We start from the raw sequence: 99519 nt of genomic DNA on the forward strand, positions 1-99519 counted from the left end.
TATCTATTGCATTAATCAATAATCCTGTTGATGTCCTTGCTGCCGCAGATAAAGAAAAAAATGTATCATTAGCTGATATCTGTACAATCCCACCAGAACTTGGAACCAGAAAAAATAAAATAGAGTTTGTCGATAAAGTCAGAAAAAGCCTGAAATCCATTACAGATTATGAAATTAAAGGAAGAGCGGAAGAGTGTTTCTGGGAATTAGATAAAGCCTACAATTTAGAATTTTAAATCAATGGGCCTGGTATCGATCCACTTTAGTCAGTCCCTGTTTACTGACTGGAAAATTGAATACAAGATTTCCATCGGTATTCTAACCGTTCTTGATAATTACCACATATGCCAACATGAATGACTTCGTGTCAATGTTTCATGCAGTGACAAATTCACTCGAATGGAGCTAAATATTCTCAATGAAATCTAATACCTGGGGTAATTATTTGACAGGTAACTTTGAGAAAACAAACAGATAAATTGTCTATCTCTACCGACTTTTATTTAATCATGGAAAGTGACATCACTGTCTGCTATTCCCCTATAAATCTCTTTTAATTACTCAATTAAGAAACCAGAAACAATACTAAATCACATACAATTCAACCTGAAGAGCCATATATAGCGCCAAACTTAAGAAGATAATTCCGACCGTAATATTAAAACAACACTATGTTTTTAAGTAACCAACTGAAATATCTCATAAAAAAGCACAAACAATATGTACAAAAAAGGTACATCCCAACCACAGAGTTAAAAGAAACACCATTTGCGGTAGCGCAGAACGAGATATGTCGAGAAAAACAGGAAAAATAGCAGTAAAAAATAATAGTGTCTGTGGCTGATTTTCACTAAGAGAAATGTTCTCAGCTCCTTGTACAAATACTGTCATATTAGGACAAATACTATCCAGAACAGGTTTCAAATATTCCTCTGAAGGATCAGTAACAAACAAATGACCTCTGTCACTCAGAGCATCAGCGATAGGAAAATTAAAAAAACCAGAACATTAACCAATTTCAAGAACAACATCACCCTATTGTGGATTTAAATATTAAAACATCACCTGAAGATCTTGTTGCCAAATATTCCCAATATCACTCACAACCTGCGGTAATTCAATGAACGAATATTTGAAAATTCACTTTCATCTGTTTCGATATACATCCCACACACCCCAATAGCAAAATTCACCAAGAAAACAATAGCTAAAAATAGATGACATTTAGGCATCCATCTTCAATTTACAAACAGCACAAACACCATCTTAATATATATTCTGTTATATCAAAAAATTATTTACTTATTCGTAAATCACCTCTGATTTAATTATCTCATTTAATTCAATAACAACCACATTTCTTACATTTACTATCTAAGAAACCATATCATCATACCCTTCATCACTATAATTCTAATAGTATCGATATTATTTTCGAGAAATATATCCACGTACTAATAACACAAAATAGAATATACAATAAAAAAATTTACATAATATATTCTCCCTATAAACACAAAGAAAAGCTATAATCTGGAAGCATAGTCCATGAAAACAATCATGGCATTAATTTTTTATTAAATTAATAGATTATTATTTTTTAGTAAAAAATCACAATGAAATCAATGCCAAAAATTAACAATAACAACCAAATACTTTAACACAATCATATTATTAAATACCAAAACCCTTTAAGAATTGAATAAAGTATTTTTCCAAGATATTAGAAAATAGAGTTGAACAAAACAGCTCGTAATCTTTAAATATCCATTTTTTTATAATTTTATATTAAACATCAATATTGTGCGTCTTATAGATACCTTCTACTCTATTTAGGTTATTCAGAAGCAAAGTAAACTGATCATTAAACGACTGAATTACAACCGTCCGATAATATATAAGAAAAAATATCAGCAAGTTGCACATAAAAAATCCGATGATCGGCAATCATCGGATTTTAACCTTTTTCATGGAGACAACCATGGCTAATCGCTATTAAGCGATCCCATCCCCTGTTAATTTATTATTTAACTACCCGCAAAGCAGGACGCCCTCTTGCCGGTTTTGGTGGCTCATCATCAGGTGAAGTTCCACTGTCATCTTGAGCATCACCAGGGATATTAGTAACCAGTACCAAACTATCTGTTACTGATGTAGAAGTGCCCATCTCACCTTTATTTGAAGCAGACTCAAAAAGATATTCATCATTATAAGCTGTTTCAGGCTCAAACATCATTCCCGCCCCATTTTCACGGCTACAAATAGCAATAACCGCCGCCATTGGTACATATACCTGACGGGGAACACCGCCAAAACGGGCATTAAAGCGCACTTCTTCATTAGCTAATTCAAGATTACCAACAGCTCTCGGTGCTATATTCAGCACAATTTGCCCATCACGAGCATATTCCATTGGCACATTAACTCCACGTAAAGTCACATCTACAACCAGATATGGAGTCATATTATTATCTAGTAGCCACTCGTAATGAGCGCGTAACAAATAAGGGCGACGGGGAGACATTTGAGACAGCTCCATAAATCAGTTCCTGCTGGATTGCAGACGCATTTCGCGTTCAGCTTCTGTTAATGAAGCTAAGAATGCGTCACGTTCAAAAACACGCTGCATGTAAATTTGCAAATCTTTGGTACCCGAACCAGGCAAATCTATCCCCAGTACAGGTAAACGCCATAATAAAGGAGCAAGATAACAGTCAACCAAACTGAATTCTTCGCTCATAAAGAACGGCATTTCTTTAAATATTGGTGCGACTGCCAGCAGTTCTTCTGCTAATCGTTTACGAGCAATATTGGCTTCCTGAGAATTACCTTTTTCAATAGTGTGCATCAGGGAATACCAATCCTTTTCAATGCGGTGCATCATCAAACGACTGGAGCCGCGGGCAACAGGATACACTGGCATCAATGGTGGATGAGGAAAACGCTCATCCAAATATTCCATAATAATGCGGGAATCATACAACGTCAGCTCACGATCAACTAAAGTCGGAACTGTCTGATAAGGATTCAAATCAATAAGGTCCTGTGGCAGATTACCTGCTTCAACCTGCTCAACCTCAACACTGACACCTTTTTCCGCCAGTACAATTCGCACTTGATGGCTAAAAATGTCGGCCGGGCCTGAAAACAGAGTCATTACCGAACGTTTGTTGGCAGCGACAGCCATGAAAACCTCCAAGTTTATCTAAAAAAAGAACGAATAGTCCTACGCTATAAATGAAAGACTATTCCTGCTCATTCATTCTCACCCCTTATGTTTCTGCGCCGCAACTGTAGATACGCAATGCACTACTCAATACAATTATCATCGTTCAGGATAGTAGGCAGATAAATGGATGAGGCAAAAATTGGCACTAGTCTACCAGATTTTGTACATTTTGGGGGAAGTGTATGGATAATTAAGTAAAAAAACCCGTCAAAAAGACGGGTTTGAACATTAACTAATTTGCCGTAAGGCCAAAAATTAACGTTTAGAGAACTGTGGACGGCGACGAGCTTTACGCAGACCAACTTTCTTACGTTCAACTTCACGGGCATCGCGGGTAACGAAGCCAGCTTTACGAAGATCAGAACGTAGAGTTTCGTCGTATGCCATCAGTGCACGGGTGATACCGTGACGGATTGCGCCCGCCTGACCAGAAATACCACCACCTTTAACAGTGATGTACAGATCCAGTTTGTTCAACATATCAACCAGCTCTAGTGGCTGACGAACAACCATGCGCGCTGTCTCGCGACCGAAGTAAACTTCGAGGCTGCGTTTGTTGATTACGATGTTACCGCTACCTGGCTTAATAAAGACACGTGCGGAAGAGCTTTTGCGGCGACCAGTGCCGTAGTATTGATTTTCAGCCATTGCCTATGATCCCGATTAAATGTCCAGAACTTGCGGTTGCTGTGCCGCATGGTTGTGCTCGCTACCTGCGTAAACTTTCAGTTTACGGTACATTGCACGACCCAGTGGCCCTTTTGGCAGCATGCCTTTAACCGCGATTTCAATTACACGCTCAGGACGGCGGGCAATCATCTCTTCAAAGGTCGCTTGCTTGATACCACCGATGTGACCAGTGTGGTGATAGTAGATTTTATCAGAACGCTTGTTGCCAGTTACAGCAACTTTTTCTGCATTAACGATGATGATGTAATCACCTGTATCAACGTGCGGAGTGTATTCCGCTTTATGCTTGCCGCGTAGACGACGAGCCACTTCAGTTGCAAGACGGCCTAAGGTTTTGCCATCTGCGTCAACAACATACCAGTCGCGTTTTACGGTTTCTGGTTTAGCTGTAAAAGTTTTCATTAAAGCTTACCCAATAATAAGTTACACGTTGGTGAACACTCAAGGTTCAAAAACTGCCGAGGTTCACACGACTCTTGTCCAGCAAACCTACCCCTTCGAATAGCCTATGCCGGCACTATGCAAGTTTTTGGGAAAAAAACATTGCTGTAACGTGGGGTCGCAAGATTATAGAGAAGTCATAAATAAAAATCGACCCCAATTTAAATATTTAAAATCAGCTTTAATTCCCACAAACAAGGTAAGCATAGAATTAAGGCAAATGAGGTAATTTCAGATATTCTTCACTTTGCATTTCCTGCAAACGGGACAAGCAGCGCTGGTATTCGAAAGTCAGCAAAACACCTTGATAAATCTGCTCCATCGGCACTTGAGCATTGATAATAAGTTTCACTCGGCGTTCATAAAATTCATCAACAAGAGCAAGAAAACGACGAGCGGCGTTTTCATTACCGGGCATGATTACTGGAACCTGATATAACAGAACGGTGTGATAAAGTTTTGATAAAACAATATAATCCACCTGGCTGCGTGCATCTTCACACAACACTTTAAATCCAATTGCCAATACACCATCCGCGCTACGAATTGTCGGCATCTGCCGGTGGTTAATTTCCAGCACGGGCGCTTGCTCACTGTTTTTACCCGCCAAACGGGTAAACATTTGATCCATAGCACGCTCGTTATCTTCATTTAATGGCGTAAAATAGAGATGAGCCTGCGTTAAAGTACGCAGTCGATAATCAATACCTGCATCCACATTCATGACATCACAATGTTTTTTAATCTGTTCAATAGCCGGTAAAAAACGTGCCCGCTGTAAGCCATTACGATAAAGTCCATCAGGATGAATATTGGATGTTGCAACCAACGTTATCCCTCTTACAAAAAGCGCCTCCAATAATGTTCCAAGAATCATGGCGTCAGTAATATCAGAAACAAAAAATTCATCAAAACAGAGCACATCTGTTTCTGCTTTAAAACCATCAGCTACAACATCCAGGGGATTTTCATGTCCCTGTAACTCTTTTAGTTCTTCATGCACTCGCAGCATAAAACGATGAAAATGTAACCGCAGTTTTCTCTTATCAGGCAAACTCTGGTAAAACATATCCATTAACCAGGTTTTTCCCCTGCCAACGCCCCCCCACATATAAAGACCTTGAACAGGAGTACAAGTTATTGGAACTTGTTTCCCTAATAACTTACTCAGACGCCCTTTTAGACTTTGTCTCTTCGTTGGATTACCGGAAAAAGCATTAACCAAGGCATAGTGAATAACATCCAATTGAGCAACAGCCAGACGCTGGACATCATCTGGTTGGTATTCACCCTCAGCAAGGGCTTTTTGATAGAATGATGAAGGGATAATCGATGATGGCATGACAATAACAATCCTTAAAAAAATAATCGCCCGTTTTTTGTCGTTTTTATGATTCAGATTGACCTTATTACCGGATCAATTGTCTACAATAAGGTTCAGAATAAGGTCTACAAACAATATGTAAATCATGATCAATATTCCACTCTGACTAGATTAACGGTTATAGTGACGATAATTAAGTGAAACATTCTGCTGAACACGATGTTGATGAAGGAGTAGCTATGACTTGGGAGTATGCACTGATTGGATTGATAGTTGGTTTTGTTATCGGAGCGCTAGTCATGCGCTTTGGTAACACTAAGCTACGCCAGCAGGAAGCCTTACAAACTGAATTGGAGAATAGTAAATCAGAACTGGAAGAGTACCGTAAAGAATTAGTCGGTCATTTTGCCCACAGTGCAGAACTACTCGACAATATGGCTCGCGATTATCGTCAGTTGTATCAACATATGGTTAAAAGTTCTCATGAACTGATGCCTAATATGCCAGTACAAGAAAACCCATTTAATTATCGACTGACCGAATCAGAAGCGGATAACGATCAGGCTCCGGTTAAAATGCCACCAAGAGATTACTCTGATAGTGCTTCCGGTTTGTTCCGTCCTGTTAACGAAAAAAACCAGTAACCACATCAGCTGTGGCATGTTTTATGCCACAGCAAAAAATCCAAACGCAAAATCGATCACCCATTTGCAAGAAATTTTGTTTTTTTATTCCTCAATTCATGTAAATCCCTGTAAAAAAATGTACTAGCGCTATTTGCCAGATGAACTTTACTTAATAATTGAGGGTCATAGAGTAATCATGGCAACTTGCTCAAATTAACTTATTTAGAGCTTGTCCCAATAGACATCATTGTTACAGGCCGTTTTTGTGAATGAACAGTGAACACGGACAGCATGAAAAAACGGAACATACACGTAGTACATCATTTAAAGATGGGCAAAAATAGCCCTATTGGGATAGGCAATCAGCCTTCTGGCTCAGGCATACAAGAGAACTAAATTAGATGAAAAGAAAAAACTTATTCCTTAGTGCGTTAGCAATCAGTATCGGGTTGTCTATCATTTCTGTTCCGGCTGTTAGTAACGCCGCATTACCTGCCGCTATCGCTGGTCAGGAGTTGCCAAGCCTCGCACCGATGCTTGAGAAAGTACTGCCTGCCGTTGTCAGTGTGCATGTTTCCGGTACGCAGGTACAGCAAGAACCTAATATACCTGAGGAGTTCCGATTCTTCTTTGGTCCAAATTTACCCATGGGCCGTGAAAGTACCCGCCCATTTCAAGGGCTTGGCTCAGGTGTCATTATTGACGCCGCTAAAGGTTACATATTAACCAATAATCATGTTATTGATAACGCAGATAAAATCCGTGTTCAATTAAATGATGGGCGCGAATATGAAGCCAGATTGTTAGGCCGCGATCCTCAGACTGATATTGCCTTGCTGCAACTGAAAGGTGCTAAAAATTTAACTGCAATTACGATGGCCGATTCTGATAAGTTGCGAGTGGGTGATTTTGCTGTTGCCGTCGGTAATCCATTCGGCCTTGGTCAAACTGCGACTTCAGGAATTATCTCTGCGTTAGGACGTAGCGGCCTGAACCTGGAAGGATTAGAGAATTTTATCCAAACTGATGCATCAATTAACCGCGGTAATTCTGGTGGCGCACTGGTTAATTTGAATGGTGAGTTGATTGGTATCAACACCGCAATTCTGGCACCGGGCGGGGGTAACATTGGTATCGGCTTTGCTATTCCAAGTAATATGGCAAAAACCCTAAGTGAGCAGCTTATCGCTCATGGTGAAGTCAAACGCGGTATTCTTGGTATTAAAGGTACCGAAATGAATTCCGATATCGCCAAGGCATTCAATATTGATGCTCAACGTGGCGCATTTGTCAGTGAAGTATTGCCAAAATCCTCAGCTGCGAAAGCAGGTATTAAATCCGGCGATATTCTGGTTTCTGTTGATGGTAAGAAGATCAATAGCTTTGCTGAGCTGAAGGCAAAAATTGGCACAACTATACCAGGTAAAGAAATTAAAATTGGCCTATTACGTAAAGGCAAACCGATGGAAGTTTCTGTGATCCTGGAAAGCAATGAAGGTCAAACAACCAAAGCAGGAAACCTGACTCTTGCTCTGCAAGGTGCAACGCTGAGTAATGGTGAAGTAAAAGGTACTTACGGTGTGAAAATCGATAGTGTCATGCAAAATTCACCCGCAGCAATGTCTGGTTTACAGAAAAATGACCTGATTGTTGGGATGAATAATGAACGTGTACAGAATATTAACGAACTAAGCAAAGTCATTGATGCCAAACCGCCGGTAATAGCGTTGAACATTCTTCGCGGTGAGGAAAGTATTTATCTGTTACTGAGAAATTAATAAAAAAATTCCATCTAGTTCCCGTTAAGACACAACGTAATGTTGTGTCTTATACCGCTAGAAAACCATTTAAAGGAATAAGAGGTATTTTCGCATTATCGAAAATTCAGAATAGCATGTTATCGGTTGATTAACTTTCTTTAATACTTAATAATTCCTTATTTCATCAACAATGAGGAAACATTCTGACAGATTATAAATCAAAAAAGTTATAACAGTTGAATAGGTATTTAAATATTGACAGAAAGCAAGAATAGCCTGAAAAAATAATGACATGTATTGATTTCATCACGAGTTCACATTAAAAAGATAAAAATAGGAATGTTTTAAACCACACTGGAAGACTATAAGCGGCTGTTTTATCACATTCAGATAAGACACCAGAATGAGTGAAGATTTCTATAATCCTTTATTTTCAGATGGTATGAAAAATGATCCCTCACATGATTTAAACTGAAAAGATCGAGATCAGCGGAATAAACAAAAAACGCTAAACATCAAGGCTAAAGGCAGTAAAAACAGCGTTAAAACCCATCTGATTATAAAAGAAGTATTTAATGCCCATAAAAACTGTCAGTATAGACTTTCTCGTTTTATCGTTAATCAAAACTCAACAATGATAATCGAAACACCAAACAATCTGAGATGCAGCATAATGCTGTGTCTGTTAATTTCTATGTTATCCTGCAATGACTCATTAACTCACACTGAATAATACTCATGATAGCCAAATTGCTACGTTCTGCTTTTTTAGGATTTTTTGTAGCTGTAATTTTGCTGATTACCGTTCCATCACTGCGCCCTACCGAGCTGATATCCGCAATCACCAGCAACAGTAATGACAAAGCTCCATTCAGTTTTAATAAAGGTGTCCGCAGAGCGGCGCCCGCTGTGGTTAACGTCTACAGCAGTAACATGGGGAGTTTTTCTCATCAAGGCCGGGAAAACCACACCCTTGGTTCTGGTGTTATCATGAGCGATAGAGGGTACATTCTCACCAATAAACACGTTATCAATAACGCGGGGCAAATTATTATTGCACTGCAAGACGGCCATTTTTATGAAGCTCTGGTCGTAGGTTCTGACAGTCTAACAGATCTTGCAGTCTTGAAAATTGATGCTGAAAACTTGCCTGTCATTCCCATTAATCCAAATAGGGTAGCGCATGTAGGAGATGTCGTTCTGGCCATCGGTAACCCTTATAATCTGGGACAAACTATTACTCAGGGAATTATTAGCGCCACTGGCCGCGTTGGATTAAGTCCCACTCGCCGCCAAAACTTTCTCCAAACCGATGCTTCTATTAATCAAGGTAACTCTGGAGGTGCATTGATCAATACCCTTGGAGAACTGGTGGGAATCAATACATTATCATTCGATAAAAGTGAAAATGGCGAAACCCCAGAAGGGTTGGGTTTTGCTATTCCTACCGAACTCGCCACAAAGATTATGCAGAAACTTATCCGCGACGGGCGGGTTATCCGAGGTTTTATTGGCATCGTGTCACAAGAGCTTCCACATATTCACTCTTATAACGGCAATATTAATCAAATTCAGGGACTTCGGGTATTTCAAGTTACCCCCAATGGGCCAGCACAGAAAGCCGGTATCAAAGTAGGTGATATTATTACCAGTGTAAATAAAAAACCGGCTATTTCAGCGGTTGAAACAATGGATCAAGTAGCTGAAATACGCCCCGGCGGTGTTGTTCCTGTAACGCTATTGCGCAATGGGAAATTGTTATCACTACAAGTAACCATTGAAGAATATGGTGAGTATTAGTTATCCCAGCAAAAACGCTTTGTAGGACTTCAGGGTGGGGAATCCTGGATACGCAACACACTGCCGTGCAGCGTCCTGGAGAGTTATTTTGCCATTAATCAGCTGATATGCCCGATACGAGTGATCCCTAGTGAAGGTCATTCCCTGCATTTTTATGGCTTCGGTCATTTTGATGCTATTTCCACGTAAGCCTGGTATACCCGTTACGACCGTGCACCTCTGCATGTCACACCACTCCGAGCTGGCCACCCAGCACTAGTCAGTGGATTCTGGAAGACAGACAGCATAACAGAGAAGCAGTATTTCTTTGCTCAGGGCATTATTGCTTTTGATATTAAAAGAGCAAAATCAGGTACAACGATATGGCATCTGATACAAGAGGCAACAAGCATAGCAGAATAACATACCTTTTCACCGCCTTATAATAAGCGCACCTGATACTAGCGGGCTTATCACTCTTACTGAACCACTACAACTGCTGTCAGAATATTCAGCAAAGGAACTGACCCAGTTAGATACAAATGTGTTGGGTCAGCTCGCGATATGTAAGTACCTATCCCTTAGGGGAAAAGAGCCGTCAATTAAACTGCAATATCGTCTGTTTCCAAATAAGACAACAAAATTACTTTTCCGCTTATTTCACTCGTTGAATATCCGCACCAAGTCCACGCAGTTTATCTTCAATATGCTCATAACCACGATCAATATGATAGATACGGTCAACGATAGTCACACCTTCAGCAATACAACCAGCCAGAACCAAACTCGCAGATGCGCGTAAATCAGTCGCCATTACTTGAGCACCAGAAAGCTTTTTAACACCATGGCAAAGCACCGTATTGCTTTCAATTTCAGCATGAGCTCCCATACGGATTAATTCGGGAATATGCATGAAACGGTTTTCGAAAATAGTTTCGGTGATCATACCAGCACCTTCAGCCACCAAATTCAGCAAACTAAACTGTGCCTGCATATCGGTCGGAAAGCCTGGATGCGGCGCAGTACGCAATGTCACTGCTTTCGGTCGGTTACCGTGCATATCAAGACTTATCCAATCCTTACCAATTTCAATATCAGCGCCAGCTTCACGCAATTTTGCCAATACAGCATCTAACGTATCAGGCTTAGCATGACGACAAACGACCTTACCTCCAGATATCGCAGCCGCAATCAAGAATGTACCGGTCTCAATACGGTCTGGTAATACACGATATACACCACCACCAAGACGTTCTACACCTTCAATGATGATATGGTCAGTACCCGCGCCAGTGATCTTCGCACCCAATGTATTGAGAAAATTAGCTGTATCCTCAATTTCAGGTTCGCGGGCTGCATTCTCAATAACGGTTGTCCCTTCCGCTAACGTTGCCGCAGTCATAATAGTAACTGTCGCCCCAACGCTGACTTTATCCATCACAATGCAGGCACCTTTCAAGCGCCCATTAACGGAAGCCTTGACATAACCCTCTTCCAAAACGATTTCAGCACCTAACTGTTCCAGGCCACTGATATGTAAATCGACCGGGCGTGCGCCAATAGCACATCCCCCCGGCAAAGAAACTTGCCCTTGACCAAAACGCGCTACCAATGGACCTAATGCCCAAATAGATGCACGCATCGTTTTTACCAAATCGTAAGGCGCACAATATTGATTCACATCACGGGCGTCCACAAATACGGAACCATTACGTTCAACCTTGGTTCCAAGGCGATTTAACAATTTGATAGTGGTGTCAATATCTTTCAGTTCTGGAACATTTTGCAACTCAACAGGCTCTTCAGCCAACAACGCGGCGAACAAGATTGGCAGTGCAGCATTTTTTGCCCCGGAAATAGAAACCTCACCCGACAGGCGAGTTGGTCCTTTTACACGAAATTTATCCATCTGTGACTACTCTCTTTATATAATTTTGCTGTTCGCGGCGAGGCAAACAGCATTAAAAACCGTTGAGCTTACGATCTCTTTTCCAATCATCCGGTGTATAAGCTTTGATTGACAGGGCATGAATACGATTATCAGCAATGTATTCCATCAAAGGCGCATAAACGGCTTGCTGCTGTTTTACTCGACTCATACCAGCAAACATTTCACCAACCACAATAACCTGGAAATGGCTCCCATCTCCGTTAACAATGACTTCATCTAGTGCTAATTTATCCATCAGCACTTGCTTAATCTCGTTAGTATCCATAATTGCTCAATTCTGTAGTTAGAAGTATAGATAGACAGTCATCTATCCTAATAGAATCCGACTTACTCTTAAACTATGAAAACGCCCTTGTAAAATTTCTGCTTACAAGGGCGCTTATTATACAGATAATTGTCGATAATAGCGGCTAGCTATCAATGATAATTTCTTGCAGATCGTAAAGCATAATCAGGGTACTGAGCCGTTCACTAATACCGGACAAAAGTAACTCAACCCCTTCCTTCTGCATATGGTGTTTAAAACGGACTAAAAGAGCTAACCCGGTAGAATCCACATGTTCAAGCTGTGACACATTGATATCGTTGATATTGGCCAGTAACTTTTCCTTGTGCAGCCAGAGAGGAAGCAAGCTGTCACGATTCAAAATACCTTTTAGAATCAATGTCTGTCCTGCTTTTTCCCAGCTCAAACTCTCATTCATCTCACTTTTTCTCTTCCAGAGTGATTGGCTGACGAGCACTGATTTCAAGCTGCTTAGTTAAGCCATCTATACCTTGTTGACGCAAGATAGAAGCCCATTCACTCTGCTTGGTTGTAATCATACTGACACCCTCTGCAATCATGTCATATGCCTGCCAATAGCCAGTTTTACTATTTTTACGCCACTGGAAATCAAGGCGGACAGGAGGGCGGCCATTCGGATCAAGGATAGTGACACGAATAGCAATAATATTGTTATCTCCCAATGGCTTCTCGGGATCAACTTGATAAGTCTGACCATGATACATTGCCAAAGCCTGCCCATAAACCTGCGCTAAATAGGATGTAAACGCAGCAAAATAAGCGTCTCGTTGTGCCGGAGTTGCATCTTTATAGTAGCTTCCCAGAACCAACGCTCCAGCATATTTGATATGCACATAAGGTAGTAGTTCTTCTTTCACTACTTGGCGTAAATAATCTGGATTCTGACGAATTTTTGATTGACTATTTTTCAATCGAGTGAAAGTCTTCTCTGCCGCATCCTGCATCAACTTATAAGGATTGGTCTGATCAACTGCACTAGCTAATGGCGCAACCACCAGCAACGCCACCATTAATAATCTCTTCAACATAATTGGTTCCTTTTAACGATATTTCAGTTACTGGCTGTGGGCGCTGAAGTATGCTCAGCCCCACCTTGAGAATTATCTCCGCTTTTATACAGGAACTGACCGATCATATCCTCAAGTACCATTGCTGATTTGGTATCCTGCACACGGTCACCATCTTTCAGAATATTGGTTCCCATATCGGGATCTTCAAACCCCATATTTAGGGCAATATATTGTTCACCCAACAAACCCGAAGTCCGAATGGAAAGAGAGCTGGTATCAGGGATTCGGTTATATTGCTTCATGATATCTAGTGCCACCTGTGGCGTATAAGTTTTCTCATCAAGAGAGATATTTACGACACGGCCAATCACTACACCACCAATTTTTACCGGTGAACGTTCTTTCAGACCCCCAATATTGTCAAAAGTTGCGTACAAGCGGTAAGTCGGTTGACTACCTACTGATTTAATATCTGCCACTTTAAGACACAAAAAGACGATTGCAGCCAGTGCAATCAAGATAAAAAACCCAACCCAAATTTCATTTTTCTTGCTTTGCATTGACTTAGTTCCCAAACATGAGTGCTGTCAGCACAAAATCCAAACCTAAAACGGCTAATGACGCATGAACCACCGTTCTAGTCGTTGCCTGGCTGATCCCTTCTGAGGTAGGTATCGCATCATAACCATTGAATAAAGCAATCCAGGTTACAGTAATAGCGAAAACAACACTTTTAATAAAACAGTTGAGTAAATCTTTTTGCCACTCTATAGCAGACTGCATGGAAGCCCAGAAGAAACCACTGTCAATCCCTTTCCAATCAACACCAACCATTGCACCTCCACAAATACCTACAGCCACAAAAATCAAGGACAACAACGGCATACTGATAAATCCAGCCCAGAAACGTGGGGCTATCACACGCCGTAATGGATCTATAGCCATCATCTCTAAACTGGAAATTTGTTCCGTAGCTTTCATCAAACCTATCTCTGCGGTCAAAGCTGACCCTGCACGACCAGCAAACAACAGGGCTGTCACAACCGGCCCCAATTCACGCAACAGAGATACCGCCACCATCATGCCAAGACTGGCTTCTGCGCTGTATGTTGTCAGTACCAGATATCCCTGTAAACCAAGCACCATGCCAATAAACAATCCTGAAACCACGATAATCAACAATGACTGAACACCCACACTAAAAAGTTGCTGTCGCAGTAATGACCATTGTCTGGCAGGTTCTGGTCTGCCAATTATCGCACCAAAAAGCATAAAACCAGCACGACCAAAAGAGGCAAATACCTCCATAGCCCGTCTGCCAAGTGCCGCTAGCACCTGTGTTAACATTAACATCCCATTATCCTAATAACTCAGTTTTATAATCCCCAGCCGGGAAACGGAAAGGTACCGGCCCATCAGCAATACCATCAAGAAATTGCCGCACCCGCTGATCAGAATTAGATTGCAACTGTTGCGCAGTACCCTCAGCAATAATCTGTTGTCCAGCAATAATATAAGCATAATCTGCAATGCTTAGAACTTCCGGTACATCGTGGGAAACAACCACACAGGTCACGCCAAGCGCTTTATTCAGTTCATCAATCAGTTTCACCAAAACCCCCATAGTAATCGGATCTTGGCCGACAAAAGGCTCATCAAACATAATCAAATCAGGATCAAGAGCAATAGCACGAGCCAAAGCAGCACGTCTTGCCATACCACCGGACAGTTCAGAAGGCATCAGATTCGCAGCGCCTCGTAACCCAACGGCTTCCAATTTCATCATTACTGTAGTGTGGATAATTTCTTCAGGCAGCGCCGTATGTTCACGCAGAGGAAAAGCAACGTTATCAAAGACATTTAAATCAGTGAATAATGCCCCTGACTGAAACAACATACTCATTTTCTTACGAGCTGAATACAAACGGGGACGAGATAGAACCGGAATATTATCTCCATCAAACCAGATTTCTCCTCGATCAGGACGCAACTGACCACCAATCAACCGCAATAGTGTTGTTTTCCCTATTCCAGACGGCCCCATAATTGCAGTAATTTTTCCTCTGGGTACAGTCAGATTGATATCAGCAAAAATCGAGCGGCTCCCACGGGTAAAATACATCCCTCGGATCTCGATGAGATTTGCTGTTTGTTGACTCATTATTGATAGCCCTTAACGGTTAATAAACTGGCTTATATTTGGTTTACATATTAATCACATATACTACAAAAAAACTGGAGAATTTTCGCCACTAAAGTTGTAACAAATTTTACTTTTCTACCCGCCGCCGTCAGAATATCCCCTATCTAGCTAAACAAACAATTTTTGTTTAAGAAATCAACCAACGTTAACATTAAATCCGGAATATACCTTACAAGGGCTGCTGCATGTTTCTAACCTTTTTACTCTTAATTACTGGGTTGATTTTACTGGTATATGGTTCCGATAGATTAGTATATGGTGCTGCAATTTTTGCCCGTACACTGGGGCTGCCCCCATTCATTATTGGTATGACGATAGTTGGCATTGGCACTTCTCTGCCAGAATTAATGGTTTCAGTTACTGCCATGTTGGATGGTCAACCTGATATGGCGATTGGTAATGTTATTGGTTCCAATATTACCAATCTGTTACTGATAACTGGTGGTGCCGCTCTGATTCGTCCAATGGAAGTCAAATCAGATATTCTGCGGAAAGAGCTGCCTCTGATGCTACTGATTACCGCTTTCTGTGGCTATTTGATAAGTGATAACTACCTTAGTCGGATGGATGGATTGGTATTACTGATTTCTGCTATAGCGTGTATTTTACTGATGATAAAAATGGCCACACTGCCGAACCGCGCTGAAACTGATATTTATACTCAAGAACAGGCCTCCGAATTACCAATCGAGGGCAATAAACGTATTGCCTTGCTTTGGATACTATTAGGACTCATTATTTTACCTATGGCAACTCGAATGGTGATTGACAATGCAACGGTTATTGCTCGTATTTATGGCATTAGTGAATTAATTATCGGGCTTACGGTACTTGCCGTTGGTACCAGCTTACCAGAATTAGCTACCTCCATTGCAGCGGCATTTAAAGGGGAAGATGATATTGCATTCGGGAATATTATAAGCTCGAATATATTCAATATATCAATTGTTCTGGGACTTCCCGCATTACTCTCACCATCGGCCATTTCACCTGAAGCTTTTCATCGTGATTTTTGGGTAATGATGATAACCAGCATAATATTTGCTGTATTTTGTCTGGGTCGTAAACAACGGTTAAACCGAGTGAAAGGTGTCCTGTTATTAAGCTGCTTTATTGCTTATTTTATCGTACTGTTTATTTCCAATTACAGCATTGAATAAACAAGAATTAGTAGGAAAAAGAAATGCCTAAAATTGATTTTCAGCAAGTGGGTAAGAAAGTATTACACATAGAGCGTGATGGGTTAGCAGAACTTGAGCAATACATAAATGAAGATTTTACCCGTACCTGTGAGCTGATGTTCAACTGCGAAGGTAAAGTTATTGTCATGGGGATGGGGAAATCCGGTCATATCGGATGTAAAATCGCCGCAACTTTTGCCAGTACTGGCACACCTTCCTTTTTTGTTCATCCAGGAGAAGCCAGCCACGGTGATCTTGGTATGATTACCCCAAAAGATATTGTTCTGGCAATTTCGAATTCTGGTGAATCCAATGAAATTCTGTCACTTATCCCAGCGTTAAAACGCCAAAAAATTCCACTCATCTGCATGACAAACAATCACAACAGCAGCATGGGAAAAGCCTCAGACATCCATTTGTGCATCAAAGTCCCACAGGAAGCCTGTCCGTTAGGTTTAGCTCCAACAACGAGCACCACGGCAACATTGGTGATGGGAGACGCTTTAGCTGTCGCACTACTTCAGGCACGTGGCTTTACCGCTGAAGATTTCGCGCTATCACATCCAGGCGGCGCACTTGGGCGCAAACTTCTTCTGCTGGTCAGTGATTTAATGAATACCGGTGATGATATCCCAAAAATTAACCGCAACTCATCCTTACGTGAAGCACTGGTTGAAATTACCCGCAAAAAACTGGGTATGACAGTCATTTGCGATGAAAATATGCATATTGATGGCATTTTTACCGATGGTGACTTACGCCGCGTTTTTGATATGGGGATTGATTTGTACAACGTCAAAATTTCAGATGTTATGACTGCGGGTGGTATCCGTATAAAACCTAATGCCCTTGCAGTTGATGCATTAAACTTAATGCAATCACGCCATATCACTTCCTTACTGGTTACAGAGGGAAATAAATTGCTTGGTGTATTACATATGCATGACCTTTTACAAGCCGGCGTGGTTTAACCTGTGAGAATGCTTTAATGAGCCAATTAGTTTATCTGGACACCTGTTATGGTCCGGTGAATAAAGACATTATCGAAAAAGCCGGTAAAATCCGCTTACTGATTTGTGACGTTGACGGTGTTATGTCAGACGGTCTGGTATATATGGGAAATAATGGTGAAGAACTAAAAGCGTTTAATGTTCGTGATGGTTACGGGATTCGCTGCTTAATTACTTCGGGAATTGAAGTCGCTATTATTACCGGTCGTAAGGCAAAACTGCTGGAAGATCGCGCAAACACACTCGGCATTACACATCTTTACCAGGGACAGAGTGATAAGGCTTTGGCGTACAGAGAACTGTTAGATAAACTGGGATTAAAACCAGAACAGGTTGCTTATATCGGTGATGATCTGATTGACTGGCCGGTCATGGAACAAGTGGGGTTATCTGTCGCAGTGGCAGATGCACATCCATTACTCTTACAAAAAGCGCATTATGTCACCCAAATTGCAGGCGGGCGCGGTGCAGTAAGAGAACTTTGTGATTTGGTGCTTTTCGCTCAGAATAAGCTGGAAGATGCCAAAGGATTATCAATATAGGTTAAAACGAAACGAGAATGGATAAAATCAAATCCTGGCCAGCTATAATACTGACATTAATCACCTTAGCTCTAATTGGCTGGAACTTATCTGATTCAGACGAGAATCAATTGTCTTCTGCCCCAGATAACAACCAGCCTACATATCAAAGTCAGGAAACCATAACTTTTGTTTATGATCCGACTGGTAAGCTGACGTATAAACTGGTCTCTGATGATGTTCAGAATTATGCCGAGTCAAAAATCACCTGGTTTACCAAACCAGTATTAATTACATATGATTCAAACGCCATTGCTACATGGACAGTACGCTCTAACAAAGCCAAATTGACTAATGACAAAATGCTCTATCTTTACGGAGACGTACAGGTTGACAGCCTGACTGATACGTCACAATTACAACGTATTACCACAGAGAATGCTGTCGTCAACCTGGTAACCCAAGATGTCTCATCCGATGATAAGGTCACACTAATCGGTGTAGGATTGAAATCCGTTGGGATGAAAATGCGTGGCAATCTGCGGAACAAAACCGCTGAACTGATTGAAAAGGTTAACACCTACTATGAAATTCAACATGAACAACAGAATCCGTAATGCTTTTATTGCCAGTGCTATTTTGGCGATCAGCCTTCCCGTACTAGCACTGAAAGATGATACCCAGAAGCCAATTTATATTGATTCTGACAAGCAAGCTCTTGACATGACAGGAAACACTGCCACATTTACAGAAAATGTGATCGTCAAACAAGGCTCTATTGATATTCACGCCGATAAAGTCATTGTGACCCGGCCGAATGGTGATTCTAAGAAAATGATTGTTGAGGCATTTGGTAATCCGGTAACGTTCTATCAGTTACAGGACAATGGCAAACCAATCAAAGGCCGTGGTGCCAAAATGCGCTACGAAATGGATAAAGAGCTGGTTACACTGACTGGCAATGCCTATCTGGAACAGTTGGACAGCAATATCAAAGGCGACCGAATCACCTATTTGGTACCAACCCAGCAAATGGAAGCATTCAGTGACAAAGGTAAACGCGTGACAACCGTCCTGTTACCTTCTCAGTTACAGGAAGAAGGCCCTGGGGCTAACAACAAGAGTAAATAGCGATATATATGGCAATACTAAATGCAGAAAACCTGGCAAAAGCTTACAAGGGCCGCAGGGTCGTTGAAAACGTCAGCTTGAACGTAAACTCCGGCGAAATTGTTGGCCTGCTTGGCCCCAATGGCGCGGGAAAAACCACGACTTTCTATATGGTCGTGGGTATTGTTTCACGGGATACCGGAACAATTACCATTGATGATGAAGATATCAGCCTACTGCCACTTCACGAACGTGCGCGCCGTGGTATTGGTTATTTGCCTCAAGAAGCATCTATTTTCCGCCGTCTGAGCGTCTTCGACAACCTGATGGCCGTATTGGAAATCCGCAAGGATCTGACTCAGCAACAACGGAAAGAACGGGCTGAAGAGCTAATGGAAGAGTTCCATATCAGCCATCTGCGTGACAACCTTGGTCAATCACTATCCGGCGGTGAACGTCGCCGTGTAGAAATTGCTCGCGCACTAGCAGCCAACCCTAAATTTATCTTACTAGATGAGCCCTTTGCTGGCGTCGATCCCATCTCAGTCATCGACATCAAAAAGATCATTCAACATTTAAGAGATTATGGACTAGGTGTTCTTATCACAGACCATAACGTCCGTGAAACACTGGATGTATGCGAGCGTGCTTATATTGTTAGCCAGGGACATCTGATTGCTCATGGCACACCTAATGATATCCTTAATAATGAACAGGTGAAGCGCGTTTACTTAGGCGAAGGTTTCCGGCTCTAATTCAGCCAAGAGAATTGATTTAACGCTATGAAGCAAAGTTTGCAGCTCAAGCTTAGTCAGCAACTGACTATGACACCACAACTTCAACAAGCCATTCGTTTGTTGCAACTTTCTACGCTTGAACTTCAACAGGAAATACAACAAGCGTTAGAAATAAACCCTTTGCTTGAACAGGACGAAGAACACAGGGAAATCGACAGTCAGGAATCTCCTGACAACGAAACCGAAGTTATGGATTCGCTTGATGCCCTACAACAAAAGGATCTTCCAGACGAGCTACCGCTAGATACAAGCTGGGATGAGATTTACACTGCTGGAACGCCTTCTGGTACACGTAATGACTATAGTGATGATGAATTGCCACTTTACCAGGGCGAGACAACTCAAACCCTGCAAGACTATTTGATGTGGCAAGCAGGGCTAACCCCTTTCACGGAAACAGATGCCGCCATTGCCACATCAATTATTGACTCCATAGATGATACAGGTTATCTCACTGTGCCATTGGAAGATATCCTTGCCAGTATTGGTGACGATCAGCTCACTCTTGCAGAGATAGAGGCTGTACTAAAACGGGTACAGCATTTTGATCCTATCGGTGTCGCGGCCCGTGATCTAAAAGATTGTCTTCTGATCCAGCTCTCAATGTTTCCACCAGAAACACCTTATCTGGAAGAAGCCAAATTGATCGTCTGCGAACATCTGGAGTTACTGGGTCATCGGGATTTCCGTAATTTAATCCGCCTCAGTCGCCTAAAAGAAGATACACTGAAAGAAGTGATAAATTTGATTCAATCACTTGAACCAAGACCCGGTCTGGCGGTGAATACGGGTGAATCGGAGTATGTGATCCCTGATGTATTGGTTCGAAAAGAGAGTGGACACTGGCAAGTAGAACTGAATGCAGATAGCATTCCTCGTTTACGCATCAATCAGCATTATGCGGAACTCGGGCAACATGCACGCCATGAAAGCGACTGCCAGTTTATTCGCAATAACTTACAGGAAGCAAAATGGCTTATCAAAAGTCTGGAAAGCCGAAATGATACTTTGCTGAAAGTTACACATTGCATTGTAGAGCAGCAGCAGGAATTTTTTGAACATGGTGAAGAACATATGAAACCCATGGTTCTGGCAGACATTGCCTTCCAGGTTGATATGCATGAATCTACCATCTCCAGGGTAACTACCCAGAAATTCCTGCATAGCCCGCGTGGTATTTTTGAATTGAAGTATTTTTTCTCCAGCCATGTCAATACAGAAAGTGGAGGCGAAGCCTCTTCAACTGCAATACGGGCTTTGGTGAAAAAACTGGTAGCAGCGGAGAACCCCGCTAAACCATTAAGTGACAGCAAACTGACGAGCATGCTGACTGATCAAGGTATCGTCGTTGCCCGACGGACTGTCGCAAAATATCGAGAGTCGTTATCCATTCCGCCATCAAACCAACGTAAGCGTTTGGTTTGAAATGAACAGAGAAGGAAGACAATATGCAACTCAAAATAACTGGCCACAATATTGAAATTACTGATGCATTACGCGACGTTATCACTGCAAAATGCAGCAAACTGGATCAATATTTCGACAGGATCAACCTGACTCAGGTAATCCTCCGGGTGGAAAAAGTGCAACAAATCGCTGAGGCCACTGTACATATTAACGGAGGTGAGTTGCACGCATCCTCAGAACATGAAGATATGTATGCAGCAATTGATGGGCTGGTCGATAAACTAGCTCGTCAACTAACCAAACATAAAGACAAACTCAGACAACATTAATAATCCTTTTTAACGAAGGCTATAGTTTTTAACAAAGGCTATAGTAACAACAGCGGAGTTTTGCTGTAAAACAGTGCACAAATACCGGATGCCACAGATAACCTATGGCATCCGGTATCAATAGGCACCTAAGCGAAAATAGAAAAATGAATAACCAAGCAGATTTACTATTAAGCTCAGTTCTTTCCCTCGAATGCACGCGCAATAACATACATTGTTCGAGCAAAAAACGAGCTTTAGAGATTATCAGTGAGCTGGCATCTAAGCAGCTCAAATTACCAGAAAATATCGTATTCGAAGCAATATTGACTCGCGAAAAAGTAGGCACTACTGGAATTGGTAGTGGTATTGCTATCCCTCACGGTAAGCTGGAGGAAAATAGCTCAGATAAAGCTGTTGGAGTTTTCCTGAATCTGGAACAACCTATTGCTTTTGATGCTATTGATAATCAACCCGTTGATTTGCTGTTTGCTTTACTGGTTCCAAACGATCAATGCCAGACACACTTACATACATTGTCATTGATTGCCAAACGTCTTGCAGATAAAAATTTCTGCCGCCGTTTAAGATCGGCACAAAGTGATGAAGAACTTTACGCAATTATCACTGAATAGCTGTTGCAATGAATGGAAAGCAACAGATAGCAGTGGCTCATAACAACCACTGAGAAATTTAAGGGGAGTCGCCTCATGGTGCTGATGATAGTCAGTGGCCGTTCCGGTTCGGGTAAATCCGTCGCCTTGCGCGCGCTGGAAGATATGGGTTTTTATTGTGTAGATAACTTACCGGTAGTTTTACTGCCGGAATTAGCAAATACGCTGGCTGATCGCGATATTTCTGCCGCTGTCAGTATTGACGTCAGAAACATGCCAGAGTCACCAGAAATTTTTGAAGAAGCTCTGACCAAACTACCAACCAGCTTCTCACCACAATTATTGTTTCTTGACGCTGACCGTAATACATTAATCCGCCGTTACAGCGATACTCGCCGTCTGCATCCGTTATCAAGCAAAAATCTTTCTCTGGAAAGTGCGATTGATCAGGAAAGTGATCTACTGGAACCACTCCGTTCAAGAGCCGATCTCATTATCGATACTTCAGAAATGTCAGTCCATGAACTGGCTGAGATGTTAAGGACTCGCCTGCTAGGTAAACGAGAACGCGAGTTAACAATGGTTTTTGAATCTTTCGGTTTTAAACATGGTATCCCAATTGATGCCGATTATGTTTTTGATGTACGTTTCCTGCCAAATCCACACTGGGATCCAAAACTACGACCAATGACAGGTCTTGATCGTCCCGTGGCTGCTTTCCTTGACCGTCATACGGAAGTGCACAATTTCATCTATCAAACCCGCAGCTATCTTGAACTATGGCTCCCCATGCTTGAAACGAATAACCGCAGCTATCTAACTGTCGCTATTGGTTGTACTGGTGGTAAACATCGTTCCGTTTATGTAGCAGAACAGTTGGCTGATTATTTCCGTTCGCGTGGCAAAAACGTACAGTCGCGCCACCGTACTCTTGAAAAGCGAAAATAATGACTGTCAAGCAGAAGCTTGAAATCAAAAATCGGCTGGGCATGCACGCCCGACCTGCAATGAAGCTGTACGACCTGGTACAGCTTTTTGAATCTCACGTTATCTTACGCAATGATAGCCATGTTGAAGCTGAAGCCAGCAGTGTAATTGCCATGCTGATGCTGGATTCAGAAAAAGGTAGTTATATTGAAGTTGAAGCCAGCGGTCCAGATGAAGAACAGGCTCTTGCAGCTATCATTGATCTATTCGATTCGGGATTTGACGAAGAATAACGCCACTGATTCACTGCCCGCTTATCACGCTTTTCACTGTTTTTCATTAGCAACACAAAACAGTTCGTGATCATGATCTCTTTCTTTTCGAGTAAGAACAGCCTACTATCAGGTTAATTATTTTAAATAACACCCCCCTCCTTACGGTGCGGGGTGTTATTTTGTGTTGGAATCAATTTGGAGTGTGGTATGACTAAACCAGCAATTATTATCAACGAATTAGACGCAGAACGTTTAGACTCCCTGTTGGAACAACCGGCGTTTGCAGATACTAGTATCGCTGACGCTTTGAATGAGGAGCTGGATCGTGCAGAGATTGTACCGCCAGCAGAAATTCCATCAGACGTCGTGACTATGAACAGCCGGGTTCGTTTCCTTGATCTAACAAGCAGCGAAGAACGGGTAAGAACTTTGGTTTATCCAGCGTCACTGCAAGACAGTTCTGACCAGCTTTCTGTCATGGCTCCTCTGGGTGCTGCATTATTGGGGCTTCGTATTGGCGATGAAATCAGTTGGAAATTGCCAAATGGCGAAGAAACTCGAGTCAAAGTATTAGAATTACTTTACCAACCAGAAGCTGCCGGTGAGCTACACCGTTAATTCAGTCTGCCCATTTAAATCATGGCTGATCACAATGATTGAATCTGAGTATCTCTTATTAACCAGCGATACTCATTTCTGGCAGCAGAGCAGAATTCTGCTTTGTATAAAAATCAATCGCTACACAGATATTGATAATTTCGCATATCCAATATAATTTTATTGATAGGTTTTGATATCTTTTTTGTATTTTTATTGAGCACATAAAGAGTTATTTTCACCCAAAATAACCATATTAAAAGTATGAGATCTGGCCCTATTGTGGAGATAGAGTGCAAAAGAAGGTATAATAATGCACACTTTATTTTTCATAAAACGAAATAACATGAAATTAATTGATCGTAGATATTATAAATATATTTTAGCTATAGTTATTGGATTAGGTTTAACTTATCTATTGAACCCTTTCATCTTTCAAAAAGATTCCAGCATACCTCACTTATCAACTTTTTCACTGTTATTATCGATTTTCCTTTTAATTAAGGAGAAAAACAAGATCCTAAACAGTATTGGAGGTATACTCCTTTTCTTTCTTCTCATCCAAATAAATTATTCTCTTGTTTTTGGCGAAAGAATATCAGTATCAGTTCTTGATTCATTTGTTGAGACGAATAAAAAAGAATCATTATCTATGGTCAGTCATTTATTTCTCATAATGTTATTGCCAGCAATAATGGTAACAATAGCTTTATTTTACTTAATAACTAAAAAGACAAGAAACATTCATTATCACGTATCATTTAAAGCATTACCTGTATTTATTTTTTCTACTACATTTTTCCTTAGTGCTTCTGCTATAGATAAGCAATTATTATCAGACATTAGAGAGGATGATAAAACAGTTGGGCGATTTATAAGAGACAGATATCCTGCTGTAATTGGAGACTTTGCTTATTTGTATATTTCCAGCAATTCAAATGATAAGTATGCAGATATAAGTGAAATAAATAAATTCAACGATTCAATAATAGGCAAGAAAAATAATGATATTGACACTATTATTTTTATAATTGGTGAATCATCATTATCAACTCATTATAGTGCATATGGATATAAGTTAAATACGACACCAAACATGAATAATATATTTTCTTCTAGCGGAGGATGTATAATTAATAACGCACATTCTAGCGCACCAATAACAAGAAACTCAATCTCTATGTCTCTTGCATTTCATACACCCGAAAGCGAAGAAAACTTATTTAAAAACAAATCAATAATAGAAATGGCTAAATCAAACGGCTATAAGACTTATTGGTTGGGTTCGCAAGAGCTGGATGGGCTTCACTCATCCAAATACGGATTTATCGCAAAAAAATCCGATATAATAAAATTAACAAACTATAAAGATGACAACCTAAGCGCTCTATTACATAACGTTCTTTCAGATAAAGAAGAAAAAAGATTCATCGTAATTCATTTACATGGTAGCCATATGCCTTATAAGAATTACGATAACGATGATAAGTTAGCACTACCTAATGCTGATAAGTATGACTTAACTATCCACTACACAGATAGAGTCATCAAGAATATATATGATGTCATTAACAAAAAAAACATCAATTATTCACTGATATATACTTCCGATCATGGGGAAATAATTAATAAAGGACATGGTTATCAAAAAGGTAGAGAGCAATATCTCGTGCCTTTCATGTACAAATCAAATAATCACCAATATAACTGTCAATTTATAGAGTCATTCAGAAATAAAGATGGCTATTTAAGTGGGTTAATGAATAAATATATATTATCAGAACTCACAGGATACAATATTGAACCATCAATCCTTAACAAGGAAAAAAACAATGACAGGGTGTTAACAGCAGATGAATCTATTTTACCGTTTTCACAGATAGAATGAGATAAGATTACGACCACTTATTTAGTGTGGTCGTAAACTATATTTTTACCCTGTAAATAATTCTGTGTATTTGCCTTTCATTAAATGTGGCCGTCCAGGCGGTCACCGAACTCAATAATAAAACGACTCATCGCTTGTTTCCAGTTTTGGAGCGGCATGTGGATATTTGTCATCCCCCGCACTCAGATTGACATCCCCACTCAACACCTTACCATTCACTTTCCGACTATTCGGCACTGCACTCTATCGCCAGATTCACCGTTTCCACTAAACCGAGGTTTTTCACAAACGCATTTTTATCTGGGATGTCGATGCCATTTTGGCTTTTGGCGAGTTTACTGTTTGCGTTGTCATTCACCCCAGAAACAAGCTTCTAAGTTGCAGCAAGTGTATTACTATTACCAGCCACTTCTGTAAGCTGAACAACACCTTTTTGTGTTAATGAAATAGAAGTGGCCTGCGAAAAAGGAGTAAAAGGAGAAACCTATTATGATTCACGCGGGTATGTGAGTTCATTACCGTTGGATGCTAAAGCGGCGGCAAAAACAATTAGGTGGAACTAAGGGATCGAATACCTGTTTAGGTATAAGACAATCCCTGCCAGATATATTCTGACCCGCTCAATACTCCAGAATAAATCAACCAGAAGCCTACGGATAAAAGACTTGGGCATCATGCCATCAGCAGATTATGGAATTAAATATTAAACAATAACGTTGATATAAATATACATATAACATATGCTTCATATATGGACTATATTTATAGGTATTGTGAAGATCTCTGATGAACTACACGAAGAAATCAGAAAAGCGAGTAGTGTGATGTTTCGTTCAATCAACTCCCAAGCTGAGTTCTGGATAAAAATGGGAATGCTTACAGAATTAAATCCTAATTTGATGTTCAGTGAAATAATTCAACAACAATTCAAAAAAGAAAATACATTATTATCAGGAGTATATAGTGAATAATATTTATATAAAAACCCCCGCCGAAATAGAGTTAATGAAACAATCAGGCAAATTACTTGCACAAGTTTTCGGAATGCTTGATCAATTTATTAAACCTGGGATTACCACGATGGATATTAACGATAAAGCAGAGAACTTTATCGTTAATATTTTATGTGCTCGTCCTGCAAGCAAAGGTCAATATGGCTATCAATATGTATTAAACACTTCAATAAATGAAGTCGTTTGTCATGGAATTCCGAATAGAAATTATAAAATTAAAAATAGCGATATTATTAACGTAGACATCACATTGGAAAAAAACGGTTTTATTGCCGACTCAAGTAAAATGTATCTGTTCTCCGCAACGCCATTGTCAGCCAAAAATTTAGTAAAAACAACTTATGCCGCTATGTGGGAAGGTATCAAAGTAGTGAGACCAGGCGTACATTTAGGTGATGTAGGCTATGCGATTCAGAATCACGCTGAACGGGCAGGTTATAGTGTTGTACGCGAATATTGTGGTCACGGCATTGGACGAGAAATGCATGAAAGCCCACAAATTTTACATTATGGCCACTGTGATACCGGTTTAATGCTAAAAGAAGGTATGACTTTTACTATTGAGCCTATGATTAACCAAGGTTCCGCAAAAATTAAAACGAAAAAAGATGGCTGGACAGTCGTGACTCGAGACAAAAAACTATCTGCTCAATGGGAACATACCATTTTGGTTACAAACGACGGATATGAAGTGCTCACGATTAGAGATGAAGAGTTAGTCGTTTAACACGACTAACTACATTCAGCTCGTAATTTAACTTGTGGGTGAGCCTTTATTGGCCAGCGATACTCATTTCCGGCAGTAACACTGAACCACACTGGATATTACTACGGGTTTCAATATCATCTCCAATAGTGACCATATTAGCCCACATATCTTTCAAATTACCGGCAATAGTAATCTCACTGACAGGATACTGAATCTCACCATTTTCTACCCAAAAACCAGCGGCCCCACGGGAATAATCGCCGGTTACTGCACTGACGCCCTGCCCCATCAATTCAGTGACCACTAATCCTGTTCCCATCTGACGCAGCAAACCTGCAAAATCCTGACCTTGCCCTGCAATGCACCAGTTATGAATTCCACCTGCATGACCGGTACTTGCCATTCCTAGCTTGCGAGCAGAATAACTTGTCAGAAGCCAAGTTTGTAATACTCCATCCTTGATAATATCTCGATTACTGGTAGAAACACCTTCACTATCAAATGGAGAAGATGCTAAACCTGCCAGTAAATGTGGCCGCTCTTCAATTGTCAGCCATGATGGCAGAATTTGTTTGCCCAGATGATCAAGCAAGAAAGAGGATTTCCGGTAAATACTGCTACCACTGATAGCGCCAACCAGATGACCGAAAAGGCCCGTTGCAACCTCCGCAGCAAATAACACAGGCGCTTTCATGGTCGGTAATTTACGTGGCGACAAACGAGATAACACACGACGCGCGCACTCCTGTCCAACCCATTCTGGCGATTTTAAATCCTCAAAACGACGGCTGATGGTATATGCGTAATCCCGTTCCATATCACCATTAACTTCAGCAACCACACAACTCGACATCGAATGACGGCTGGAGCAATAACTTTGCAGCATACCGTGGCTATTGCCAAACACCCGAATGCCATAATGGCTGTTAAAACTTCCCCCTTCAGTATTAGTAATACGCTTATCTGCCTGTAATGCAATTTGTTCTGCACAAGCAGCCAGTTCAATCGCTTTATCTGCATCCAATTCTGTTGGGTGGAGTAAATCAAGATCTGGCGCATCAAACGCCAGGAGCGCTTTATCTGCCGGACCAGCACATGGGTCTTGAGAAGTATAACGTGCAATATCAATCGCAGCCTGAACAGTACGGGCAATGGCATCTGGGCTTAAATCTGTTGACGATGCACTACCTTTACGTTGCTGATGATATACGGTGATCCCTAATGCCCCATCACTGTTGAATTCTACATTTTCTATTTCACCAAAGCGGGTACTAACACCAATACCCGTTGTTTTATTAACAGCCACTTCCGCAGCATCACAACCCGCTTTTGCCAGCTCTAATGCTTGTGAAACTGCACTTTCCAGTTGTTTGCGTTGTTCTGCAATTTGATCAATGATTTTCATTAATTACCCGTAATTTGATGAATAAAGGGAAAATCTGTCGAGAAAACAGAACCATTTTATCCACAAGATAATGCCGAGTGGTAATCAGGGGTTTTTCCCAGTTACAATACCCAATATTAGGATGTTAACACCCACCGGGCTACAGGTCATTCTCCAAAATCAACCTGCCTGATCCGGCCTTTTTAAAAGGAAAACCACCATGGCAAAGCAGCCTGAAGATTGGCTCAATGATTATCCTGCTGAAGAGGAAGAAGAAGAGATAATTTGGGTCAGTAAAAGCGAAATTAAACGTGATGCAGAAGCATTAAAAAAGCTGGGAGCAGAATTAGTTGATCTCAGCAAAAACGCTCTTGAACGTATCCCGTTAGATGAGGATCTGCTGGCGGCCATTGAACTTGCACAGAAGATAAAAAGAGAGGGGCGCCGTCGCCAGTTACAGTTAATCGGTAAAATGCTACGTGCCCGAGATGTCGAGCCAATTACCACTGCTCTTGATAAACTGAAAAATCGCCACAATCAGCATACCGCTCTGTTCCATAAATTAGAAGAGCTGCGGGATAAACTGGTTAATGGCAATGATGAAGTTATTGATGAGGTTGTGGAACTCTTTCCACAAACTGATCGCCAACAGATGCGTACACTGATCCGAAATGCCAGGAAAGAAAAGGTGGCTAATAAGCCACCTAAATCTTATCGTCAGATTTTCCAGTATCTTAAAGATATGGCCGAATCGACCTAACGATCATTCTGTGAGGGGACAATATTAAAACTAAGTTCCCCTTCCAGCTCTTCCTCCGCTTCTTCAAACAAGAGTACTAATGAGTCAAAATGGCGTCTTTTCTGCTGCGTAAAATGGATGAAATTGACCTCCACAGGTAAACCAATTCCTCCTGTCACAACATCCCACAGAGCATCCAGATTGTTACCAAACTCGTCTCCTAACTCAAATTGCTCAGAAAACTGCTGATAGAACACATTCAGATCAGGGATACGGTCAAAATCAAATTCCACTTTATGCATAGCATTACTCCACCAGGGTAAAACTTTTATAATGATCTAACGTCAGATAAATCAGACCGTCAGATGAATAAAGCAGTCTGTCACTCCCTCTGTGCCCACAACGATAGTTAACATCTGCCTCAAACCACTGACGTTTCGGTTTCATTGGTAACTTTTTCTCACGATTAGCAAATTTATCACCACCAATTGCCCTACCCGGCAAAACCTGACATAAATTTCCCTGTTTTGCATTCCAGCCAAGGTCGCGGGCCTGTCTTTTGGTAATATATAGATCAGGCAGTTTATTATTCTGCCGTAAGTAAGCCACCACTTCATTTTGTTCAGTAAGCCTATCAATCCGTTGTATTGCCGAAGTACTGTTATCTGTTTCCGTAGTCTGTGCCAGTGTTGTCTCAACACCTTGCTTGCCGGCACCTTTAGCAAAAGCGCCACAAGCCACAACCAGAACAGTCAGTGACACGCCTGCTAACCAAGTCTTCTTCATGACTATCCTTACAATGATCTATGTCGGATAAACAGCAAAAATCAGGCTGTTCCTCCAACGGTCAAGTTGTCCAGTTTCAAAGTAGGCTGACCAACACCAACTGGTACGCTCTGGCCTTCTTTGCCACAAACCCCAACACCTTTATCCAGATCAAGATCGTTTCCTACCATGGAGATCTGCTGCATAGCCTCAATACCAGAACCGATAAGAGTTGCACCTTTCACTGGTTTGGTGATCTTGCCGTTCTCAATCAGATAAGCTTCAGATGTCGAGAATACGAATTTACCGGAGGTGATATCCACTTGACCACCACCAAAATTTGGTGCATACAAACCATTTTCTACACTACCTATAATCTCTTCCGGTGTAGAATTGCCCGCCAATAAATAAGTGTTCGTCATACGGGGCATTGGAAGATGGGCATAAGATTCACGGCGACCATTACCAGTCGGCGCTACCCCCATCAGACGGGCATTCATTTTGTCCTGCATGTAACCTTTGAGAATGCCATTTTCAATCAACACATTGTATTGACCGGGAACACCTTCATCATCAATTGCCAATGATCCGCGACGACCTTTTATTGTGCCATCATCGACCACAGTACAAAGTTCAGAGGCAACTTTCTTCCCAATCTGACCAGAAAATACGGAAGTACCCCGGCGGTTAAAATCCCCTTCCAGCCCGTGACCAACCGCTTCATGCAGCAACACTCCCGGCCAGCCAGCCCCTAAAACGACAGGCATAGTACCCGCAGGAGCAGCGACAGCCGAAAGGTTCACCAACGCCATCCGAACAGCTTCTCGCGCGAACTGCTCTGCACGATCCTGTCCCCCCATCATTTCCAGAAAATATTCATAACCGTAACGGCCACCACCACCGCTAGTACCGTGTTCACGTTTACCATTATCTTCCACCAATACAGAAACAGATAAACGCACCATAGGACGAATATCAGCAGCCAGAGTACCATCAGTTGCCGCGACTAATACCCGTTCGTAGATCCCTGTCAGGCTGGCATTCACTTCTTGCACTCTCGGATCTTCAGCACGAGCAACCTGATCTACACGCTGCAATAACGCAATCTTTTCTTCACGAGAAAAACTTTGCAACGGATCAATTGCTGCATAAAGCTGAGAATAAGCGACCTCACCAAGAGCATGAACTTTACCATTCCCTTTTTCATGGACAATACTACGGGCAGCCTGGACACTTTGTTGCAATGCATTGAGTGTGATCTGATCTGCATAAGCAAAACCCGTTTTTTCACCACTGATTGCCCGAACACCAACCCCCTGATCAATATTATAGGAACCATCCTTAATAATACGGTCTTCCAGTACCCAAGATTCATGGTAACTAGACTGAAAATAGAGATCGGCATAATCCAGCCGGCGTTCAGCCAATTGACCCAATATTGAAAATAGATCTTGATGGCTTAATTTATTTGCAGTCAGTAAATGTTCACTGACAGAAGTTAAACTCATAATTGTTACTCTTTAATTTGTGGTATTCTTTTTAATCAGGGAAGTCAACCGTGGCCGGAAGCGGTTATGTTTCGCCACTTTCATCTGTTCACGTATAATCTTCAAGCTGTCAGCCCTGATATTCAGCTGTAGTGCACTGACTGCATCTGGGTTTTTCTTAATCACCTTTCCCCAGCCGTCTACTGCCATTGAATGGCCCCATGTCTGACGAGTCCCATGTACACCAACCTGAGCTGGTGCTAACAGAATACACTGGTTTTCAATAGCACGGGCCCGTAACAATGGCTCCCAATGTGCTTTTCCTGTTAAACGGGTAAACGCCGCAGGGACAGATATCAATTCAGCGCCTTGTTCACGAAGAGCCTGAAACAACCCAGGGAAACGTAGATCATAACATATGGTCATCCCAAGACGACCGACAGGCGTATCCACAACAGTAATATGCTCCCCGCGCTGGAAACTAGCCGACTCGTTATATGCTCCATGTTCATCATTAATATTGACATCAAACATATGGATTTTGTCGTAACGTGCGCGGATTTCACCCTGATCATCAAATAACAAGCTGCTACTAGTAATCTGTTCAGGATTTTCACGGCTGATAAGCGGCATGGAACCGATTAATAACCAGACACCATAACGGCGCGCAATATCACTGACAGCTTGCTGCAAAGGTCCTTTCCCCTGCTGTTCTGCATGTTTACGATAGCTGGCAGCATCAGCAAACAACAACGCATTTTCCGGAGTCATGACAAGCTTGATGGTATCCGGCAACGGCTTAATTTGTTGTTCAATTTGCGCCAAATTATGTTTGATATTCTCACCGCTACATAACTGTAAGAGTGCAACATTGACGTTTCTCATGTTCCTCTATTCTCCTTAAGCTGACGCAGAACTTCATCAATTTTCGGCTGATCAAGATTACCGGTAATCCGATAACGAATAACCGATATCTTATCCCATAAAGGCCCCAAAACCTTAGTTGCCGCAAATAGGGCGGCACCTGCTACTGGATTAATAACAAAAGCTGTCGCTACGCCGACAGTAGCTGAAATTTCTGGTGTGACAATCGCTTCTATATTGATCTGTTGTCGAACAAAATCAATCTCCCCCTGCGTTGTCACATCAGCAATCAACCCATCAATCCGTAAATTTTTGGTATTGAGTATCCCGCTTTTTATTGAAGCATCACCATGGATTGAATCAAATTCAAAATCCTGGCTAAAAGTATCACTAAAATCGAGTTGCAATTTACGCAACAGAGCATCAAAACTAACTAGCCTGAGTAGCTGGCCAGCTCGCCCCCCTCCCAGCTTTTCAATCGCACCTTTACCTAAATCACTTTTAAGATTGCCATTCAGAGTATGTAAATCAGGCTTCCAGGGTACATCTTGCCAGTTAAAATCAAAACGGAAGGTAAACGGTGAATTAACAATTGGCACCACCACGCCAAGGTAAGACGCCATCTCATCAAACTTTCCACCAGAAAATTGTCCCATAAGATCAGTACTATTCCCTGCAGCACTTTCTTGCCAACGACCGGTCAAATTGAGTTTGCTAACGCTATTTTCCACCTTACCATCTTTTAATACCAAAGCATTGCCTTCTGGTATCAGGCCCCCTGACACTTTCCCCAGTTTCAACCCCATAATCCAGCACTCAGAGCAGAGAATATCTAATGACGGCCATTGGTTCAGCAAATAACGCGGAGTTGTACTTGCCTGAGATTGCTTAAGTAAATTTGATTCAGGTTGCTTAAAGTTATGTTGCTGAGGATTATAGTAAAGATAGTTCAGATTCACCTGCCACGGGCCATTATTATGAATATTAAGCTTGCCACTGATTTCCTGACCATTAGCACTGATCTGCGTTCCCCAGGGCTGTTTTTCCACATCCAACGATAATTGATTCCAGCGCTGTCCTCCCACATCCAATGATGGAAACGACATCCGCAGATACTGTGGTAACATTGATATTCCTGAAAATGAAGAACCAGAAATCAGAGAAGTCATCAACCCCAACCATTCTTCACCGTTAATTGGCGGAAGATACAACTCCAATAATGACTTCTCTGGTAAGTCAGGAACTTTGCCGCCATTACTTTGTAAAATGCCTCGTGACAGTTGGCTATTTTTTTCTGTCAAACTCCATTGAGTATTAAACACGTACTGTTTACCTAAAGTACCTTTAACTTGCAGTCGATCCATATCACCATCAGCCAGAATATGCAGGGCTTTCAGTTTTCGTATTTCATCTGCTTCCACAGCGGGTAATTGGCAGTTCACTTGCGACAAATCAGCGTCGATTTTTACATCATATTGAACCTTACCTTGATGCGGTAAGCTAATGCCAACTTTACCTTTCCAGTCAATGGAACCAAACAGTCCCTTGGCAATCGCTGGTGGCACCTTAGGTAATTTTTCGGAGTCCCAATGAGCATTCAAGCCAACATCCACCCGATAGTTTTTCAGTAAATTTTTGGTAGAGAAATCAATAGTTACTGGCTGCCCAAACCACTGAGCGGATAATTTGTCACTTTGTAAGTTGTCATTATTGAAGCGAAACCGACCATTGACATTTTTCATTTCGCTATCTAACGGTTTAATCAACAAATGATTATTCTTTAAAGTGACCTCACCGCTGGCATCTACGTTGCCGCCATCAAGCGGAATATCCAAATGTAAATCACCCATCACTTGACCACCAACCTGCAACGTATCAAGCGTTTTACCAACAGAATCTGCTAACGGGCTGCGGGTAAAATATTCATAGATATCTTTGCCATCTCCCAGAAGATCAGCGTCTATTAACAATTTCTTTTTATGGTAATCAGGAATTACCGCTGAAACGTTACTCGCTTTCACTTTGCCAAGTGCCGTTTGAGGAGCAAGCATCCATAAACCGTTATTATGGAAATTAAGGTCAATATCAAGATCCTGCAATGCCGGCCAGTTTGGTTGATACTGGAAAGTAGCATGACGCAGCGGAACAAAAATTTGAAACTGGCCATCATTCTCTGTAAATGGAAAATCTTTTGGGTCGCCTTGAAAAACGAAAGTCGCGTTTTCTATCCGTCCCTTAATGATTGATGCCGTCAGATAGTCAGTCAAAGATGTTCCCATCAAAGGCCCAGGAAAATATCGCCAGGCATCACCAGCATCATAAACCCGTATTCCCGCCAAAATACTTAATGCCGGAGGCTGTTCTTTCGGCTGTTGATAACGAAAATCACCACTGAGCCACAGCGATTTTGCCTGCACATCCAACCCCTGACTCCAAAGTTGTAAGCCTCGTTTATCCTGCTGCCAAAACACTTCACCGTGACTTTGGGATATCTCAAACGGAGCCTGGAACATATCTCGATAATCAACGACACTATCTTTCAACGCAAAACTCAGTTCCCCCTGCTGCAAACTCCCATTAAGAGAACCAGAGAAATTATCAATGGAAGGCAATTCCTGCCAACGCTGCCAACTGACATTTTGCCATTGAATACTGATGTGCGAACTCTCTGCAATTTCCGGTGTAATATCGAGAGCAAAATGATTTACCAATCCCTGTGGCTGGCGATGCTCCCAATCTCTAACAAGATCAGGAGTCAAAAAAGAAAAAGTGGGTAAAATGCTGCTCAACCGTTCAAGTTGAATGTTTTCTGCCCGGATACGCCAGTGATCTTTGTTATCATAGTTCTTAGCTTCTGATAGATAGAGTACTGATGCCTTTCCAGACGGCCATTGCTGACCGTCAGTAACCAGGCTTGCTAACTCAGGCACATCAAACAACCAGCCATTGCCCTGACGGCGCATCCGCAACACCAAATCACTGACAGAAAGATTGTGGAGTTTGTCAGCAACTTTCCAGTTAGCTTCTCCCTGACGTAATTGCAGTTGGCCGCCATCAATTCGCCCATCTTTAAGCATAATCCAACTAGACAAGCTAAATTTAGCATCTTTCAGCCCAGTATTATTCTGCAACCAATGGCTCAGCCATGGATGAATATCAACATTATCTGCCTGTAAATAAATAGTACCGTTATCCAATACGCCATTAGTGTCATGCAAATCAAATTTAACCTGTACATTACCATGCTGATTATTAATAGAAGAAAGGCTTATTTCCCCCTGTGCACGATGACGGTTATTTTTATTTAGCCAGGTTAATCGCGGTAACAATAGATCAGCCTGCTCGCCGGAGGGTGTCAAAAAAGTCAGGCGGCTATCTTGCAGGTTAAAATGGTCGAACTGTTCAAGAAATAGATCAGAAAATGTATCTGATTGGTAAAGCATATTACCACTTTGATCATTAAACAGCGGTTGATGGTAATTTACCTGCAACTGATAAAAAGTAAGATCGCGGAAATTCCACCGCATTCTTAACAAAGATAACCAGATATCTAATGCAACCGTGATTTTTTTAGCTTGCACATCTGCGCTTGCAGTTTTCACACTAATATCACGTAGTTCAAGAACGGGACCGAAAGATTCCCATTCTCCTGCAATATATCCAACATCAACAGGTACACCAATAATTGACTCAACCTTAGCGAGCAATTGCGGACGATAGCTATTAATATGTGGCAATAGAAAACGTAATCCACTGACAAGCAAAGCCACAATGATAATGACTATTGCGGCTGTCGCTAATAATACTCCCGGCAGTCGCCTCACACGCATCTCCTTGGTTTTCAGTGCTGTTATGTCAGCAAACCAAATAGTTAATTACATCATGACTACGTCAAATTGTTCCTGACTATAGAGCTGTTCTGTCTGAACTTTTACCTGTTTACCAACAAAAATTTCCACTTCCGCCAGTGCATGGGATTCTTCCCCTTTCAACGCTTCAACCACGGCTGGCGATGCATAAATAAGGAAGCGATCTGCATCAACTGCCCGGTGAACCCGCACAATTTCACGCATAATCTCATAACAAACCGTTTCAACAGATTTCACCGTTCCCCGCCCATGGCAAGTAGGGCAATCGTCACAAAGTATATGCTCTATGCTTTCACGAGTTCGCTTACGCGTCATTTCTACCAATCCGAGCTGAGAAAAACCATTAATCGTTGTTTTGACACGATCTTTACTCAGTACCTGTTCAAGAGAAACTAATACCCGCCGACGGTGGTCTTCACTGTTCATATCAATAAAATCAATAATGATAATACCACCCAAATTACGCAATCTTAGTTGCCTCGCAATCGCCTGCGTCGCTTCGATATTAGTATTAAAAATAGTTTCTTCCAGATTACGGTGTCCGACAAATGCTCCGGTATTAATATCTATTGTGGTCATCGCTTCTGTCTGGTCAATAATCAAATAACCACCTGACTTTAATTCAACTTTACGGTCGAGTGCTCTCTGGATCTCATTTTCTACATCAAACAGATCAAAAATAGGCTGATTGCCATTATAAAGCTCCAATTTAGCAGTCATTTTAGGAATATATTCACTAATAAATTCCTGTAATTGATTAAACATTAGACGAGAATCTACACGAATACGATCAAGAGCTGTTCCAGCGAAATCTCGCAGAATACGATGAGCCAGAGCCAATTCACCATAAAGTTTATTTTTGGTAGCATTACGCTTTTTACGCTCTATGACCTTACTCCACAGTCGTTTCAGGAAAGCCGCATCCTGAGCTAACTCATCATCACCAACCCCTTCAGCCGCAGTTCTAATAATGAAACCTCCATGCTCATCACAATAGTCAGCAACAATATTTTTCAGACGATTACGCTCGTCTTCACTTTCAATACGTTGTGAAACCCCAACATGAGAAGCACCTGGCATAAATACAAGATAACGGGAAGGCAATGTAATATCCGTAGTTAACCTGGCTCCTTTAGTACCCAGCGGATCTTTCACTACCTGAACCATTAAGTCCTGCCCCTGACGAACCAGTTCAGCAATATCTCGAACATGAAAGTTCTTTTGTTCCTCACCAGCAATACATTCCGTGTGAGGCATAATATCCGAGGCATGCAAAAAGGCGGCTTTTTCCAGTCCAATATCAACAAAGGCCGCTTGCATTCCTGGTAATACCCGGCTTACACGGCCTTTGTAAATATTGCCAACAATTCCCCTCTTAGCTTCTCTTTCAACATGGATTTCCTGCAAGATCCCACCATCAATGTAGGCAACGCGCGTTTCGGATGGTGTTACGTTGACTAATAACTCTGTTGTCATGTATGCCTCTTTCCATCAACTAACGCAAAAAACTTTGTGATTAATTCATACGTTTCCACCAATGGCAGACCAACTACTGCGTGATAACTACCGTTCAAAGTCTTAACAAAGCAACCCGCTTTTCCCTGAATACCATAAGCACCCGCTTTGTCCATTGGTTCACCAGTTGCTACATAATCCAAAATTTCCTGCGTAGATAATTGACGAAAAGTCACATCCGTAACGACTATATCACTTAAAGTACGCTGACTATCTGATAAAGCAATAGCCGTAATCACCTGATGACACTGACCGGAGAGCGCGCTGAGAATTTCGACAGCATGCTGTTCACTGCGGGGTTTTTCCAGAATTTTATTATTCAATACAACAATAGTATCAGCTCCCAGCACCAGAAAATCTTCCGGTGCAATCGCAACTCCAGCCAAAGATTTATCTTTTGCTAATCGGCTGACATATTGATGCGGAGTTTCACCCTCTTGCCACCGCTCCTCTACCTGAGGAGAAAGAATTTCAAATTTAAAGTTCAATAATTCAACCAGCTCACGCCGCCTTGGTGAGCCGGAAGCCAGATAGAGGGTTTTCATGATGATATTGTCCTTACTACCTATCTCATTAGGCTATTCTATTTGCCCTTCTTTGATATTTAAGAGCGATTCTGGACAGACCTCAGACAAAAGCATTAACCTTTGAACATACTTTTAGTACGGTACCATCTCCATGTACTATGTATACGCCCCAGGTTATGAGTGCTATCCGTATCCACGATTTATTGGAAAGAATGGCCTGCATCACAATAACGTCTATGGAATAAGCTCTTGTCAGAATATTAAAAATTACCGTTTGCACTAATGCACATTAAACTGACGACGGATTTTTCGCATTAACAGGAATAACCACGGCCAAAGGATACCATTGACCAAACTGTTCCAAAACACTTCTGAATGAAACGCAACATTTGATAACAAAAATTCTGCCCAAAAAACACTAAAATCCATCAGCACAGATAAAGCAACGACGACCAAAGACTGCTGCCAGAGTGCCATATTGCGGAATAATTGAAACTTAAATGACACTAAATAACTAACCAGACTATAAGCCAGGGCATTAACACCCAACGTTGCACCCTGAATCAGATCTATGATAACTCCCAGTACAAAGCCAGTACCAACACTGACTCTGTGAGGTAATGCCATCACCCAATAAACGAGTAACAATGCTGACCAGGTAGGCCGATACATATAAATTTGCTCTGGCCACGGCATAATTTGCAGCACCATTGCAACCAAGAAAGATAACCAAATGACCCAACGCCCATGACTTCGGTATTGATTCATTAACGATTTCTCGCACTAATAAATTTAGCCGGCGTCACTGTTAGCTCAGAATTTGTCACTCTTTCTGCCGTTTTAGTTATTTCATCAGAAACCGAAGAAGGTGCTGGCGGCCCCATTTCATTTGCATGTGGCAATACCTGAGGCATCATTTGCATTAAACGTTCATTAGCAGCCCGATAAACATCCGATGGTGGCAATGGTTCCGATGGATTATTGTCCGCCCCCCACAATAACAGCAAATAACGTAAACGCTGTAATTCTGCCGTTGGCCGGGCTTTGATCACAGTATAGGCCCGTTGATTATCGACTTTAACTGACGAAACCACGGCTACCGGATATCCTTCAGGGAAGCGCCCCCCCAATCCAGAAGTGACCAACACATCCCCAACCCGAATATCTGTATTACTTGGCAATAACTCAAATTGCAAATCATCAGCACAACCCGCACCAGCAACAATGGCCCGAATATCATTACGTAACACCTGTATTGGCAAAGCATGTGTCGTATCACAAATCAGTAATACCCGGCTGGTAAACTGACTGACAGCAACAACCTGACCAACAATGCCTTTATCACTGATAACCGGTTGTCCTTCATAAACGCCTTCTCTTGAGCCCTTATCGATTACTACCTGATCACTATAAGGATTAGCCTTACCGGAAATCACCTGTGTCACCATCATATGCTCATCCTGACGCAAAGGTGATCCCAACAATTCACGCAGGCGGGAATTTTCTTGTTTAAGTTGCCCTAATAACAGCATATCGCTGTTTTTCATCAATAATTCCTGGTGTAAAGCTCGATTTTCCAATTGAAGTTGTTCACGGGAGGCAAGGGTTTCTGACACTCCATCAAGTACTTGACGCGGACCATTGGCAAGAAAATAAAATGGACTGACTACCGTATCCATATAGCTACGTACTTTACTGAGAGCATCAAGGCGGCTATCCGCCACAACCAAAGTAATGGCAACAATAACAGCAAAAAAAAGTCGTAATTGCAGGGAAGGCCCCCGGCTAAAAATTGGCTTCATAAGCTGCGCTATTCCAACTGTATTGTTTCATAAGCAATGGAATTCCCAGACAGCAATAGCAAGGAGGTCTGAATCCAGCGATCATCCCCCCCTCACTTGCAAGTTAACACTCACTCCTCGCTGAAGAGTTCACCACCATGCATATCAATCATTTCAAGCGCTTTTCCACCACCACGGGCAACACATGTCAATGGATCTTCCGCGACAATAACAGGGATACCGGTTTCCTCTATCAATAAACGATCAAGATTACGCAGCAACGCACCACCACCGGTCAAGATCATGCCACGTTCTGAAATATCGGAAGCCAATTCTGGCGGACACTGTTCAAGAGCAACCATGACAGCACTGACGATACCTGTTAATGGCTCTTGCAGAGCTTCAAGAATCTCATTGGAATTAAGAGTAAACCCGCGCGGTACACCTTCAGCTAAATTACGACCACGAACTTCAATCTCCAGCATTTCATCGCCGGGATAGGCAGAACCGATAGTATGTTTAATACGTTCAGCCGTCGCTTCACCAATCAACGCACCATAATTACGGCGGACATAATTGATAATCGCCTCATCAAAGCGATCACCACCAATGCGTACAGATGATGAATAAACCACGCCATTCAGAGAAATAACCGCCACTTCCGTGGTACCGCCTCCAATATCCACAACCATTGAACCTGTCGCTTCAGAAACAGGTAAGCCAGCACCAATAGCCGCAGACATAGGTTCTTCAATCAAAAATACTTCACGGGCTCCCGCACTGAGCGCAGATTCACGGATCGCCCGACGTTCCACCTGAGTTGCACCGACAGGAACACAAACCAAAACTCGCGGGCTTGGGCGCATAAAACTGTTGCTATGAACTTGTTTAATAAAGTGTTGCAGCATTTTCTCTGTAACATAAAAATCAGCAATCACACCATCTTTCATAGGACGAATTGCAGCGATATTGCCCGGTGTGCGACCCAGCATTTGTTTTGCTTCTTGCCCAACGGCAGCAACACTTTTCGATGAACCAGCACGATCCTGACGGATTGCAACTACAGAAGGTTCATTCAATACAATACCCTGACCTTTGACATAAATAAGGGTATTGGCGGTACCCAAGTCAATAGACAAGTCGTTGGAAAACATGCCACGAAATTTTTTAAACATAGCGAAAGGATAATCCTGCAAGCTGGGGACGGAATGAAACCCGTCTACTCTACCAACCACATGAAGCAGCGACAAGGCACATAAGCACTTGCTTCAATAAAAAAGTGGCTACGTTATTCATATCAACAATGCAATATTCTACGTTACTTTTCCCAAACAGAGCAGAAAAAAACTGCATAAAAATGGGTTAATTTTACCGATTGTCCTATAAAACGAAATGCAGAAATCACCTGATTTTTCACAATTCAACGTTATAGTGCCATCATTGCTGTAACCGTCGATCCACGTATCTCTATTCTAACCCGTAGTTGTTCCTGTAAGTTTACTAAAATCCACATTAGGCCCTCGTTATTTACTCATTATTTCCGATAGTCACTGCAACTAATCAGCCTATGCAACGGACAAGCTAATCATGTAATAAATTCCACGTAAAATACAATACTTCCTGCTGCAATATAATAAAAAACAGAATTTTCCGAAATCGCCTACAATATACTGAAACAACATAGAAAAAATGTGAACAAATTCCGTTTTATAATCCATCAAAACTTTATTTTTTCTTATATTTCTTATGTAAACTGCCAATTTTTATCTATTCTTATCTGATAAGAAAGTCATTTACCAGAGGGCAAAGCAATAATGAAATCCCTATTACTTGAACAAAAACAGAGTCAATTATCAGCTTCTATACAAGAAATTAGCTCTTCCCTTCTACCTGTGGGAGAAGTTACCGTTGATATTCACTGGTCAACTTTAAATTACAAAGATGCATTAGCAATCACAGGTACAGGTAAAATTATCCGTCAGTTCCCAATGATACCGGGCATTGATTTTTCAGGAATTGTGCATAGTACTGAAGATCCCCGTTTTCATATCGGTCAGCATGTGCTGTTAACTGGCTGGGGTGTAGGCGAAAATCACTGGGGTGGTCTGGCAGAACAAGCCCGAGTTTCAGGCGATTGGCTGACCCCTTTACCCGCAGGTTTAGATAGCAGACAAGCAATGATCATTGGTACTGCTGGCTTCACTGCCATACTGTGCGTTATGGCCCTGGAAGAAGGCGGGATCTTGCCAGAAAATGGCGATGTCATTGTCACAGGTGCTAGCGGAGGTGTAGGAAGTACTGCGGTAGCACTGCTTTCACAACTTGGCTATTCTATTGTTGCTGTCAGCGGCAGGCAGGAAAATCACGAATACTTGTTATCCCTTGGAGCAAAGAAGGTTCTACCACGCGATGAATTTAATCGTTCTCCCCGTCCACTAGAAAAACAGCTTTGGGCTGGCGCAATTGATACCGTGGGCGATAATGTACTGGCAACAATACTGGCGCAAACTCACTACAGCGGCACCGTTGCAGCGTGTGGCCTCGCCGGTGGAGTAAACCTGCCAACGACAGTTATGCCATTTATTTTACGCAATATACGTCTGCAAGGCGTAGATTCTGTCACTTTTCCATCAACAAAACGGCCTGCTGTATGGCAACGCCTGCAAAAATTGCTACCCGCCTCTTTTTATCAACAGGCAACCACTGAGATAACACTGGATCAAACAATAGAATATGCGAATAAATTAATAGCTAACCAGGTAACAGGGCGGACGTTAGTCCGGGTTCGTTGAGAATTGTGACTAGCCTCGAAAGTACGGCTGTTTTATTCTTGACATTTCCTCTGATAAGACCAGTATTTAGCTGCTAAATGCCACGATATTGTTATAATGTCGCGCTTTATCGCAGAAACAAGCTTAGTGACTGTTATAATAAAGATGACAAATCGTTAACATCGGATTATGTTGAGGCAATTGTTGACAAATTGCCGGAGATACCAGCACAATGGCAGACAAGTTTCACATTTTACTCCTTAATGGCCCTAACCTGAATATGTTGGGAACCCGGGAGCCCGATATCTACGGCAGCTTAACGCTTGATGATATCGTCAGCGAATTGTCTAAAGAAGCCCATAAATTGGGGGTTAAATTCAGCCACCTGCAATCCAACGCAGAATTTGAGCTGATAAACAGAATTCATTCTGCACAGGGTAATACTGATTTTATCTTAATTAACCCTGCTGCATTCACGCATACCAGCGTGGCACTGCGTGATGCATTGCTGACGGTAAAGATCCCATTTATTGAGATCCACCTCTCCAATGTTCACGCTCGCGAGCCATTTCGTCATCACTCATATCTTTCAGATCTTGCCGTTGGTGTAATTTGCGGTTTAGGGGGAGATGGCTATAGCTTTGCATTACAGGCAGCGGTAAATCGCTTGTCAAAACTCAACTAAATAAAACAGAAGAGTACGGAATCACACTCATGGATATTCGTAAAATAAAAAAACTGATCGAGCTGGTTGAAGAATCTGGCATCTCTGAACTGGAAATCTCTGAAGGGGAAGAGTCAGTGCGCATCAGCCGCGCATTAGCACCCCAGAGTTTTCCGGCAGCTCAACAATATATTCCTGTCCAGGCGCAACAACCTGCGCTGGCTAACGCTGTTGCACCTTCTCAAGCTCTGCCAGAAACTGTCAACGAGAAACCGGCTGCAATCAATGGTCACATTGTTCGTTCTCCAATGGTCGGTACTTTCTACCGTACACCTAGTCCAGATGCGAAACCATTTATCGAAGTCGGCCAACATGTCAACGTGGGCGATACCCTATGTATCGTTGAAGCAATGAAAATGATGAACCAGATCGAAGCCGACAAAACCGGTGTGGTTAAAGCGATTCTTGTAGAAAGCGGTCAACCCGTTGAATTTGACGAGCCGTTGGTCGTCATCGAATAACGAGGCGTTCCCATGCTTGATAAAATTGTAATTGCTAACCGTGGTGAAATCGCACTACGTATCCTGCGAGCTTGTAAAGAGCTAGGAATAAAAACTGTTGCGGTACATTCATCTGCGGATCGTGACTTAAAACACGTACTGCTGGCAGACGAAACTATCTGTATTGGCCCTGCAGCTTCTGCAAAAAGCTATCTGAATATCCCAGCAATTATTTCTGCGGCAGAAATCACGGGGGCAGTAGCCATTCACCCGGGTTACGGTTTCTTGTCTGAAAACGCCGATTTTGCTGAGCAGGTTGAACGTTCTGGCTTTATTTTTATTGGCCCAAAAGCAGAAACGATCCGCCTGATGGGAGATAAGGTTTCCGCTATCAATGCGATGAAAAAAGCCGGCGTGCCTTGTGTACCAGGCTCTGACGGCCCGCTGTCTGATGACACAGAGAAAAATAAAACCATTGCTAAACGCATCGGTTATCCCGTGATCATCAAAGCATCCGGTGGCGGTGGCGGTCGTGGTATGCGCGTCGTCCGCAGTGATAAAGATCTGGAACAATCAATCAACATGACGCGTGCGGAAGCAAAAGCTGCTTTCAATAACGATATGGTTTACATGGAAAAATTCCTTGAAAACCCACGTCATATTGAGATCCAAGTATTGGCTGACGGTCAAGGTCAGGCAATTTATTTAGCTGAACGTGATTGCTCTATGCAACGCCGTCACCAAAAAGTGGTTGAAGAGGCCCCCGCTCCAGGTATCACGCCAGAAATGCGTCGTAACATTGGTGAGCGTTGTGCCAACGCATGTATCGAAATTGGCTATCGTGGTGCTGGTACCTTCGAATTCCTGTATGAAAACGGCGAGTTTTATTTCATTGAGATGAATACCCGTATTCAGGTCGAACATCCAGTTACAGAAATGATTACCGGTGTTGACTTGATTAAAGAACAATTACGGATTGCCGCTGGAATGCCACTTTCAATTAAACAGAAAGATGTCATTGTTCGTGGTCACGCAATTGAATGCCGTATTAACGCCGAAGATGCAAACACATTCCTGCCAAGCCCAGGTAAAATTACCCGTTTCCACTCACCAGGTGGATTTGGTGTACGTTGGGAATCGCATATTTATGCCGGTTATACCGTGCCTCCTTACTATGATTCAATGATTGGTAAGTTGATTACTTACGGTGAAAATCGTGATAACGCCATTGCACGGATGAAAAATGCATTGGCAGAACTGATTATTGATGGCATCAAGACAAATATCGAACTTCAGCAAGCGATTATGAATGATGAAAACTTCCAGAATGGTGGCACGAATATTCACTATCTGGAGAAAAAACTGGGATTACAGGAAACCTAAAACCGGTTTAATGACATTAATATCTTTGAAGGAGCGTTTAAACGCTCCTTCAACTTACTGAAAAAGTGCTGCTTTTTAGCCGACACTTTGTTTTAATTGAGTTCTGTTCGCCAAACGGCGTTTACCACCACTTTAAAAACCCACCTTGAGGTAAAATCAGTGTGATTTTAGAATCTGTAAAAAGGGCAAACGCATCACGAAAAAACCAGTAAAAACGTTAGTCATTAAAGATTTTTTAAAGCAGGTAAAAAACTCGATACTATACTGATATTGGAAGAGAAAACACCAGGAAAGACGGCTTTTAAATCTATTAACCGCATTAAGAAAATTTTCTCAAAAAAAAAAGATTTTGCATGCCTGAAAGGAGTTTACGCAAAATGAGGATAATCGTTAAAAAAACTGAGAGGCTTTTAGATTAGACATGGAAAAAAGAACAAAAACGTTTCAAAGCATTAAAGATGATTAAAGAAAAATGAGCTATTTCCTTTTTAGCGGTGATTAACTCAGTTATCTATCAGACAAAGGTTAAAAAAATAGGTTCCGATTAATACCAGATTTTTAAGCAAGACAGAATGACTAAAAAACAGTTTACTTCCTGCCATATTTAATGCATTTACCAGCGATGCTATACTCCGTTTATTTTATAATTACCTAATCTGCCATGACCATTTAAAAGTGAAAATACAGAGATATTAAAGTTTTTATATAAAAGGCAGATTTAACTAAATACATGCAACTTTTCAAAAGGAGAGTTAATTGTATTTAATCGAAGTCATTGACCATTAAAAGAAAGTCGAAAAGAAATCAGCATGCAAAAGAATATTATCCGAATAGATGGGTATTAACGCGCTTTCTCATCGTTATTTTATGAAAAAAACCATAAAAACAACGCAATAGAAAATGGATAAAACGATTAATCCAGCAGGATTAACACCCTGAAAAAACGGGGGATTATCTGAAAAAAAATCAAGGATAGTGATTTATTAGAACTACTCAGAATTGCCGGTAAAACAGCGTCAGTAAAGGGTATGATTAACGTTGGTTTAGCGTAAAACATGATATCCTATAGTGATTAAACTTAATAAAAATCAGGTGGTAAAAGTGGTAACAAACAGTCAAAACACTAACTGATTAAAACTCTAAATTAGAACAGTGATTTTAAATAACAGTTTAAAACCTGCCATGATAAAACTCAAAGTAAGATTACGAGCCTGTAATTTAAACTGGCTTTACACTATTTGAACTCGCCAATAATATTACTTTTCTACGGTTCGATTAAACCGTTCCTCTTTATAAAAACCATTGCTCGTCAACTTCACAAATGATTTGTATATTGCTATATCATTTTTGAAAGCACGAGCATGATCATGTTCTAGTGGTGTTGTAGTCAAATAATTTCAGCTAGCTTCAGATACCTTGTTGCAACTTTTCATATTCAACCAACAACGGATCATTATTGTCTTTTCAGTCGATGAATCTAATATCTAATCCGGAGCCAACATCCGCAGTGGGTTCAGTAAACAGATATCCCGAATGTGTTCTTTACCAAGGCCAGCGGCTTTAAACCAGCGTCCACTATCGCTCAGCCATTGCTCAACATCTGGCTGAACTGGCTGTCCAAGATCAGAGCTATAGACAACATTATTCACCTCCGATAACACTTCAAAAAAATCTTCAGTTGTTTGATAACCAAGATAAACAGTTAATGCCGTTTGCTCCACATAAAGCCAATCATGTTCACCCAACGCCTTAAGATCTTTCGCGTTCAATCCTGTCATAGGACTGGCAGGTTGGTTCAGCATGAACTTACAACCACCCGCAGCGGTAATCGCATCAATAAGTTGCATAACCTCATAACGTGAAGCATGGCCTGATGACAGCACAACATTATGCTGCTGCGCAAAACTAATTAACTCATGGATCTCGTTATGCAACCGCCCATTGCTATCGACAACAGACAAAGGTTGCTGTGCCAAAGTTTGCGCAAAACCATTTGCCCAAGCACGTTTCATTACACTTTTATGGCCTGTAGGGACGATAGTCGGCAGATGAACCAGCAGCCGCGGAGCTTTACAGAACTGGTACTGACTCAGTGACTGGATAACAGAGTTAATTGCCAGCCCCCCTGAGGTTGCATTCAATACTACCGAACCAAAGACCGGAAGTCCTGCTTCCTGAGCCAGAGACGACAAAGCAGTAACACTCCCCAGATGGTTTTTAAGTACAACCCCACCACCATGTCGGGCGTATTCCCTTCCGGCTTCAAGTACGTTGTACCGCCGAATATAACTATCGGGGCGAGCATGATAATGTACATCCAGAAAACGAAGTTTTCTCTCCCAGTATTCTATAAACATCCAACTCATTGCGCAGCTTTCCAAGGTACGGCATACCCCAGTTTTTCGCGAGCGTTAACCAGATCTTCTCCGTTAGTTATAGCCTCAATAATGGCTTGTTCAGTTTTGTCAACGTTTTCCGCACGCTCAATAACGGTGAGCAAATGCTGCTGCGGTATGGCTAGCGCACCATTATCATCAGCAAAAATCCAATCTCCTGGAGATATCGCGACACCGCCAATATCCAGAGTACATTGTGTTGCAGCAACCTTGGCGCGATTCTTTCCGGATACCATATAAACCCCCGCCGTAAATAAGGGATATTCCAATCTGCGAACCTCAGACAAGTCTCTGGCTGACCCATAAATTACAGAGCCTGCGATTCCTTTTTGTACAGCTTTAAACGTTAAGATATTACCCCAGCTGGTACAATCCGTACGCCCCTGATTATCAACCACTATTACGTATCCAGCAGGTACTTCATCAATGTAGTTTCCAGCATTAAGAAACTTACCCTGTTCTGGAATGATAGGTTCATAGCGCACAGTATAAGCGGGTCCGGCCATTTTAATCCCGACATTACTACGTGGCACAATTCCAGCTAGTCCAGCAGGAATATGCAGACTATCCATTGCGTCCGATATGGCCGCACTGTCAAGCTCAATTAAACGCTTTTTGATTTGATCAATTTGTGTAGTTTGCATTACATTTCCTCTTCCGATTCACGTGCGCACAGGACACTCCAAGCGGCATATTCTGGTATAGATTGTTGCAGTAGCAATTTATTACATGGAAAATCCACCGAATATTGTTGTCCTTCATCATCTATGGTTGTCAGGGTCATCTGCCCAAGCATTTCTTCACCAGACAAAAATGAATTTATAGAAGGAAACGCAGTAATATTCACCGAAAGAGATTTTAAAGAACTATTTACTGCATATGTTGTGTGTAGATATGTATTTAATTCATCATCATCTGTGAACCAGTTAATACGGTATTGTTCACTGAGTTTTTCCATAGCAGTCATCTGGCAATCACTAACCAATTTGTTTTCAAACATGGAGCCAAAATTGGCCAATTGCTGTACGGAAAGAGGGGCGTCAGCAGGAGTAATAACTTGCACTACTACATAAGGCGCTTTCCACAGATAGTGAATATCACACTCAACACCATCAAAGAATGCGTTCACCATCGTACCGACTTTACTTTCACTAACGCCGATTAGTGTCCAATGGTAGTTTAGCTCTCTCATGCCAGCTACCGGGGGGATAGAATGTTCCTCCGACAACATTAATCGCATTTGGGACGGAGGCCCTGGCAACACAACTATTTTGCTACCATCAACATTAAGACTGAAACCAGGTGCTGTACCTGTAACATTAGAAATAACCTTTGCTCCGGATGGAAACATGGCTTGGAATCGATTCGAGTGATCACAATATACTCCCAGCTTTTCCAATCGTTGCTCTATTTCCACCCAGACGTTATCACGCATTTCCAGAGGGCTTCCTACCGCTTTTGCTATCGCCTCACGGGTTTTATCATCCGGTGTCGGGCCAAGACCGCCACACACAACAATAAGAGTATCCTGCCCCAACCTGCGAACCACTGCGGTAGCAATTTGGTTAATATCATCAGCACAAACCTGATGATGCTTCACTTTATATCCCTGCTCGGTGAGATATTCACTAATATCCTGAATATTAGTATTAGGATATTTACCACTCAGGAGTTCATCACCAACAGTAATAATCGATGCAGAATAGCCAGTGTATTTTTTACTTAGAGTACTAATAATAGCCTGTGCCATTTGTTGGGTTGTTGCGCTCCCCCCCATATCATAAGTAACAGTTCGTCCTTCACGTATCACATTATCTACTGCACAGTTAATTTGCTGTGCTGCATCAGCAAAACCAAGATATTCCAGTAGTAATGCTATTGTGTAAAACATCGCTGCCGGATTGGCTTTATTTTTACCAGCCATACCAGGCGCACTACCGTGTACAGGTTCAAAGTAGGCAATATCACTACCAATATTAGCGCTAGGCGCTAAACCAAGCCCTCCCATTACACCCGCTGCCAAATCAGACAAAATATCACCGAACATATTCTCAGAGACAATGACACCAAATTCATGCGGTTTTTTTACCATCCATAAAGCTACTGCATCTACATTATGGATATCCGCTTTTATTTCAGGGTAACGTGCCGCAACAGTATCGAAAATACCTTTTGCAAAATGCCCACTTTCCCGCATTACATTTGGTTTATCCGCAAAGGTTACACGGGAGTAGTTATTTTCCTTTGCATACTCAAATGCAGTGATAAACAAACGTTCTAAACCAAAACGGGTTTGTAGACGAACTGTCCATGCAGCTTCTTCAGGACCATATTTATCTATATTTGGGTGCTGTAACCAAGTCGTTGCAGTAGCGGGAATGCCTTTAAAATCGAACCCTGCATATAGTCCCTCGGTGTTTTCCCTAATAACACAACAGCGAAATGGTTTACGGTCCCCTTCTACATAACGTACTGGCCGGATATTTGCATATAATCCCAAACGCTGGCGTAATTGGATAACGGGTGACACATAATTTCTCGTTTTCACACGCAGATGCGGCGGCAACGCTTGTTGTGCTTCTTCTTTACCTTTACTAGTAATAGCGCCGAGTAACACCGCATCTACTGAAGCTATCTTTTCCCAAGTACTGGCAGGTACTGGATCACCATCTCTTTCCCAACAAGTCCAACCAATATCCCCAATTTCCAATGTCACAGGAAGATTCAGGGCCTGAAAAACGGGAAGAGCAGCATCGCATACTTCCTGACCAATACCATCCCCAGGTAAAATAAGAATTTTTTTATTCATAAGGTTTTGAGCCAATCGTTAATTACATTGTTAATAAATGACGGCTTATCTTCCCAAGGCCGCATTCCTGCTCCATCCACGACAACCAAACAGTGCATAGGATGAGTATTGACCACCTGATTATATTCTGTGGCTAATTGCGAACGTCCTCCAACTATGCTAAGAAATTTTCCTTTGTAATTACACAATATTGTTCTGGCATCCAGTTGTAGCAACAGTGAAAATCCCACCATCATGCGTTCCCGAGCAGTATTTCTTAAATGATCAGGTATCGCAGGCATTTTAGGAGGTGGAGTCCCACCTTCAGGAATAACAAAATCATGTAACACAGAAATCGCTTCATCTAGCTGATTTCTATTTAGTAATGCTATTAATTGTTCCAGCCTATTGGTCAGTAACAAATCAGCATATCCAGGACCACTCACTGAGATTACGCCCGTGAGGTTTTTCAGGCGAGACGCAAGCAATTGCACCAGAGTACCTGACATCGCAAAACCTATAAGTAAATAAGGCTGGGAAAAACGTTGATTGAGTTCAGATTCAATAATATTAATAGCGCAGTCGGGATCAGATGAATTAATTAAAGATAATGTATCAATAATCGACACCTGATATCCCATTTTCTGTAATAATATACGTAATGGAGTGCAAAAATCGCCATGATCCCAAAGCGGCATCACAGGTGCGAGAATTACCGCTTCAAGGCTGAAACATCCGGCATGGTTATTATGCCGTGTCATGCCGTTGCTCCTCGCAAAGATTTAACAACCTGAAACGCATAATTAATACCATTTCGTAACCCTTCTTCAAGAGCTGTTTTATTCTCCACACTCAAGTTGTACATACCCATCATTATATCGATAATATCGCGCCTAGAGGCGGCAAAAAAACGATGGGATTGCAGTTCATTAAGTTGATTAAATACTCGTTCAAGGTCATATTGTTTACTATTTTGGCTCAGATTGAGAAATGATAGCCAGCTTTCCAAATTGAGATTTCCGGCACCTTTTCCCATCCCTGATAGAGAACTATCAATAAAATTAACTCCAGCTCTCATAGCTTCAATACTGTTCGCTGTGGCAAGACCCAGATTATCATGAGGATGGAATCCCAATTGCAATTGCGTGGCAGACTTTAACTTATAAAACATCTGCGCTACCTGTTCAGGGAACAAACTACCATTTGAATCCGCCAGGTAAATAATATCAGCACCAGCTTGTTCACACTGCTTGGCAATCTCAATAATTTTACTGATAGAGAGCTGACTCGCTCGTGTAAAATTAATACCCACAGCCATTCCAGTCGCTCGAGCAATCTCGCACAACTCTAAGCATGGTTGCGGGTTATCGGCCTTAATACATAACCTAAGCAAGCTAACGCCATTCGTCTTCATCGCATAGATATCATCAGCATTAATATTATGCGGATGGGCAATGACTACCAATTTTGCCTCAGGTACCGATTGATGAATATCTCGGATATAACTATCCGGAGACATACCTGTTAGGCCAATATTAGAGATAGGCTTGAAAGAACCATTACGATAACCGATTTCAAACCATTCCACGCCACTTTTAGTCAACGCTTCAACATGTTTTATAGCGTATTCTGTTGTAAAATTAAAATTATTAAGGTATCCACCATCACGTAATGTGACATCTATATTATTAACCATTTTTCATTCCTATTTTATTTAGTTTCTATTACTTGTTTTTCACTTATTTCTTTATCACCTCTATTACCCTTTATATAAATAATACTACCGACCAAGGAAACAACTGTGATGATAGATGCCACCCTAATAGGTTCATGGTGAGATAGATAACCAATAAGTAATGACGCCAGTCCCGCACTGCCTAATTGCAAGGTTCCCATTACGCCGGAAGCTGTCCCAGCCACTTGAGAATGCGTGGCAATTGCCGATGCAGTACCTAATGGCAATAAAAAACCATTACCGAAGGTCAATACTGATATTGTTAGCACAGACGTTATCAATGGGTAGGAGCTAAAAATCATTTGTATCGTGAAAGCAATACCTCCAACAGCAAAGATGAGATAGCCATGAGAGATCGTCTTTCTCATGCCCTTCTGACGACTTAATTTCTTAGCGGTAAGATTACCCAACACATAACTTAAAGAGAGCATTATATAGGTGTAACCAACATATTTTTCTGACAATCCCATAGCTGTAAGAATAAATGGCGATTCAATCAAATAAGAAAAATATGCCGTATAAGCGAAGCAAGGTATTGCCGCATAGTAAAGAAATTCTTTATTTATTATCACTTGGTAAGTACTGACCAATACATTTTTAACACTCAATTTTTGGCGTTTATTTATTGGTAGTGATTCTTTCAACACTAGCAAGCACAATATAAGCGTGACTGTTATAAATAAAGTAAGAAATAAAAAACAGGCTTTCCAGCCATAATATTCATTTAACATACCTCCGATCATTGGTGCAACAGCGGGTGACATTCCCACAAAAGGGAAAATAATCAGATACAAATTGGCTGCCTCTTCTTTCCCCATCAGATCACTAATAATGGCGCGACTTAATGTAATACCCGCACAAGCGCCTATTCCCTGGAATAAACGCAATAATAGTAACTCACTAATATGCGTACTGTAAAAAATACCAATTGTTGAAATCAGCCATATAATCATCCCAGAAATAAGAACCCTTTTTCTTCCTAAACAATCACTTAATGGTCCATAAATAAGTTGAGAAAAGGCTATACCAAATAGAAATATAGCTATTGCACTTTGTATACTAGATTCGCTAACGTGATAATAGTTTCCCATTTTACTCAAAGCGGGTAGGAATATATCTGATGAAACCAGTCCCCCCATAGAAAGAAAAGCCATTAAAACGATAAATAATAAAGATGAAGTTTTGTTGCTCATAGGCCATTAACCAATCGATATAATAAACATTATCCCAAAATAAATTCCGTATAAAAAAATACGAGCCAGTTAAATGAGCATAATCACTTATTTAATGAAATATCAATACCTTGCATGTAAAAAGATAATAAATTAATTTGCATATTACCTTGTACTGCAAGAACCAGGAGATTTCCATAACAACATGAAAATTAAACCCCATCCACTTTTCAGATTAATAACTTTTACTCTATAAATAATTCCTCCAAATAGTGGGATACTTTTACACAACTTATTCAATAATTAACTTTTACAAAAATAAATTCATGTAAATGTCAATTAAAAAAATAGTAACATCAACATCACTTTTAGCAAACAAAAAAATATAGAATTTAAGTTCAAAAATGAATAAAAAAAACACAAAACACAGCATATAATACTAAAAAAGTCATTTTTAGATTACGGCACGAATATGAACTTGCCTTTTTGTACCAAGTACAATGCAGTCTGGACATCATTTCCAGTAGGGCAGCTTAGGCTGAATATCAGAGAACAAAAATTTCTACATAAATACTCTTTTGAAACAGGTACAGCGCAGTTTCACATCTGTAGTCAATACGGAGTAACGCCTGTTGTCATCAGACAAATTAACAGTCGCGATTATGCCGTAGTTAACGTCAATACCTTTGAAGACGTTGACTCTGCGCTGCTTAAATATGCTGTCGGCCACTAAGTTTACTGACGAAAACGAGCAAGCTCGATAAACGCCCGTGCCGCAGCCGTCTGGTACGCTCCTTTTCGCTGCATGAGAACCGCCGTTCTTTGTAGCAGTGAAGGGGTTAAAACAATCGAAACCAATTCCTCCCGGTCACAGGCAATCTTTGCCGGCAACAACGTGGCAAGGCTTGTATGTCGGATAATCTCAATGACAGCGCTCAGTGAATTGGCCTCCATCAAAACGCGGGGACAAATGTCGTTCTGCCTACAATAACGATCGATCTGCTTCCGTGTAGCGAATTCGGACGTGAGGAGAACCAGAGACTCGTTGCTCAAGGCTTTCAGACTCATCGTTCGACACTTTGCAAGGGGATGCTCCTTACCAACGACCAGCGCTAGCGTCTCCACCAAAAGTCGTTGTGCGTCGATGTCAGGCGAGTGGATCTCATCAAACGCAATCCCGACATCAAGTTCGTCATCGACCAGAAGCTCTTCAATGCGCTCCTGCGACATCTCCCGAATCGTTAACGTAACGTTGGGATAGAGATCGTGGAACGACTTGACCAAAGGGCCGATAAGGTAAGTCGTGAACGTCGGCGTAACGGCAATACGCAGAGAACCACGACTCAGGTCACCAACATCGTGGATCGCCCGCTTTCCTTCCTCCAAGTCCTGCAATGCCCGTCGTGCATAGCGGAAATAGACCTCGCCAGCATCCGTCAGCCGCATGGCACGTCCGGTCCGATCAAACAACTGCGCCCCAAGGGTTTCCTCAAGCTGCTTAATCTGCTGCGACAGTGCCGGCTGAGACACATGCAAGGCTGTAGCGGCGCGCGTGAAGCTGTGGTGCTCGGCCACGGCAAGAAAGTAGTTGATATGTCGTAAAAGCATGTGGGTCTCCATAAGGTATACCTATGGAGTGCATAATAAATCAGTCTTTTACCTTATGGATATCCGAAAGTAATCTTCAAACCATATTTTCGTTACACGACACAGAGATCAATCATGAAAGAGATCATCAAAGGCTTTCTGAAATTCCAGCGCAAACTCTCTGAGCCGGTAACCACGCTTTGATTCAATCTATTTTCAATGAGGTTTTTTCTATGAATTTTGTAAAACGCACTATCGACCTTGCGATGAAAAATGTGGAACAAGGGGGCCGGCCGTTCGCCACCGTGATCGTACGTGACGGCGACATCATCGCTGAAAGCCCGAACCTGGTGGCACAGACCTGCGATCCGACCGCACACGCGGAAATCCTAGCCGTACGGGAAGCGTGCAAGAAGCTCGGGACCGAGCACCTAACCGACTGCGATATCTACATTCTCGCCAGCCCCTGCCCTATGTGCTTAGGCTCGCTCTACTACTGTAGTCCGAAACAGGTCATATACATCACCACACGCGAAGACTACGCACCATTCTACAAGGATGATCGCAAGTACTTCGAGCTGGATACATTCTACGCAGAGTACGCGAAGCCCATCGCGGAACGCCGCCTACCCATGATCCAGCAGAAGGACGAAAGCGCTATCAAGGTATACCAGCGCTGGCAAAAGCTGAACAAGAAGTAACTCTCTGGCTTCTGGTCGGACATCCAGAATTTGAGATCGACATGGAGAATAATTAATACGGAGCGACTGGGTAGGTCTACATTAACTCAACCCTCAATAATGTTCCTGCATATTAATATACCTGAGCATCAGGTCCAGTGGAAAAAAGCGACAAAACACGACATTTAGCCCGCACCAGTTTTTAACCCATCAACCATGAGAGTCTGTGTAAACAGACTTTCAGATTATTGACAAAGTGCTAGTTTTTCTATCCGGCGCTTTGTTTTAATTAAATTCCGTTCACCCGACGGAGATGGCCGCCATGTTAAGAATACCTTCTCCCCAAACTTTCCCGCCAGAAACGCTCTCGCTTGACAAACTGATTCATAATGAAAGAAACCCCGTTATTTTCAACGAGGTTTGTCAGCGGTCTGAAAGAGTGTATAAACAGATTCTCTCTTTTTTCGCCCATTGCTATTTTTAAACAAAACTCCGGCTATTAACCACATATCACATTTTTCCTGAATGAATTCGCATCTTGCCGTACAATCCTTCCCTTCTCATCTTATTTAATTACCGGAAGAACGAATGGACAGACGATTTGTTCAATCCCATAAAGAAGCACTCTGGGCAATGTTCCTGACACTTGCCTATCTTATTGGCTGGCTGCTGACAGCCTATTTGCCTGGTGATACTCCTGGTGTCACTGGCTTACCACACTGGTTCGAAATGGCATGTTTGTTACTACCAATCACATTTATCCTCCTCTGCTGGTTGATGGTTAAATTTATTTTCAAAGAAGTCCCATTGGAGGATGAAAATGCAAAGTGAAGTTATCCTACCTCTACTAGGCTATCTTGCTCTGGTATTTCTTTTGTCAATTTACGCTTATCGACGCCGCCAGCAAGGCGCCTTCCTGACTGAATATTTCCTTGGTAATCGCTCAATGGGTGGTTTTGTACTGGCAATGACCATTACCGCGACTTATATCAGCGCCAGTTCATTTATCGGCGGACCAGGAGCAGCTTATAAATATGGCCTTGGATGGGTATTACTGTCTCTAATTCAGTTACCAGCGATATGGCTTTCCCTTGGCGTATTGGGTAAAAAATTTGCCATTCTCGCCCGTCGCTATAATGCCGTCACTCTCAATGACATGCTGTATGCCCGCTATGGTAGTCGTTTTCTGGTTTGGTTTGCTAGCCTAAGCCTTTTAGTGGCTTTTATCGGAGCGATGACTGTCCAGTTTATTGGCGGCGCACGCCTGCTAGAGACCGCCGCAGGTATTCCCTATGGTACTGGATTGATGATTTTTGGTATCTCTATCGCTCTCTATACCGCATTTGGTGGTTTTAGAGCGGGGGTCCTCAATGATGCCCTACAAGGGCTGGTAATGCTACTAGGCACAATTCTGTTGCTGGTAGCCGTTATCTATAAAGCCGGCGGCCTGCCGGAAGCTGTTGCCACATTACGAACCATTAATCCTGAATTAGTTTCCCCACAAGGAACGGACCATATCCTCAACGGGCCTTTCATGGCATCTTTTTGGATACTCGTCTGTTTTGGCGTTATCGGACTACCTCACACTGCCGTTCGTTGCATCTCCTACCGCGACAGTAAAGCCGTCCATCATGGGATCATCATCGGTACCATCGTTATGACCATCCTCATGTTTGGTATGCACCTGGCTGGCGCTCTTGGTCGAGCAATTATTCCGGATCTGACCATTCCCGATCAAGTTATCCCAACACTGATGATCACCGTGTTACCCCCCTTCGCAGCCGGAATTTTTCTGGCGGCGCCGATGGCGGCAATTATGTCAACAATTAACGCGCAACTGCTGCAATCTTCTGCGACGATCGTAAAAGATCTTTATCTAAATTTGTTTCCACAACAAATAGCTCAAGAAAAGAAATTAGCGCGGATTTCCAATTGCTCTACCTTGGTTCTTGGCCTGTTGCTACTTTTAGCAGCCTGGCGTCCACCAGAAATGATCATTTGGCTAAATCTACTGGCTTTCGGTGGCTTACAAGCCGTATTCCTCTGGCCATTAGTGCTGGGATTATACTGGGAAAAAGCCAATGCATATGGTGCAGTCAGTTCAATGATAACAGGAGCAGTAAGCTATGCTTTGCTCGCCAGTTTCGATATTCAACTATTAAACTTTCATCCTATCGTACCATCACTGCTATTTAGCCTGCTGGCTTTCTGGATTGGTAATATTATTGGTCCCCGGTTGCCACAATGGATAGCCAAACTTCATTAAGCTGGTTGTTTTTAACCTATTTTTAGTAAAAGAGAATTTTTATGCCTTGGATACAACTTCGATTAAATACCACAGGACAGTTAGCAGAATCCTTGGGGGATCACCTGATGGAAAGTGGAGCCGTATCGGTCACTTTTCAAGACAGCCACGATAACCCTATATTCGAACCTCTGCCAGGTGAAACTCGTTTGTGGGGAGATACAGACGTCATCGGGCTTTATGATGCTGAAACCGATATGAAAGCAGTTATCTGCCAACTTGAACAAGTTTCTCAGTTGGGTAAAGGATTTGTTCATAAGATTGAGCAGCTGGAAGATAAAGATTGGGAACGTGAATGGATGGACAACTTCCATCCAATGCGTTTTGGGAATCGTCTATGGGTTTGCCCAAGCTGGCGTGAAGTCCCTGACCCAGACGCTGTCAATGTCATGCTAGACCCTGGATTGGCTTTTGGCACTGGCACACACCCAACCACATCACTATGCCTACAATGGCTGGACAGCCTCGATCTAACAGGAAAAACCATCATTGATTTTGGTTGTGGCTCCGGCATACTGGCAATTGCCGCTCTAAAACTCGGTGCAGCGCACGCTATTGGCATAGATATCGATCCGCAGGCCATTCAGGCCAGCCGTAATAATGCAGAGCGTAATGGCGTTATAGAGCGTTTAACGCTATATTTGGCGAAGGATCAACCAAATGATCTTGAATCCGATGTAGTAATTGCTAATATTTTGGCAGGCCCCTTGCGTGAACTCGCCCCTATAATTGGTGCATTACCAAAATCAGGCGGTCTGTTAGGTTTATCTGGCATTCTGGCAAGTCAGGCAGAAAGTGTTATTCAAGCCTATGCTGATAAATTTGTGATAGATCCTGTCGCAGAACAGGAAGAGTGGTGTCGAATATCTGGGGTAAAAATAGTAACAAATTAAAACTATTTAATTTTGTTATGATAAACAAGGGTAACTTTTAATCACTTACTGGTGGTAATCCGTGCTATCAGTAAACTTACTGATAGAAAAATCCTAAGTGATAAACTTTACCACTAACATATAACACTATGTTATTTATGAATAATTATATTTATCTCAGAATAAAAGCTGGAAAAAAGTTGTAACAAATGTCGATTTGCTCAAAGTTTGGCCTTTCATATTTTGCGAAAAATGCGTAATATACGCGCCCTTGCAGTCACAGTATGGCCACTCTTTTTTCGTCTATGCGTATCGGACAATACCAGCTGAAAAACTGTCTTATCGCGGCCCCAATGGCTGGCATAACTGACCGCCCATTTCGGTCACTATGCTATGCAATGGGTGCGGGAATGGCAGTATCGGAAATGCTTTCTTCCAATCCACAAGTTTGGAAGACAGACAAATCCCGGCTGCGTATGGTTCACAGTGACGAACCGGGAATTCGTTCCGTGCAAATTGCCGGTAATGATCCAGATGAGATGGCAGCGGCAGCGAAAATTAACGTCGCTAATGGTGCTCAAATCATTGATATCAACATGGGGTGCCCAGCCAAGAAAGTGAATCGTAAGCTGGCAGGTTCAGCTTTACTACGTTACCCGGAATTGGTCGAAAAGATCCTTTCCGCTGTTGTAAATGCAGTAGATGTTCCTGTTACGCTGAAAATTCGCACTGGATGGTCGCCAGAAGAACGAAACTGTGTAAAAATTGCCCAATTGGCCGAGCATTGTGGTATTCAGGCTCTGACGATTCACGGCAGGACTCGTGCCTGTTTGTTTAACGGAGAAGCAGAGTATGACAATATTCGGACAGTTAAGCAGACTGTTGCCATCCCGGTTATTGCCAATGGTGACATTACTGACCCGCTTAAGGCCAGAGCAGTGCTTGAATACACTGGGGCTGATGCCCTAATGATAGGCCGCGCTGCTCAGGGAAGACCCTGGATCTTCCGGGAAATCCAGCACTATCTGGAAACAGGGGAACTGCTGCCACCGATGCCGATTGGCGAAGTGCAGCATTTAATGAACGAGCATATACGGGAATTGCACGACTTTTATGGTCCAGGCAAGGGAGCCCGTATCGCACGTAAGCATGTATCTTGGTATCTCAGAGAACATGCCCCTGATGACCAGTTCCGGCGCACATTCAACACCATAGAGGATGCCAGCGAACAGCTGGAGGTGTTGAAGGCATATTTCGAAAATTTTGCGTAATATAAAGAAAAGAGCTGACAGAACTATGTTCGAACAACGCGTAAATTCTGACGTACTAACCGTTGCTACTGTAAATTCACAAGATCAGGTAACTCAAAAGCCTTTGCGTGACTCAGTTAAACAAGCACTGAAGAACTATTTTGCTCAACTGAATGGTCAAGATGTTAATGACCTGTATGAGTTGGTACTGGCTGAAGTGGAACAGCCATTGTTGGACATGGTGATGCAATACACCCGTGGCAACCAAACACGTGCTGCTCTGATGATGGGCATCAACCGTGGTACACTGCGTAAGAAATTGAAAAAATATGGTATGAACTGATAGAAGTCAGTTAACTTACTAAAAAAAGACACTTTTACTTTGTTGAAGTGTCTTTTTTCGCTGTCTGTTTGTTATACCCAATAGATTTCAAGATGCATCGCGACGGCAAAGGAGCGAATCCCCAGGAGCATAGATAACTCTGTGACCGGGGTGAGTGAGTGCAGCCAACAAAGAAGCAACTTGAAAGATGACGGGTATATACACAGTAAAAGGAGCCGCAGGATATAAAACCTTTACATATTCCTACCTATTACCACTTACTGACCACTGATTCGGAATTCTCCTGACACCAAGTCATTCCGTTACTGACCGGTTATTTCCGGATTTCACCAGCATTAAATAATTACTTACCGCTAGCAATAAAATAAAACAACCACAATATACCAAGATAACACCGAGGCATTGGTACCAACCAGTTAGCATCAAACCACCACCTAACAGCAAATAATACAGTAAACCCAATAACGCCCCTGCGGTTCCCAATCTATCCGTATAATTAATCAATGCAGAAGACAGGATGTTAGGAATCGCAATTCCGTAGGCCACAACAACCAAAATCATAGGTAAGATAAATAGCCAGGTAACTTCCATAGCCATTATCAACCCTCCGCCAACAAGAACAATGACAGAAGAAAGCAGCATTAAATTTGGTGAATTCCATTCTTTTTTCAGTAAAAATTTATTTAACCAAGAACCAATACCTACCCCTAATGCTAAAAGCAAACCCGTGTAACCGAACATCTCAGAAGAGAGTCCCAACCGCTCAAAATTAAATGGAGCTAACTGGTAATAACTGAACACACATAGATTAAAGAGGGCTATCAATAACGCATTGCACCAAATTGCTACATCCTTAAGCATGATAATTAAAGTACCTATTAGCGGTATTGTTACCATTGACACAGGGCGGGTTTCAGGCAGACAAATAGCAGACCAACCTAACAGTAATACCGCAAGTAAAGACAAACCGGAAAAGACACCTTTATACCCCCAGAAGTACACCAAAATAGAACCACTTATCATGCCAACAGCCGGACTTACGGCCAAAGCTACTCCCATAATAGAAAATACTCGAGCTAATTCACTTCCCTGGTAAACATCCCTCAGCATTGTTTGCGTTCCTACCGAGCCCACTGCAGCCCCAAATGCAGATAACATCCTGACCACCAATAACAACTCAAACTGTCGGCTGAGTAATGCCATTAATGAAGCACCGCTATAGAGTAACAATCCACTCAATAGAGTTAGCCGTCTGCCTATGAGATCACACATACGCCCCCAAACAACCACTCCGATAGCAAAAGCGAAAAAATATAAAGATAGCGTTTGAGCAGCTTGCTCGGCACTCACTTTAAATTCCTTTGCGATGTTGGTTAATGCCGGGCTATAGATGGTTTCTACAATTTGTGGAAACATCATCAGTGCTGTTGCCAGAGTAAGTCCAAGTTTACGTTGCATTGTATTTTTCTTAATCAATTAGACAATAAAACGTAAATTAACACGATCTTAATTGTCGCATTACAATAATAAAGACAATTTATTTATTAAATAGGACATAAATATGGCATGGCTTTCCCGTGATGATAGTTTTGATCCTGATAGCCTTGGAGTACCGGTAGTGGGGATTGCTGCTGAGCTAGGTCAGCATGATTCAGGATTTCATCAACATGAGATGGGACAATTATTATTTACCCAACAAGGATGCATCAATATCACCCTGGCAGATCACTTATGCATACTTCCACCAACTCGGGTTGCCTGGATTCCACCGAGTATTATTCATAAAGCAGAGATAAAAGAATCCGTCGGGTATCGCTCAATTTATCTAAATGTAAATCAGATCGGATATTTAGCAGAAGACGTTGAGGTATTGGAAGTTACACCTCTGTTACGGGCAGTATTAGAGCGAATAGCACTGTCTCCTTTCAATACAGATTGGTTAGATGGACCTGCGGCTAACCTGTTAGCCGTTTGTCTTGATGAAATCCATCTGGCAAAGAGAGAACCTACATTATTACCACTCCCTTTCGATCGTCGTTTGTCCTGCATCCCTATAACAACACTGCCACCACCGCTCAAAATACTGGCAATGAATATCGGAGCCAGTGAGAAAACTATCAGTCGGATATTTCGCCGGGAAACAGGACTCAGTTATCAACAGTGGCGACAACAATGGCGTTTGATCAAATCTATAGAATTACTGACAAAACAGGGTAATTTGTCATCTGTCGCTAATGAACTGGAATTTTCCAGCGATAGCGCTTTCACCATCTTTTTCAAGAAAATGACCGGTAGATCACCAAGAGAATATATGTCTGCTTATAAGGAACGTAATTATTGAGATAATATACAAAAATTGCCGACATCAAAATAATCATTCATCATATGAACATAGATGCCGGCAAATGTATCAGATAAAGAAGATAATTAAATAAAAGCTAATAACATTCTACGCACATAAAATATATACCCGTTATCTTTCAAGTTGCCTCTTTGTTGGCTGCACTCACTCACCCCGGTCACATCGTTATCTATGCTCCCGGGGATTCGCTCCCTTACCGTCGCGATCCATCTTGAAATCTATAAGGTATACTTGTTAAAAGCTATTATTTTTCATCATCATTTATCAGCTGATAAGATACAGCTATATTTGCTGCCTGACCTGCTAACGGGCTGTAATCACTGGACAAATAGATCCCTGAAATGTAGTGACTTTCACCAACATAAAACTTCCTATATCTGGATGTTCCAGGTGCGCCAAATGACAACGAACGACCATCACTCAAAGTAAAGACAGCTTTATCAACAGCACCATTGCCCCATACTTCCAAACTAGTAATTCGATTACCATCCAGAGAAATAGATGCCGTCTCACCAGATATTGTCCCTAATTGATGGCGACTACCATCATCAAATATAACTGTCAGCCCTCCTACCCTTGGCGCCCCTCCAATACGTACAATATGTCCCATTAACGAATTTATCTTTCTTCTCTTTCCTCCATTAAGAGCCGGTTTGAGAGGTGGAGCCATATCTTTCTCTGGCGTCAATGCCTGAATTCTGGCCTTTGCTGTTTGACGGTCAAAGAAAGTAGAATAACTTAAAACATCAACATAGATTCTATTATTTACAGACTCAGTTTCACTTAATCTATCCCAAATACTGATATATTCAATTCCATGTAAACGACAATGACCATGAACAGACATAACATTATTTGCAACAGTGTCAGCCGTCGAATTATTAAGAGCATCATTAAGTTCTCTACCATATATATTATTAATATAATTATTAGCCTGTTCTACTGTCTTTTTAATTAACCCTCGGACTTTTTCAATATCAATATCACTAAGCCCTATTTCATCTTTTCTCTCTAAACCAGCAACCCAATATGTTATCTGCATCATAACTGTAGTAGAAAACATGGGTAATATCTGATAATTTACATCATCCGAGAAATTATTAAATTTTTTGTGATAACCATCTATATTTTCTGCCAGGTTATTAAAAGCACTCCGCGCTTCTGCCGATCCTGGATGTTTCTCAAGAAGATCAGCAACAGTTGCCATTCGCTCTTGTATATAGGCAATATCACCAGCAAGGATACCTTTAATCGTCTTTAATGCAGATTCCTCTATCATCCTCTCAATTTGTTTGACAATCCCTTCCCATATATTTTCTTTTGATTGAGGCCAAAATAAACCGACTAAAAAAGATATAGCAGGACCAACCGTAGGTATAAAAGATATGCCTCCTATGATTGCATTTTTTACAATATCAGTAACATCCCACTCTAATGCACTCGTTTTTATAGCATATTCATTAGCCACAATGGTTCTTATGTCTAAAACATTCTCTGTCTGCATAATGAAACCCTTCAATTAAAATAAGATATATCCGTCATCTTTCAAGTTGCCTCTTTGTTGGCTGCACTCACCCCGGTCACATAGTTATCTATGCTCCTGGGGATTCGCTCCCTTGCCGTCGCGATGCATCTTGAAATCTATTGGGTATATTTAAACCAAATTTGCCGTAATATAAGCAACTTTATCCGTGTTATTATAGATAACAAATTTACTATAATAAAAAGAGTTGTTAGGCACGTTTAATACCTTATCTTCTCCTAATCCTACATCGATAGAACCAGACTCAAACCATTCAGAGGTAAAACTATGAGACCAGTAAAATTTAGCCGTAACACTACTTGCCAGCCCTGTATTTACAACTCTCAGAGATCTTCTGGATTCTGGAATTATTGGTGTATCTATTCTAAATACTTCCACACTAGAACGAGGGGATATAGTCAGATCACTCAAAGGAACAACTGTATTTAAGTCTTTACGTACCGGAACAGGAGAATCAGAATTAAATTCTGATTTTTGTTCATCTGAATCAATAAAAATAGTTATTCTAGACATATTTATTTTCCTCATTAAAATTTAAATAAAACCTATTCAATTTACATATAAATATTCTAAGAAAACAGTATTACCACTTAATTAAAGATACTCTTTAACCAGCATAGAACCACTATTACCTTTGAAACTTAATTCCCAGATTATTATGTGGATTTCACATGCCACAATAACTAACCAGAACATTAAAATATCCACATTATAAATAAATCATTAATGATGATATATCTAAAACAAATCACAACGATATAAAAATATAGCAGAGATATAGTTCATGTCAACGCTATTCCTCAATGAATTTACTATTATTTAGGAATTATTGAAATAAAACCAGACATAGACAACATATAAAAAAACATTAAAATTAAAATCATTTTAATTATATTATTCACCTGAGATTATAATATTACCACTGGTTACTATAATACTATATAATTCTATTTTTTACTTTCTAAATTTACCTTTTATCAGTTAATTAAAATAATAAAAATAAAACCAATAGTACCATTACTATATATTTACACAATACCTATATTGACAATATTATTATTTAAATCCAACTATACCTTCTACAAAAAACAATATTTTTAAAAGCATTATATTTCTAACGATAGAAAATCAATTTAATAGAAAAATAATTTTAATTACAGATTTTAGCTACTCAAACATGCTTAATACAACTAATTGGCCTTTCATTACTCCACCAATAAACTATATCGCTGGAAATATAAAGAAAAAACGTAGAAGGGTATCACATTTGTACTTCTATTTTAGATATTGCCTACCGGGAAGTTTAAAATACTCTGCTAGTTCAACGCCTTTTCTATTTAAATGAGGAAGATTTCAAAGCATTTAAAGCCACACTAGTTACCCCGGCCCCAGAGAATGCCAAACCTAAAGTATTATTTATGATGCCCTCACCTTGGGAGAAAGCATTTTTTCAGCACCACAAGAATAATCAACTATCTAATATTCCTTTTAAGCGAAAAAGAATATGTTTCTATCCCCCCAAATACGCATTTCTCACAGCTTCATTAGCCAATAATGCAGCCCCACTGTCTTCCAGTACGATCTTACCATTTTCCAATACATATCCTCGGTCAGCCAGTTTTAGCGCCTGATTTGCATTCTGCTCAACCAGAAAGATTGTCATTCCTTCTTCCCGTAGCTGCTGAATAGTATCGAAAATCTGTATGATAATTATCGGTGCCAGCCCTAATGAAGGCTCATCCAGTAACAATAACTGGGGTTGACTCATCAAAGCACGACCAATTGCCAGCATTTGCTGTTCACCTCCGGACATCGTTCCAGCCCGTTGATTGCGTCTTTCCTGTAAACGAGGAAATAAACCATAAACCCGTTCAATACGCTGCTGATATTGCGTTTTGTCAGCAAAAAATCCCCCCATGACCAAATTCTCTTCCACCGTCATACGAGCAAATATTCTGCGTCCTTCTGGAACAATGGCAATGTCTTCACGCATAATACGCGCTGTCGGCCATTGGGTGACATCCTTGCCACGAAAAATAATGGAACCTTCAGTCGCTCTAGGTGCACCACATAATGTACTGAGCAACGTTGTTTTTCCTGCACCGTTTGCTCCTATCAATGCGACGATTTCTCCCCGCTGAATATTCAAGCTAACCTGATGCAATGCCTGAATTTTTCCATAGTGGGCAGATACCTGCTTAAATTCCAACATGATTAATACACCTCACCCAGATATGCCCGGATAACATCCGGATTATTACGAATCTCTTCTGGCCGTCCTTGTGCCAAAGGTATTCCCTGATTAACAACATAAATACGATCTGAAATCCCCATTACCAGCTTCATATCGTGCTCAATCAGTAAAACAGAAACCTGATGATGTTTTCTTAGTCCATCAATCAAGGCATTAAGTTCCGCTGTCTCTTTCGGGTTCAGTCCCGCCGCTGGCTCATCCAACATCAGAATTTCAGGGCACATCACCATACAGCGTGCAATTTCTAAACGCCGTTGCTGACCATATGCCAGATTACCTGCCTGTCGATTTGCCAGTGATAACAAACCAATCCGTTTCAACCAAATTACAGCCCGATCTACCGCCTCAGATTCTGCACGGCAGAATGCTGGCGTTTTAAAAAGCCCTGCCAGTAGACCACTTTTCAAATGCTGATGCTGTGCCACCAATAAATTTTCAATCACGGTCATTTCACGGAATAACCGTACATGTTGGAATGTTCTAACTACTCCCATACGGGCAATCTCCTGCCCAGATAACCCTTCCAAATGTCTTTCCCGCAATTTTATGGTACCGCTAGTCGGACGGTAAAACCCGGTCAAGCAATTAAAGATCGTGGTTTTTCCTGCACCATTAGGTCCAATGAGAGAGACAATTTCTCCCTGATTAAGTATCAGAGCAACATTGTTGACAGCCAGCAAACCACCAAAGCGCATGGTCAGATCAGAAACCTGCAATAATAATGTTGCACTCATCCCCGTTCTCCTTCCTGCACATGGCTATCCTGTTGTTTCAACCTAACATCACGGCGTTTCATTGGTAGCAGCCCTTGCGGGCGCCAAACCATCATCAGTACCATCATTGCTCCTAGCAACAACATACTGTAGGCATTTAGATCACGCATCATCTCACGAGAAACCACCAGCAAAATTGCCGCCAGTATCACCGCAGTTTGCGAACCCATTCCTCCGAGTACCACAATAGCCAGCACAAAAGCAGATTCAGCAAAAGTAAAAGATTCTGGGCTGATGAAACCTTGCCGAGCAGCAAATAGCGTGCCAGCCAAACCAGCAAATGTGGCACTGATGGTAAATGCAGCCAGTTTGATACGAGTTGGGCTAATCCCCAAAGAACGGCAAGCAATTTCATCTTCACGTAGTGCTTCCCACGCGCGCCCCAATGGCATACGCAACAATCTATTGATAATAAATATCGTTACTATCACCAACAGTAACACGACCAGATACAGGAAGATGATTCGGTCACTTGGATCGTATTTCCAACCAAAGAAATTATGGAAAGTATCCCAACCGCCCTCTTTCACGCTGCGGTTAAATTCCAGGCCGAAGAAAGTGGGTTTGGGGATCTGGCTAATGCCATTTGGGCCACCGGTTATTTCAGTATTATTCAACAGTAAAATACGAACAATCTCACCAAAACCGAGTGTAACAATAGCCAGATAGTCACCTCTCAATCGCAATACTGGAAAACCTAATAACAACCCAGATAATGCAGCGGTTAACCCCGCCAACGGCAAACTTTGCCAAAATCCCAACCCGTAATAGTGACTGAGTAAAGCATAGGTATAAGCACCGATAGCATAAAAACCTGCGTATCCAAGCACCAGTAACCCTGACAGACCAACCACTACATTCAACCCCAATCCCAACATGACATAAATTAATGTCAGCGTAGCAATATCAACGCTACCACGAGAAACAATAAACGGCCAAACAATGGCGGCAATAATGATCAATGCCGCCAGTCGTTTTTGTCCTTTAGTTGAACCATCGAAATCAGGTAGCACCCGGCTTTTAAATGGTATTTTTTTCATCGTCCGTTGAACAACAGGACGCAATAACTGGAACAGAAAAACAACCGCACAGCCAACACCAATCCACATCCAGCGCACTTCATCAGCACGGTGAACCACTAACTGCGTACCATCCAGTGATAATTGCATTCCCACCATAAAAACAGACAGCACAAATAAAGCAACTGAGGCGATAATGGCACTAATCCAATTGGCATGTTTCATACTTTTTCTACCTCCGGACGGCCTAAGATCCCGGTAGGCATAAACAACAACACAATAATAAGCAAAGCAAAAGAAACAACATCTTTATATTCTGTGCTCAGATAAGCAGAAGTTAGAGCTTCAGAAATTCCCAAAATTAAGCCGCCAATCATCGCCCCCGGAATACTGCCAATCCCACCCAACACGGCTGCGGTGAAGGCTTTCATTCCTGCCATAAAACCAATATACGGATTTATCACACCGTAGAACTGTCCCAGCAAAACACCCGCTACCGCGGCCATTGCTGCGCCAATAACAAAGGTTAAGGAAATGACTTTATCAGTATTGATTCCTAACAAACTGGCCATTTTCAAATCTTCCGCGCAAGCACGACAAGCGCGCCCCATACGGGAATAGCGGATAAACATCGTCAGTACCAGCATGGCAAGAAATGTAACTATCCAGATAGTCAGTTGCATTGCAGTAATACTGGCAGAAAATCCATCACTTTCACCCAATACCCATTGTCCGGTAATCAGACTTGGCAGTGCCAAATCACGGGAACCTTGTGACAAACTGACATAGTTTTGCAGGAAAATAGACATTCCAATTGCGGAAATCAGAGCAATCAGTCGTTTGGAATGACGAACAGGTCTGTAAGCTACCCGTTCAATACTCCAGCCATAAGCGCTGGCAATAACAATTGATGCCAAAAAAGCAGCGGTAACCAGTAACCAACCTAGATCGATGCCCATCATCATCAGGGCCGCAATCACAATAAAGGAGACGTAGCTGCCAATCATATAAACTTCGCCATGAGCAAAGTTAATCATCCCGATGATGCCGTAAACCATCGTATAACCAATGGCAATCAATGCATAAGTGCTACCCAGAGTAACTCCATTTAACATCTGTTGTAAGAAATAGAGAAATTGCTCTGACATACCTTTATACCTCTGGAATAGCAGCCCCTGACAAACAGAAGCTGACGGCTATTCAAATGACTTTATTTCGCAGAGGTAGAAGAACCATCTGCATGCCATTCAAAAATACCGAACTCAAATCCTTTCAAGTCACCCGCCTCATTCCAACTCAGTGTTCCCATTACGGTATCTACTGGATTAGCTTTTAGATCTTTTACTAAATCAGCAGGTTCCATACTACCGGTACGGCTCATTGCTGTTGTCAGAGATTGAATAGCAGCATAAGTTGTCCAGACAAACGGCCCGGTTGGATCTTCTTTCTTGCCTTTGATTGCATCAACAACAGCCTTGTTTACTGGAACCTGATCGTAACGCTTAGGTAGTGTTACTAACATTCCTTCAGAAGCATCACCAGCGATATTGGACAGCGAAGAATTACCTACACCTTCCGGTCCCATAAAGCGAATTTTCAGACCAGCCTGCTTAGCCTGGCGCAAAATTTGCCCCATTTCAGGGTAGTAGCCACCGAAATAGACAAAATCCACGTTCTCTTTTTTCAGACGAGCGACTAATGCTGAGAAATCTTTATCACCCGCAGTAACACCTTCAAACAGTACAATATTGACTCCTGCTTTTTTCAATTTGTCGAGAACAGACCGCGCTAACCCTTCGCCATACTGCTGTTTATCGTGAACAATCGCCAAACGCTGAGGTTTAATCTTTTCAGCAATATATTTCGCCGCTGTTGGTCCCTGATCAGAATCCAACCCTGTAGTACGCAGAATCATTTGGTAGCCACGGGTCGTCAGATCAGCATTAGTCGCTGCTGGCGTAATCATAATGACGCCTTCATCTTCATAGATATCCGAGGCTGGTTGAGTCGACGAAGAACACAAATGGCCAATAACATAACGAATGTTATCATTAATCACTTTGTTAGCGACTGCTACCGCTTGTTTCGGGTCACAGGCATCATCATATTCAACACCCACCAGCTTATCGCCGTTAATGCCACCTTTGGCATTAATATCCGCAATCGCCTGACGCGCTCCAGTAAATTCCATATCACCATACTGAGCAACTGGGCCAGACATCGCCCCGACAATCGCTACCTTGATCTCTTTTGCCCATAGTGAATGGCTCATCACCATGGCAATACAACCCGCTAATAATGCTTTACCTGTTATGATATTCATTTATTTATCCCCATACTGTTATTGGTCTTATTTATTGTGTTTGCCTTTAAAATCTTTCATTATCGGGCTGGAAATTATGACCTTTTGTGATTGATGATTAGATAAAGTGATTCTTATTAATAAGACTTTATTTTTCATGTCATTAAAATAGCATTTCATGCTTAAAATCAAATTAACAAGGTAGCAAAAAGCATTATATACAGAATAAAACACCAACAAAGATGGTTGGAATTTAGCCAAAACATAGTGTGATATTCTGGTTAAATATTAGTAAAGCAATCTTTAACTCGAAAGATCGAGGTCATTAAAAACATTTTTTCCAGTAACGTATAAAAATAGTCACACAACATTCTGACTGTTTATTCATCTACAATTGATATGGAAAAACCATGAAATTAACTATCGAGCAACTTACTGTTTTATCAGTACAAGATATGATTGATCTGGGGAAGATCTGGCCTCGGCAAACCCCTGAACAATGGCAAATCTATCTAAAAAACGGCAAGAAACTGTTTGCTGCCCGTTTTAATGGCAGATTACTAGCCGCAGTAAAAATTACTTTCAGTCATCAATTTGGTCTGCTTGAAGATTTGTGTGTCCGTGAAATAACACGCCGCCGGGGAGTCGGTTTATATCTGATAAATGAAATAAAGGTCCACCATCCTACCGTTAAGCTATGGAAGCTCAGCCTTGAAGGTTTCCCAGATGCCAACGAGCCAGCATTAAAAGGTTTTATGAGCGCCTGTGGTTTTCATTATGACGCGACGTCAAATTATTATTCTAGTTGACCCATTTTCCAGACAGCAGCCACATTGCGGGCAGTCACTCGTAAATTTTCATGTCCGTAAGCAAGAGCATCAGACAGAGAACAAACGCCGGGAATAATGGAAAAAACAGCATCCAATCCATGATCATGAACAATACTGTAGTCTTTACTCATACCGCCAACCAATGCAATAGTTGCGATGGCATATTTTTTGGCGATACGGGCAACACCAATTGGCGTTTTACCATAAATAGTCTGGCTGTCTATCCGACCTTCTCCAGTAATAACCAGGTTAGCCCCCTGTAGTGCTTCTTCCAGCTTTAGAGTGGAGATAACAATATCAATTCCCGGTTGCAATTTAGCGTTCAACCAACCAAGTAAAGAAGCCCCCATACCACCTGCTGCTCCTGCACCGGGTACATCAATGACCCTGGTTTCTGTCAAGAATTCAATTTTTTCACCATAATGACGTAAAGCAGCATCCAACTCTTTCACCATCTCTGGTGTCGCCCCTTTCTGGGGACCAAAAATAGCCGATGCACCCAACTCACCACATAGCGGGTTAGTCACATCACAGGCGACGATAATTTCAGTGTGACTCAAACGGGAATCCAAACCAGAGAGATCAATTTCAGCAAGCTGGCTTAATGCTGCACCTCCAGCCTTGAGTTCTTTACCACTAATATCAAGCAGATGAACCCCCAGTGCCTGCATCATACCGGCACCACCATCATTAGTCGCACTGCCCCCAATCCCCAAAATTATCTTTCTGACACCTTTATCTAAAGCAGCCAGTATCAGCTCACCTGTACCATAAGTCGTGGTTATCAGTGGATTACGCTTTTCCATTGGAACCAGATGTAAGCCAGAAGCGGCGGCCATTTCAATAACAGCCGTTCTTTCATCACCCAGAATACCGAAAAAGCTATCCACTGGCTGATTTAACGGCCCAGTAACAGACAGATGGATAACCTGCCCATTCATGGCTGCTACCATTGATTCAACCGTTCCTTCACCACCATCAGCCATGGGTAATTTGATATATTCGGCTTGTGGATAAATTTCACGAAATCCCTGTTCTATTGCTTCAGCGACCTGCGAAGCACTAAGACTTTCTTTAAATGAATCAGGTGCAATCACAATTTTCATACGATTCACTCAGGGTTGAAGGCACTGAAAAATAGGAACAAAAAAGGCGATAAATCATTATCGCCCTTTAACTTACTCATTATAAATACATTAAATTTATTTACGCCTCAATCGCTACCCGCAGTTTTTTCATGGCATTTTTTTCAAGCTGACGTACGCGCTCAGCAGAAACACCGTACTTATCAGCCAGTTCTTGCAAGGTAGATTTATTATCATCATCCAACCAGCGACAACGGATAATATCCTGACTGCGCTCATCTAAACCTTCTATTGCCACTGATAATTTATCAGCAGCATGGTTTTCCCAGTTGTCCTCTTCGATGCCGTCTGCAAAATCAGACGCTTTATCCTGAAGATACAGAACAGGAGCAACCGGCTGCCCTTCCTGATTATCATCATCGGCAGACATATCAAATGCCATATCCTGCGCTGACATACGAGATTCCATCTCACGTACATCTTTACTGGTTACACCAAGTTCTTTGGCAACCATCTCCACTTCGTCTTGATTGAACCAACCCAGACGCTGTTTAGTTTTGCGCAGATTGAAAAACAGCTTACGCTGCGCTTTAGTTGTTGCAACTTTTACAATACGCCAGTTACGCAGCACATACTCATGGATTTCAGCTTTAATCCAGTGAACAGCAAAAGAAACCAGACGTACCCCCACCTCTGGGTTAAAACGACGTACTGCTTTCATCAAGCCAATATTCCCTTCCTGAATTAAATCTGCCTGAGGCAAGCCATAACCAGCATAGCTGCGAGCGACATGAACAACGAAGCGCAGATGAGACAGAATCAGCTTCTTAGCTGCATCCAGATCTCCCTGGTAATGCAGCCTTTCAGCCAGTTCCTTCTCTTCCTCTGCGGTCAGCATCGGATAGGCATTAGAGGCACGGATATAGCCCTCCAGACTTCCTTGAGGAACTAACGCTAAGGTTTGCATTTCTTTGGCCATTCAAATCCTCTCAAATAAGACTTAAATCGTTAGTACAAATTACATCAGTACATATGAACTAATGTTCAACACACAGCGGTACAGTCTATCACCAGAATGTGCATATTCAAGTTACAGATGCGCGAAGTAGTCATAATTTCAGTACAGACAATATCCACTGTGAAGTTACGGAACAAAAAATAACAGATTGTTTTATATTTATGCAAGTAACTTTATTCTGGCGTAAAGTGGCGCAAATGCTGAGTTGTCGCTAGCCAAGCGGCTACCCAACCAATCATGGCAGAGATAAGAACTAGCAATAAGGATTCATCCCATGAAAGTCCATATAAATTAAATGTCGTACCAAACACGCTGGCAACCTGTGTTACAACATCAGAGAGCTTCCACACCAACAAGGCAGAGAGTATTAATGATAAAATTGCCCCAAGCCCCCCTAACAAAGCACCACCATTAAGGAATGGACGTAAAATAAAACCATCAGTTGCACCAATCAACTTCATCACATTAATAGCATCACGGTGACTGAAAATGCTGAGGCGCACGCTATTACCGATGACCAAAAACAACGCCACTATCATCAAAATACCGATCACTGTTGCAATCTGACCGACAAGGCCCGTCAACGCAGCCAGACGAGCAAACCAGCTATCATCCATCCTAACTTCTTCAATGCCTTTGACCTGAGAAACTCTGTCACGCAACGTAGTCAAAGTCTGTGAACTCTGGAAATCAATTTTCGGTGTAATGATAGCAACAGCGGGTAATGGATTCTCTTCCAGCATATCCAAAGCGCCGCCAAAACCGGACCAAGTACGGAACTCTGTCATGGCTTCCTGACGTGAAAGATAATTAACATTATCTACCCCATCGAGTGCTTTCAGTTCACTTATTAATTTCTGAGCACTGTTATCATCCAGTGACTTATCAAGATAAACTGTCAGCTGTGGAGTGGGATACCATTTTTCCGCGGCCTGGCTAACGTTCTTCCATACTATGTAACAAACGCTGGGTAATGTCAGTGAAATCGCAATCACCATAATTGTCAGCAACGTTGCCAGCGGTTGACGCAGCATATCTGTCAGTGCATTCATCCAGGCATAACGCCACTGTTCACGCCATCCCCCTCGCAGCATTTTGTTTTTCGGTCTGGTTACTCTTCCTGCAACCTTACGCACATTTTTAACCATGATGTTCCCCCGTCATACGGCCCTGGCTCAGCGTCAAAATACGATATTTTCGCTTCTCAATCAGTGCCATATCATGGGTCGCCATCAGCACTGTTACCCCTACCCGATTAAACTCTTCAAACAGCCGTAAAATGCCTTCCGACAACTCACCATCAAGGTTACCCGTTGGCTCATCCGCCAGCAAAACAGTCGGCTTATTCACAACGGCACGGGCAATGCCAACACGTTGCTGCTCACCACCCGAGAGTTGAATCGGGAAATTCTTCGCTTTGTCCAGTAAACCAACTTTATCTAATGCAGCAGAAGTTCGGCGACGAATATCTTCAGAACTCGCACCAGAAATGATAAGTGGCATTGCCACATTATCGTATACCGTTCGATCCAGCAGCAGGTGATGATCCTGGAAGATCATACCAATCTGACGACGGAGGAAAGGGACTTCACGGCTTTTTAACCGGCTGATATCATGGCCTGCAAACCAGATATGTCCAGCGCTAGGTCGCTCAATGCCACAGATAAGTTTCAGCAAGGTACTTTTACCTGCTCCTGAGTGACCAATCAAAAATGCCATTTCCGCAGGGCGCAAATGAAAATTCACCCCTTGCAGGGCTTGCCTTCCCCCCAGATAAGCTTTACTGACCTGTTCAAAGCGAATCATCGGTAATTAATCCTCTCGGGCAAAAAGTGCCTCTATAAAATCGTCTGCCTTAAATGGCCGTAAATCTTCAATTCCTTCCCCGACACCAATATAACGGATAGGAATTTCAAACTGATCAGCAATGGCGAAAATCACTCCACCTTTGGCTGTACCATCCAGTTTTGTTAATGAAATACCTGTCAGCCCAACGGCTTCATGGAACAGTTTAGCCTGACTTATTGCATTCTGACCGGTACTGGCATCCAATGTCAGCATGATTTCATGTGGAGCGTCTTCGTCCAGTTTTTTCATCACCCGAACAATTTTCTTCAACTCTTCCATCAGGTGAGATTTATTTTGCAAACGGCCTGCGGTATCTGCAATCAATATGTCTATGCCTTTGGCTTTAGCTGACTGCATGGCATCGAAAATTACAGAAGCTGGATCAGCGCCGGTATGTTGCGCCACCACAGGAATATGATTGCGTTCGCCCCATACTTGTAACTGCTCAACGGCGGCAGCGCGGAAAGTATCCCCAGCCGCCAACATGACAGATTTACCTTGTTCCTGAAACTGACGTGCCAATTTACCGATCGTGGTGGTTTTACCAACACCATTAACACCAACCATCAAAATGACATACGGTGTTTTTCCTTCAATATCCAGCGGTTTATCAACTTTAGTCAGAATACCAGACATCTCTTCTTTCAGTTTGGCATACAACGCTTCTGCATCTTTCAGCTCCTTACGACTAGCATGGTCCGTCAGACTGCCAATGATTTTGCGGGTAGTATCGACACCAACATCAGCAATTAACAACTGCTCTTCCAATTCATCGAACAGATCATCATCGATCTTTTTACCACGGAACAGACTCAGGAAACCGGACCCTAAATTTTGACGAGTTTTAACCAAACTACGTTTCAAACGCGTGAAAAATCCTTCTTTAGTCGGGCGTTCCTGTTCCTTAGATACCACCGGCTTTGGCTGTTCGGTTAGTACCCGTTCCGCCTGCTCTGCGGCTAATCTTGCTGCTTCTTCCGCCAAACGCTGTTGTTCTGCTTGTTCAGCCGCCAATTTCGCCGTTTCTTCAGCAAGCCGTTGTTGTTCCACCTGCTCTGCGGCTAACCTTGCTGCTTCTTCTGCCAAACGCTGTTGTTCTGCTTGTTCAGCCGCCAGTCTCGCCGTTTCTTCAGCAAGCCGTTGTTGTTCCGCCTGCTCCTCGGCTAATCTCGCCGCTTCCTCAGCAAGACGCTGTTGCTCCGCTTGCTCTACAACCAATTGTTCTTCTTTTTGCTGTTCTTCCTGACGACCACGCCCGAACCAGGAGAAAAAGCCTCTTTTTTTCTCTTTTGCCATCAGCCACTACACTCCTCAAGGTTAAATCATGGCGTTATAACGGTGAATAATAACGAAATTAGATGCAGTCTAACATTTTCGTAGTAACGCAACACATATCAATCACGAATTCCATGGTAAATTAACGCCAGCAAGGTTTAATAAGTCTTTTCTTATCCGATACTCTCATGGCACCTTTAAAAGTACGTTATCGGTTATGCAACACCTATCTGATGACAAATTATTAAGTTACGTAAATTATGGCAAAAAAATCACAACAACAATCTATGGGACAAATCCGCATTATTGGTGGAAAATGGCGAAGCCGAAAATTACCTGTACCAAATAGCCCTGGATTACGCCCGACCACAGATCGCGTTAGAGAAACTCTGTTTAACTGGCTGGCTCCAGTTATTCAGGAAGCACACTGCCTGGATTGTTACGCAGGAAGCGGAGCTCTGGGGTTAGAAGCACTTTCCCGTTATGCAGCACAGGCGACATTTATTGAATACGAACGTAATGTAGCAAAACAGCTTTCAGCTAATTTGGCTCTTCTCGATGCCAAAAATGCCGAAATTATTAACGACAGCGCGTTAAACTATTTATCTCAGCCGGGTGCACCCTATAACGTGATTTTTCTTGATCCACCTTTTCGTCAAGGAATGCTTGCCAAAACCATAAAATTATTGGAAGAGCAAGGTTGGCTAGCAGATAAAAGTTGGATCTATGTTGAGGCTGAGTCTGAATCAGCGGCAGCAGACGTTCCTGTTAACTGGCACCTTCATCGTGAAAAAGTTGCCGGACAAGTCGCATATCGGCTTTATATTCGTTACTTACCTGCATAATTATCTTTGGGAGCACACTGATGTTTATTCAACTGGGAAAACTATTAATGGTCTGCGTTTGGGGATTTTTGATATTTAACCTAATCCATCCATTTCCAAAACCATTGAAGTATTTTATGGATATCGCCATGATTTTCACGGTAGTAATGCACGCATTTCAGATGCTACTTCTAAAATCCAGTCAGCCCAAAGACCAAAAACTTTCTGGCCTGATGCAAACGAAGATTTTCTTTTTTGGTGTCTTTGAGTTATTGGCAATGCAGAAAAAGCAGCTTAAAAAATAAATCATTAGCGGGAAATGCCTACTTGTTGTAGTAACAGGCAGACTGGCGAAAACGAATGTAGCATAAATGCCACCATTACATTCATAACCACCCGCTTATCTTATCTGTGTCGGAAGAGATCTTTTGTGTGTTTGCCTGAGCGATAATTTCAGGCTAAACACATAAAAAGAAATAACGATTAAAGACAAGATAATGAGTGAATATGACATTATTTGCCATCCGAAAGTTTCCGTAAGATATGCAACCGTTGGCAAGAGCATCAAAACGATTAAGCGTGCAAAGGTCGATAATAAAGAGTCAAATGTTGACCTCAAACTGGCATCAAAATAGTCGTGATAAACAGCTCTCAGCCCCATTGTTAGATATTGATTACTACCAAACATAAAAATTAAAGCTACAGGTATTAAGTATGGATAATGTTTCCCACCTAACAAACATATTCCACTGGAGACAAGCATCAAAAGTAGGCCAAACCAAATCAATTTTTTATTATCACTAATTCTACTGATGATCCATCCTGCAGCAGATTGAGCCATAAGAATAAAAACAAATAATATTCCATATGAAAAAGAACTTTTAATTCCACCAGAAAATCCATGAAAAGCATAAGGTTGCCAATACTGGAGTAATATCTGGAAATATACTATATTTGAAACAACTGCAAAAAATATGAATAAGAAGTCTTTACTTCCTTTAATTAAAAGAGAGTATATCTCCTTTATATCATTTATTAACCCTGATTTTTCCCCGTCTACTGATTTAACTTGTGATTCAGGAAGAAGAAAGCAAAAAAACATCAATATAAAACTACCCATTCCGGCAAAAATCCATATCCATCGTGAATCTACATTACCTATTGCCGCGCCAATCATAGCGGCAATAGCCATAGACATATAATGATATTTACTGTTAATTCCCAATATCCGATGAGTATCTTTACCACCTTCCGATTTATAGACATCAATTAAGTATGAATGATATGTTCCCCCTATTATTGTCAAAGAGATTGCGTTAAAAAATTCGGCCAGATAAAAACTATATAAACTGGATGAAATCCCCGTTAAAACAAGCCAGGCTCCACCAAAAAAAACAGAAAGAGTTATCGCATATTTTCTGCTAATTTTGTCAGCAAGATAAGACGTTGGTATATCCAATATAAAAAAAACGCTGGCCTGCATGGTTTTCATTAAACCAAGATCGACAAGAGATACCCCTTTACTTAAAAGATAAACCGATGAAGTCGCACCAATAAGCATCCTCAAAGAATTAAAAATAACAGAATATGTTATTACTATTTTGGTTGCAGGCCACATATATTACACCTTTCATTTTTAGGTATTTCTTGTGTTTCTATTTTTATTTTACGAGAGTGAATTCCAATTCTTCTATTCTTGCTAAGTATTTCACCATATCCACCTAAGAATTTCATAACATCCCCAAAAGCATATGAAGCAGCTACCCCATTGACACTGGGGAACATAATCATTATTGACGTAATTAGTTGGAAATAATACTGAGCGCTTTGCCCGCCCGAAACAAGAATTCTGATAAACCTCATTAACAAATTCACAACAACTGATTTATTTCACATAATAAAAAACAAGTCAACAAAAATATTATCAAGAATTATTACTAAACTATAATTAACTATATTTCCCTTTTTCAATATAAAGATACACTTACAAAAGAGTCTTTCATCATGAGGCCGGTATTACAGATGAAAATCTGGATTAATGACAGGCAGCACAATTTATCCATTTATTTTCTCTTTTTTATTTGACTCTGGAGTAGGCTCCAAAGTGTAGAGTTTCGTCATCATATGTGAATTAACTCTGTAAGGGGGAGCCCATGTACTCAAATTCAAACAAAAATAGCACCCATCAACATAACCACCAGTATGGAAGCTGCTGTACAAGTACCGCCTGTGCAGAGCAAGCTAAACATGTTAGTAAGCATTCACATGAACATAATGGTGCCTGTTCACACGAACACAATCATTCCCATGACATACAAGAAACACAGATACCTGAGTTCTTGGCAAGCCAGCGTTTTAGTTGGATTGTTAATGGTATGGATTGCGCAAGCTGTGCACGTAAAATTGAAACGGCAGTCAGAAAAATTCCAGAAGTGAAACAAGTCAAGGTCCTGTTCGCAACTGAAAAACTGGTTGTAGATGCTGATACAGATATACGTTCAACAGTTATCCAGGCCGTCAACCAGGCTGGATTTAAACTTCACACCCCAAATACAAATCAGAAAGCCCCCAAAAGTAGCCGCTGGAGAGAATTTGCGCCAATTACTCTTCTCTCACTGATGATGCTAATAAGCTGGGGGATCTCCCATGTTAATGCCCCATTTGGCCGCATTGCCTTTATTATCACCACCTTGATTGGATTGGTACCTATTGTTAGCAAAGCCTGGAAGCTCATACGATCAGGCACACCATTTGCTATTGAAACACTAATGAGCGTTGCTGCAATCGGCGCACTGTTTATTGACGCCACCGCTGAAGCCGCAATGGTACTCCTGCTGTTTATGCTTGGTGAAATGTTAGAATCCTATGCCGCTGGCCGTGCGCGTCGAGGGGTTAGTGCTTTGATGGCGTTAGTTCCAGAAGAAGCGCTGTTGGTAAAAAATGGTGAAAGAAAAACTGTTCCGGTCGCCGATCTTCGCCCTGGAGATATTATTGAAGTTGCACCGGGGGGACGTTTACCAACCGATGCTGAATTACTCAACTCATTCGCCAGTTTTGATGAAAGTGCCCTGACAGGAGAATCCATCCCGGTTGAACGCATGCAGGGTGAAAAAGTTCCGGCTGGTTGTTTATCCGTAGACCGTTCAGTACAGATGAAAGTATTGTCTGAACAAGGCAACAACGCCATTGACCGCATCCTGCAACTGATTGAAGAAGCAGAAGAACGCCGCGCCCCTATCGAGCGCTTTGTTGACCGTTTTAGCCGGATTTATACCCCGCTGATCATGCTGTTCTCTATGTTGGTTATCATTATTCCACCTACTGTATTCAGCCAACCGTGGGAAACCTGGATCTACCGAGGTCTTACGCTGTTACTGATTGGTTGTCCTTGCGCATTGGTAATTTCTACACCTGCCGCAATCACGTCAGCCCTTGCAGCTGCAACCCGTCGCGGTGCACTGATTAAAGGCGGTGCTGCACTGGAGCAACTTGGTCGAATCACAACCATTGCTTTTGATAAAACAGGTACGCTGACAGCCGGCAAGCCACAAGTCACGGATGTACAACCAGTGGCGAATATTAGTGAATCTCAGCTATTAACTCTGGCCTCTGCCGTGGAAAGTGGCTCCCACCACCCACTGGCCAAAGCTATTTTGCAACATGCAGCAAGTAAAAACATTAATGTTACTGAAGCGGAACATCGTAAGGCACTGGCAGGTATCGGTGTTGAAGGTCAATTAGAGGGTAAACGCATCTTAGTCAGTACACCGGGTAAACTGCCAGAGAATATTTTGTCTAATGACTGGAAACAAAAAATTATCCAGTTGGAAGATGGAGGCAAAACGGTTGTTGCTGTGATGCATGACGAACAATTCATTGGCCTTATCGCGATGCAAGATACATTACGTCAAGATGCAATAGGTGCCATCCATTTACTGAAAAGTCAGGGTATTAAATCAGTGATGCTGACAGGAGATAACCCTCGCGCTGCGACTGCAATTGCCGGTCAGTTAGGAATGGATTTCCGTGCTGGATTAATGCCGGAAGACAAAGTCAACGTTATTATGGAATTGAATAAAGACCACAGCACAATGATGGTGGGTGACGGCATTAATGATGCACCAGCAATGAAAGCTTCCAGTATCGGTGTCGCAATGGGAAGTGGGACTGATGTTGCGCTGGAAACCGCAGATGCAGCATTAACCCACAACCGTCTGACAGGTTTATCAGAAATAATCGCCCTGTCTCGCGCAACTCATAATAATATCCGCCAAAATATAGCTATTGCGCTGGGGCTAAAAGGGGTTTTCCTTATCACTAGTCTGTTAGGCATCACTGGCTTGTGGATGGCAGTATTAGCTGATTCTGGCGCTACCGCTCTGGTAACGGCAAATGCAGTAAGGTTACTGAGAATTAAAGTGAAATAAAAAACTATTTAACGATTAATGCCAGTCATCAACTTTTTAAAGGGTATGGGGCCTATTCCAGGGGCTGATCCATACCTTTTTTTGTTGCTACAGATAAAGTCAATGAAACCTGTCACTACAAGAGCGTTTTTCTGATTGCGTCCTGGCGTTACCTCTCTGCTTTCCGAACCAAATAGCGGTAAGGCATTTGTTCCGTTTCTTGCGCAACAAGCTGATGCTCCATAAAACGACAAAAACTGGGAATATCGCGCGTGGTTGCTGGATCATCTGCAAGAATGAGTAACATTTGCCCTGCTTCCATATGACGCACAGTTTTCCGTACCATCATCACAGGCTCAGGACAACGAAGCCCCTGTGTATCAAGGGTTTTATCTGGGTTGGTAAAAACATCTGGCATAACTATCTCTGTAATTCCAGGCAACTGATGAAAGTTGATTATACCCGTTATCTTTCAAGTTGCCTCTTTGTTGGCTGCACTCACCCCGGTCACATAGTTATCTATGCTCCCGGGGATTCGCTCCCTTGCCGTCGCGATGCATCTTGAAGTTCATTCGGTATATATTATAAAAAGGCTATCCAAAAATGAACTTTACAGGTAATCATCTTGATTTTATGCACAATCGACGTATCATGCGCGGCGCCGTCAGTTAAAGCGGCAGGTATTTCATTGGGTTCCCTCACCCCATTATCCAAAAAGGTACAATATGCTTTCATTTACTGCTTCGCAGCGAACTTCTGCTTTGATTTGGCTTTCGCTATTTCATATCCTGATTATTACTTCCAGTAACTATCTGGTGCAACTACCTATTTCTATCTTTGGTTTTCATACCACCTGGGGAGCATTTACTTTCCCATTTATTTTTCTTGCAACAGATTTAACTGTTCGTATCTATCATGCGTCACTTGCCAGACGCATCATTATCACCGTTATGATCCCTGCTTTGCTGATCTCTTATATTATTTCCGCTCTATTCTTCCAGGGAGTATGGCAAGGTTTCCCCGCGCTGTCTGAATTCAATCTATTTGTTGCTCGTATTGCTTGCGCCAGTTTTATGGCCTATTTGCTTGGGCAAGTACTGGATGTCTACGTCTTTAACCGTCTGCGGCGAAAACGTAACTGGTGGATTGCCCCCGCAGCGGCAATGCTCTTTGGCAACTTACTTGATACTCTAGCTTTCTTCTTTATTGCTTTTTACCGCAGTACAGATGCTTTTATGGCCGCAAACTGGGTCGAGATTGGATTAGTTGATTACTGCTTCAAGTTATTAATCTGCCTACTATTTTTTCTACCCGTCTACGGTATTTTACTGAATTTGATCCTGAAGTACTTTTTCGCTTACCAGACTGCCCACCCTCATATCCAGGTTCGCTGATTCCCATATGCCCGGTAGATATCGGGCGTAGATCAAAAAAATGTACATTTCCTTCTACAAAATGGGTATAAACATTTTTTTATCCATAACCGATCATTACTTTTTATCATATAGTGTTAACCCGTTAAGTAGATAAGTACTTTTTCACCCGAAACTCGTTTCCCTGTCTGTCACGTTTTGCTCCCTGTTCGTCAGGAAAATGTATGTGGTAAACAGGCATTGAATTTCCACAAAAGGAGTATTTTTATGCTGAAAGTTATCCAAGCCCCACCTAAATATATTCAAGGTCCTGACGCCTTGCTTTCTATTGGTAAATACACAAAAACCATTGCAGACCATGTTTTTGTTATTATCGGCAACTCAGCAATGAAATTGGTGGGGGATACCGTACATAACAGCCTGGAAGAATATGATATTACAAGTCATTTTGAGGTGTTTGGTGGTGAATGTAGCCGTAATGAGATTCAACGACTATCTGATATTCTAAAAGAAAATGAATGCCAAGCGGTTATTGGTATCGGTGGCGGTAAAGTACAGGATACGGCAAAAGTGGTCGCCTACGAATCCAAATTACCCATTCTAATCGCACCCACTATCTCCTCCACTAATGCCCCGACCAGTGCCTTATCTGTTATTTATACTGATGACGGCGAATATGAAGATTATCTATTTTTCCCAACAAACCCAGATATTGTATTGGTAGATACTGCTCTTATCGCCAAAGCACCAACCCGTTTTCTGGTTGCCGGAATTGGCGACTCACTGGCTACCTATTTTGAAGCACGCGGCTGTAACAATGCCCATAAACCGAGAATGACTGGTGGAGGAATATCCCGTACAGCAATGGCTCTTGCCCATCTATGCTACGAAACCTTGTTAGAAGACGGTTATAAAGCAAAATTGGCCGTTGACGCTGGGGTCAGTACGCCGGCGGTAGAAAATGTTATCGAAGCCAGCATTTACCTAAGTGGTCTGGGATTTGAAAATACAGGTATCGCTGCCGCACATTCCGTACACAATGGCTTTACCGTATTGGAAGAGTGCCACCATATGTACCACGGCGAAAAAGTTGCATTCGGAGTATTAGTCCAACTCATTCTGGAGAACAGTCCAAATGAAGAATTGGATACTGTACTCGATTTCTGTGTACAAGTAGGGCTACCTGTCACTCTGGATCAGCTTGGCGTGAAAGACGGTGAAAAACTGAAAGAAAAAGTGATGGCAGTAGCGAAAGCAAGTTGTGCTGAAGGTGAAACTATTCACAACATGCCTTTTGAAGTTACACCAGAAAAAGTGTACGCCGCCATTCTGGCGGCTGACCGGATGGGACGCGACTGGCTGTACTAAGTCTGGGAAAAAGCGGGCAAATTGTCCGCTTTTATTTTTGGCAGCCAGAGTAACGCACTGATTAAAGTCAGTGCGTCAGATAATAAGACTAGTTCATCAGGGTTATTCAGGCCAGAAATTCTCATCCATTATTTGTTCAAATGTCCAGGGGCAGGCTTCAGGAAAAACATCTTCCATCATACCTGTCTCTTTTGAAGCAAGTAATACTGCGTCATCATAAGCATCATTGAACGATTCAACGAGTCGGTGCTTCAGACTAGGGCTTTCCTTCAAACAACGACTCACTTTTTTACGCTGAACATTAATCGTTAATATCCAACTACGACTTCGCCTTACAGGTTGGTATTCCCATTTCAGTAAATGAGCGATTAAAACTTCGAGACGCGATTCGAATTCCCGTCGCTCACTTCGTCCCATAGCCTCAATCTCCTCCAAAAGATTTTCAGTATCCAACATATCAATGTGGCCGGAACGAATGAGGTTTGCCTGCTCCTGAGTCCAACCATAAAAGTCGCTATCGTAACGTGTTGTCATGGTTCCTCCACTTGGCATATGGCATATGGCATATGGCATATCAGCTATACAATTATATAATCGATGAGTCTGTCAGATTATTAGCATACCGTCAAAAACGAGAGACAAAAAACGCACTGCTCAAAACCACAGTGCGTCAGATAAACAAATTTATCGAAATCATTCAGGCCAGAAATTCTCATCCATTATTTGTTCAAACGTCCAGGGACAAGTTTCAGGGAATACACAACGCCTAATATTAGTTTCTCGTTCAGCGGCAATCATAGCATCACCATAGGCATCAAATAGCATTTCACTAAGTTCTGATTTTAAGCTAGGACTTCTTTTAAGACGACGGGCTATTTTTCTTCTCTGCTCTTCAATCGTAAGTTTCCAGCTTCGCCCTTGCCGTTCAGATTGGAACTGCCATTTTAGAAGGTGAAGAAACAGCAACTCAAGACGAGATTCCAACTCGTTTCTTTGGCTATTCCCCATGCTTTCGATCTCCTCCAAAAGGTTTTCCGTGTCTAACTGGCTCAAATTGCCGGAACGAAGCAAACCTGCCTGCTCCTGTGTCCAGCCATAAAAGTCGCTATCATAACGTGTCGTCATGGTTCCTCCACTTGTATATCAGCTATACAACTGTATAAATTATGAGTCTGGCAGATCATTAGTATACCGTCAAAGCAGTCTGTTTATCGTCAAAATCGATTATTCATTCACTATCAATTGAGAAGATCCCAATGTCTGTCAGGATAGATATACAGCAACAAAATATGCATAAAAACTGTGGTTTTTGTTTGAAAAAGAACAAAAACGAACTAAAAACGCTCACCAATAAAGAAGTAAAGTTTGTTATTGTGACGTTTGTCACAATTTCGTTGATAAAGTACATTTTCAAAAGGTAACAAATCACTCAGAATTATCACCAGGGCAAAACAGCTTTAACAACTGAGTCTTTTCTCACAGATAGGTTGAGTCTTTTCGACTATCATAATTTTCGTTATAGAAAATAACCGCTTATAAAACTTCTCGTTTTCCCATCCGGGAACATTAGTCAACCGGTAAGTTGTTCATATAACCAGATAAGCCATCGGAGGCAAAATATGTTAAGTATTTTCAAGCCGGCGCCTCATAAGCCCCGACTGCCAACAACACAGATAGATCCAGTCTATCGTCGTCTACGCTGGCAAATTTTTATGGGGATTTTCTTTGGTTACGCCGCTTATTATCTGGTGAGGAAGAACTTTGCTCTGGCAATGCCTTATCTGGTTGAGCAAGGTTTTTCCAAAGGTAATCTCGGTTTCGCATTATCAGGGATCTCTATCGCATACGGTTTCTCCAAATTCATCATGGGCTCCGTATCCGACCGTTCCAATCCTCGGGTTTTCTTACCAGCAGGTCTGATTCTCGCAGCGGCTGTCATGTTGTTCATGGGATTTGTACCCTGGGCAACTTCCAGTATTACTGTCATGTTCGTGTTGCTGTTCCTATGTGGTTGGTTCCAGGGTATGGGTTGGCCTCCTTGCGGCCGCACTATGGTTCACTGGTGGTCACAGAAAGAACGTGGCGGTATCGTTTCTATCTGGAACTGCGCACATAATGTCGGTGGTGGTTTGCCACCGTTACTATTCCTGCTAGGTATGGCATGGTTCAATGACTGGAAAGCGGCACTGTATATGCCCGCTTTCGCTGCAATCCTGGTTGCTCTGATTGCATTTGCTCTAATGCGTGACACACCACAATCTTGTGGCTTGCCACCCGTCGAAGAGTATAAAAACGATTATCCACTTGATTACACAGAGAAAGATGAAAAAGAATTAACCGCCAAACAGATTTTCATGCAGTATGTATTACCGAACAAACTGCTATGGATGATTGCCATTGCCAACGTATTCGTTTACCTGCTGCGTTACGGCGTTCTTGACTGGTCACCAACCTATCTGCGTGAAGCCAAACACTTTGCGTTAGACAAATCTTCATGGGCTTACTTCCTGTACGAATATGCCGGTATCCCAGGTACTCTACTGTGCGGCTGGATGTCAGACAAAGTATTTAGAGGCAACCGGGGTGCAACCGGCGTCTTCTTTATGACCCTGGTCACTATCGCAACGATTGTCTTCTGGCTAAACCCGGCGGGTAACCCAAATGTAGACATGGCTTGTATGTTGGTTATTGGCTTCCTGATCTACGGCCCGGTTATGTTGATCGGCTTGCACGCCCTTGAACTGGCACCTAAGAAAGCGGCGGGAACAGCCGCTGGTTTCACCGGCTTGTTCGGTTACTTAGGTGGTTCAGTTGCGGCCAGTGCCATTATCGGTTACACCGTTGATGCCTTCGGCTGGAACGGTGGCTTTTCGGTCATGATAGGCGGTAGTGCCTTGTCTGTTATTTTGTTATTGATTGTCATGATCAATGAAAACAAGCACAAACAAGAATTAGCCCATTGTGACTAATTACTGTCACTAAATTGTGATACATCATTATAAGCCGCAGCATTGCTTATGCTGCGGTTTTTTTAGCCTTTCAAAAAAATTATTGTTAACACAGCACAGCAATCTCATCGCTAAAACGGAGAAATACATATGCAAACTCCAATAAAAACCATGGTAACGGGTATTATTTTAGCCTCATCTATGTCAGGCATAGTTCAAGCGGCAGATAAAATTGTGATAGCCCATCGCGGTGCAAGCGGATATTTACCTGAACATACCTTACCTGCTAAGGCTATGGCTTATGCTGAAGGTGCCGATTATCTAGAACAAGACCTGGTTATGACTAAAGATAATGAGTTGGTGGTACTACATGATCACTATCTTGATCGCGTCACTGACGTTGCAAATAAATTCCCTGATCGTGCTCGCCAGGATGGGCGTTACTATGCCATCGACTTCACCTTACCCGAAATCAAATCACTGAAATTCACCGAAGGCTTCGAGATTAAAAATAATAAGTATGTACAGACCTATGCCAATCGTTTTCCGATGTGGAAATCTGATTTCCGGATTCACACTTTTCAAGAAGAGATAGAATTTGTTCAGGGATTAAACCAATCTACTGGCAAAAACATCGGTATTTATCCTGAAATCAAAGCACCATGGTTCCACCAGCAGGAGGGGAAAGATATTTCCACTAAGGTACTAACAGTACTGAAAGAATATGGTTACACCAGGAAAAGCGACAAAGTTTATCTGCAATGTTTTGACGCTAACGAACTTAAACGTATCAAAAACGAGTTGGAACCTAAGCTGGGAATCGACTTAAAGCTGGTTCAGCTTATCGCCTACACCGACTGGAATGAAACCTATGAACAAAAACCAAACGGTACATGGGTAAATTACAGCTATGACTGGATGTTTCAACCTGGTGCAATGCAAAAAGTGGCACAGTATGCCGATGGCATCGGTCCTGATTACCATATGATCGTAGATGAGAGTTCTACACCAACCAATATTAAATTAACCAGTATGGTGAAAGATGCCCACGCTAACAATATGGAAGTCCACCCATACACTATTCGAGTTGATCTACTGCCTACATACGCCACCAACGGCGATCAGCTTTTCGATATCATTTACAATCAGGCGAATGTAGACGGCGCATTCACAGATTTCCCTGATTTAGGTGTGAAATTCCTGCAAAAACAGTATCAGCATAAGTAAGATACAAACAGGGCGCCTCAATCAGCGCCCTGTCGTTTAATGATTATGCTTTATTTACCGCAAAGGCAATAACATCACTGAGCTTTTCTGCTGCTAAAGCCAGCATCACTAAACGATCAACGCCAAGCGCCACACCGGCACACTCAGGTATTCCCTGTTTCAGAGCACCAATCAAATTTTCATCAACTGGCCGGATAGGTAGACCCAGCTCTGCACGTTTACAATTATCCTGTTCAAAACGCTGACGTTGTTCATCGCCATCGGTCAATTCCCGGAAACCATTTGCCAGTTCAACGCCTTTGAAATAGACCTCAAAACGCTCTGCAACTCGGTGATCTTCTTTGCTGATTTCAGCCAGAGAAGCCTGAGAAGCCGGGAAATGGTAAATAAAAGTTGGCTTTTCAATACCGATATGTGGCTCAACACCAACGGTAAACAAAAGTTGCAACAAAGTATCCCGATCTTCCTCTGTATCAGCAATATTGCTCAGATCCAATTTGGCGGCAATTTCACGCAATTTTTCTTTCTCTGCGGATAACGGGTCAATATCCAGATAACGCAAAAAAGCCTGCTGATAAGAGAGTAGTTCTGCACTTTCGCAGTCAAGTATCTGCTGAAGTAAGTCATCCACCTCATTGATCAAGCGGTACATATCATAGTGAGGCCGGTACCATTCCAACATAGTAAATTCAGGATTATGATAACGACCCGCTTCCTCATTACGGAAACAACGACTGAGCTGATAAATAGAGCCACTTCCTGCTGCCAGCAGGCGTTTCATGTGATATTCCGGGCTTGTCATCAGATAAAGAGTCATTCCATCTGATGCGCCAGGACCAACAAACTTTGTCTGAAAAGGAAACAAGTGGACATCAGTCACTGTAGACTGACTCATCGCTGGTGTTTCAACTTCCAATACCCCGCGATCTGCGAAAAAGCGCCGTATTTCAGCTAAAATAGTCGCCCGTTTCAACAAGTTGGCGATAGGTGCACTTGGCTGCCAGTTTGCTGTTTCGCTCATGTAAATGACTCCAAAATAAAACAAAACGTGCAGTCTACCTGCATCACACATATCAGACAAATTATTACTATCTGATCATCCTGGAACAACTGAGCTTGTCTGGTATCAATACTACAACAGATTTGCTACAGCTAAATAGATTTAACTATCTGTCGAAGTATTACCGTAAGATAAAGAAGAAATTGTGGTCGATTATATTAACCACAAGAAAACCTATACCAGCCAAGGTCACTGTTACTCTAACAGCGTTATCAATTTAAATCGACAATACTCATCTATATAAGTTTTATCCGGTTTAATATAATTAATGCCTTTTATGTTGATCCGACTCAAATATAGTCCATTATCTGCACGCAAAGCTATTACATTATATTCAATATCTTCTACAGTAAACTTAGAATAAATGTCAATACTCGATTTTGCAGCTTCAATATAGTTACCACCAGGTCGAAGAATCCGGCTCAAATATAACCCATTGTCTGCCCGAAGTGCCATCGTATGAGCACCAAATAGTTCCACTATATACCGGGAAGATGTACCAATAGTATATCTTCCCGCCTGAATATAGTTAATTTTCCCCTGACTGAATCTACTCAAATAAAGCCCATTATCTGCCTGCAATGCAATAGTATGATCGGCTAATACCATGACATCCTCCTGTTTAAATACATGTAATTTCTTAAGTTAATTACTTATAGAATATCATTTAAACACCATATCTATTTTCTATGCCTGAAAAAAAACCACTTTACTGAATATATACCATTATTGTTAAACAACAAGATATATTTCAAATTTATTCTGAATATTAGAATAAATTATAATTTAATTAACATTATTATTTATAAAATAACCAGAGATAATTATCATATTTAAACTAAAAAGATAAGATATTATAAGGAAAGTAAAAAATAATTTAATTTGATTAATTATAATGTTATCAATAACACCCAAAGACCAATCACAACTAATTATTTTAGAATAAAAATTGTCATTATTGTTGATGTATTAAATAATCAAATTATTTCAAAAAAAGTGGTCAGTTTTATCCGACCACTACAGAAATAATGCCCATAAAAATCAATCTTTATTCAATTAGCGTTGTCACTTTAAAATGACAATATACGTCTAAATTAACTTTATCCGGTTTAATGTAATCAACACCGTTTAGAGTGATCCGACTTAGGTATTTTCCGTTATCTGCACGCAGAGCTATCACATTACATCCGACATCCACTACTGTAAACGTAGAATAAATGTCAATACTTGATTTCGCAGCCTCAATATAATCACCACCAGATCGAGTGATCCGACTCAAATAGAGTCCACTATCCGCAAGAAGCGCTATCGTATTGGTGCTAAGCTGTATTAATTTATATCTTGAGTAAATATCAATACCAGATTTAACAGCTTCAATGTAATTAACCCCATTCCGAGTTACTCTACTCAAATAGAGATTATTATCCGCCCGCAATGCAATAGTAATATTGGGTAATCCCATAATATCCTCCTGTTAAAATACATTTTGAATTATTAATTTAATTACATGATGTTAATTTTAAAAGATCATTCAAATATCAATTTTCACATATCCGTAAAAAGATCCCCCTTGCTAAACATAGATAATTAGTATTTAATGAAAAATATATCTTTATATTCATCCTACCGTTTTAAGAGCAATAATTACAGTAATTATCTCTCTTCTCATAACTTTTTAATATTAAATTAAGAATAATAATTAACATTCAACAAAAATAACCACTAAAATAGTGTCAATAATTTTAACAACTATCCTGAATTAATTAGTTAAAACAATTGACTATTCAATTTATATATTAAATCGCCAATCATATTATTAAAAGAAATGAAAATGCCAATTTAAAATATCATTAAAATTTTACCGCATTATATCATCAGATCAATTAATATTACTTTTCCAGATTATCGCTTCACCATCCAACTCAGGATAACAAAATAAATTAAAATATCTAAACAATTAATCATTAAGACAAATTAAAGAAAAATAAGACAATTCTTGTCTTAGATCAATATATTAATAATCAAATCCAGCAAAACACCGCTTCATATCAAATTTCCCTCACTGAAAATTTGCTATACTTAATTCCATACAAAAAAGTAACAAATAGTTATCCTCAATCGTTAAAGCACAGATTTTATCCACAGAATCACGCTATATGAGAAACAATAACAACAACATTCAGGAATAGTGATAACCCTTTTGATTACTCACTAAATTTCACTTGAACAATGGAGAAGCACAGTGCAAACCTTTAATGCCGATCTCGCTATTATCGGAGCCGGGGGCGCAGGTCTACGTGCCGCAATTGCTGCGGCTGAGTCTAATCCTCACATCAAGATTGCTTTGATCTCAAAAGTTTACCCCATGCGTAGCCACACCGTAGCCGCAGAAGGTGGATCAGCGGCAGTCACTCAAACCCATGACTCCTACGACTTCCATTTCAATGACACCGTATCCGGTGGTGACTGGCTATGTGAACAAGATGTTGTTGAATACTTCGTCGAACATTGCCCGACAGAGATGATCCAACTGGAACAATGGGGCTGTCCGTGGAGCCGCAAAGAAGACGGTTCTGTCAACGTGCGTCGCTTCGGTGGCATGAAGATAGAACGCACCTGGTTTGCGGCGGATAAAACTGGCTTCCATATGCTGCATACCCTATTCCAGACTTCGCTTAAATACCCGCAAATCCAGCGCTTTGACGAACATTTTGTCCTCGATATCCTGGTAGATGAAGGACAAGCTCGCGGCTTAGTTGCACTAAATATAATGGAAGGTAGCAAAATTCAGATCCGGGCCAATGCCGTTATTATGGCAACCGGTGGTGCTGGTCGTGTATATCGCTACAATACTAACGGCGGTATCGTGACTGGAGATGGTATGGGCATCGCATTCCGTCACGGCGTACCACTGCGTGATATGGAATTTGTTCAGTATCATCCAACCGGCCTGCCCGGTTCCGGTATCCTGATGACAGAAGGCTGCCGTGGTGAAGGCGGGATTTTGATCAATAAGGATGGTTACCGCTATCTCCAGGATTATGGCCTCGGACCTGAAACGCCATTGGGCAAACCCGAAAACAAATACATGGAACTGGGTCCTCGTGACAAAGTTTCCCAGGCTTTTTGGCATGAATGGCGTGCCGGTCGCACAATTCCGACCCAACGTGGCGATGTAGTTTATTTGGATCTACGCCATCTGGGTGAGAAAAAATTACTTGAGCGGCTGCCCTTTATTTGTGAACTGGCAAAAGCGTATGTCGGTGTTGATCCGGTTAAAGACCCCATCCCGGTTCGCCCTACCGCACATTACACCATGGGCGGTATCGAAACTGACCAGAAGTGTGAAACCCGTATTAAAGGACTGTTTGCTGTTGGTGAATGTTCTTCTGTTGGTCTGCATGGTGCAAACCGGCTGGGTTCCAACTCTTTGGCTGAACTGGTGGTCTTTGGCCGTCTGGCGGGTGAAGAAGCAGTAAAACACGCTCAGCAGGCAATGCCGGCTAACGATCGTGCACTGGATACCCAAGCACATGATGTCATAGCGCGTCTTAACAATCTGCTGAAACAAAAAGGTACTGAAAGTTGGTCTAAGATCCGTGATGAAATGGGCCTTTCTATGGAGGAAGGCTGTGGTATCTACCGTACTCCTGAATTAATGCAAAAAACTGTTAATAAGATTGCCGAGCTAAAAGATCGCTTTAAACACGTTCAGATTACTGATAACACCAGTGTATTCAATACTGATCTGCTATACACCATTGAGCTTGGTTTTGGTCTGGATGTCGCCGAATGTATGATTCACTCTGCAATCAACCGAAAAGAATCCCGTGGTGCACATCAACGTCTGGATGAAGGTTGTACCGAACGTGATGATGAAAACTTCCTAAAACATACGCTGGCTTTCTATAAGCCTAACAGCGCACCTGACCTAAAATATAGCAACGTGAAAATTACCAAATCTACTCCAGCAAAACGCGTGTACGGTGGTGAAGCCGCAGCACAAGAGAAAAAGCATAAGGAGCAGGCGAATGACTGATATGAAAACCCTGAAAATGGAGGTCATGCGCTATAACCCGGAAAGTGACCATGAACCCCATTTTATAACCTATGAAGTTCCTTATGACGAACAAACCTCCCTACTCGATGCGTTAGGTTATATTAAAGACAATTTGGCGCCCGATCTCTCTTACCGCTGGTCCTGCCGTATGGCTATCTGCGGTTCTTGCGGCATGATGGTTGAACGGGTGCCAAAACTGGCTTGTAAAACCTTTCTGCGGGATTATCCACAAGGCATGAAAGTTGAAGCGTTGGCTAACTTCCCTATTGAGCGTGATTTAGTCGTTGATATGACTCACTTCATTGAAAGTCTGGAAGCGATCAAACCATACATTATCGGGAATGACCGTAAACCGTCTGAAGGGCCGAATATTCAAACTCCAGCACAGATGGCGAAATACCATCAGTTTTCCGGCTGTATCAACTGCGGCTTGTGCTATGCCGCTTGTCCTCAGTTTGGTTTGAACCCTGAATTTATCGGCCCAGCTGCGATAACTCTGGCTCATCGTTACAATCTTGACAATCGTGACCGTGGTAAGAAAGAGCGTATGCCGCAACTTAACAGCCAAAATGGCGTATGGAGTTGTACTTTCGTTGGCTATTGTTCTGAAGTCTGCCCGAAACATGTCGATCCAGCCGCTGCAATTCAGCAAGGCAAAATCGAAAGTGCTAAAGACTTCATGATCGCCATGCTGAAACCACAGTAAAGGGAGAAATATACAATGACTACCAAACGTAAACCTTATGTTCGTAGTATGGCTCCCAACTGGTGGCAAAAACTGGGCTTTTACCGTTTCTATATTCTCCGTGAAAGCACTGCTGTTACTACTGTGTGGTTCAGTATCTTAATGATATACGGTGTATTCGCCCTGAAAGGTGGCACACAGAGCTGGGATGGATTTGTCGCGTTCCTGCAAAATCCCGTTATCCTGTTGATTAACATAATCACTCTGCTGGGTGCTCTGTTGCATACCAAAACCTGGTTTGAACTGGCCCCCAAAGCAGCTAACGTAGTGATAAAAGGTGAAAAAATGGGGCCTGAACCTGTGATCAAGCTATTGTGGACTGTCACCATTATCGTCACCGCTATCATCTTAGGCATAGCCTTACTTTAATCCCGGGGAGGACCTGATGAATCAAATACCTAAACGTTCCGATGAACCGATTTTCTGGGGATTATTTGGTGCTGGCGGTATGTGGGGCGCAATTGTAGCCCCAGCCATTATTTTACTCGTAGCAATCCTTTTACCATTGGGAATAGCACCCGCAGCATTAAGCTATGAGCGAATCCTGATCTTCTGCCAGAGCTTCATTGGCCGTGCTTTCTTATTGCTGATGATCATTCTGCCGTTATGGTGCGGTTTACATCGTATCCACCACGGTATGCATGATTTGAAAATTCATATTCCTGCGGGTAAATGGGTCTTCTACGGCATGGCAGCGATTCTGAGTGTTGTTGCGATTATCGGGGTTTTCACTCTGTAATTGAACAGTAACGAGTTTAAGTTGTGATGGCTCTTCACCATGATCAATGTTGTCGAGAACCGGCCATCACACCTTTTTCACACTGACAAATACCTTTAAAGGCCGATCAATCCCGGCCTTTAACTTAATCAGCACTTCTTCAGATCTATATCTTTACTTTAAAATTAACTGGTCAATTTCAAACCAATAATACCAGCAACAATCAGAACTATGCTCAATACTCTGGCAATGCTCGCAGATTCACCCAACACGATGATACCAAAAATGGCCGTACCCACTGCGCCTATTCCTGTCCACACCCCATAAGCTGTACCTACAGGTAAACCTTTCATTGCATACGCAAGCAGTCCCATACTAAGCGCTATAGCACTGACTGTTATAAGACTTGGCACTAACCGAGTGAAACCATGCGTGTATTTCAGACCTACCGCCCAAACGACTTCAAATAAACCAGCAATAACAAGAATAAACCAAGACATATCAACGTCACATAGAGTTGTGGGGTCGTCCCCAAGAAACGGTAGTATATTCAGGTCGTCCTGAATAACCATTAGAAATGAAAGAGGATTATAGTAACGTAAGATCGCGGTATCAATAGCGCAATTTTACAATGAGCCAGAGATATAGAGCTTACCCCTTACACATTGATCATCAATTAAGAAAAACCACAGCCTGTTGCCAAAACTGCGGTTTTTACTAAATATCGTTGTCGTCAGCGGTTATTTCACACGGGAAACGTATTCACCAGAGCGGGTATCTACTTTGACTACTTCGCCGATTTGCACGAACAGAGGTACTTTAACCACAGCACCAGTACTCAGGGTTGCTGGCTTACCACCTGTACCTGCGGTGTCACCTTTTAGACCTGGATCAGTATCAGTGATTTCCAGTTCAACAAAGTTTGGTGGAGTCACAGAAATAGGCTGACCATTCCACAACGTCAGGATACACTCCGCCTGTTCAACCAGCCATTTCGCATTTTCACCAACTGCTTTTTCATCAGCAGCTAACTGCTCAAAGGTTTCGTTGTTCATAAAGTGCCAAAATTCGCCATCGTTATACAGATAAGTCAGGTTCATATCCATCACATCAGCAGATTCTACAGAGTCAGTAGATTTGAAGGTTTTTTCCAATAGTTTACCGGAAATTAGCTTGCGGATACGAACACGAGCAAACGCCTGGCCTTTACCCGGCTTTACGAATTCACTCTCAAGAATAGCGCACGGCTCGCCATCTAACATGATTTTAAGACCTGAACGGAATTCATTGGTACTATAAGTAGCCATGGAGAACCTCTAATTTAAACAAATGGCTTAGCCAAAAAATGGCGCACATTATAACCCCAAAGATCCTCATCAGAGAAGACTGGTTGAAACAACTTACAGATGTTATTACTGATCCTGATGAATTATTACAATTATTATCTTTACATGAGCACCCTGAGTTAACCAAAGGAAGCAATGCACGTCGCCTGTTTCCACTACGAGTACCCAGAGCTTTCGCTGCCCGTATGCAGGCACACGATCCTAATGATCCACTATTACTACAGGTCATAACAACACCAGAAGAGTTCAACATTGTACCCGGTTTTTCCGCTGACCCTTTGGATGAACAACGCAGTGTTGTTCCTGGCTTGTTACATAAATACCGTAACCGTGCACTATTGCTGGTTAAAGGAGGATGCGCGGTTAATTGCCGTTATTGCTTCCGCCGTCATTTCCCATATGAGGACAACAAAGGTAATAAACACAACTGGCAACAAGCATTAAATTACATTCAGCAACACCCTGAGCTTGATGAGATCATCTTCTCGGGCGGTGATCCGCTAATGGCAAAAGATCACGAATTGGATTGGCTGATCAGCAACCTGGAACAAATTTCCCATATCAAACGACTGCGCATCCACACCCGTCTACCGGTGGTTATTCCTGCTCGGATTACAACCACGCTTTGCCATCGTCTGGCCCAGTCGAGATTACAGGTGATCATGGTGACGCACATCAATCATGCCAATGAGATCGATCAATCTTTGCGAAACAGCATGAGGTTACTGAAACAGGCAGGCATTACGTTACTGAACCAAAGTGTGCTACTGCGTGGTATTAATAATCATCCTGATATATTAGCTGATCTGAGCAACGCTCTATTTGATGCTGGAATTTTGCCTTACTACATCCATGTACTGGACAAAGTGCAAGGTGCCGCTCACTTTATGGTAAGTGATGAGGAAGCCAAAGGAATTATCAGGGAATTACTGACAAAAGTTTCAGGTTATCTGGTGCCTCGTCTGGCAAGGGAAATCGGTGGAGAATCGAGTAAGACACCATTAGATTTGGGGTTAAAACAAAACTGACAAAAACTCATGCCCGGGTACTTTTTTACCGGGCATGCTATTCAAATTCTGAATGCCATCACTGGCATTTATAAACTTGGCCAACCATTTTACTGTCTAGTGGAGCAAAGCTTGACAACAGACTTTCACTTGGGCTGGTTACACCATAAATCACATTTCCGCCCATGTCTGCGGCTTTATTGCGTAAATCATTAGCTGCACCGCGCATTGAACTACTTTCATTACTGATACCAATCCAGTTACTTTGAACACCGGTCACTTCACCTAATAACTGGCATTCGCTGCCTGGCTTAGTATCAACAAAACGAACTTGTGAGCCGCCGGAAGTTAATTGGTTAGCAGCTGTACATCCAGCCAACAGTAACAATGCCGAAACACTGAACAAAACTTTAATTCGCATATTTTTCCTCATTTATTGTTGGAAATCCGACAATTAGTCATCAATATACCTTGTTGCACACCAATATCGCAAAGTAAATAATTTATAAGGAAATCCTCATAGTGAAATATTTGATTAACCGCGTTCTGTATTCGCATTAATTCAGCCTAAATAGAAGAAAATAGCTAAATAAATAACATGAAAAAGTTCAAGGTTAATATTACAAACATTAGCTTATTAAAGGTAACACAAAAGGTTTTATCAATTGCAATCAAAAGAAAAATAAAAAAGATAATATTAGTACGACATAAAAATAATCTTGATTTAACAATCTATTACCTATATACCCGTAATCATTGAAGATGCTTGATTTTATCCGAAATGGAGATCATTATCCTCGCTATGAAAATATTTATTACATCAGAACAAAAAATCAAACTTGAACGTCTTCACGACACCACTCGCGATGGTCAAGTACGAGACAGAATAAAAGCCATCCTTCTGGCTTCTGAAGGGTGGAGTTCTGTGATGATCGCCCAGGCATTGCGACTCCATCAGACCACCGTTGACCGCCATATCAGTGATTACCTCAATCAAGGTAAACTGAAATCGGATAATGGGGGGTCTGACAGTTTGCTTTCCCGAGAACAAACTGATTTTTTAATCAACCACTT

At 41.8% G+C, this 99519-nt stretch carries 98 protein-coding genes and 2 pseudogenes (1 of these 100 cut by a window edge); 46 read left to right on the forward strand and 54 right to left on the reverse strand.

Annotation, left to right across the window (positions count from 1 at the left end):
- Positions 1-236: the end of a hypothetical protein gene (locus tag BO26_RS02050; protein WP_036768393.1), read on the forward strand. The gene continues 271 nt to the left of window position 1, outside the view; the window shows 236 of its 507 coding nt (coding positions 272-507); its start codon lies off the left edge, out of view; its stop codon occupies positions 234-236.
- A gap of 1787 nt (positions 237-2023) precedes the next feature.
- Here BO26_RS02050 and sspB read toward each other — a convergent pair.
- The 5 genes from sspB to zapE all read right to left on the reverse strand — a co-directional run bounded on the left by sspB (position 2024) and on the right by zapE (position 5702).
- On the reverse strand, positions 2024-2539 hold the full coding sequence (gene sspB / locus BO26_RS02055; protein ID WP_036768394.1) for a ClpXP protease specificity-enhancing factor: 516 nt from the start codon (positions 2537-2539) through the stop codon (positions 2024-2026).
- Positions 2540-2542: 3 nt separating this feature from the next.
- On the reverse strand, positions 2543-3187 hold the full coding sequence (gene sspA, locus BO26_RS02060) for a stringent starvation protein SspA (RefSeq protein ID WP_036768395.1): 645 nt from the start codon (positions 3185-3187) through the stop codon (positions 2543-2545).
- Between the two features lie 297 nt (positions 3188-3484).
- Positions 3485-3877 carry a 30S ribosomal protein S9 gene (gene rpsI, locus BO26_RS02065; RefSeq protein WP_015835738.1) on the reverse strand — a complete coding sequence of 131 codons (393 nt, stop codon included), beginning with the start codon at positions 3875-3877 and terminating at the stop codon, positions 3485-3487.
- Positions 3878-3892: 15 nt separating this feature from the next.
- Positions 3893-4321: a 50S ribosomal protein L13 gene (gene rplM / locus BO26_RS02070; protein WP_011148147.1), complete on the reverse strand. Its 429-nt coding sequence runs from the start codon at positions 4319-4321 to the stop codon at positions 3893-3895.
- Positions 4322-4571: 250 nt separating this feature from the next.
- Positions 4572-5702, reverse strand: coding sequence for a cell division protein ZapE (gene zapE / locus BO26_RS02075; protein WP_036768396.1), 1131 nt, complete (start codon positions 5700-5702; stop codon positions 4572-4574).
- A 221-nt stretch (positions 5703-5923) separates the two neighbouring features.
- On the opposite strand from zapE, the gene zapG reads away from it, so the two are divergent.
- The 4 genes and pseudogenes from zapG to BO26_RS23875 all read left to right on the forward strand — a co-directional run.
- Positions 5924-6328 (forward strand): Z-ring associated protein ZapG, encoded by a 405-nt coding sequence (gene zapG / locus BO26_RS02080; protein WP_036768397.1) that lies wholly within the window; start codon positions 5924-5926, stop codon positions 6326-6328.
- A 383-nt stretch (positions 6329-6711) separates the two neighbouring features.
- The gene (gene degQ, locus BO26_RS02085; RefSeq protein WP_036768398.1) at positions 6712-8088 is read left to right on the forward strand and encodes a serine endoprotease DegQ; all 1377 of its coding nucleotides are present in this window, start codon (positions 6712-6714) and stop codon (positions 8086-8088) included.
- Positions 8089-8808: 720 nt separating this feature from the next.
- Positions 8809-9870, forward strand: coding sequence for an outer membrane-stress sensor serine endopeptidase DegS (gene degS, locus BO26_RS02090; protein WP_036768399.1), 1062 nt, complete (start codon positions 8809-8811; stop codon positions 9868-9870).
- 12 nt (positions 9871-9882) lie between these two features.
- Positions 9883-10272 (forward strand): annotated as a pseudogene (locus BO26_RS23875) (hypothetical protein); the annotation flags it as partial.
- A 232-nt stretch (positions 10273-10504) separates the two neighbouring features.
- Here BO26_RS23875 and murA read toward each other — a convergent pair.
- The 7 genes from murA to mlaF form a co-directional block, all read right to left on the reverse strand.
- The gene (murA, locus tag BO26_RS02100) at positions 10505-11758 is read right to left on the reverse strand and encodes a UDP-N-acetylglucosamine 1-carboxyvinyltransferase (protein ID WP_036768401.1); all 1254 of its coding nucleotides are present in this window, start codon (positions 11756-11758) and stop codon (positions 10505-10507) included.
- 52 nt (positions 11759-11810) lie between these two features.
- A complete protein-coding gene (gene ibaG / locus BO26_RS02105) occupies positions 11811-12065 on the reverse strand; it encodes a BolA family iron metabolism protein IbaG (protein WP_011148158.1) in 255 nt (84 codons plus the stop codon).
- Between the two features lie 145 nt (positions 12066-12210).
- Complete coding sequence (mlaB, locus tag BO26_RS02110; RefSeq protein WP_036768402.1) at positions 12211-12504, reverse strand: lipid asymmetry maintenance protein MlaB; 294 nt, start codon at positions 12502-12504, stop codon at positions 12211-12213.
- Between the two features lies 1 nt (position 12505).
- On the reverse strand, positions 12506-13135 hold the full coding sequence (gene mlaC / locus BO26_RS02115; protein WP_036768403.1) for a phospholipid-binding protein MlaC: 630 nt from the start codon (positions 13133-13135) through the stop codon (positions 12506-12508).
- A 23-nt stretch (positions 13136-13158) separates the two neighbouring features.
- Positions 13159-13677 (reverse strand): outer membrane lipid asymmetry maintenance protein MlaD, encoded by a 519-nt coding sequence (mlaD, locus tag BO26_RS02120; protein ID WP_036768404.1) that lies wholly within the window; start codon positions 13675-13677, stop codon positions 13159-13161.
- Positions 13678-13681: 4 nt separating this feature from the next.
- Positions 13682-14464 (reverse strand): lipid asymmetry maintenance ABC transporter permease subunit MlaE, encoded by a 783-nt coding sequence (mlaE, locus tag BO26_RS02125; RefSeq protein WP_036768501.1) that lies wholly within the window; start codon positions 14462-14464, stop codon positions 13682-13684.
- A 10-nt stretch (positions 14465-14474) separates the two neighbouring features.
- Positions 14475-15278, reverse strand: coding sequence for a phospholipid ABC transporter ATP-binding protein MlaF (gene mlaF / locus BO26_RS02130; RefSeq protein WP_036768405.1), 804 nt, complete (start codon positions 15276-15278; stop codon positions 14475-14477).
- Between the two features lie 227 nt (positions 15279-15505).
- On the opposite strand from mlaF, the gene BO26_RS02135 reads away from it, so the two are divergent.
- From BO26_RS02135 to BO26_RS02195, 13 genes are all read left to right on the forward strand, one after another.
- The gene (locus BO26_RS02135) at positions 15506-16480 is read left to right on the forward strand and encodes a calcium/sodium antiporter (RefSeq protein ID WP_036768406.1); all 975 of its coding nucleotides are present in this window, start codon (positions 15506-15508) and stop codon (positions 16478-16480) included.
- A 23-nt stretch (positions 16481-16503) separates the two neighbouring features.
- Entirely contained in the window at positions 16504-17472 is a 969-nt protein-coding gene (gene kdsD / locus BO26_RS02140; RefSeq protein ID WP_036768407.1) for an arabinose-5-phosphate isomerase KdsD, read from the forward strand.
- A gap of 17 nt (positions 17473-17489) precedes the next feature.
- On the forward strand, positions 17490-18053 hold the full coding sequence (gene kdsC, locus BO26_RS02145) for a 3-deoxy-manno-octulosonate-8-phosphatase KdsC (RefSeq protein WP_036768409.1): 564 nt from the start codon (positions 17490-17492) through the stop codon (positions 18051-18053).
- 17 nt (positions 18054-18070) lie between these two features.
- A complete protein-coding gene (gene lptC / locus BO26_RS02150) occupies positions 18071-18649 on the forward strand; it encodes an LPS export ABC transporter periplasmic protein LptC (protein ID WP_036768410.1) in 579 nt (192 codons plus the stop codon).
- The gene (gene lptA, locus BO26_RS02155) at positions 18630-19163 is read left to right on the forward strand and encodes a lipopolysaccharide ABC transporter substrate-binding protein LptA (RefSeq protein WP_036768411.1); all 534 of its coding nucleotides are present in this window, start codon (positions 18630-18632) and stop codon (positions 19161-19163) included. Before lptC ends, lptA begins: the two co-directional genes overlap by 20 nt.
- Before the next feature lie 8 nt (positions 19164-19171).
- Positions 19172-19897, forward strand: a complete 726-nt coding sequence (lptB, locus tag BO26_RS02160) for an LPS export ABC transporter ATP-binding protein (protein ID WP_036768412.1) — start codon at positions 19172-19174, stop codon at positions 19895-19897.
- Positions 19898-19924: 27 nt separating this feature from the next.
- A complete protein-coding gene (rpoN, locus tag BO26_RS02165; protein WP_036768413.1) occupies positions 19925-21364 on the forward strand; it encodes an RNA polymerase factor sigma-54 in 1440 nt (479 codons plus the stop codon).
- A 23-nt stretch (positions 21365-21387) separates the two neighbouring features.
- Entirely contained in the window at positions 21388-21675 is a 288-nt protein-coding gene (gene hpf / locus BO26_RS02170) for a ribosome hibernation promoting factor (RefSeq protein WP_036768414.1), read from the forward strand.
- A gap of 146 nt (positions 21676-21821) precedes the next feature.
- Positions 21822-22289: a PTS IIA-like nitrogen regulatory protein PtsN gene (gene ptsN, locus BO26_RS02175; RefSeq protein WP_036768415.1), complete on the forward strand. Its 468-nt coding sequence runs from the start codon at positions 21822-21824 to the stop codon at positions 22287-22289.
- A gap of 75 nt (positions 22290-22364) precedes the next feature.
- Positions 22365-23216 carry an RNase adapter RapZ gene (gene rapZ / locus BO26_RS02180; protein WP_036768416.1) on the forward strand — a complete coding sequence of 284 codons (852 nt, stop codon included), beginning with the start codon at positions 22365-22367 and terminating at the stop codon, positions 23214-23216.
- A complete protein-coding gene (npr, locus tag BO26_RS02185) occupies positions 23216-23488 on the forward strand; it encodes a PTS phosphocarrier protein NPr (RefSeq protein ID WP_036768417.1) in 273 nt (90 codons plus the stop codon). Before rapZ ends, npr begins: the two co-directional genes overlap by 1 nt.
- Before the next feature lie 189 nt (positions 23489-23677).
- Positions 23678-24088: a nucleoside diphosphate kinase regulator gene (gene rnk, locus BO26_RS02190; RefSeq protein WP_021323558.1), complete on the forward strand. Its 411-nt coding sequence runs from the start codon at positions 23678-23680 to the stop codon at positions 24086-24088.
- Positions 24089-24413: 325 nt separating this feature from the next.
- Positions 24414-25955, forward strand: a complete 1542-nt coding sequence (locus tag BO26_RS02195; RefSeq protein ID WP_036768503.1) for a phosphoethanolamine transferase — start codon at positions 24414-24416, stop codon at positions 25953-25955.
- A 376-nt stretch (positions 25956-26331) separates the two neighbouring features.
- On the opposite strand, the pseudogene BO26_RS23880 reads toward BO26_RS02195, so the two are convergent.
- A pseudogene (locus BO26_RS23880) lies at positions 26332-26400 on the reverse strand (tail fiber protein); the annotation flags it as partial.
- 319 nt (positions 26401-26719) lie between these two features.
- Here BO26_RS23880 and BO26_RS02200 point away from each other — a divergent pair.
- Together BO26_RS02200 and map are read left to right on the forward strand one after the other, a co-directional pair.
- On the forward strand, positions 26720-26926 hold the full coding sequence (locus BO26_RS02200; RefSeq protein ID WP_036768504.1) for a ParD-like family protein: 207 nt from the start codon (positions 26720-26722) through the stop codon (positions 26924-26926).
- Positions 26919-27695 (forward strand): type I methionyl aminopeptidase, encoded by a 777-nt coding sequence (map, locus tag BO26_RS02205; RefSeq protein WP_036768418.1) that lies wholly within the window; start codon positions 26919-26921, stop codon positions 27693-27695. Before BO26_RS02200 ends, map begins: the two co-directional genes overlap by 8 nt.
- Positions 27696-27741: 46 nt before the next feature.
- On the opposite strand, the gene pmbA is transcribed toward map, so the two are convergent.
- The gene (gene pmbA / locus BO26_RS02210) at positions 27742-29082 is read right to left on the reverse strand and encodes a metalloprotease PmbA (RefSeq protein WP_036768419.1); all 1341 of its coding nucleotides are present in this window, start codon (positions 29080-29082) and stop codon (positions 27742-27744) included.
- Between the two features lie 199 nt (positions 29083-29281).
- Between pmbA and yjgA the strand changes: the two genes are divergently transcribed.
- The gene (yjgA, locus tag BO26_RS02215; RefSeq protein ID WP_036768420.1) at positions 29282-29821 is read left to right on the forward strand and encodes a ribosome biogenesis factor YjgA; all 540 of its coding nucleotides are present in this window, start codon (positions 29282-29284) and stop codon (positions 29819-29821) included.
- Here the strand turns inward: yjgA and BO26_RS02220 are convergent.
- The 10 genes from BO26_RS02220 to mreB form a co-directional block, all read right to left on the reverse strand.
- A complete protein-coding gene (locus BO26_RS02220) occupies positions 29818-30102 on the reverse strand; it encodes a barstar family protein (RefSeq protein WP_036768421.1) in 285 nt (94 codons plus the stop codon). The genes yjgA and BO26_RS02220 overlap by 4 nt on opposite strands.
- Before the next feature lie 4 nt (positions 30103-30106).
- The gene (locus BO26_RS02225; protein ID WP_036768422.1) at positions 30107-30586 is read right to left on the reverse strand and encodes a ribonuclease domain-containing protein; all 480 of its coding nucleotides are present in this window, start codon (positions 30584-30586) and stop codon (positions 30107-30109) included.
- 41 nt (positions 30587-30627) lie between these two features.
- On the reverse strand, positions 30628-32073 hold the full coding sequence (tldD, locus tag BO26_RS02230) for a metalloprotease TldD (protein WP_036768423.1): 1446 nt from the start codon (positions 32071-32073) through the stop codon (positions 30628-30630).
- A 12-nt stretch (positions 32074-32085) separates the two neighbouring features.
- Positions 32086-32937 carry a deaminated glutathione amidase gene (gene nit1 / locus BO26_RS02235; protein ID WP_036768424.1) on the reverse strand — a complete coding sequence of 284 codons (852 nt, stop codon included), beginning with the start codon at positions 32935-32937 and terminating at the stop codon, positions 32086-32088.
- Positions 32934-36740 (reverse strand): AsmA2 domain-containing protein YhdP, encoded by a 3807-nt coding sequence (gene yhdP / locus BO26_RS02240; RefSeq protein WP_036768425.1) that lies wholly within the window; start codon positions 36738-36740, stop codon positions 32934-32936. Before yhdP ends, nit1 begins: the two co-directional genes overlap by 4 nt.
- 51 nt (positions 36741-36791) lie before the next feature.
- Complete coding sequence (gene rng, locus BO26_RS02245; protein ID WP_036768426.1) at positions 36792-38261, reverse strand: ribonuclease G; 1470 nt, start codon at positions 38259-38261, stop codon at positions 36792-36794.
- Positions 38258-38845: a Maf family protein gene (locus tag BO26_RS02250; RefSeq protein WP_036768427.1), complete on the reverse strand. Its 588-nt coding sequence runs from the start codon at positions 38843-38845 to the stop codon at positions 38258-38260. Before BO26_RS02250 ends, rng begins: the two co-directional genes overlap by 4 nt.
- Positions 38846-39106: 261 nt before the next feature.
- Positions 39107-39595, reverse strand: coding sequence for a rod shape-determining protein MreD (gene mreD, locus BO26_RS02255; protein ID WP_036768428.1), 489 nt, complete (start codon positions 39593-39595; stop codon positions 39107-39109).
- Positions 39595-40629, reverse strand: coding sequence for a rod shape-determining protein MreC (gene mreC / locus BO26_RS02260; RefSeq protein ID WP_036768429.1), 1035 nt, complete (start codon positions 40627-40629; stop codon positions 39595-39597). The genes mreD and mreC overlap by 1 nt, the downstream gene beginning before the upstream one ends.
- Before the next feature lie 110 nt (positions 40630-40739).
- Positions 40740-41783 carry a rod shape-determining protein MreB gene (gene mreB / locus BO26_RS02265; RefSeq protein ID WP_036768430.1) on the reverse strand — a complete coding sequence of 348 codons (1044 nt, stop codon included), beginning with the start codon at positions 41781-41783 and terminating at the stop codon, positions 40740-40742.
- Positions 41784-42422: 639 nt separating this feature from the next.
- Between mreB and acuI the strand changes: the two genes are divergently transcribed.
- The 4 genes from acuI to accC all read left to right on the forward strand — a co-directional run bounded on the left by acuI (position 42423) and on the right by accC (position 45926).
- On the forward strand, positions 42423-43400 hold the full coding sequence (acuI, locus tag BO26_RS02270) for an acrylyl-CoA reductase (NADPH) (protein ID WP_036768431.1): 978 nt from the start codon (positions 42423-42425) through the stop codon (positions 43398-43400).
- Positions 43401-43611: 211 nt separating this feature from the next.
- Positions 43612-44064 carry a type II 3-dehydroquinate dehydratase gene (gene aroQ, locus BO26_RS02275; RefSeq protein WP_036768432.1) on the forward strand — a complete coding sequence of 151 codons (453 nt, stop codon included), beginning with the start codon at positions 43612-43614 and terminating at the stop codon, positions 44062-44064.
- A gap of 29 nt (positions 44065-44093) precedes the next feature.
- Entirely contained in the window at positions 44094-44564 is a 471-nt protein-coding gene (gene accB, locus BO26_RS02280) for an acetyl-CoA carboxylase biotin carboxyl carrier protein (RefSeq protein WP_036768433.1), read from the forward strand.
- A 12-nt stretch (positions 44565-44576) separates the two neighbouring features.
- Positions 44577-45926 carry an acetyl-CoA carboxylase biotin carboxylase subunit gene (gene accC / locus BO26_RS02285; RefSeq protein ID WP_036768434.1) on the forward strand — a complete coding sequence of 450 codons (1350 nt, stop codon included), beginning with the start codon at positions 44577-44579 and terminating at the stop codon, positions 45924-45926.
- Between the two features lie 1484 nt (positions 45927-47410).
- Here accC and BO26_RS02290 read toward each other — a convergent pair.
- The 7 genes from BO26_RS02290 to cynR all read right to left on the reverse strand — a co-directional run bounded on the left by BO26_RS02290 (position 47411) and on the right by cynR (position 55625).
- Complete coding sequence (locus BO26_RS02290) at positions 47411-48292, reverse strand: DUF6282 family protein (protein ID WP_051690839.1); 882 nt, start codon at positions 48290-48292, stop codon at positions 47411-47413.
- A complete protein-coding gene (locus BO26_RS02295; RefSeq protein WP_036768435.1) occupies positions 48289-48966 on the reverse strand; it encodes an RraA family protein in 678 nt (225 codons plus the stop codon). The genes BO26_RS02290 and BO26_RS02295 overlap by 4 nt, the downstream gene beginning before the upstream one ends.
- Complete coding sequence (locus BO26_RS02300) at positions 48966-51131, reverse strand: isocitrate/isopropylmalate dehydrogenase family protein (RefSeq protein ID WP_036768436.1); 2166 nt, start codon at positions 51129-51131, stop codon at positions 48966-48968. Before BO26_RS02300 ends, BO26_RS02295 begins: the two co-directional genes overlap by 1 nt.
- Positions 51128-51871 (reverse strand): alpha/beta hydrolase, encoded by a 744-nt coding sequence (locus BO26_RS02305; protein WP_051690840.1) that lies wholly within the window; start codon positions 51869-51871, stop codon positions 51128-51130. Before BO26_RS02305 ends, BO26_RS02300 begins: the two co-directional genes overlap by 4 nt.
- The gene (locus tag BO26_RS02310; protein ID WP_036768437.1) at positions 51868-52806 is read right to left on the reverse strand and encodes a beta/alpha barrel domain-containing protein; all 939 of its coding nucleotides are present in this window, start codon (positions 52804-52806) and stop codon (positions 51868-51870) included. Before BO26_RS02310 ends, BO26_RS02305 begins: the two co-directional genes overlap by 4 nt.
- 14 nt (positions 52807-52820) lie before the next feature.
- Positions 52821-54038 (reverse strand): multidrug effflux MFS transporter, encoded by a 1218-nt coding sequence (locus BO26_RS02315; protein ID WP_036768438.1) that lies wholly within the window; start codon positions 54036-54038, stop codon positions 52821-52823.
- A gap of 714 nt (positions 54039-54752) precedes the next feature.
- Positions 54753-55625 carry a transcriptional regulator CynR gene (gene cynR / locus BO26_RS02325; RefSeq protein WP_036768439.1) on the reverse strand — a complete coding sequence of 291 codons (873 nt, stop codon included), beginning with the start codon at positions 55623-55625 and terminating at the stop codon, positions 54753-54755.
- A 212-nt stretch (positions 55626-55837) separates the two neighbouring features.
- Here cynR and BO26_RS02330 point away from each other — a divergent pair, with 212 nt between their 5' ends.
- The 6 genes from BO26_RS02330 (at position 55838) to fis (ending at position 61054) form a co-directional block, all read left to right on the forward strand.
- Positions 55838-56305 carry a nucleoside deaminase gene (locus tag BO26_RS02330; protein WP_036768440.1) on the forward strand — a complete coding sequence of 156 codons (468 nt, stop codon included), beginning with the start codon at positions 55838-55840 and terminating at the stop codon, positions 56303-56305.
- Between the two features lie 567 nt (positions 56306-56872).
- Positions 56873-57115: a YhdT family protein gene (locus tag BO26_RS02335; RefSeq protein WP_036768441.1), complete on the forward strand. Its 243-nt coding sequence runs from the start codon at positions 56873-56875 to the stop codon at positions 57113-57115.
- On the forward strand, positions 57105-58550 hold the full coding sequence (gene panF, locus BO26_RS02340; protein WP_036768442.1) for a sodium/pantothenate symporter: 1446 nt from the start codon (positions 57105-57107) through the stop codon (positions 58548-58550). The genes BO26_RS02335 and panF overlap by 11 nt, the downstream gene beginning before the upstream one ends.
- A 41-nt stretch (positions 58551-58591) precedes the next feature.
- On the forward strand, positions 58592-59482 hold the full coding sequence (gene prmA / locus BO26_RS02345; protein ID WP_036768443.1) for a 50S ribosomal protein L11 methyltransferase: 891 nt from the start codon (positions 58592-58594) through the stop codon (positions 59480-59482).
- Positions 59483-59766: 284 nt separating this feature from the next.
- Positions 59767-60732 carry a tRNA dihydrouridine synthase DusB gene (dusB, locus tag BO26_RS02350; protein ID WP_036768511.1) on the forward strand — a complete coding sequence of 322 codons (966 nt, stop codon included), beginning with the start codon at positions 59767-59769 and terminating at the stop codon, positions 60730-60732.
- A 25-nt stretch (positions 60733-60757) separates the two neighbouring features.
- On the forward strand, positions 60758-61054 hold the full coding sequence (fis, locus tag BO26_RS02355; protein WP_010847912.1) for a DNA-binding transcriptional regulator Fis: 297 nt from the start codon (positions 60758-60760) through the stop codon (positions 61052-61054).
- A 294-nt stretch (positions 61055-61348) separates the two neighbouring features.
- On the opposite strand, the gene BO26_RS02360 is transcribed toward fis, so the two are convergent.
- Entirely contained in the window at positions 61349-62512 is a 1164-nt protein-coding gene (locus tag BO26_RS02360) for an MFS transporter (protein ID WP_036768445.1), read from the reverse strand.
- Between the two features lie 103 nt (positions 62513-62615).
- Between BO26_RS02360 and BO26_RS02365 the strand changes: the two genes are divergently transcribed.
- Positions 62616-63395: an AraC family transcriptional regulator gene (locus BO26_RS02365; protein WP_036768446.1), complete on the forward strand. Its 780-nt coding sequence runs from the start codon at positions 62616-62618 to the stop codon at positions 63393-63395.
- A gap of 265 nt (positions 63396-63660) precedes the next feature.
- Here the strand turns inward: BO26_RS02365 and BO26_RS02370 are convergent, their stop codons facing one another.
- The 7 genes from BO26_RS02370 to BO26_RS02400 all read right to left on the reverse strand — a co-directional run bounded on the left by BO26_RS02370 (position 63661) and on the right by BO26_RS02400 (position 71328).
- Positions 63661-64920 carry an insecticidal delta-endotoxin Cry8Ea1 family protein gene (locus BO26_RS02370; RefSeq protein ID WP_051690842.1) on the reverse strand — a complete coding sequence of 420 codons (1260 nt, stop codon included), beginning with the start codon at positions 64918-64920 and terminating at the stop codon, positions 63661-63663.
- Between the two features lie 150 nt (positions 64921-65070).
- Complete coding sequence (locus BO26_RS02375) at positions 65071-65472, reverse strand: hypothetical protein (protein ID WP_036768447.1); 402 nt, start codon at positions 65470-65472, stop codon at positions 65071-65073.
- 997 nt (positions 65473-66469) lie between these two features.
- On the reverse strand, positions 66470-67171 hold the full coding sequence (gene livF / locus BO26_RS02380; RefSeq protein WP_036768448.1) for a high-affinity branched-chain amino acid ABC transporter ATP-binding protein LivF: 702 nt from the start codon (positions 67169-67171) through the stop codon (positions 66470-66472).
- A gap of 2 nt (positions 67172-67173) precedes the next feature.
- Positions 67174-67947, reverse strand: coding sequence for a high-affinity branched-chain amino acid ABC transporter ATP-binding protein LivG (livG, locus tag BO26_RS02385; RefSeq protein ID WP_036768449.1), 774 nt, complete (start codon positions 67945-67947; stop codon positions 67174-67176).
- Positions 67944-69230 (reverse strand): high-affinity branched-chain amino acid ABC transporter permease LivM, encoded by a 1287-nt coding sequence (locus BO26_RS02390; RefSeq protein WP_036768450.1) that lies wholly within the window; start codon positions 69228-69230, stop codon positions 67944-67946. The genes livG and BO26_RS02390 overlap by 4 nt, the downstream gene beginning before the upstream one ends.
- Entirely contained in the window at positions 69227-70153 is a 927-nt protein-coding gene (livH, locus tag BO26_RS02395; RefSeq protein WP_036768451.1) for a high-affinity branched-chain amino acid ABC transporter permease LivH, read from the reverse strand. The genes BO26_RS02390 and livH overlap by 4 nt, the downstream gene beginning before the upstream one ends.
- Before the next feature lie 62 nt (positions 70154-70215).
- The gene (locus BO26_RS02400) at positions 70216-71328 is read right to left on the reverse strand and encodes a branched-chain amino acid ABC transporter substrate-binding protein (RefSeq protein ID WP_036768452.1); all 1113 of its coding nucleotides are present in this window, start codon (positions 71326-71328) and stop codon (positions 70216-70218) included.
- Between the two features lie 389 nt (positions 71329-71717).
- On the opposite strand from BO26_RS02400, the gene panM reads away from it, so the two are divergent.
- Positions 71718-72116, forward strand: a complete 399-nt coding sequence (panM, locus tag BO26_RS02405) for an aspartate 1-decarboxylase autocleavage activator PanM (RefSeq protein WP_036768453.1) — start codon at positions 71718-71720, stop codon at positions 72114-72116.
- Here the strand turns inward: panM and BO26_RS02410 are convergent.
- The 5 genes from BO26_RS02410 to ftsY form a co-directional block, all read right to left on the reverse strand.
- Entirely contained in the window at positions 72104-73243 is a 1140-nt protein-coding gene (locus tag BO26_RS02410) for a glycerate kinase (protein ID WP_036768454.1), read from the reverse strand. The genes panM and BO26_RS02410 overlap by 13 nt on opposite strands.
- Positions 73244-73343: 100 nt before the next feature.
- Positions 73344-74201, reverse strand: coding sequence for an RNA polymerase sigma factor RpoH (gene rpoH, locus BO26_RS02415; protein WP_036768456.1), 858 nt, complete (start codon positions 74199-74201; stop codon positions 73344-73346).
- A 212-nt stretch (positions 74202-74413) separates the two neighbouring features.
- Positions 74414-75388: a permease-like cell division protein FtsX gene (gene ftsX, locus BO26_RS02420; protein ID WP_036768457.1), complete on the reverse strand. Its 975-nt coding sequence runs from the start codon at positions 75386-75388 to the stop codon at positions 74414-74416.
- Positions 75381-76046: a cell division ATP-binding protein FtsE gene (gene ftsE, locus BO26_RS02425; protein ID WP_036768459.1), complete on the reverse strand. Its 666-nt coding sequence runs from the start codon at positions 76044-76046 to the stop codon at positions 75381-75383. Before ftsE ends, ftsX begins: the two co-directional genes overlap by 8 nt.
- A 6-nt stretch (positions 76047-76052) precedes the next feature.
- Positions 76053-77384, reverse strand: a complete 1332-nt coding sequence (ftsY, locus tag BO26_RS02430; protein WP_036768461.1) for a signal recognition particle-docking protein FtsY — start codon at positions 77382-77384, stop codon at positions 76053-76055.
- 239 nt (positions 77385-77623) lie between these two features.
- Here ftsY and rsmD point away from each other — a divergent pair, with 239 nt between their 5' ends.
- Together rsmD and BO26_RS02440 are read left to right on the forward strand one after the other, a co-directional pair.
- Positions 77624-78208, forward strand: a complete 585-nt coding sequence (rsmD, locus tag BO26_RS02435; RefSeq protein ID WP_036768463.1) for a 16S rRNA (guanine(966)-N(2))-methyltransferase — start codon at positions 77624-77626, stop codon at positions 78206-78208.
- A gap of 20 nt (positions 78209-78228) precedes the next feature.
- Positions 78229-78492 carry a DUF1145 family protein gene (locus BO26_RS02440; RefSeq protein WP_015835813.1) on the forward strand — a complete coding sequence of 88 codons (264 nt, stop codon included), beginning with the start codon at positions 78229-78231 and terminating at the stop codon, positions 78490-78492.
- A 95-nt stretch (positions 78493-78587) separates the two neighbouring features.
- Here the strand turns inward: BO26_RS02440 and BO26_RS02445 are convergent, their stop codons facing one another.
- The gene (locus tag BO26_RS02445; protein ID WP_036768465.1) at positions 78588-79805 is read right to left on the reverse strand and encodes an MFS transporter; all 1218 of its coding nucleotides are present in this window, start codon (positions 79803-79805) and stop codon (positions 78588-78590) included.
- 535 nt (positions 79806-80340) lie between these two features.
- Here BO26_RS02445 and BO26_RS02455 point away from each other — a divergent pair.
- Positions 80341-82614 (forward strand): zinc/cadmium/mercury/lead-transporting ATPase, encoded by a 2274-nt coding sequence (locus tag BO26_RS02455; RefSeq protein WP_036768468.1) that lies wholly within the window; start codon positions 80341-80343, stop codon positions 82612-82614.
- A gap of 148 nt (positions 82615-82762) precedes the next feature.
- Here the strand turns inward: BO26_RS02455 and tusA are convergent, their stop codons facing one another.
- The gene (gene tusA / locus BO26_RS02460; protein ID WP_036768470.1) at positions 82763-83011 is read right to left on the reverse strand and encodes a sulfurtransferase TusA; all 249 of its coding nucleotides are present in this window, start codon (positions 83009-83011) and stop codon (positions 82763-82765) included.
- 307 nt (positions 83012-83318) lie between these two features.
- Here tusA and BO26_RS02465 point away from each other — a divergent pair, with 307 nt between their 5' ends.
- Together BO26_RS02465 and BO26_RS02470 are read left to right on the forward strand one after the other, a co-directional pair.
- On the forward strand, positions 83319-83987 hold the full coding sequence (locus BO26_RS02465) for a 7-cyano-7-deazaguanine/7-aminomethyl-7-deazaguanine transporter (protein ID WP_036768472.1): 669 nt from the start codon (positions 83319-83321) through the stop codon (positions 83985-83987).
- 246 nt (positions 83988-84233) lie between these two features.
- Positions 84234-85334, forward strand: coding sequence for a glycerol dehydrogenase (locus tag BO26_RS02470; protein WP_036768473.1), 1101 nt, complete (start codon positions 84234-84236; stop codon positions 85332-85334).
- 102 nt (positions 85335-85436) lie between these two features.
- Here the strand turns inward: BO26_RS02470 and BO26_RS02475 are convergent, their stop codons facing one another.
- Together BO26_RS02475 and BO26_RS02480 are read right to left on the reverse strand one after the other, a co-directional pair.
- Positions 85437-85868, reverse strand: a complete 432-nt coding sequence (locus BO26_RS02475; protein WP_036768475.1) for a DUF29 domain-containing protein — start codon at positions 85866-85868, stop codon at positions 85437-85439.
- Between the two features lie 159 nt (positions 85869-86027).
- On the reverse strand, positions 86028-86459 hold the full coding sequence (locus BO26_RS02480; RefSeq protein ID WP_036768476.1) for a DUF29 domain-containing protein: 432 nt from the start codon (positions 86457-86459) through the stop codon (positions 86028-86030).
- Positions 86460-86953: 494 nt separating this feature from the next.
- Here BO26_RS02480 and glpT point away from each other — a divergent pair, with 494 nt between their 5' ends.
- Together glpT and glpQ are read left to right on the forward strand one after the other, a co-directional pair.
- Positions 86954-88303 (forward strand): glycerol-3-phosphate transporter, encoded by a 1350-nt coding sequence (glpT, locus tag BO26_RS02485; RefSeq protein ID WP_036768478.1) that lies wholly within the window; start codon positions 86954-86956, stop codon positions 88301-88303.
- Between the two features lie 129 nt (positions 88304-88432).
- Positions 88433-89509 (forward strand): glycerophosphodiester phosphodiesterase, encoded by a 1077-nt coding sequence (gene glpQ, locus BO26_RS02490; RefSeq protein ID WP_036768479.1) that lies wholly within the window; start codon positions 88433-88435, stop codon positions 89507-89509.
- A gap of 43 nt (positions 89510-89552) precedes the next feature.
- On the opposite strand, the gene epmA is transcribed toward glpQ, so the two are convergent.
- The 3 genes from epmA to BO26_RS02505 form a co-directional block, all read right to left on the reverse strand.
- Positions 89553-90530, reverse strand: a complete 978-nt coding sequence (epmA, locus tag BO26_RS02495) for an elongation factor P--(R)-beta-lysine ligase (protein WP_036768481.1) — start codon at positions 90528-90530, stop codon at positions 89553-89555.
- Positions 90531-90764: 234 nt separating this feature from the next.
- Positions 90765-91178 carry a fascin domain-containing protein gene (locus BO26_RS02500; protein ID WP_036768482.1) on the reverse strand — a complete coding sequence of 138 codons (414 nt, stop codon included), beginning with the start codon at positions 91176-91178 and terminating at the stop codon, positions 90765-90767.
- A gap of 439 nt (positions 91179-91617) precedes the next feature.
- Positions 91618-92031 carry a fascin domain-containing protein gene (locus BO26_RS02505; protein ID WP_036768483.1) on the reverse strand — a complete coding sequence of 138 codons (414 nt, stop codon included), beginning with the start codon at positions 92029-92031 and terminating at the stop codon, positions 91618-91620.
- Positions 92032-92811: 780 nt separating this feature from the next.
- Here BO26_RS02505 and frdA point away from each other — a divergent pair.
- The 4 genes from frdA to frdD are packed head-to-tail and all read left to right on the forward strand — an operon-like array spanning position 92812 to position 96113.
- Positions 92812-94608 carry a fumarate reductase (quinol) flavoprotein subunit gene (frdA, locus tag BO26_RS02510; protein ID WP_036768485.1) on the forward strand — a complete coding sequence of 599 codons (1797 nt, stop codon included), beginning with the start codon at positions 92812-92814 and terminating at the stop codon, positions 94606-94608.
- Positions 94601-95335, forward strand: a complete 735-nt coding sequence (locus tag BO26_RS02515) for a succinate dehydrogenase/fumarate reductase iron-sulfur subunit (RefSeq protein WP_036768487.1) — start codon at positions 94601-94603, stop codon at positions 95333-95335. The genes frdA and BO26_RS02515 overlap by 8 nt, the downstream gene beginning before the upstream one ends.
- 15 nt (positions 95336-95350) lie before the next feature.
- On the forward strand, positions 95351-95743 hold the full coding sequence (gene frdC, locus BO26_RS02520) for a fumarate reductase subunit FrdC (RefSeq protein ID WP_036768488.1): 393 nt from the start codon (positions 95351-95353) through the stop codon (positions 95741-95743).
- A gap of 13 nt (positions 95744-95756) precedes the next feature.
- Positions 95757-96113, forward strand: coding sequence for a fumarate reductase subunit FrdD (gene frdD, locus BO26_RS02525; RefSeq protein WP_201771236.1), 357 nt, complete (start codon positions 95757-95759; stop codon positions 96111-96113).
- 164 nt (positions 96114-96277) lie between these two features.
- Here the strand turns inward: frdD and sugE are convergent, their stop codons facing one another.
- Positions 96278-96592, reverse strand: a complete 315-nt coding sequence (gene sugE / locus BO26_RS02530) for a quaternary ammonium compound efflux SMR transporter SugE (protein WP_036768490.1) — start codon at positions 96590-96592, stop codon at positions 96278-96280.
- 240 nt (positions 96593-96832) lie between these two features.
- Positions 96833-97399 (reverse strand): elongation factor P, encoded by a 567-nt coding sequence (efp, locus tag BO26_RS02535; protein WP_036768491.1) that lies wholly within the window; start codon positions 97397-97399, stop codon positions 96833-96835.
- Between the two features lie 38 nt (positions 97400-97437).
- On the opposite strand from efp, the gene epmB reads away from it, so the two are divergent.
- Positions 97438-98466 carry an EF-P beta-lysylation protein EpmB gene (gene epmB / locus BO26_RS02540; protein WP_036768492.1) on the forward strand — a complete coding sequence of 343 codons (1029 nt, stop codon included), beginning with the start codon at positions 97438-97440 and terminating at the stop codon, positions 98464-98466.
- 58 nt (positions 98467-98524) lie between these two features.
- Here epmB and BO26_RS02545 read toward each other — a convergent pair whose 3' ends face one another.
- Positions 98525-98866, reverse strand: a complete 342-nt coding sequence (locus BO26_RS02545; RefSeq protein ID WP_036768493.1) for a DUF4156 domain-containing protein — start codon at positions 98864-98866, stop codon at positions 98525-98527.
- Between the two features lie 381 nt (positions 98867-99247).
- Between BO26_RS02545 and BO26_RS02550 the strand changes: the two genes are divergently transcribed.
- On the forward strand, positions 99248-99519 hold a 272-nt coding region (locus BO26_RS02550; protein ID WP_036768495.1), incomplete at its 3' end, for a helix-turn-helix domain-containing protein.

The sequence above is a fragment of the Photorhabdus australis DSM 17609 genome, from assembly GCF_000711895.1.
In the GTDB taxonomy this organism is placed as follows: domain Bacteria; phylum Pseudomonadota; class Gammaproteobacteria; order Enterobacterales; family Enterobacteriaceae; genus Photorhabdus; species Photorhabdus australis.

Coding starts and splice junctions, on each gene's coding strand:
- sspB (WP_036768394.1), bottom strand. CDS start 2,539: ATGGAGCTGTCTCAAATGTCTCCCCGTCGCCCTTATTTGTTACGCGCT.
- sspA (WP_036768395.1), bottom strand. CDS start 3,187: ATGGCTGTCGCTGCCAACAAACGTTCGGTAATGACTCTGTTTTCAGGC.
- rpsI (WP_015835738.1), bottom strand. CDS start 3,877: ATGGCTGAAAATCAATACTACGGCACTGGTCGCCGCAAAAGCTCTTCC.
- rplM (WP_011148147.1), bottom strand. CDS start 4,321: ATGAAAACTTTTACAGCTAAACCAGAAACCGTAAAACGCGACTGGTAT.
- zapE (WP_036768396.1), bottom strand. CDS start 5,702: ATGCCATCATCGATTATCCCTTCATCATTCTATCAAAAAGCCCTTGCT.
- zapG (WP_036768397.1), top strand. CDS start 5,924: ATGACTTGGGAGTATGCACTGATTGGATTGATAGTTGGTTTTGTTATC.
- degQ (WP_036768398.1), top strand. CDS start 6,712: ATGAAAAGAAAAAACTTATTCCTTAGTGCGTTAGCAATCAGTATCGGG.
- degS (WP_036768399.1), top strand. CDS start 8,809: ATGATAGCCAAATTGCTACGTTCTGCTTTTTTAGGATTTTTTGTAGCT.
- murA (WP_036768401.1), bottom strand. CDS start 11,758: ATGGATAAATTTCGTGTAAAAGGACCAACTCGCCTGTCGGGTGAGGTT.
- ibaG (WP_011148158.1), bottom strand. CDS start 12,065: ATGGATACTAACGAGATTAAGCAAGTGCTGATGGATAAATTAGCACTA.
- mlaB (WP_036768402.1), bottom strand. CDS start 12,504: ATGAATGAGAGTTTGAGCTGGGAAAAAGCAGGACAGACATTGATTCTA.
- mlaC (WP_036768403.1), bottom strand. CDS start 13,135: ATGTTGAAGAGATTATTAATGGTGGCGTTGCTGGTGGTTGCGCCATTA.
- mlaD (WP_036768404.1), bottom strand. CDS start 13,677: ATGCAAAGCAAGAAAAATGAAATTTGGGTTGGGTTTTTTATCTTGATT.
- mlaE (WP_036768501.1), bottom strand. CDS start 14,464: ATGTTAACACAGGTGCTAGCGGCACTTGGCAGACGGGCTATGGAGGTA.
- mlaF (WP_036768405.1), bottom strand. CDS start 15,278: ATGAGTCAACAAACAGCAAATCTCATCGAGATCCGAGGGATGTATTTT.
- BO26_RS02135 (WP_036768406.1), top strand. CDS start 15,506: ATGTTTCTAACCTTTTTACTCTTAATTACTGGGTTGATTTTACTGGTA.
- kdsD (WP_036768407.1), top strand. CDS start 16,504: ATGCCTAAAATTGATTTTCAGCAAGTGGGTAAGAAAGTATTACACATA.
- kdsC (WP_036768409.1), top strand. CDS start 17,490: ATGAGCCAATTAGTTTATCTGGACACCTGTTATGGTCCGGTGAATAAA.
- lptC (WP_036768410.1), top strand. CDS start 18,071: ATGGATAAAATCAAATCCTGGCCAGCTATAATACTGACATTAATCACC.
- lptA (WP_036768411.1), top strand. CDS start 18,630: ATGAACAACAGAATCCGTAATGCTTTTATTGCCAGTGCTATTTTGGCG.
- lptB (WP_036768412.1), top strand. CDS start 19,172: ATGGCAATACTAAATGCAGAAAACCTGGCAAAAGCTTACAAGGGCCGC.
- rpoN (WP_036768413.1), top strand. CDS start 19,925: ATGAAGCAAAGTTTGCAGCTCAAGCTTAGTCAGCAACTGACTATGACA.
- hpf (WP_036768414.1), top strand. CDS start 21,388: ATGCAACTCAAAATAACTGGCCACAATATTGAAATTACTGATGCATTA.
- ptsN (WP_036768415.1), top strand. CDS start 21,822: ATGAATAACCAAGCAGATTTACTATTAAGCTCAGTTCTTTCCCTCGAA.
- rapZ (WP_036768416.1), top strand. CDS start 22,365: ATGGTGCTGATGATAGTCAGTGGCCGTTCCGGTTCGGGTAAATCCGTC.
- npr (WP_036768417.1), top strand. CDS start 23,216: ATGACTGTCAAGCAGAAGCTTGAAATCAAAAATCGGCTGGGCATGCAC.
- rnk (WP_021323558.1), top strand. CDS start 23,678: ATGACTAAACCAGCAATTATTATCAACGAATTAGACGCAGAACGTTTA.
- BO26_RS02195 (WP_036768503.1), top strand. CDS start 24,414: ATGAAATTAATTGATCGTAGATATTATAAATATATTTTAGCTATAGTT.
- pmbA (WP_036768419.1), bottom strand. CDS start 29,082: ATGAAAATCATTGATCAAATTGCAGAACAACGCAAACAACTGGAAAGT.
- yjgA (WP_036768420.1), top strand. CDS start 29,282: ATGGCAAAGCAGCCTGAAGATTGGCTCAATGATTATCCTGCTGAAGAG.
- BO26_RS02220 (WP_036768421.1), bottom strand. CDS start 30,102: ATGCATAAAGTGGAATTTGATTTTGACCGTATCCCTGATCTGAATGTG.
- BO26_RS02225 (WP_036768422.1), bottom strand. CDS start 30,586: ATGAAGAAGACTTGGTTAGCAGGCGTGTCACTGACTGTTCTGGTTGTG.
- tldD (WP_036768423.1), bottom strand. CDS start 32,073: ATGAGTTTAACTTCTGTCAGTGAACATTTACTGACTGCAAATAAATTA.
- nit1 (WP_036768424.1), bottom strand. CDS start 32,937: ATGAGAAACGTCAATGTTGCACTCTTACAGTTATGTAGCGGTGAGAAT.
- rng (WP_036768426.1), bottom strand. CDS start 38,261: ATGACAACAGAGTTATTAGTCAACGTAACACCATCCGAAACGCGCGTT.
- BO26_RS02250 (WP_036768427.1), bottom strand. CDS start 38,845: ATGAAAACCCTCTATCTGGCTTCCGGCTCACCAAGGCGGCGTGAGCTG.
- mreD (WP_036768428.1), bottom strand. CDS start 39,595: ATGAATCAATACCGAAGTCATGGGCGTTGGGTCATTTGGTTATCTTTC.
- mreC (WP_036768429.1), bottom strand. CDS start 40,629: ATGAAGCCAATTTTTAGCCGGGGGCCTTCCCTGCAATTACGACTTTTT.
- mreB (WP_036768430.1), bottom strand. CDS start 41,783: ATGTTTAAAAAATTTCGTGGCATGTTTTCCAACGACTTGTCTATTGAC.
- acuI (WP_036768431.1), top strand. CDS start 42,423: ATGAAATCCCTATTACTTGAACAAAAACAGAGTCAATTATCAGCTTCT.
- aroQ (WP_036768432.1), top strand. CDS start 43,612: ATGGCAGACAAGTTTCACATTTTACTCCTTAATGGCCCTAACCTGAAT.
- accB (WP_036768433.1), top strand. CDS start 44,094: ATGGATATTCGTAAAATAAAAAAACTGATCGAGCTGGTTGAAGAATCT.
- accC (WP_036768434.1), top strand. CDS start 44,577: ATGCTTGATAAAATTGTAATTGCTAACCGTGGTGAAATCGCACTACGT.
- BO26_RS02290 (WP_051690839.1), bottom strand. CDS start 48,292: ATGAGTTGGATGTTTATAGAATACTGGGAGAGAAAACTTCGTTTTCTG.
- BO26_RS02295 (WP_036768435.1), bottom strand. CDS start 48,966: ATGCAAACTACACAAATTGATCAAATCAAAAAGCGTTTAATTGAGCTT.
- BO26_RS02300 (WP_036768436.1), bottom strand. CDS start 51,131: ATGAATAAAAAAATTCTTATTTTACCTGGGGATGGTATTGGTCAGGAA.
- BO26_RS02305 (WP_051690840.1), bottom strand. CDS start 51,871: ATGACACGGCATAATAACCATGCCGGATGTTTCAGCCTTGAAGCGGTA.
- BO26_RS02310 (WP_036768437.1), bottom strand. CDS start 52,806: ATGGTTAATAATATAGATGTCACATTACGTGATGGTGGATACCTTAAT.
- BO26_RS02315 (WP_036768438.1), bottom strand. CDS start 54,038: ATGAGCAACAAAACTTCATCTTTATTATTTATCGTTTTAATGGCTTTT.
- cynR (WP_036768439.1), bottom strand. CDS start 55,625: ATGCTTTTACGACATATCAACTACTTTCTTGCCGTGGCCGAGCACCAC.
- BO26_RS02330 (WP_036768440.1), top strand. CDS start 55,838: ATGAATTTTGTAAAACGCACTATCGACCTTGCGATGAAAAATGTGGAA.
- BO26_RS02335 (WP_036768441.1), top strand. CDS start 56,873: ATGGACAGACGATTTGTTCAATCCCATAAAGAAGCACTCTGGGCAATG.
- panF (WP_036768442.1), top strand. CDS start 57,105: ATGCAAAGTGAAGTTATCCTACCTCTACTAGGCTATCTTGCTCTGGTA.
- prmA (WP_036768443.1), top strand. CDS start 58,592: ATGCCTTGGATACAACTTCGATTAAATACCACAGGACAGTTAGCAGAA.
- dusB (WP_036768511.1), top strand. CDS start 59,767: ATGCGTATCGGACAATACCAGCTGAAAAACTGTCTTATCGCGGCCCCA.
- fis (WP_010847912.1), top strand. CDS start 60,758: ATGTTCGAACAACGCGTAAATTCTGACGTACTAACCGTTGCTACTGTA.
- BO26_RS02360 (WP_036768445.1), bottom strand. CDS start 62,512: ATGCAACGTAAACTTGGACTTACTCTGGCAACAGCACTGATGATGTTT.
- BO26_RS02365 (WP_036768446.1), top strand. CDS start 62,616: ATGGCATGGCTTTCCCGTGATGATAGTTTTGATCCTGATAGCCTTGGA.
- BO26_RS02370 (WP_051690842.1), bottom strand. CDS start 64,920: ATGCAGACAGAGAATGTTTTAGACATAAGAACCATTGTGGCTAATGAA.
- BO26_RS02375 (WP_036768447.1), bottom strand. CDS start 65,472: ATGTCTAGAATAACTATTTTTATTGATTCAGATGAACAAAAATCAGAA.
- livF (WP_036768448.1), bottom strand. CDS start 67,171: ATGTTGGAATTTAAGCAGGTATCTGCCCACTATGGAAAAATTCAGGCA.
- livG (WP_036768449.1), bottom strand. CDS start 67,947: ATGAGTGCAACATTATTATTGCAGGTTTCTGATCTGACCATGCGCTTT.
- BO26_RS02390 (WP_036768450.1), bottom strand. CDS start 69,230: ATGAAACATGCCAATTGGATTAGTGCCATTATCGCCTCAGTTGCTTTA.
- livH (WP_036768451.1), bottom strand. CDS start 70,153: ATGTCAGAGCAATTTCTCTATTTCTTACAACAGATGTTAAATGGAGTT.
- BO26_RS02400 (WP_036768452.1), bottom strand. CDS start 71,328: ATGAATATCATAACAGGTAAAGCATTATTAGCGGGTTGTATTGCCATG.
- panM (WP_036768453.1), top strand. CDS start 71,718: ATGAAATTAACTATCGAGCAACTTACTGTTTTATCAGTACAAGATATG.
- BO26_RS02410 (WP_036768454.1), bottom strand. CDS start 73,243: ATGAAAATTGTGATTGCACCTGATTCATTTAAAGAAAGTCTTAGTGCT.
- rpoH (WP_036768456.1), bottom strand. CDS start 74,201: ATGGCCAAAGAAATGCAAACCTTAGCGTTAGTTCCTCAAGGAAGTCTG.
- ftsX (WP_036768457.1), bottom strand. CDS start 75,388: ATGGTTAAAAATGTGCGTAAGGTTGCAGGAAGAGTAACCAGACCGAAA.
- ftsE (WP_036768459.1), bottom strand. CDS start 76,046: ATGATTCGCTTTGAACAGGTCAGTAAAGCTTATCTGGGGGGAAGGCAA.
- ftsY (WP_036768461.1), bottom strand. CDS start 77,384: ATGGCAAAAGAGAAAAAAAGAGGCTTTTTCTCCTGGTTCGGGCGTGGT.
- rsmD (WP_036768463.1), top strand. CDS start 77,624: ATGGCAAAAAAATCACAACAACAATCTATGGGACAAATCCGCATTATT.
- BO26_RS02440 (WP_015835813.1), top strand. CDS start 78,229: ATGTTTATTCAACTGGGAAAACTATTAATGGTCTGCGTTTGGGGATTT.
- BO26_RS02445 (WP_036768465.1), bottom strand. CDS start 79,805: ATGTGGCCTGCAACCAAAATAGTAATAACATATTCTGTTATTTTTAAT.
- BO26_RS02455 (WP_036768468.1), top strand. CDS start 80,341: ATGTACTCAAATTCAAACAAAAATAGCACCCATCAACATAACCACCAG.
- tusA (WP_036768470.1), bottom strand. CDS start 83,011: ATGCCAGATGTTTTTACCAACCCAGATAAAACCCTTGATACACAGGGG.
- BO26_RS02465 (WP_036768472.1), top strand. CDS start 83,319: ATGCTTTCATTTACTGCTTCGCAGCGAACTTCTGCTTTGATTTGGCTT.
- BO26_RS02470 (WP_036768473.1), top strand. CDS start 84,234: ATGCTGAAAGTTATCCAAGCCCCACCTAAATATATTCAAGGTCCTGAC.
- BO26_RS02475 (WP_036768475.1), bottom strand. CDS start 85,868: ATGACAACACGTTACGATAGCGACTTTTATGGTTGGACTCAGGAGCAG.
- BO26_RS02480 (WP_036768476.1), bottom strand. CDS start 86,459: ATGACGACACGTTATGATAGCGACTTTTATGGCTGGACACAGGAGCAG.
- glpT (WP_036768478.1), top strand. CDS start 86,954: ATGTTAAGTATTTTCAAGCCGGCGCCTCATAAGCCCCGACTGCCAACA.
- glpQ (WP_036768479.1), top strand. CDS start 88,433: ATGCAAACTCCAATAAAAACCATGGTAACGGGTATTATTTTAGCCTCA.
- epmA (WP_036768481.1), bottom strand. CDS start 90,530: ATGAGCGAAACAGCAAACTGGCAGCCAAGTGCACCTATCGCCAACTTG.
- BO26_RS02500 (WP_036768482.1), bottom strand. CDS start 91,178: ATGGTATTAGCCGATCATACTATTGCATTGCAGGCAGATAATGGGCTT.
- BO26_RS02505 (WP_036768483.1), bottom strand. CDS start 92,031: ATGGGATTACCCAATATTACTATTGCATTGCGGGCGGATAATAATCTC.
- BO26_RS02515 (WP_036768487.1), top strand. CDS start 94,601: ATGACTGATATGAAAACCCTGAAAATGGAGGTCATGCGCTATAACCCG.
- frdC (WP_036768488.1), top strand. CDS start 95,351: ATGACTACCAAACGTAAACCTTATGTTCGTAGTATGGCTCCCAACTGG.
- sugE (WP_036768490.1), bottom strand. CDS start 96,592: ATGTCTTGGTTTATTCTTGTTATTGCTGGTTTATTTGAAGTCGTTTGG.
- efp (WP_036768491.1), bottom strand. CDS start 97,399: ATGGCTACTTATAGTACCAATGAATTCCGTTCAGGTCTTAAAATCATG.
- epmB (WP_036768492.1), top strand. CDS start 97,438: ATGGCGCACATTATAACCCCAAAGATCCTCATCAGAGAAGACTGGTTG.
- BO26_RS02545 (WP_036768493.1), bottom strand. CDS start 98,866: ATGCGAATTAAAGTTTTGTTCAGTGTTTCGGCATTGTTACTGTTGGCT.